This window comes from Sphingomonas sp. GW821-FHT12D09 (assembly GCF_058807215.1).
Genome location: NZ_JBXAQL010000004.1, coordinates 165,756 through 274,058 on the forward strand (window position 1 = coordinate 165,756; position 108,303 = coordinate 274,058).

The 108,303-nt window shown below is 66.8% G+C and carries 114 protein-coding genes and 2 pseudogenes (2 of these 116 running past the window's edge); 43 read left to right on the top strand and 73 right to left on the bottom strand.

Features of this window, described 5'->3' with window-relative positions; all coding sequences use genetic code 11:
• The 3 genes from AC1RPL_RS17965 to AC1RPL_RS17975 all read right to left on the bottom strand — a co-directional run.
• Positions 1–80: the start of a DUF3297 family protein gene (locus tag AC1RPL_RS17965; RefSeq protein ID WP_493071252.1), read on the bottom strand. Its footprint begins 193 nt before the window's first position; only the first 80 of its 273 coding nucleotides appear in the window; it begins with the start codon at positions 78–80; the stop codon falls past the left edge of the window.
• Positions 81–96: 16 nt separating this feature from the next.
• Positions 97–1,734, bottom strand: coding sequence for an FAD-dependent oxidoreductase (locus AC1RPL_RS17970; protein WP_493071254.1), 1,638 nt, complete (start codon positions 1,732–1,734; stop codon positions 97–99).
• Between the two features lie 62 nt (positions 1,735–1,796).
• The gene (locus AC1RPL_RS17975; RefSeq protein ID WP_493071256.1) at positions 1,797–2,171 is read right to left on the bottom strand and encodes a hypothetical protein; all 375 of its coding nucleotides are present in this window, start codon (positions 2,169–2,171) and stop codon (positions 1,797–1,799) included.
• Between the two features lie 141 nt (positions 2,172–2,312).
• Here AC1RPL_RS17975 and AC1RPL_RS17980 point away from each other — a divergent pair, with 141 nt between their 5' ends.
• Positions 2,313–2,711, top strand: a complete 399-nt coding sequence (locus tag AC1RPL_RS17980) for an EVE domain-containing protein (RefSeq protein WP_493071257.1) — start codon at positions 2,313–2,315, stop codon at positions 2,709–2,711.
• On the opposite strand, the gene AC1RPL_RS17985 is transcribed toward AC1RPL_RS17980, so the two are convergent.
• The 3 genes from AC1RPL_RS17985 to typA form a co-directional block, all read right to left on the bottom strand.
• On the bottom strand, positions 2,708–3,556 hold the full coding sequence (locus AC1RPL_RS17985; RefSeq protein ID WP_493071259.1) for a rhamnogalacturonan acetylesterase: 849 nt from the start codon (positions 3,554–3,556) through the stop codon (positions 2,708–2,710). The two genes, AC1RPL_RS17980 and AC1RPL_RS17985, sit on opposite strands and share 4 nt — an antisense overlap.
• Before the next feature lie 82 nt (positions 3,557–3,638).
• Positions 3,639–4,199, bottom strand: coding sequence for a hypothetical protein (locus AC1RPL_RS17990; protein ID WP_493071261.1), 561 nt, complete (start codon positions 4,197–4,199; stop codon positions 3,639–3,641).
• A 66-nt stretch (positions 4,200–4,265) separates the two neighbouring features.
• Positions 4,266–6,089, bottom strand: coding sequence for a translational GTPase TypA (typA, locus tag AC1RPL_RS17995; RefSeq protein ID WP_493071263.1), 1,824 nt, complete (start codon positions 6,087–6,089; stop codon positions 4,266–4,268).
• A 313-nt stretch (positions 6,090–6,402) separates the two neighbouring features.
• Here typA and AC1RPL_RS18000 point away from each other — a divergent pair, with 313 nt between their 5' ends.
• On the top strand, positions 6,403–6,972 hold the full coding sequence (locus AC1RPL_RS18000) for an NADPH-dependent FMN reductase (RefSeq protein WP_493071265.1): 570 nt from the start codon (positions 6,403–6,405) through the stop codon (positions 6,970–6,972).
• Positions 6,973–7,011: 39 nt separating this feature from the next.
• Here AC1RPL_RS18000 and AC1RPL_RS18005 read toward each other — a convergent pair whose 3' ends face one another.
• Positions 7,012–8,724: a M61 family metallopeptidase gene (locus AC1RPL_RS18005; protein ID WP_493071267.1), complete on the bottom strand. Its 1,713-nt coding sequence runs from the start codon at positions 8,722–8,724 to the stop codon at positions 7,012–7,014.
• A 133-nt stretch (positions 8,725–8,857) separates the two neighbouring features.
• On the opposite strand from AC1RPL_RS18005, the gene AC1RPL_RS18010 reads away from it, so the two are divergent.
• The 3 genes from AC1RPL_RS18010 to AC1RPL_RS18020 all read left to right on the top strand — a co-directional run bounded on the left by AC1RPL_RS18010 (position 8,858) and on the right by AC1RPL_RS18020 (position 11,218).
• Positions 8,858–9,205 carry a hypothetical protein gene (locus AC1RPL_RS18010; RefSeq protein WP_493071268.1) on the top strand — a complete coding sequence of 116 codons (348 nt, stop codon included), beginning with the start codon at positions 8,858–8,860 and terminating at the stop codon, positions 9,203–9,205.
• Between the two features lie 99 nt (positions 9,206–9,304).
• Complete coding sequence (locus tag AC1RPL_RS18015) at positions 9,305–10,504, top strand: toxic anion resistance protein (RefSeq protein ID WP_493071269.1); 1,200 nt, start codon at positions 9,305–9,307, stop codon at positions 10,502–10,504.
• Between the two features lie 3 nt (positions 10,505–10,507).
• Positions 10,508–11,218, top strand: coding sequence for a hypothetical protein (locus tag AC1RPL_RS18020; protein WP_493071271.1), 711 nt, complete (start codon positions 10,508–10,510; stop codon positions 11,216–11,218).
• Here the strand turns inward: AC1RPL_RS18020 and AC1RPL_RS18025 are convergent.
• Entirely contained in the window at positions 11,215–11,643 is a 429-nt protein-coding gene (locus AC1RPL_RS18025; RefSeq protein WP_493071273.1) for an Rrf2 family transcriptional regulator, read from the bottom strand. The two genes, AC1RPL_RS18020 and AC1RPL_RS18025, sit on opposite strands and share 4 nt — an antisense overlap.
• Positions 11,644–11,730: 87 nt before the next feature.
• Here AC1RPL_RS18025 and AC1RPL_RS18030 point away from each other — a divergent pair, with 87 nt between their 5' ends.
• Positions 11,731–12,534, top strand: a complete 804-nt coding sequence (locus AC1RPL_RS18030) for a class I SAM-dependent methyltransferase (protein ID WP_493071274.1) — start codon at positions 11,731–11,733, stop codon at positions 12,532–12,534.
• Here AC1RPL_RS18030 and AC1RPL_RS18035 read toward each other — a convergent pair.
• The 4 genes from AC1RPL_RS18035 to ubiA form a co-directional block, all read right to left on the bottom strand.
• The gene (locus AC1RPL_RS18035) at positions 12,531–13,217 is read right to left on the bottom strand and encodes a PAS domain-containing protein (RefSeq protein WP_493071275.1); all 687 of its coding nucleotides are present in this window, start codon (positions 13,215–13,217) and stop codon (positions 12,531–12,533) included. The genes AC1RPL_RS18030 and AC1RPL_RS18035 overlap by 4 nt on opposite strands.
• Before the next feature lie 185 nt (positions 13,218–13,402).
• Positions 13,403–14,185, bottom strand: coding sequence for a 3'(2'),5'-bisphosphate nucleotidase CysQ (locus AC1RPL_RS18040; protein ID WP_493071277.1), 783 nt, complete (start codon positions 14,183–14,185; stop codon positions 13,403–13,405).
• Positions 14,178–15,524, bottom strand: a complete 1,347-nt coding sequence (locus AC1RPL_RS18045) for a TldD/PmbA family protein (protein ID WP_493071279.1) — start codon at positions 15,522–15,524, stop codon at positions 14,178–14,180. The genes AC1RPL_RS18040 and AC1RPL_RS18045 overlap by 8 nt, the downstream gene beginning before the upstream one ends.
• Before the next feature lie 31 nt (positions 15,525–15,555).
• Positions 15,556–16,488, bottom strand: a complete 933-nt coding sequence (gene ubiA, locus AC1RPL_RS18050; protein ID WP_493071280.1) for a 4-hydroxybenzoate octaprenyltransferase — start codon at positions 16,486–16,488, stop codon at positions 15,556–15,558.
• A 113-nt stretch (positions 16,489–16,601) separates the two neighbouring features.
• Here ubiA and AC1RPL_RS18055 point away from each other — a divergent pair, with 113 nt between their 5' ends.
• A complete protein-coding gene (locus AC1RPL_RS18055) occupies positions 16,602–17,246 on the top strand; it encodes an EF-hand domain-containing protein (protein WP_493071281.1) in 645 nt (214 codons plus the stop codon).
• Positions 17,247–17,320: 74 nt separating this feature from the next.
• Positions 17,321–18,061: a 16S rRNA (uracil(1498)-N(3))-methyltransferase gene (locus AC1RPL_RS18060; RefSeq protein ID WP_493071283.1), complete on the top strand. Its 741-nt coding sequence runs from the start codon at positions 17,321–17,323 to the stop codon at positions 18,059–18,061.
• Positions 18,062–18,121: 60 nt separating this feature from the next.
• Here the strand turns inward: AC1RPL_RS18060 and AC1RPL_RS18065 are convergent, their stop codons facing one another.
• Complete coding sequence (locus AC1RPL_RS18065) at positions 18,122–19,423, bottom strand: methyltransferase family protein (protein ID WP_493071285.1); 1,302 nt, start codon at positions 19,421–19,423, stop codon at positions 18,122–18,124.
• Positions 19,424–19,549: 126 nt separating this feature from the next.
• On the opposite strand from AC1RPL_RS18065, the gene AC1RPL_RS18070 reads away from it, so the two are divergent.
• Genes AC1RPL_RS18070 through AC1RPL_RS18085 form a run of 4 tightly spaced genes read left to right on the top strand, consistent with a single transcriptional unit; the run spans position 19,550 to position 23,398 of the window.
• Positions 19,550–21,442 (top strand): M61 family metallopeptidase, encoded by a 1,893-nt coding sequence (locus AC1RPL_RS18070; protein WP_493071286.1) that lies wholly within the window; start codon positions 19,550–19,552, stop codon positions 21,440–21,442.
• Between the two features lie 41 nt (positions 21,443–21,483).
• A complete protein-coding gene (gene ppa, locus AC1RPL_RS18075) occupies positions 21,484–22,032 on the top strand; it encodes an inorganic diphosphatase (protein WP_493071288.1) in 549 nt (182 codons plus the stop codon).
• Between the two features lie 29 nt (positions 22,033–22,061).
• Positions 22,062–22,751, top strand: coding sequence for a hypothetical protein (locus AC1RPL_RS18080; protein ID WP_493071290.1), 690 nt, complete (start codon positions 22,062–22,064; stop codon positions 22,749–22,751).
• Positions 22,748–23,398 carry a DUF1345 domain-containing protein gene (locus AC1RPL_RS18085; protein ID WP_493071292.1) on the top strand — a complete coding sequence of 217 codons (651 nt, stop codon included), beginning with the start codon at positions 22,748–22,750 and terminating at the stop codon, positions 23,396–23,398. Before AC1RPL_RS18080 ends, AC1RPL_RS18085 begins: the two co-directional genes overlap by 4 nt.
• Before the next feature lie 36 nt (positions 23,399–23,434).
• Here the strand turns inward: AC1RPL_RS18085 and AC1RPL_RS18090 are convergent, their stop codons facing one another.
• From AC1RPL_RS18090 to ispG, 6 genes are read right to left on the bottom strand one after another with little or no spacing between them, the layout of a single operon-like run.
• Positions 23,435–23,797 (bottom strand): TfoX/Sxy family protein, encoded by a 363-nt coding sequence (locus AC1RPL_RS18090; RefSeq protein ID WP_493071294.1) that lies wholly within the window; start codon positions 23,795–23,797, stop codon positions 23,435–23,437.
• Positions 23,797–24,114 (bottom strand): DMT family transporter, encoded by a 318-nt coding sequence (locus tag AC1RPL_RS18095; protein ID WP_493071296.1) that lies wholly within the window; start codon positions 24,112–24,114, stop codon positions 23,797–23,799. Before AC1RPL_RS18095 ends, AC1RPL_RS18090 begins: the two co-directional genes overlap by 1 nt.
• Positions 24,114–24,590, bottom strand: coding sequence for a GNAT family N-acetyltransferase (locus AC1RPL_RS18100; RefSeq protein ID WP_493071297.1), 477 nt, complete (start codon positions 24,588–24,590; stop codon positions 24,114–24,116). The genes AC1RPL_RS18095 and AC1RPL_RS18100 overlap by 1 nt, the downstream gene beginning before the upstream one ends.
• Positions 24,587–25,477 (bottom strand): DMT family transporter, encoded by an 891-nt coding sequence (locus tag AC1RPL_RS18105; protein WP_493071299.1) that lies wholly within the window; start codon positions 25,475–25,477, stop codon positions 24,587–24,589. Before AC1RPL_RS18105 ends, AC1RPL_RS18100 begins: the two co-directional genes overlap by 4 nt.
• 38 nt (positions 25,478–25,515) lie before the next feature.
• A complete protein-coding gene (locus tag AC1RPL_RS18110; RefSeq protein WP_493071301.1) occupies positions 25,516–25,995 on the bottom strand; it encodes a retropepsin-like aspartic protease family protein in 480 nt (159 codons plus the stop codon).
• A gap of 49 nt (positions 25,996–26,044) precedes the next feature.
• On the bottom strand, positions 26,045–27,169 hold the full coding sequence (gene ispG / locus AC1RPL_RS18115) for a flavodoxin-dependent (E)-4-hydroxy-3-methylbut-2-enyl-diphosphate synthase (protein ID WP_493071302.1): 1,125 nt from the start codon (positions 27,167–27,169) through the stop codon (positions 26,045–26,047).
• A 142-nt stretch (positions 27,170–27,311) separates the two neighbouring features.
• On the opposite strand from ispG, the gene AC1RPL_RS18120 reads away from it, so the two are divergent.
• Together AC1RPL_RS18120 and AC1RPL_RS18125 are read left to right on the top strand one after the other, a co-directional pair.
• The gene (locus AC1RPL_RS18120) at positions 27,312–28,523 is read left to right on the top strand and encodes an acyltransferase family protein (RefSeq protein WP_493071303.1); all 1,212 of its coding nucleotides are present in this window, start codon (positions 27,312–27,314) and stop codon (positions 28,521–28,523) included.
• Positions 28,523–29,359: a S1/P1 nuclease gene (locus AC1RPL_RS18125; RefSeq protein WP_493071305.1), complete on the top strand. Its 837-nt coding sequence runs from the start codon at positions 28,523–28,525 to the stop codon at positions 29,357–29,359. Before AC1RPL_RS18120 ends, AC1RPL_RS18125 begins: the two co-directional genes overlap by 1 nt.
• On the opposite strand, the gene AC1RPL_RS18130 is transcribed toward AC1RPL_RS18125, so the two are convergent.
• The 6 genes from AC1RPL_RS18130 to AC1RPL_RS18155 form a co-directional block, all read right to left on the bottom strand.
• Positions 29,356–30,339 (bottom strand): alpha/beta hydrolase, encoded by a 984-nt coding sequence (locus tag AC1RPL_RS18130; RefSeq protein WP_493071307.1) that lies wholly within the window; start codon positions 30,337–30,339, stop codon positions 29,356–29,358. The two genes, AC1RPL_RS18125 and AC1RPL_RS18130, sit on opposite strands and share 4 nt — an antisense overlap.
• Before the next feature lie 38 nt (positions 30,340–30,377).
• Positions 30,378–30,590, bottom strand: coding sequence for a hypothetical protein (locus tag AC1RPL_RS18135; protein ID WP_493071309.1), 213 nt, complete (start codon positions 30,588–30,590; stop codon positions 30,378–30,380).
• Positions 30,590–30,847 (bottom strand): hypothetical protein, encoded by a 258-nt coding sequence (locus AC1RPL_RS18140; RefSeq protein WP_493071310.1) that lies wholly within the window; start codon positions 30,845–30,847, stop codon positions 30,590–30,592. Before AC1RPL_RS18140 ends, AC1RPL_RS18135 begins: the two co-directional genes overlap by 1 nt.
• 192 nt (positions 30,848–31,039) lie before the next feature.
• Positions 31,040–31,195: a hypothetical protein gene (locus AC1RPL_RS18145; protein WP_493071312.1), complete on the bottom strand. Its 156-nt coding sequence runs from the start codon at positions 31,193–31,195 to the stop codon at positions 31,040–31,042.
• A gap of 4 nt (positions 31,196–31,199) precedes the next feature.
• Complete coding sequence (locus AC1RPL_RS18150) at positions 31,200–31,415, bottom strand: type II toxin-antitoxin system antitoxin (protein WP_493071314.1); 216 nt, start codon at positions 31,413–31,415, stop codon at positions 31,200–31,202.
• A 10-nt stretch (positions 31,416–31,425) separates the two neighbouring features.
• On the bottom strand, positions 31,426–32,331 hold the full coding sequence (locus AC1RPL_RS18155) for an SPFH domain-containing protein (RefSeq protein WP_493071316.1): 906 nt from the start codon (positions 32,329–32,331) through the stop codon (positions 31,426–31,428).
• A gap of 130 nt (positions 32,332–32,461) precedes the next feature.
• On the opposite strand from AC1RPL_RS18155, the gene AC1RPL_RS18160 reads away from it, so the two are divergent.
• A complete protein-coding gene (locus AC1RPL_RS18160; protein WP_493071318.1) occupies positions 32,462–33,829 on the top strand; it encodes a serine hydrolase domain-containing protein in 1,368 nt (455 codons plus the stop codon).
• A gap of 56 nt (positions 33,830–33,885) precedes the next feature.
• Here the strand turns inward: AC1RPL_RS18160 and pal are convergent, their stop codons facing one another.
• The 8 genes from pal to AC1RPL_RS18200 form a co-directional block, all read right to left on the bottom strand.
• Positions 33,886–34,398: a peptidoglycan-associated lipoprotein Pal gene (pal, locus tag AC1RPL_RS18165; protein WP_493071320.1), complete on the bottom strand. Its 513-nt coding sequence runs from the start codon at positions 34,396–34,398 to the stop codon at positions 33,886–33,888.
• 70 nt (positions 34,399–34,468) lie between these two features.
• The gene (gene tolB / locus AC1RPL_RS18170; protein WP_493071322.1) at positions 34,469–35,830 is read right to left on the bottom strand and encodes a Tol-Pal system beta propeller repeat protein TolB; all 1,362 of its coding nucleotides are present in this window, start codon (positions 35,828–35,830) and stop codon (positions 34,469–34,471) included.
• A 2-nt stretch (positions 35,831–35,832) separates the two neighbouring features.
• On the bottom strand, positions 35,833–36,627 hold the full coding sequence (locus tag AC1RPL_RS18175; protein ID WP_493071324.1) for a UCP034077 family protein: 795 nt from the start codon (positions 36,625–36,627) through the stop codon (positions 35,833–35,835).
• A complete protein-coding gene (tolR, locus tag AC1RPL_RS18180; RefSeq protein ID WP_493071325.1) occupies positions 36,627–37,070 on the bottom strand; it encodes a protein TolR in 444 nt (147 codons plus the stop codon). The genes AC1RPL_RS18175 and tolR overlap by 1 nt, the downstream gene beginning before the upstream one ends.
• 4 nt (positions 37,071–37,074) lie before the next feature.
• Positions 37,075–37,764: a protein TolQ gene (gene tolQ / locus AC1RPL_RS18185; RefSeq protein WP_493071327.1), complete on the bottom strand. Its 690-nt coding sequence runs from the start codon at positions 37,762–37,764 to the stop codon at positions 37,075–37,077.
• Between the two features lie 7 nt (positions 37,765–37,771).
• A complete protein-coding gene (locus AC1RPL_RS18190) occupies positions 37,772–38,218 on the bottom strand; it encodes a YbgC/FadM family acyl-CoA thioesterase (RefSeq protein WP_493071329.1) in 447 nt (148 codons plus the stop codon).
• Between the two features lie 44 nt (positions 38,219–38,262).
• Complete coding sequence (ruvB, locus tag AC1RPL_RS18195) at positions 38,263–39,285, bottom strand: Holliday junction branch migration DNA helicase RuvB (RefSeq protein WP_493071331.1); 1,023 nt, start codon at positions 39,283–39,285, stop codon at positions 38,263–38,265.
• Between the two features lie 39 nt (positions 39,286–39,324).
• Positions 39,325–39,879 (bottom strand): DUF4337 domain-containing protein, encoded by a 555-nt coding sequence (locus AC1RPL_RS18200; protein ID WP_493071333.1) that lies wholly within the window; start codon positions 39,877–39,879, stop codon positions 39,325–39,327.
• 45 nt (positions 39,880–39,924) lie between these two features.
• On the opposite strand from AC1RPL_RS18200, the gene AC1RPL_RS18205 reads away from it, so the two are divergent.
• Complete coding sequence (locus AC1RPL_RS18205; RefSeq protein ID WP_493071334.1) at positions 39,925–40,818, top strand: 2-hydroxyacid dehydrogenase; 894 nt, start codon at positions 39,925–39,927, stop codon at positions 40,816–40,818.
• A gap of 10 nt (positions 40,819–40,828) precedes the next feature.
• Here AC1RPL_RS18205 and AC1RPL_RS18210 read toward each other — a convergent pair whose 3' ends face one another.
• Together AC1RPL_RS18210 and ruvA are read right to left on the bottom strand one after the other, a co-directional pair.
• The gene (locus AC1RPL_RS18210; RefSeq protein ID WP_493071336.1) at positions 40,829–41,224 is read right to left on the bottom strand and encodes a GFA family protein; all 396 of its coding nucleotides are present in this window, start codon (positions 41,222–41,224) and stop codon (positions 40,829–40,831) included.
• Positions 41,221–41,817, bottom strand: coding sequence for a Holliday junction branch migration protein RuvA (ruvA, locus tag AC1RPL_RS18215; RefSeq protein WP_493071337.1), 597 nt, complete (start codon positions 41,815–41,817; stop codon positions 41,221–41,223). The genes AC1RPL_RS18210 and ruvA overlap by 4 nt, the downstream gene beginning before the upstream one ends.
• A 225-nt stretch (positions 41,818–42,042) precedes the next feature.
• Here ruvA and AC1RPL_RS18220 point away from each other — a divergent pair, with 225 nt between their 5' ends.
• Entirely contained in the window at positions 42,043–42,486 is a 444-nt protein-coding gene (locus tag AC1RPL_RS18220; RefSeq protein ID WP_493071339.1) for a hypothetical protein, read from the top strand.
• 137 nt (positions 42,487–42,623) lie between these two features.
• On the opposite strand, the gene ruvC is transcribed toward AC1RPL_RS18220, so the two are convergent.
• The 3 genes from ruvC to AC1RPL_RS18235 all read right to left on the bottom strand — a co-directional run bounded on the left by ruvC (position 42,624) and on the right by AC1RPL_RS18235 (position 44,277).
• Positions 42,624–43,112: a crossover junction endodeoxyribonuclease RuvC gene (ruvC, locus tag AC1RPL_RS18225; protein ID WP_493071341.1), complete on the bottom strand. Its 489-nt coding sequence runs from the start codon at positions 43,110–43,112 to the stop codon at positions 42,624–42,626.
• A gap of 109 nt (positions 43,113–43,221) precedes the next feature.
• Positions 43,222–43,965 carry a YebC/PmpR family DNA-binding transcriptional regulator gene (locus AC1RPL_RS18230; RefSeq protein ID WP_493071343.1) on the bottom strand — a complete coding sequence of 248 codons (744 nt, stop codon included), beginning with the start codon at positions 43,963–43,965 and terminating at the stop codon, positions 43,222–43,224.
• 75 nt (positions 43,966–44,040) lie between these two features.
• Entirely contained in the window at positions 44,041–44,277 is a 237-nt protein-coding gene (locus tag AC1RPL_RS18235; RefSeq protein WP_493071345.1) for a DUF2312 domain-containing protein, read from the bottom strand.
• Positions 44,278–44,375: 98 nt separating this feature from the next.
• Here AC1RPL_RS18235 and AC1RPL_RS18240 point away from each other — a divergent pair, with 98 nt between their 5' ends.
• Positions 44,376–45,185, top strand: coding sequence for an SGNH/GDSL hydrolase family protein (locus AC1RPL_RS18240; RefSeq protein WP_493071347.1), 810 nt, complete (start codon positions 44,376–44,378; stop codon positions 45,183–45,185).
• Here AC1RPL_RS18240 and AC1RPL_RS18245 read toward each other — a convergent pair.
• The gene (locus AC1RPL_RS18245; RefSeq protein ID WP_493071349.1) at positions 45,166–45,540 is read right to left on the bottom strand and encodes a DUF1244 domain-containing protein; all 375 of its coding nucleotides are present in this window, start codon (positions 45,538–45,540) and stop codon (positions 45,166–45,168) included. The two genes, AC1RPL_RS18240 and AC1RPL_RS18245, sit on opposite strands and share 20 nt — an antisense overlap.
• Before the next feature lie 76 nt (positions 45,541–45,616).
• Here AC1RPL_RS18245 and pyk point away from each other — a divergent pair, with 76 nt between their 5' ends.
• Entirely contained in the window at positions 45,617–47,095 is a 1,479-nt protein-coding gene (gene pyk, locus AC1RPL_RS18250) for a pyruvate kinase (protein WP_493071351.1), read from the top strand.
• Positions 47,096–47,236: 141 nt separating this feature from the next.
• Here the strand turns inward: pyk and AC1RPL_RS18255 are convergent, their stop codons facing one another.
• Both AC1RPL_RS18255 and ykgO read right to left on the bottom strand, forming a co-directional pair.
• Positions 47,237–47,842: an HAD family hydrolase gene (locus AC1RPL_RS18255; RefSeq protein ID WP_493071793.1), complete on the bottom strand. Its 606-nt coding sequence runs from the start codon at positions 47,840–47,842 to the stop codon at positions 47,237–47,239.
• Positions 47,843–47,846: 4 nt separating this feature from the next.
• Positions 47,847–47,972 (bottom strand): type B 50S ribosomal protein L36, encoded by a 126-nt coding sequence (gene ykgO / locus AC1RPL_RS18260; RefSeq protein ID WP_086130464.1) that lies wholly within the window; start codon positions 47,970–47,972, stop codon positions 47,847–47,849.
• A 174-nt stretch (positions 47,973–48,146) separates the two neighbouring features.
• Here ykgO and AC1RPL_RS18265 point away from each other — a divergent pair, with 174 nt between their 5' ends.
• Genes AC1RPL_RS18265 through AC1RPL_RS18275 form a run of 3 tightly spaced genes read left to right on the top strand, consistent with a single transcriptional unit; the run spans position 48,147 to position 50,346 of the window.
• A complete protein-coding gene (locus tag AC1RPL_RS18265; protein WP_493071353.1) occupies positions 48,147–48,746 on the top strand; it encodes a DUF4136 domain-containing protein in 600 nt (199 codons plus the stop codon).
• A complete protein-coding gene (locus AC1RPL_RS18270) occupies positions 48,743–49,861 on the top strand; it encodes a M14 family metallopeptidase (protein ID WP_493071355.1) in 1,119 nt (372 codons plus the stop codon). The genes AC1RPL_RS18265 and AC1RPL_RS18270 overlap by 4 nt, the downstream gene beginning before the upstream one ends.
• 29 nt (positions 49,862–49,890) lie before the next feature.
• On the top strand, positions 49,891–50,346 hold the full coding sequence (locus AC1RPL_RS18275) for a GNAT family N-acetyltransferase (protein ID WP_493071356.1): 456 nt from the start codon (positions 49,891–49,893) through the stop codon (positions 50,344–50,346).
• A 12-nt stretch (positions 50,347–50,358) separates the two neighbouring features.
• Here AC1RPL_RS18275 and AC1RPL_RS18280 read toward each other — a convergent pair whose 3' ends face one another.
• The 3 genes from AC1RPL_RS18280 to AC1RPL_RS18290 all read right to left on the bottom strand — a co-directional run bounded on the left by AC1RPL_RS18280 (position 50,359) and on the right by AC1RPL_RS18290 (position 53,194).
• Entirely contained in the window at positions 50,359–51,210 is an 852-nt protein-coding gene (locus AC1RPL_RS18280) for a hypothetical protein (protein ID WP_493071358.1), read from the bottom strand.
• Between the two features lie 84 nt (positions 51,211–51,294).
• Complete coding sequence (locus AC1RPL_RS18285) at positions 51,295–52,284, bottom strand: sigma factor-like helix-turn-helix DNA-binding protein (RefSeq protein WP_493071360.1); 990 nt, start codon at positions 52,282–52,284, stop codon at positions 51,295–51,297.
• A 187-nt stretch (positions 52,285–52,471) separates the two neighbouring features.
• Complete coding sequence (locus AC1RPL_RS18290; RefSeq protein ID WP_493071362.1) at positions 52,472–53,194, bottom strand: dienelactone hydrolase family protein; 723 nt, start codon at positions 53,192–53,194, stop codon at positions 52,472–52,474.
• 68 nt (positions 53,195–53,262) lie between these two features.
• Here AC1RPL_RS18290 and gpmA point away from each other — a divergent pair, with 68 nt between their 5' ends.
• The 3 genes from gpmA (at position 53,263) to AC1RPL_RS18305 (ending at position 55,722) form a co-directional block, all read left to right on the top strand.
• Positions 53,263–53,949 carry a 2,3-diphosphoglycerate-dependent phosphoglycerate mutase gene (gpmA, locus tag AC1RPL_RS18295; protein ID WP_493071364.1) on the top strand — a complete coding sequence of 229 codons (687 nt, stop codon included), beginning with the start codon at positions 53,263–53,265 and terminating at the stop codon, positions 53,947–53,949.
• A 247-nt stretch (positions 53,950–54,196) separates the two neighbouring features.
• Positions 54,197–54,652: a 5-(carboxyamino)imidazole ribonucleotide mutase gene (gene purE / locus AC1RPL_RS18300; RefSeq protein WP_493071795.1), complete on the top strand. Its 456-nt coding sequence runs from the start codon at positions 54,197–54,199 to the stop codon at positions 54,650–54,652.
• Positions 54,649–55,722: a 5-(carboxyamino)imidazole ribonucleotide synthase gene (locus AC1RPL_RS18305; RefSeq protein ID WP_493071365.1), complete on the top strand. Its 1,074-nt coding sequence runs from the start codon at positions 54,649–54,651 to the stop codon at positions 55,720–55,722. Before purE ends, AC1RPL_RS18305 begins: the two co-directional genes overlap by 4 nt.
• Before the next feature lie 110 nt (positions 55,723–55,832).
• Here the strand turns inward: AC1RPL_RS18305 and AC1RPL_RS18310 are convergent, their stop codons facing one another.
• The 3 genes from AC1RPL_RS18310 to AC1RPL_RS18320 all read right to left on the bottom strand — a co-directional run bounded on the left by AC1RPL_RS18310 (position 55,833) and on the right by AC1RPL_RS18320 (position 60,311).
• On the bottom strand, positions 55,833–56,777 hold the full coding sequence (locus AC1RPL_RS18310; protein WP_493071367.1) for a DUF808 domain-containing protein: 945 nt from the start codon (positions 56,775–56,777) through the stop codon (positions 55,833–55,835).
• Between the two features lie 352 nt (positions 56,778–57,129).
• On the bottom strand, positions 57,130–57,429 hold the full coding sequence (locus AC1RPL_RS18315) for a hypothetical protein (RefSeq protein WP_493071369.1): 300 nt from the start codon (positions 57,427–57,429) through the stop codon (positions 57,130–57,132).
• A 14-nt stretch (positions 57,430–57,443) separates the two neighbouring features.
• Positions 57,444–60,311 carry a M16 family metallopeptidase gene (locus tag AC1RPL_RS18320; protein ID WP_493071371.1) on the bottom strand — a complete coding sequence of 956 codons (2,868 nt, stop codon included), beginning with the start codon at positions 60,309–60,311 and terminating at the stop codon, positions 57,444–57,446.
• A gap of 127 nt (positions 60,312–60,438) precedes the next feature.
• Here AC1RPL_RS18320 and AC1RPL_RS18325 point away from each other — a divergent pair, with 127 nt between their 5' ends.
• Positions 60,439–62,127 carry a M20/M25/M40 family metallo-hydrolase gene (locus AC1RPL_RS18325; RefSeq protein WP_493071373.1) on the top strand — a complete coding sequence of 563 codons (1,689 nt, stop codon included), beginning with the start codon at positions 60,439–60,441 and terminating at the stop codon, positions 62,125–62,127.
• A 219-nt stretch (positions 62,128–62,346) separates the two neighbouring features.
• Here AC1RPL_RS18325 and AC1RPL_RS18330 read toward each other — a convergent pair whose 3' ends face one another.
• Positions 62,347–64,644 (bottom strand): TonB-dependent receptor, encoded by a 2,298-nt coding sequence (locus tag AC1RPL_RS18330; RefSeq protein WP_493071374.1) that lies wholly within the window; start codon positions 64,642–64,644, stop codon positions 62,347–62,349.
• Positions 64,645–64,898: 254 nt separating this feature from the next.
• Between AC1RPL_RS18330 and clpB the strand changes: the two genes are divergently transcribed.
• Positions 64,899–67,478 (top strand): ATP-dependent chaperone ClpB, encoded by a 2,580-nt coding sequence (gene clpB, locus AC1RPL_RS18335; RefSeq protein WP_493071376.1) that lies wholly within the window; start codon positions 64,899–64,901, stop codon positions 67,476–67,478.
• Between the two features lie 112 nt (positions 67,479–67,590).
• On the opposite strand, the gene AC1RPL_RS18340 is transcribed toward clpB, so the two are convergent.
• The 4 genes from AC1RPL_RS18340 to xseA form a co-directional block, all read right to left on the bottom strand.
• Positions 67,591–70,596 (bottom strand): TonB-dependent receptor plug domain-containing protein, encoded by a 3,006-nt coding sequence (locus AC1RPL_RS18340; RefSeq protein WP_493071377.1) that lies wholly within the window; start codon positions 70,594–70,596, stop codon positions 67,591–67,593.
• 268 nt (positions 70,597–70,864) lie between these two features.
• A complete protein-coding gene (locus tag AC1RPL_RS18345) occupies positions 70,865–71,767 on the bottom strand; it encodes a M23 family metallopeptidase (RefSeq protein ID WP_493071378.1) in 903 nt (300 codons plus the stop codon).
• A gap of 13 nt (positions 71,768–71,780) precedes the next feature.
• Positions 71,781–71,981: a DUF2093 domain-containing protein gene (locus AC1RPL_RS18350; RefSeq protein WP_493071380.1), complete on the bottom strand. Its 201-nt coding sequence runs from the start codon at positions 71,979–71,981 to the stop codon at positions 71,781–71,783.
• 25 nt (positions 71,982–72,006) lie between these two features.
• Positions 72,007–73,383: an exodeoxyribonuclease VII large subunit gene (gene xseA / locus AC1RPL_RS18355; protein ID WP_493071382.1), complete on the bottom strand. Its 1,377-nt coding sequence runs from the start codon at positions 73,381–73,383 to the stop codon at positions 72,007–72,009.
• Here xseA and purD point away from each other — a divergent pair.
• The 3 genes from purD (at position 73,382) to AC1RPL_RS18370 (ending at position 77,919) form a co-directional block, all read left to right on the top strand.
• Complete coding sequence (purD, locus tag AC1RPL_RS18360) at positions 73,382–74,644, top strand: phosphoribosylamine--glycine ligase (protein WP_493071384.1); 1,263 nt, start codon at positions 73,382–73,384, stop codon at positions 74,642–74,644. The two genes, xseA and purD, sit on opposite strands and share 2 nt — an antisense overlap.
• A gap of 599 nt (positions 74,645–75,243) precedes the next feature.
• The gene (locus tag AC1RPL_RS18365; protein ID WP_493071386.1) at positions 75,244–77,052 is read left to right on the top strand and encodes a vWA domain-containing protein; all 1,809 of its coding nucleotides are present in this window, start codon (positions 75,244–75,246) and stop codon (positions 77,050–77,052) included.
• A 114-nt stretch (positions 77,053–77,166) separates the two neighbouring features.
• Positions 77,167–77,919 (top strand): helix-hairpin-helix domain-containing protein, encoded by a 753-nt coding sequence (locus AC1RPL_RS18370; RefSeq protein ID WP_493071387.1) that lies wholly within the window; start codon positions 77,167–77,169, stop codon positions 77,917–77,919.
• Here the strand turns inward: AC1RPL_RS18370 and AC1RPL_RS18375 are convergent.
• From AC1RPL_RS18375 to AC1RPL_RS18395, 5 genes are all read right to left on the bottom strand, one after another.
• A complete protein-coding gene (locus AC1RPL_RS18375) occupies positions 77,916–78,428 on the bottom strand; it encodes an STM3941 family protein (protein WP_493071388.1) in 513 nt (170 codons plus the stop codon). The genes AC1RPL_RS18370 and AC1RPL_RS18375 overlap by 4 nt on opposite strands.
• A complete protein-coding gene (locus AC1RPL_RS18380; RefSeq protein ID WP_493071390.1) occupies positions 78,425–79,735 on the bottom strand; it encodes a hemolysin family protein in 1,311 nt (436 codons plus the stop codon). Before AC1RPL_RS18380 ends, AC1RPL_RS18375 begins: the two co-directional genes overlap by 4 nt.
• Positions 79,736–79,844: 109 nt before the next feature.
• Positions 79,845–80,276, bottom strand: a complete 432-nt coding sequence (locus AC1RPL_RS18385; RefSeq protein ID WP_493071797.1) for a nucleoside deaminase — start codon at positions 80,274–80,276, stop codon at positions 79,845–79,847.
• Positions 80,277–80,408: 132 nt separating this feature from the next.
• A complete protein-coding gene (locus AC1RPL_RS18390; RefSeq protein WP_493071392.1) occupies positions 80,409–80,618 on the bottom strand; it encodes a YqaE/Pmp3 family membrane protein in 210 nt (69 codons plus the stop codon).
• A complete protein-coding gene (locus AC1RPL_RS18395) occupies positions 80,615–80,911 on the bottom strand; it encodes a hypothetical protein (RefSeq protein WP_493071393.1) in 297 nt (98 codons plus the stop codon). Before AC1RPL_RS18395 ends, AC1RPL_RS18390 begins: the two co-directional genes overlap by 4 nt.
• Before the next feature lie 201 nt (positions 80,912–81,112).
• Here AC1RPL_RS18395 and rpmB point away from each other — a divergent pair, with 201 nt between their 5' ends.
• Entirely contained in the window at positions 81,113–81,409 is a 297-nt protein-coding gene (gene rpmB / locus AC1RPL_RS18400; RefSeq protein WP_493071395.1) for a 50S ribosomal protein L28, read from the top strand.
• A gap of 92 nt (positions 81,410–81,501) precedes the next feature.
• Here rpmB and AC1RPL_RS18405 read toward each other — a convergent pair whose 3' ends face one another.
• From AC1RPL_RS18405 to AC1RPL_RS18425, 5 genes are all read right to left on the bottom strand, one after another.
• Positions 81,502–81,714 carry a hypothetical protein gene (locus AC1RPL_RS18405; RefSeq protein ID WP_493071397.1) on the bottom strand — a complete coding sequence of 71 codons (213 nt, stop codon included), beginning with the start codon at positions 81,712–81,714 and terminating at the stop codon, positions 81,502–81,504.
• A gap of 65 nt (positions 81,715–81,779) precedes the next feature.
• Positions 81,780–82,775, bottom strand: coding sequence for an esterase-like activity of phytase family protein (locus AC1RPL_RS18410; RefSeq protein ID WP_493071399.1), 996 nt, complete (start codon positions 82,773–82,775; stop codon positions 81,780–81,782).
• A gap of 187 nt (positions 82,776–82,962) precedes the next feature.
• A complete protein-coding gene (gene phbB / locus AC1RPL_RS18415; RefSeq protein ID WP_493071401.1) occupies positions 82,963–83,685 on the bottom strand; it encodes an acetoacetyl-CoA reductase in 723 nt (240 codons plus the stop codon).
• Between the two features lie 33 nt (positions 83,686–83,718).
• On the bottom strand, positions 83,719–84,726 hold the full coding sequence (gene hemH / locus AC1RPL_RS18420; RefSeq protein ID WP_493071403.1) for a ferrochelatase: 1,008 nt from the start codon (positions 84,724–84,726) through the stop codon (positions 83,719–83,721).
• Positions 84,723–86,963, bottom strand: coding sequence for a xanthine dehydrogenase family protein molybdopterin-binding subunit (locus AC1RPL_RS18425; RefSeq protein ID WP_493071404.1), 2,241 nt, complete (start codon positions 86,961–86,963; stop codon positions 84,723–84,725). The genes hemH and AC1RPL_RS18425 overlap by 4 nt, the downstream gene beginning before the upstream one ends.
• 163 nt (positions 86,964–87,126) lie before the next feature.
• Between AC1RPL_RS18425 and lgt the strand changes: the two genes are divergently transcribed.
• The 4 genes from lgt to pgeF all read left to right on the top strand — a co-directional run bounded on the left by lgt (position 87,127) and on the right by pgeF (position 90,392).
• A complete protein-coding gene (lgt, locus tag AC1RPL_RS18430; RefSeq protein ID WP_493071798.1) occupies positions 87,127–87,996 on the top strand; it encodes a prolipoprotein diacylglyceryl transferase in 870 nt (289 codons plus the stop codon).
• A 109-nt stretch (positions 87,997–88,105) separates the two neighbouring features.
• Positions 88,106–89,107, top strand: coding sequence for a class I SAM-dependent methyltransferase (locus AC1RPL_RS18435; RefSeq protein WP_493071800.1), 1,002 nt, complete (start codon positions 88,106–88,108; stop codon positions 89,105–89,107).
• Between the two features lie 8 nt (positions 89,108–89,115).
• Positions 89,116–89,619, top strand: a complete 504-nt coding sequence (locus AC1RPL_RS18440) for a GNAT family N-acetyltransferase (RefSeq protein ID WP_493071406.1) — start codon at positions 89,116–89,118, stop codon at positions 89,617–89,619.
• Entirely contained in the window at positions 89,607–90,392 is a 786-nt protein-coding gene (pgeF, locus tag AC1RPL_RS18445) for a peptidoglycan editing factor PgeF (protein ID WP_493071408.1), read from the top strand. Before AC1RPL_RS18440 ends, pgeF begins: the two co-directional genes overlap by 13 nt.
• Here the strand turns inward: pgeF and AC1RPL_RS18450 are convergent.
• Complete coding sequence (locus AC1RPL_RS18450; protein WP_493071409.1) at positions 90,389–90,670, bottom strand: hypothetical protein; 282 nt, start codon at positions 90,668–90,670, stop codon at positions 90,389–90,391. The two genes, pgeF and AC1RPL_RS18450, sit on opposite strands and share 4 nt — an antisense overlap.
• 52 nt (positions 90,671–90,722) lie before the next feature.
• Positions 90,723–91,007 (bottom strand): annotated as a pseudogene (locus AC1RPL_RS18455) (N-acetylmuramoyl-L-alanine amidase family protein); the annotation flags it as partial.
• Here AC1RPL_RS18455 and AC1RPL_RS18460 point away from each other — a divergent pair.
• Positions 90,931–91,152 (top strand): hypothetical protein, encoded by a 222-nt coding sequence (locus AC1RPL_RS18460; protein WP_493071411.1) that lies wholly within the window; start codon positions 90,931–90,933, stop codon positions 91,150–91,152. The pseudogene AC1RPL_RS18455 and the gene AC1RPL_RS18460 sit on opposite strands and share 77 nt — an antisense overlap.
• Before the next feature lie 41 nt (positions 91,153–91,193).
• Here the strand turns inward: AC1RPL_RS18460 and AC1RPL_RS18465 are convergent.
• Positions 91,194–91,526: pseudogene (locus AC1RPL_RS18465) on the bottom strand (glucosaminidase domain-containing protein); the annotation flags it as partial.
• A gap of 187 nt (positions 91,527–91,713) precedes the next feature.
• On the opposite strand from AC1RPL_RS18465, the gene AC1RPL_RS18470 reads away from it, so the two are divergent.
• On the top strand, positions 91,714–93,021 hold the full coding sequence (locus AC1RPL_RS18470; protein ID WP_493071413.1) for a cystathionine gamma-synthase family protein: 1,308 nt from the start codon (positions 91,714–91,716) through the stop codon (positions 93,019–93,021).
• 47 nt (positions 93,022–93,068) lie between these two features.
• On the opposite strand, the gene AC1RPL_RS18475 is transcribed toward AC1RPL_RS18470, so the two are convergent.
• Both AC1RPL_RS18475 and AC1RPL_RS18480 read right to left on the bottom strand, forming a co-directional pair.
• A complete protein-coding gene (locus AC1RPL_RS18475) occupies positions 93,069–94,127 on the bottom strand; it encodes an SGNH/GDSL hydrolase family protein (RefSeq protein WP_493071415.1) in 1,059 nt (352 codons plus the stop codon).
• Positions 94,128–94,159: 32 nt separating this feature from the next.
• Positions 94,160–95,056 (bottom strand): iron-containing redox enzyme family protein, encoded by an 897-nt coding sequence (locus AC1RPL_RS18480; protein WP_493071417.1) that lies wholly within the window; start codon positions 95,054–95,056, stop codon positions 94,160–94,162.
• A 129-nt stretch (positions 95,057–95,185) separates the two neighbouring features.
• Between AC1RPL_RS18480 and AC1RPL_RS18485 the strand changes: the two genes are divergently transcribed.
• Positions 95,186–97,489 (top strand): GH92 family glycosyl hydrolase, encoded by a 2,304-nt coding sequence (locus AC1RPL_RS18485; protein WP_493071419.1) that lies wholly within the window; start codon positions 95,186–95,188, stop codon positions 97,487–97,489.
• Here the strand turns inward: AC1RPL_RS18485 and AC1RPL_RS18490 are convergent.
• Positions 97,486–98,388 carry a LysR family transcriptional regulator gene (locus AC1RPL_RS18490; protein WP_493071421.1) on the bottom strand — a complete coding sequence of 301 codons (903 nt, stop codon included), beginning with the start codon at positions 98,386–98,388 and terminating at the stop codon, positions 97,486–97,488. The two genes, AC1RPL_RS18485 and AC1RPL_RS18490, sit on opposite strands and share 4 nt — an antisense overlap.
• A gap of 96 nt (positions 98,389–98,484) precedes the next feature.
• Between AC1RPL_RS18490 and AC1RPL_RS18495 the strand changes: the two genes are divergently transcribed.
• Complete coding sequence (locus AC1RPL_RS18495; RefSeq protein WP_493071422.1) at positions 98,485–99,306, top strand: oxidoreductase; 822 nt, start codon at positions 98,485–98,487, stop codon at positions 99,304–99,306.
• Between the two features lie 5 nt (positions 99,307–99,311).
• On the opposite strand, the gene AC1RPL_RS18500 is transcribed toward AC1RPL_RS18495, so the two are convergent.
• Both AC1RPL_RS18500 and murA read right to left on the bottom strand, forming a co-directional pair.
• Positions 99,312–100,190 (bottom strand): alpha/beta hydrolase, encoded by an 879-nt coding sequence (locus tag AC1RPL_RS18500; RefSeq protein ID WP_493071424.1) that lies wholly within the window; start codon positions 100,188–100,190, stop codon positions 99,312–99,314.
• A gap of 4 nt (positions 100,191–100,194) precedes the next feature.
• Entirely contained in the window at positions 100,195–101,478 is a 1,284-nt protein-coding gene (gene murA, locus AC1RPL_RS18505) for a UDP-N-acetylglucosamine 1-carboxyvinyltransferase (protein WP_493071426.1), read from the bottom strand.
• Between the two features lie 125 nt (positions 101,479–101,603).
• Here murA and AC1RPL_RS18510 point away from each other — a divergent pair, with 125 nt between their 5' ends.
• Entirely contained in the window at positions 101,604–102,338 is a 735-nt protein-coding gene (locus AC1RPL_RS18510) for a Crp/Fnr family transcriptional regulator (RefSeq protein ID WP_493071428.1), read from the top strand.
• Positions 102,339–102,576: 238 nt separating this feature from the next.
• Here AC1RPL_RS18510 and clpS read toward each other — a convergent pair whose 3' ends face one another.
• The 3 genes from clpS to AC1RPL_RS18525 all read right to left on the bottom strand — a co-directional run bounded on the left by clpS (position 102,577) and on the right by AC1RPL_RS18525 (position 105,749).
• Positions 102,577–102,909: an ATP-dependent Clp protease adapter ClpS gene (clpS, locus tag AC1RPL_RS18515; RefSeq protein WP_493071801.1), complete on the bottom strand. Its 333-nt coding sequence runs from the start codon at positions 102,907–102,909 to the stop codon at positions 102,577–102,579.
• A gap of 201 nt (positions 102,910–103,110) precedes the next feature.
• Positions 103,111–103,881, bottom strand: a complete 771-nt coding sequence (locus AC1RPL_RS18520; RefSeq protein ID WP_493071429.1) for a phasin family protein — start codon at positions 103,879–103,881, stop codon at positions 103,111–103,113.
• A gap of 119 nt (positions 103,882–104,000) precedes the next feature.
• Positions 104,001–105,749, bottom strand: a complete 1,749-nt coding sequence (locus AC1RPL_RS18525; protein WP_493071431.1) for a PHA/PHB synthase family protein — start codon at positions 105,747–105,749, stop codon at positions 104,001–104,003.
• Between the two features lie 122 nt (positions 105,750–105,871).
• On the opposite strand from AC1RPL_RS18525, the gene AC1RPL_RS18530 reads away from it, so the two are divergent.
• The 3 genes from AC1RPL_RS18530 to AC1RPL_RS18540 form a co-directional block, all read left to right on the top strand.
• Complete coding sequence (locus AC1RPL_RS18530) at positions 105,872–107,077, top strand: LL-diaminopimelate aminotransferase (RefSeq protein WP_493071432.1); 1,206 nt, start codon at positions 105,872–105,874, stop codon at positions 107,075–107,077.
• A gap of 11 nt (positions 107,078–107,088) precedes the next feature.
• Entirely contained in the window at positions 107,089–107,868 is a 780-nt protein-coding gene (locus tag AC1RPL_RS18535) for a sulfite exporter TauE/SafE family protein (protein WP_493071434.1), read from the top strand.
• 144 nt (positions 107,869–108,012) lie between these two features.
• Positions 108,013–108,303, top strand: partial view of an acyl-CoA thioesterase gene (locus tag AC1RPL_RS18540; protein WP_493071436.1) — the 5' portion only. 129 nt of this gene lie beyond the right edge of the window; only the first 291 of its 420 coding nucleotides appear in the window; it begins with the start codon at positions 108,013–108,015; the stop codon falls past the right edge of the window.

A 108,303-nucleotide genomic window follows, 5' to 3' on the forward strand; every position in this document is an offset into this window, starting at 1 on the left:
ATGCCGCGCTCCAGCAGCTCGCGCTGGAAAAAGGGGCTGTTCTGGTTGACCGACAAGCGGTCGGGAGGCGTGTCACTCATGACCAGCCCTTTGCCGCTATTGGCGCAGGCTTTCAAGGTAGCGATGGATCGAGGAGACGACGACCGATCCCTCACCCACTCCGGAGGCGACTCGCTTGACCGATCCCGAGCGGACGTCGCCGACCGCGAAGATGCCCGGCTTGGACGAGCAGAAGAAGGTCTCGCCGCTGCCGGTCTTGACGAAGCCCGCCGGATCCAGCTCCAGGCAACCGTCGAGCCAGTCGGTCGAAGGCACCGCACCGATCATCACGAACAGCGCACCCAGGTCCCGCTGCACTTCCTCGCCGCTGTGGCGATGCGTCCAGCTGCAGCCGGTCAGATGGCGGTCGCCGTCGAGCGCCGTCACTTCGGTAAAGGGATGGAGCGTGATTTTGTCCGAGGCCTCGATCCGCTCGATCAGATAGCGCGACATGGTCTCGGCCAGGCCTGGGCCGCGCACCAGGATGTGGACGTGCCCGGCGCTTTTGGAGAGGAACATCGCCGCCTGGCCGGCCGAATTGCCGCCGCCGACCACCACCACTTCCTGGTTGGCGCACAGCCCGGCCTCCATGGCGGTCGCGGCATAATAGATGCCGTTGCCCTCCAGCTCGCCATAGCGCGGCAAATCGAGCTTGCGGTAGCGAGCGCCCGTGGCGACCACCACCGAGCGGGCGCGCACCTCCGTACCGTCGTCGAGCTTGACGATGAACGGCACGCCTGAGCAGTCGAGCCCCGCCGCGCCCCGCGAGACGAGCAGCCGTGCCCCGAATTTCTGTGCCTGCACCTGGGCCCGGCCGGCCAGCGCCTGGCCCGAGATCCCGGTCGGAAAGCCCAAGTAATTCTCGATCTTGGAGCTGGTACCCGCCTGCCCCCCTGGCGCAATCGATTCGATGACGATCGTGTCGAGCCCTTCGGACGCGGCATAGACGGCGGAGGCCAGGCCGGCGGGCCCGCCGCCGACCACCGCGACGTCATGGACGTGGCTCTGGTCGAGCTCGACGGTGAGGCCGAGCGCGTCGGCCACCTGCGCGTTGCTCGGCCGGCGCAGCGCCTGGCCACGGACTAGGACCACCGGCAGGTCCGCCGTGGTCAGGTGGAAGCATTCCATGAAGCCGCCGGCATCCACTTCGGTCTCGGTGTCGATCCGGCGGTGCGGCAGGCCGTTGCGGCGCAGGAAGGTCTCGATGCGCGCCGTGTCGGCACCATGCGCAGGGCCGATCAGCGCGACGCCGGCCTGGCCGTGCAGCATCATCCCCACCCGGCGCAGGATGAAGGCGCGCATCACCACTTCGCCGATATCGGGCTCGGCGGCGATCAGGCGGCGGAAGGCAGTGCGGCCCACCCGGGCGACCCTGGTCCCGGGCCGGGCACGCGCGGTGACCAGAATCTTGCGGTCGTTGAACAGGTCGAGCTCGCCGGTGAACTGGCCGGGCCCGTGGAGATGGACGAGGCATTCCTGCCCCTTGGCATCGGCGTCGAGCACTTCGACCGCACCGTCGAGGATCAGGAAGAAATCGACGCTGCGATCGCCCCGCTCGAACAGGCTGCCGCCGTCGGGCAGTTCCTCGACGGTGCCGAAGCCGGCGATGCGACCGGCCATATCGCCCGAAAGCGCTGGAAAGGTCTGCGCCTCCCGGCGATAGGGATCGGAAGGATCGAAGGGCTGGAGCGGCAAATCATGTCCGATGCCCGCAGCCTAGCGGGGGGGGGCAGCGTCACGCTACCCCCCCGAAAGTGTTAGCGGCAGTAGCGCACTGCGACGCGGCGGCCGATATAGGGGTCGTAGACCCGGCGGACCTCGCAATAATTCCCGCGATAGCTACGGCGGTAGTCGTTGCGATAATAATAGCCATCGGTTGGGTAATAGCCGTGCTGGCGGTAATAGCCGCGGTCATAGTCGTAGCGGCGGTCGTTGCCGGCGATCGCGGCACCGATGGCCAGGCCGGCGATACCCGCGACGATCGCGGTGCCGGTATCGTCATGGCCGCGGTAGTGGCCACGATAGTCGCCGCGATACCCGCCATGGCGCTGCGCTTCTGCCGGCGCTGCGGCAACGAGTGCGCTTGCACCTAGGGCAGTGGCGAGCACTGTCTTCTTCACGAAATTGGTCATCACTTTCCTCCTCATCTCCGGGCGCTGCAGGCCGTCCGAGGAGGACGAGTCGCGGCGCTGAGGTTAGGGAGATAACGCACGGCAGCTGAACTGGTTCGGAATCGGTTGTTAAGCAGCGGTTTAGGCGGTTAATGCGGCGCCATGCGATACTGGCTGCTCCGCTCCGAACCCGATGCCTATAGCTGGGACGATCTGATCCGCGACGGCACGACCGAATGGAACGGCGTGCGCAACTACACGGCTCGGAACTTCCTCAAGGAAATGGAGCCGGGCGATCAGGCGCTGTTCTACCATTCGAACACCGAAAAGGCCGCGGTGGGGATCATGGAGATCACCCGGGCCTGGCAACCGGACGGCGATGACGGGAAATGGGCCAGTGTCGCGGTGAAGCCGGTCCGCAAGCTCGCCAGGCCGGTGACGCTCGCAACGCTCAAGGCCGAGCCTCGGCTCGCCACGCTCGAGGTGCTCCGCCAGTCGCGCCTCTCGGTCACGCCGGTGCGGGACGAAGAGTGGAAGATCCTGCTCGGCCTGGCCAGCTAGGGCACCAGCAAAGGCCGCATCTTCGGCACCACGACCGCCAGTTCGTCGGCCACCATCTTCGAGAAGAAGTCGGCGCCGACGGGACCGAGATGGGTATAGTCGAAGGCGAGCTTGGCGTCGCCGAGCGGCTCAACTGCTGCATTGTTCTGCGGCGTGGCGGTGGCCGCAGCAGCGGTGACGGGGTTGGCGATCGTCGTGCCGGTGAGCGCAGCGGCGGACACTTCGCGGGTCGACGCGACCTGGGCAAAGCGATTGGCCATCGAAGGCCCCAGCGCCTCGACTGCATCGGCGCTGCGCTTGTTGAGGTCGACCAGCGGCACGTTGAGCTCGGCTGCGACCTTGCGAATCGCGTCGGCCCAGGCATCGAGGTCGCGGTCGAGCTTGCCCGCCTTGAACTGGCGGCGGGTGAGCGGGGTGAGCAGGATCGGCTCGGCGCCGGCGGCGCGGGCCTCCTTCACATAGAGCCGGAGATTCGCCGGAAATTCGTTGGCGAGGTCGGTCGAGCGGCCCGGCTTGCCCGGCTGGTCGTTATGGCCGAACTGGATGAGGACATAGGTCCTGACGAAGCCCGGGGTCTTCATCTCGGCCAGCGCGAGGTCCCAACTGCCCTCGGCCCGGTAGCTGTAGCTGCTGCGCCCGCCGCGGGCGAGGTTCACGCAGGCGGCGAAGCTGGTGACATGGGTGGCGCAGAAGCTGCCGCCCCAGCCCGACAGCACCTGGGTGGTCGAATCGCCGACCAGGATGATCTTGGACGCCTTGATCGGCACCGCGGACGGGCGGTCTTGTGGAATGGTCTGCGCCTGCGCCATCCCAACCGAAAGCGGCAGCAAAAGTCCCGCGATCATTCCCTTCCGCATCCCAACCCTCCCGATGTTTGTTTGAACGGATGCTAGATGACACCGGTGACACCCGTCAAGAAAGTGGGGGTCAAGGAAGCGGGATGCGGACTTCCATATCGCGCAGGCGTCGCGGCTCGGGCGGGGGCAAGTCGTCGAGGGCGATGGCGACGCGGCCCGTCTTGTCCGGCTTCTTTCTGAAAGTTCGCTTCACCGCGCCGACGGCGTCGCCGACCAGCTGGATCGGATTGGTCGCCTCGCCGGGGTCCTCGCAGCAGCTGTTCGGATCGATGATCTTGCCGATGCCGCGAATCAGCGCGGTGCCGCCGCCCAGGATGTTGATGCCCGTCGTGCAGCCCTGCGAACGGGTGGCGCAAGGGGCGATGCTGGCGTTGAGCGCGCCGATGCCGCTGACATCGGGATTGCTCGGCATCGGCCGGTCCGGAGGCCCGCGTTCGGCGGGAAGCGGCAGGCGAGGCTCGGCCTGGGCACCCTGGCCGCAGACGACGATCTCGTCTGCCTTGCGGCGCGGGCCGCTGGTGCACGGATCGACGAGGATCGACCAGCTCTGCTTGCCGTCCGCCGCATCCTGCTTCGGTGCAGCAGCGGTCGCATCCTGCGCGACGATCAGGGCCAGCACCATCAACAGCATAAAAACTCCGCCCGATCCACTGGGACCGGGCGGAGCTAATCACAGTTCGACAGCTGTAGGAAAGCCTTAAGCGGCGTTCTTCGCCCGGCTCGCCTTCTTGCGCTCGTGCGGATCCAGGAAGCGCTTGCGCAGGCGGATGTTCTTGGGCGTGACCTCGACCATCTCGTCATCGTCGATGTACGCGATCGCCTGCTCGAGCGTCGCCTTCTTCGGCGGGGTGAGGCGGATCGCGTCGTCCTTGCCGCCCGAAGCGCGGAAGTTGGTGAGCTGCTTCGCCTTCATCGGATTGACCTCGAGGTCGTCCGGCTTGGCGTTCTCGCCGACGATCATGCCCTCATAGAGCTGCTCGCCATGGCCGACGAACAGGATGCCGCGCTCTTCGAGCGGGCCGAGCGCGTAGCTGTTCGCTTCGCCCGAGCCGTTGGAGATCAGCACGCCGTTCTTGCGGCCTTCGATCTGGCCCTTGTGGGGGCCGTACTTCTCGAACAGCCGGTTCATGATGCCGGTGCCGCGCGTGTCCGACAGGAACTCGCCATGATAGCCGATCATGCCGCGCGAAGGTGCCGAGAAGGTGATGCGGGTCTTGCCGCCGCCCGAGGGACGCATGTCGGTCATCTCGGCCTTGCGGATGTTCATCTTCTCGACGACCGTGCCCGAATATTCCTCGTCCACGTCGATGATGACGGTCTCGTACGGCTCGGTCTTCTTGCCGTCCTCGTCGGTGCCGAACAGCACGCGCGGACGGCTGATGCCGAGCTCGAAGCCCTCGCGGCGCATCGTCTCGATCAGCACGCCGAGCTGAAGCTCGCCGCGGCCGGCGACTTCGTACGAATCGCGGTCATCGGCTTCGGTGACCTTGATTGCGACGTTCGATTCGGCTTCGCGGAACAGGCGGTCGCGGATCATGCGCGACGTCACCTTGGTGCCCTCGCGGCCCGCCATCGGCGAGTCGTTGACCGAGAAGCGCATCGACAGCGTCGGCGGATCGATCGGCTGGGCGTGGAGCGGCTCGGTCACGGTCGGATCGCAGATTGTGTCCGACACGGTCGCGGTGGTCAGGCCCGCCAGCGAGATGATGTCGCCTGCCTGCGCCTCGTCGGTCGGCACGCGCTCGAGCCCGCGGAAGGTCATGATCTTCGATGCGCGGCCGGTCTCGACGATCTTGCCGTCGTTGTTGAGCGCATGGATCTGCTGGTTGGTCTTGACCGAACCCGAGAAGACCAGGCCGGTCAGGATGCGGCCGAGGAAATTGTCGCGATCAAGCAGCGTGACGAGGAACTTGAACGGACCATCCGGATCTGCCGACGGCGCCGGCACGTGATCGACGATCTTCTTGAACAGCGGGTTTAGCGTGCCCTCGCGCAGCTCCGGCGATTCATTGGCATAGCCGTTGCGGCCCGAGGCGTAGAGCACCGGGAAATCGAGCTGCTCGTCGGTCGCTTCGAGCGACACGAACAGGTCGAACACTTCGTCGAGCACTTCCTGGATGCGCTCGTCGGGACGGTCGATCTTGTTGACGACCACGATCGGGCGCAGGCCGAGCTTCAGCGCCTTGCCGGTGACGAACTTGGTCTGCGGCATCGCGCCTTCCGACGAATCGACCAGCAGGATCACGCCGTCGACCATCGAGAGGATGCGCTCCACCTCGCCGCCGAAATCGGCGTGGCCCGGCGTATCGACGATATTGATGCGCGTGCCTTCCCACTCGACCGACGTCGCCTTGGCGAGGATCGTGATGCCACGCTCCTTTTCGAGGTCGTTCGAATCCATCGCGCGCTCTTCGATGCGCTGGTTGTCGCGGAAGGTGCCGGACTGGCGGAAGAGCTGGTCGACGAGCGTGGTCTTGCCATGGTCGACGTGGGCGATGATCGCCACGTTGCGAAGGTTCATGATGCTATCCTGGAAATAAGTTGGCGCGCCCGTAGCGCAATTTGTGCGTTGCGGGAAGCCCGGTGATTCGACGCTGCCTTCCCGGCGCCTCGACCCGAAAATGTTGACTCTCTTGACTCACTACCGCGTGCGGGAGGCGGAAAGTCACAAAAGTCACGACATCTACGCGCGAGGGCTTCCCCCGAAACGTGGGGACGCGGCGCAGCGCCGGCAAGAACCGCCAAATGGGTGATTGGAGCAAAGTCCGTCATCGGCCATTCTGAACCACAAATCGGCGCTGTAGGACAGCGCTTAGTCAAATGAAGGGAAGAACATGGCCGAGCCGCTGAAGATCCTCGTCATCCTGGGGTCCGTTCGCGAGGGGCGAATGGCCGAGCCGGTGGGCAATTGGGTGGTCGAGGCAGCGGCGGCGCGCGAGGGCTTCGACGCGGAGCGCATCGACCTCAAGGAATGGGACCTGCCCTTCTACCATTACGCCAAGCCGCCCGCGGCAGGCGGCTATAGCGATCCCAAGCAGATCGCCTGGGGGGAGAAGGTGGCGGGCGCCGACGGCTTCATCCTGATCGCGCCCGAGTACAACCACGGCATCCCGGCGGTGCTCAAGAACGCGCTCGACACCGTCTATGCAGAGTGGAACCGCAAGCCGGTGTCCTTTGTCGCCTATGGCGGCATGGGCGGCGCGCGATCGGTGGAGCAGCTGACCATGGTCTCACGCGAGCTGCAGATGGCGCCGCTGGAAGGCGCGCTGCACCTGCAGGGGATCTGGGCGCGGCGCGAGGGCGACCGGTTCAATGCCGACGCGCGCGAGAATTCGCGGCTGGGGCATCTGTTCGAGGAGCTGGAATGGTGGGGGAAGGCGCTGAAGGCGGCGCGGGGCCAGTAATCAAGTTCCTCCCCCAGCACGCTGGGGGAGGAGTTTGGGCTACCCCGCCAGCGCCGCCTTGCACTTCTCCGGCTCCGCCGCGAAGCGGACGGGGTCGAGGGCGATCTGCTGCATGCGCAGCGTCTTCCTGCCCGCCGGGCGGAAGGTGATGCTGCGCTTCGTATCGCCTTCCTGCACCTCGATGACATAGTCGACCGCCGAATTGCCCGGCTCGCCGGCGACGCGGCGGACGATCTTCATTCCGTCGCGCAGGCCCGCGGCATAGGCGTTGGAGGCGGGATCCATGCCGGCGATGATGTTGCCGGCCTTGGCCGTTGCATCCGAATCCCAGCCGCGCTCGAACAGCGGGACATCGGCGGTTACCAGCCGGGCGCAGGCGCCGAAGGCGTCTTCGGGCAGGAATAGCGGCTCGCCGTTCGTCAGGTAGCGCGCGACGTCCGGGCGGATGTCGAGCCCGGCGCGGCCAATCTCGTCGACAAAGGCGTCGGTCAGCTGCGGCGTTTCCTTCGCCGCCTGGGTGCGGGCGCGCTGGGCGCGCAGCACCGCGTCGAGGTCGCCCAGCCCCCTGGCCTGGAGCTGGCGGTCCCATAGCGCGGCGAGCATCGAGCCGCGCTGATAGGGGAGCTTCTGCGCTTCATAGCCGCTCCAGAACTTGCCGGCGGCCTCGACATTGCCGGTCGACCGCAGCGACGAGGCGGCATAGGCGCGCAGCATCTCGTTCCAGTCGGCGACGAATTTCTCGGGCGTCCACAGCCCGGCGCGGAGCATCAGCCGGCGCGAATAGAAATCGGTGAAGCCTTCGCTCAGCCAATAGGCCTCGGCCTCCTTGCCCTCGGGATAGCGGCCGAGCTGGCGGCCGTTCCAGGTGTGGAAATATTCATGCGCGAGCAGCCAGACGATGCCGGGCAGCTCGGCGCTGCTGTCGATCCAGGTGGCGAAGGCATCGCTGCGCCCGGTGCCGTGATAGCTGATCCGGCCGGGCACCGAGGTGAGCGGCACCGCAGTGATCAGGAACGGCCCCGCCTTGGTATCGCGCCAGAAGTCGCGCTCGGCGGCGACGACCTGGCCGGCGACCTTGTCGAAGGCCTGGGTGTCGAACTCGAAGCGGCCGACATGCGCGATGCGGACCGGCGCGCCGTTGAGCGTGATCGTGGAGACGGAGAGGTCGCGCCCGCCGATGGCGATGCTTTCGAGCATGTCGCCGACGGTGCGCGGATCGCCGCCCAGATTGGTGGCGTGCTCGGTGTCCGAGGCGAAGCCGACGCCCTTGGGTCCCTTCCAGGCGAAGCGGGCGCGCGCGCCGTCGCTGCCGAGCGGGCGGACATAGAGGACTTCGCCGACCGAATAGAACCAGCCGGGGCGCACGACCGGCTGCGCCTGTTCGCTGTTCTTGGCGGTCGGATCGGCGTCATAGGCGGAGACGATCCGGTAACGCATCACCAGCGGCGCGCCGGGCCGTGAGCGGACGATGCGGCCGCCATTGGGCGCCAAGGCGGTGGAGGCGGCGCCATCGATGCGGATGTCGCGTGCCCATTGGCCGAGCTTGTGCTCGCCGGCCCATTCATCGACCCAGTCGATCGTCGTGGTGCCCGACTTGTCGGCCCGGAGGCGGATGGTCACATCGAGCGCGGCGATCGTGTCGCCCTGCATCTCGGGCGCGAGCTCGTAGGATATGACGGGATCGGGCGCGGGACCCGCCGCGCCGAGCGCGAGCAATGGCGGCAGTGCCGCGACGCGCAGCATTTGATGCATTGAAATCCCCCTTATGCGACCCCTGCCCCCGGTTATCGGCGTGGCGTCTGACCGGCAGATGAACGGAACACCCGTTCACACCGGCTATTTTGGACACGAAACCGCGCTATGCTGGGCGCAAAGGAGTATGCGCATGAACAAGAGTTGGTTGATAGCGCTGGTGCTGCTCGCGGGCTGTTCGGGCAAGACCGAAAAGCGCGAAGTGAGCCTGGTGCTCAACGCAGATTTCGCCAGCGGCAAGCTGCTGCTCACCTGCCGCGAGTCGAGCAGCGGCAATTGCCATGTGCTGGTGGCGGGATCGGGCGAACCGGTGCGGCTGACGGCGGCCAAGGGTGCCACTGCCCAGTCCGAAAGCGGCGCAAGCGAAAGCGCGCGCTTCTGCGCGGGCGCGAGCGAGCCGCAAAATGGCTGCCGGCTTACGGTGCTGCGCGACGGCGAGCAGATCTTCCGCGCAAGCGAAGTGAAGACCGAGAGCCACTAGACCTTGGCGGACACGCCTTGGTGTATTACATAAACGACACAGTTGGACTGCCGTGCGGATACCCCTATGCTGGGGCCGAACGGTTTTGGAGACGTGAGAATGGCGAGCGAGACTCTGGTTGCCGAGCAGGATCTGGTGCTGACCCCGCCCGAGCCGGTGAAGGTCGTCGCGCCCGAAAAGGCGGCGGGCCTGGTGCCCGTGGAGGATATCAAGAAGACCGAGCTGGAGGCGCGGGTCGACAGTTTCATCGACGATCTCGTCGCGCAGGACGTCAACTCACCTGAGTTCGGCAAGCGCGTCGATGCGATCGCGGCGATGGGGCAGAAGGAGATCCGTGACGCCTCGGGCCAGTCCAACCGCTTCCTCGACCGGCCGGTCAAGGCGATGGGCAATGACGGCGTCGGCGCCGATTTGCTTGCGCTGCGCAAGAAGGTGGAAGAGCTCGATCCCAGCCAGAACGGCAAGTTGATCGGCGGAGGCGGCGGCTTCTTGTCCAAGATCTTCGGCGGCGGGATGCAGCAGTACTTCCGCAAGTATCAAAGCTCGCAGACGCACATCAACGGCATCCTCAAATCCTTGAGCAACGGCAAGGACGAGCTGCTGATGGACAATGCCGCGATCGATACCGAGCGGACCAACCTGTGGGCCGCGATGGGGCGGCTGGAGCAGATGATCTACCTGTCCAAGGCGATGGACGCGAAGATCGAAGACAAAGCCAACGAGCTGGATCACACCGATCCCGCCAAGGCCAAGGCGTTGCGCGAGACCGCGCTCTTCTATGTCCGCCAGCGCACCCAGGACCTGCTCACCCAGATGGCGGTGACGGTGCAGGGCTATCTGGCGCTAGACCTGGTCAAGAAGAACAATGTCGAGCTGGTGAAGGGCGTCGACCGCGCTTCGACCACGACGGTCTCGGCACTGCGTACCGCGGTGACGGTGGCGCAGGCGCTGACCAACCAGAAGCTGGTGCTCGACCAGATCACCGCGCTGAACTCGACGACGGCGGGGCTGATCGATTCGACCGGCGCGCTGCTCAAGAGCCAGTCGGCGGCGATCCACGAGCAGGCGGCCAACTCGACGATCCCGGTCGAGACGCTGCAGCGCGCCTTCCAGAACATCTACGACACGATGGATGCGATCGACACCTTCAAGATCAAGGCGCTCGACAGCATGAAGACCACGGTCAACACGCTCTCGAACGAAGTCGAGAAGTCGAAGGGCTATATCGCGCGGGCCGAGGGTGCTGCGCAGAACCAGGTCTCGGGCGGGGCGGAGACGTTCAAGCTGGAGGCGATGTAGGCCGTGCCCACCGATGTCGATCGTGAACTGAACCGGATCGGAAGCACGCTGGAGCGGGTACGCGCCCGCACCGACGTGACCGTGGCGGGGCGCAACCGCCAGCACAAGGAAGCCGAAGTGGTCCGCCGGATCGGGCGGATCGCGGCGGCGGACGGGGTGATCCTGCTCGGCGCGATCGTCTTCGGGCTGGCGGTCGCGCCACTCGGGATGATGGGCGCGATGCTGGTCGCGGCGCTGCTGGTGGCTGCCACCCTGTTCTTCGCGATGCTGCCGGCGAGCGCGCCGGTGAATGTCGAGAAGTTGGCCGAGATCCCGCTCAAGGCATTGCCGCGCAGCACCGAGCGCTGGCTCGACACGCAGCGCCCGGCGCTACCTGCACCGGTGCGCGGGCTGGTCGATTCGATCGGGGTGAAGCTGGAGACGATGACGCCGCAGCTGGCGGCGCTCGACGAGAACAGCCCGGCGGCGGTGGAAGTGCGCAAGCTGGTCGGCGAGCAATTGCCCGAGCTGGTCAAAGGCTATCAGCGCGTCCCGGAGCCGCTGCGCCGGGTGGAGCGCAACGGCCTGACCCCGGACCAGCAGCTGGCCCAGGGACTGCAGCTGATTGATGACGAGATCGCCGAGATGACCGCGCAGCTGGCGCAGGGCGACCTCGACAATCTCGCGACGCGCGGGCGCTATCTGCAGATCAAATACCAGGGCGACGAGGGCTAAGACGCCGAGCAGCGCGCGTCGAACCCGCGGGCGAGCTCAGCCAGACTCACTGCGCCGAGCCGGGCGATCAGCAGGGCTTCCGCTTCACGCAGGGCGTGCTCCAGCGCTGCGTTGACCGCCTGCTCGACCGCGCAGTTCGGATCGGCATGCTCGCTGCCGATCGCGAAGATGGCCGGGCCGCCGACGGCACGGTGGATGTCGAGCAGCGTCACCTTCTCCAGATCGGCAGCGATCGCCCAACCGCCGCCATGTCCCTTTTCCGAGCGAACGTAACCAGCGTCGCGCAGCCCGGCCATCGTCCGGCGGACCACCACCGGGTTGGTCTGGAGCATCTGCGCGATATGCTCCGACGTCATCGGCCCGTCGTGCCGCGCCATGTGGAGCAGCACGTGGAGCATCCGGGAGAGACGGCTGTCCTTTCGCATCCGCCTCTCCTCAGGCGCGGGACGGTGATTGGCAAGCACGCGATTTCATGGCACTTATGATGTTACATGATTCGTGGAGCCGAGCCAATGCCAGAAACCCCCAGGACCGAGAAGAAGCACGAGAACGCCGCGCATTGGGACGACGCCGCCGCCAATTATGAGGCGACCGCCCATCCCTTCACCGCGCAGTTCGCCGAGGAAGCGCTGGCGCGCGTGACGCTGACGCCGGCGATGCGCGTGCTCGACGTAGCGGCGGGGACCGGCGCGCTGGCGCTGGCGGCGGCGCGGAGTGGGGCGCAGATATTGGCGACCGACTTCTCGCCCGGCATGGTCGCGCGGATCGCGGCGGCGGGGCTTCCCAATGTCGAGGCGAAGGTGATGGACGGGCAGGCGCTCGACCTGCCGGACGCGCGCTTCGATGCCGTCTTCTCGGTGTTCGGCGTGATAATGTTCCCCGACTGGCGCAAGGGGCTGGCCGAGATGGCGAGGGTGACCCGGCCCGGTGGACTGGGCGTGCTCGCTACCTGGCACAGCGAAGGCGCGGCGACCTTCCTGCTGCTGTCGCAGATCCGGCGGCGGCTGTTCCCGAAGCGCGACGGCAAGACCAGGCTGCCCGAAGGCGCGGTCGCGCTCGGCGAGCCGGACTGGCTGGCGGCGGCGATGGTCGATGCCGGATTCCAGGCACCGCGGATCGATATGGTGGTGCATGATTTCGAACTGGACGTGCGCCAGCTCGACAAGCCCGAGACTCTGTTCGGGATGAGCCCGGATTGGCTGGCCCTGGACACGGCGCAGCAGGCCGAGGTGGTCGTCGAAGTGCGGAGGATGGCCGGCGATCGGCCGATCCTGCCGATCCCGTCGACGGCGCTGATCGCGGTGGCGCAGCGTTAACGCGCTTCCGCGCGTGCGATCTCTTCCAGCATCGCGGTCACCTTGGTTCGGCCGCGCTCGGTAAGCTCGACCAGGAAGCGCCGCCTGTCGAGTGGATGGGCGACGCGCATGATCAGCCCCTTGCTCTCCAGCTGCGCGATATGGCGAAGCGCCGTGGTGGAGGGTGCATGGCTGGCCAGGCACGCACTGGACACGGAGACTTCGCGATTCAGCTGCTCGTTGACGAATAGATCGACCAAGATGTCGGAAGCGGCCTCGCTGAAGATGTCCTCGCCGAACCGGTCGCACCGCACCTCGCGCCGCTTGAGCATCCGCCGTGCGACGTCGAGGAGCAGGTGCGAGCCTTCAAGCGGCGGCTCCAATGCCTCCAGCGTGGCGAGCAACACCGTATCGCCAAGTCCGTCATGCGTGCGCGACATGTGATTGCGCACCCAGCGGATCGATGCGTCCGCGCAGATATAACGATTGACGATTACGAAGGGCTCACCGCTCTCGCGCAGATTGGCAACAAGCCGGCTATAGGCAGCATGATCGTCTTCGTGAATAAGATCCAGGATACTTGATCCCAGAAGATTTGGCATATTGCGTTTTACCAGTTTCCCGAAGCGGCCATCGGCAACCAGTATTTTCATATTCATATCTGTGAAGCATTGAGCAATGGCCAAGGTGATGTTGCGACTCACCGGTCCGCCCCCTCATTGCTACGTCATCAATACGACCTGTGCATGGCCAACATCTCTTCAACAGTAGACTTGCTTTTATTAGAGTATATATCAACTGATATATGTTAGTAATATAGATTGGGTTTGCCAACCATCGCTGTATGAGGTGATCGCGTGACCTACGCTAATCAGAGCCGTTAGCCGTGCTAGCGCGCCAATACTTCGCGCGCGCGATCGGCGAGGCGCGCGACGGCGGCGTCATGGATGCCCGGCGCGGTGGCGAGCACGCCAAAGGCCTGGGCACTGGGTGTGTTGAAGGCGAGCGGGCGGCCGACCGCGTCGCTGATCGCAGCGCCGGCCTCGCCCGCGATCAGCACGGCGGCGGCGACATCCCATTCATTGCCCCAGCGGATCGTGGCGAGCAGGTCCGCCTCGCCCGCCGCGACCATCGCGATGCGCAGCGCGATCGAATTGGGCTTGGCGACCATGACCAGGTCATTGTCGACCTTGGGGAGCTGGTCGGCGGGGACGCGGGCGCCGGCCAGCGTTTCGCGAGGAGTGACGTGGAGTGGCTCGCCGTTGCGGAAGGCGCCCTTCCCTGCCTCGGCGGTCCAGACCTCGCCGCGCGCGGGCGCATCGAGCACGCCGATCACCGGCGCACCATCCTCGACCAACGCGATCGATACCGCCCAGCCGGGGCGGCCACGGAGGTAGTCGCGGGTGCCGTCGATCGGATCGACCACCCATAGCCGGCGGCGGGAAAGCCGGTCGCTATTGTCGGCGGTCTCTTCGGAGAGCCAGCCCGCGTCGGGAAGCAGGGCCGCCAGCCGCACGCGGAGCAGCGAATCGACTTCGAGATCGACGTCGCAGACCGGGCTGCCCGGCACCTTTTCCCAGCGCTTGAAGTCGGTATCCCAGCGCGCCATCGCCAGCCGTCCGGCCTCGGCGGCGATCGCCGCGACCTGGGAGGCGAGGCCGGCCTCAGGCACCGGCGACGGTCATCCCGTCGATGCGGATCGTGGGTGCGTTGATCCCATAGCGGAACTCGAGGTCGCTGGCTGGGGTCATCGCCAGGAACATGTCCTTCAGATTGCTCGCGATGGTGATCTCGGAGACGGGCCGGGTGATCTCGCCCTTCTCGATCAGGAAGCCGGCGGCGCCGCGGCTGTAATCGCCGGTGACGCCGTTGACGCCCTGGCCGATCAGCTCGGTGACGAGCAGGCCATATTCGATCTCGCCGACCAGCGTCTCGGCCGGAATATGGCCGGCCTCCATATAGAGGTTGGACGGCGCCACGCCGGGTGCGCCGCCGATGCCGCGCGAGGCGTGGCCGGTGGGTTCCAGACCAAGCTGGCGGGCCGAGGCGCTGTCGAGCAGCCAGGTCTCGAGCATGCCAGCATCGACCAGCCGCACCGGCTGGACGGGCAGCCCCTCGCCATCGAAGGGACGCGAGCGCAGGCCGCGCGGGCGGTGCGGATCGTCGCAGATGTTCACGCCCCGGGCGAAGACCTGCTCGCCGAGCCTGTCGAGCAGGAAGCTGGTCTTGCGGGTAATCGCTGCGCCGGAGATGGCGCCGAGGAAATGGCCGATCAGCCCAGCAGAGACCCGGCGATCGAACACCACCGGCATCGCGCCGCTGGGGATCCTGGCGGGATCGAGCCGGGCAACGGCGCGCTCGCCCGCCAGGCGCCCGATCGATTCGGGCGCTTCGAGCGATGCGGCATGGCGGGCGGAATGGTGCGCATAGTCGCGCTCCATATTGCCACCCGAACCGGCGAGCACGCTGGCCGAGATGCCGTGGCTGGTCTGGGCATAGCCGCCGGTGAAGCCGTGGCTGGTGGCGAGCGTCATCACCGAGCGCGACGCGCCGGCGCTGGCACCTTCGCTATTGGTGACGCCTTCGACCGAGCGTGCAGCCTCTTCCGCGAGCTTGGCGCGGGCCTTTAGCGAGGGTGGATCGACCTGGGCGCCGTCATCGAGATCGAGCATCGGCGGGCTGCCATGGAGCAGGCGCTGCTCGGGGGCGAGGCCGGCCCATTTGTCCTCGGGCGCCTCGCGCGCCATGGCGACGGCGCGCTCGACGAGCATCGCCAGCGCATCGCCGCTCAGATCAGATGTGGAGACGCTGGCCGAGCGGGTGCCGACGAAGACGCGCAGGCCCAGTTCCTCGCTCTCGGAGCGCTCGACATCCTCGAGCTCGCCCATGCGGACCGAGACCGATTGCGAACTGTCGGCGGCGAACACGGCATCGGCGGCGTCGGCGCCCGCGGCGCGCGCCCGCGCGACGACATCGGCGGCGCGTTCACAGGCTTCGGTGATGGTCAGCATCGGTGGGACTTAGGGAGCCGGACACAGAAGGTCAAAGCCCGCTGAGTCCGACAACGGCGCAGGCGAGGAACATCAGGAAGCCGGCGTTGCGATTGGCGCGGAAACGGTGGAGCGCATTGGTACCGTCGGCCGGCTTGAGCGTGACGACCTGCCAGAGGAGATGCACCACCATCGGCAGCAGAGCGGCAAGCGCGAGCGGATCGGGCCGGACGATCCAGAAGGCCCAGCTCCACAGGAGCAGCGCGCCGAGATAGCAGAGCCCTACGCCGGCGCGGACATGCCGGCCCATCGCGCGCGCCGAGGAGCGAACCCCGACCATCGTATCGTCCTCGATATCCTGCAGCGCATAGATCGTATCATAGCCAACCACCCACAGGATCGCGCCGAGATAGAGCGGCCAGCCGGCATCGCGCCGCTCGAACAGCGCCCCCTTCCAGTCGCCGGCGATGAAGCCGATCAGCGCGCCGGAGCCGAAGACGATGCCGAGGAACGCCTGAGGCCACCAGGTGATGCGCTTCATAAAGGGATAAAGCGCAATTACCGGCAGCGTGAGGAGCGACCAGATCTTCGCCGGAATCGGCAGGATCAGCCACACGACGAAGCCAATCGCGACCAAGGCGAACAGCCAGATCCAGGCCGCGCGCACCGATACCTGCCCGCTTGCCAGCGGTCGGTTGCGCGTACGCTCGACCTTGGCATCGAGGTCGCGGTCGACGATGTCGTTATAGACGCAGCCGGCGCCACGCATCGCGACCGCGCCGAGCAGGAACCACAGCAGCATCGTCCAATCCGCCCCCGGCATGCCGGACAGCACCAGCCCCCAGGCGCAGGGCCAGAACAGGAGCCACCAGCCTATCGGCCGGTCGAAGCGGGCGAGCAGCGCATAGGGGCGTGCGGCGGCGGGGAGCAGGCCTGCCAGCCCGCGATGCTCGGTATCGGGAACGATCTGTTGCGCTTTGGCCATCGTCTTCGTCTCCGCGCGCGGGCCGCAAAGATCAAGCCCGCAACAATCGGGCATAATTTTGCGACAATGCGGGTACAGGGAGATGCTGCACCATTTCATCCCGGAAACATTCGATGCGCCTTTTCCTCGCCAGCCTGACGCTCGTTGCCGCCGCCACGCCTGCTTTGGCCGATGACGCGCCGAGTTTCTTCATCAGCCCGATGGGGGAGCCGGTGCGCGGGCCGGATGCGCCCAATATCTGGTTCGACAAGGCGGATGCGAACCATGACGGCGTGCTGACGCAGGACGAGATGGAGGCCGATGCCGCACGCTGGTTCGCCGTGCTCGACCGCGGCAAGGACGGCGAGATCGATCCCGAGGACCTGGAATATTACGAGACGGTGCTGGCGCCGATGATCCGGGTGGGCACCTATATGGGCGATGCCCCGGAGATGGACACCGTCGGCACGGGCACCGCGGACATGCCGAGGAAGATGGCCTATGTCGCGCAGGGCGCGGCGCGCTACGGCTATTTCGACTATCCCGAGCCGGTGGCCGTGGCCGATACCAACTTCAACCGCGGGGTGGACGCCAAGGAGTTCCGCCTCGCCGCCGACAAGCGCTTCGCGCTGCTCGACAAGAATGGCGACGGCAAGCTCGAGAAGAGCGAGCTGCCCAAGCTGGACAAGCCGAGCGCCAGGGCGAACAAGAAGGACCACCGCGGCGGCGGCCGCCGGCGCGATTATGCCGGCAGCGCGGGCGGCAGCACGGGGCAATGATCCTGGGCCGGTGCACCTGAGCTAGTGCACTTGAGCTAGTGACTGGGGGGCAAGGCTGGCGCTAGAGCAAGCGCATGCCCGCTACCCCCGCCTGGCCGCCCCAATCCGCTCCGCGCCTGTTCGTCGAGACCGAACTGTCTCCCGGCGACATCAGGATCGACGGGCCGCAGGCGCATTATCTGATCTCGGTGATGCGGATAAAGCTGGGCGAGGCGATCAAGCTGTTCGACGACAGGACCGGCGAATGGGCCGGCGTGGCGCGGGCGATCGGCAAGCGTGACTTGGTCCTCGAAATCACCGATCAGCTGCGCGAGCGCGAGGCGGTGCCGGACCTGTGGCTGTGCGCCGCGCCGATCAAGAAGGGGCGGATCGACTGGCTGGTCGAGAAGGCCTGCGAGCTGGGAGTCGATCGGCTGGTGCCGGTACTGACAAGGCGCAGCGTGGTCGACAAGCTCAACCTCGAGCGGCTGCGCGCGCACATGGTCGAGGCGGCCGAGCAATGCGGGCGCACGGCGCTGCCGAAGCTGGACGAACTGGTGAAGCTGCCGGCCTTGCTGCGCGACTGGCCCGAGGGGCGGACCTTGTTCTTTGCCGATGAAGCCGGCGGCGTGCCGGCGATCGAGGCGATGCGCGCGCATCCGGGTCCCGCGGCGATCCTGATCGGGCCCGAGGGCGGGTTCGACGATGCCGAGCGCGAGGCGATCAAGGCGCATCCCCAGGCGATCGGGATTGCGCTGGGGCCGCGGATCCTGCGGGCGGATACGGCGGCTGCTGCGGCCGTGGCGCTATGGATGGGGGCTGCGGGGGATTGGTGAGGCGCTTTCCGCCGATCAATAATTGTCATCCCCCGCCTTCGCGGGGATGACGGAAAGGGATTATGCGGGCCGCAATGCCTTCCCCACCCAGCGGAAGAACCTCGGCACCGGCGCGTTGCGGGCCATCCAGGCGCTGTATTCCTGGTATGCCGGGTCGGAGCCGAGATGCAGCTCCTCGGTGCGGGCGCGCCAGTAATAGATGCCGCTCACCACGCCCATGATCGCGGCGTTGCGCAGGCCTTCCAGCCAGGTGGTGGTGGCGAGGAAGGGCAGACCCGACAGCCACCAGAAGCTGTTCTTGGCGAGATAGGCCGGGTGGCGGCTCCAGGCATAGGGCCCGTGGGTCAGGATGCCGCGGTGGGTGAGGTTGGAGAAGCGGATGCCGAAGGCGATCGTCGCCCAGGCATAGATTCCGGTCAGCACCACCAGCACTGCGCCAAGGCCGCCGAGCAGCCAGGGATGGCCGCCGAGCCACCAGGTCCAGTCGGCGCTGCCGGGGTGATAGTCGAGCACGCCGCCTTCGTTCATCAGCACGAAGGGCGGGTAGCAGATCAGCGCCGCGGTCCAGCCCGCCGCATAGGGCGTGGCGGTGCGGATATGCGAATCGAGCGGGCGCATCGTCAGGATGTAGCCGGCGGTGGCGAAGGCCACGTCGATCACGAACATGAAGCTGATGCAGTAATTGGCGACCACCGCCGGGCTCTCGAACATGCGGGCGAAGTTCCAGCCGACGAAATCGCCGAAATTGGGCGGGACGATCGAGAGCATGAAGGCGAGGAAGAAGCCCTTCACCGCCCAGCTGCGCAGATGGTTCTGGATCGCCTTGTGGTCGATCGGTTCCTTGATGCCCATCAGCCAGGCGCCAAGGTTCCAGGCGCCATCCTTGGGCTGGACCAGCTTGCGGTCGAGCCAGAGGACATAGGGAATGGAGAGCAGGAACAGCGCGGGTGCCGCCATCTCGATGCACCAGATCGACCAGGCGAAATTGGCGTAGCGGCCGGTCCACCAGAAGCGGAAGGTCGCGTAGATCACGGCGATGCCGCCCCAGGTGAGCCACAGCCCGGTGAGCTTGGTCACCGAGATATCGAGCGTGTCCTTGAGCGTGCGCTTCGAGGACCAGTCGATGCCGGTCGTCGGGTTCAGGTGCACCTTGTCGACGAGCAGCGACCACAGCACCATCGGAATGGCGCAGGCGAGGACGTTGACCATCGCCGAATAGGGGCCGTCGAGCCCGTAGATCGAAGCGAAGCCCGTCCATGCCGTCATGCCGGCAAGCCCGACCATGCCGACGCCGGTGCTCACCGCCGAGCGGGGACGCGGATCGGCCTTGGCCTCGGCCGCCAGCTGGGGATCGTGATACATGGCGGAAACGACTAGCGCGCAATGGTTAGCGTCCCGTGAAGCATTGCGCTTGCGCGCAGGCCTTTACGCCCCCGTCAAAGGGGTCCTATGACCCCGCGCTTCAGAATAGAGAGGTCGCCTCCCGCCATGATCCGTGCGCTTGCCGCAGCTGCCCTGCTCGCCTCCGTTTCCGCCCCGGCGCTGGCCCAGAATTCCGCGCCGGCGCAGACCGCGCCCTATTCCAACACGATCCCCGACGCGCGCGACATCGCCTATCCGGGCACGCTGACTCTCGACATCGACGCGACGGACACGACCCGCGGCATCTTCAACGTTAAGGAGACGATCCCCGTCGCGAAGAGCGGGCACATGGTGCTGCTCTACCCGAAGTGGATTCCCGGCAAGCACGGCCCGCGCGGCGAGATCGAGAAGCTGGGCGGGCTGGTGATCAAGGCGAACGGCAAGGTGATCCCGTGGAAGCGCGATCCGGTCGATGTCTTCGCCTTCCACCTCGACGTGCCGGCGGGCGTGAAGAAGCTGGAGGCGAGCTTCAACTTCGTCTCGGCCACCGTGGCGGACCAGGGGCGCATCGTGATGACGCCGAACCTGATGAGCCTGCAGTTCTTCTCGCTCAGCCTCTATCCGGCCGGCTATTATACCCGCCGCATCCCGATCCAGGCGAAGGTGACCTATCCGGACGGCTGGACCGCCAGTTCGGCGGTGGACGCCAAGACGAACGGCAACGTCTACACCTACGACAAGGCGAACTACGACGTTCTGATGGACTCGCCAGTGCTCGCCGGTCGCTATTACCGCCAGATCAAGCTCAGCGAGCGCGTCTCGGTCGAGACCTATGCCGATGCCCCCGAGGAACTGGCCGCCAAGCCCGAGCATGTCGATGCGCTGAAGCGGCTGGTCGACCAGGCGGTGAAGACCTTCGGCGTCGAGCATTACGATCATTACCGCTTCCTGTTCTCGATCAGCGACGAGCTGGGCGGGATCGGCGTGGAGCATCACCGCAGCTCGGAGAACGGCACGGGCCTGGGCTTCTTCACCAAGTGGGACGACAAGGCGACCAGCCGCAACCTGCTGCCGCACGAATACACGCATAGCTGGGACGGCAAGTTCCGCCGCGGCGCCGACCTGTGGACCGCCGATTTCCGCCAGCCGATGCGCGGCTCGCTGCTATGGGTGTACGAGGGCCAGACGCAGTTCTGGGGCTATGTGCTCCAGGCGCGATCGGGGCTGGTGAGCAAGGCCGACACGCTCGACCAATATGCCGGCATCGCCGCGAGCCTCGACAATCGCCAGGGCCGCACCTGGCGCCCGATGGGCGACACCACCAACGATCCGGTGATCAGTCCGCGCGCGCCCAAGGGCTGGGTGAGCTGGCAGCGCAGCGAGGATTATTACAACGAAGGCCTACTGATCTGGATGGACGCCGATTCGGTGATCCGCGAGAAGTCCGGCGGGACCAGGTCGATCGACGACTTCGCAGCGCTGTTCTTCGGCGGGCGCGACGGCGATTATGGCGAAGTGACCTACACTTTCGACGACGTGGTGGCGACGCTCAACCAGGTGGTGCCCTATGACTGGCGCACGTTCCTCGACGAGCGGGTGAACCAGGTTTCGGACCACGCGCCGCTGAAGGGCTTCGAGCGCAACGGCTACAAGCTGGTCTATTCGGACGTGCCCAACAAGGCGACGCCGAAGACCACGACCGACCTGTCCTATTCGCTGGGGCTCGCGATCGGCGCCAAGGGCATATCCGGCGTGATGTGGGGCAGCCCGGCGTTCGACGCGGGTATCACCCTTGCCGACGAGATCGTCGCGGTGAACGGCCAGACCTTCACGGGCGAAAAACTCACGGCCGCCGTGAAAGCGGCGAAAGGGACCAAGGAGCCGATCAAGCTCACCGTGAAGCGGGGCACGCGCTATCGTGACGTGGCCATCGACTATCACGATGGCCTGCGCTATCCGCACCTCGAGAAAACAACCGAAGGAGAGGCTGGCCTGGACAAGCTCCTCCAGCCCAAGTGAGGCCTGGAGGGCGCAACCGCCCAGCTTAAGGAAAGCATAGCGTGCGTATCGATTTGATTCCGGTGGGTGATGATCCGCCGAACAGCCTCAATGTGATCATCGAGGTTCCCGTCGGCGGCGAGCCGGTGAAGTATGAATTCGACAAGGCGAGCGGCGCGCTGTTCGTTGACCGGATTCTGCACACGCCGATGCGCTATCCGGCGAATTACGGCTTCGTGCCGCACACGCTTTCGCCGGATGGCGATCCGCTCGACGCACTCGTCATCGCGCGCTCGCCCTTCGTGCCGGGCTGCGTCGTGCGCGCCCGCCCGATCGGCGTGCTCAAGCTCGAGGACGAGGCCGGCGGCGACGAGAAGCTGATCTGCGTGCCGGTGGACAGCACGTTCCCCTATTATTCGGACATCGGCGAGCGGCAGGACCTGCCCTCGATCGTGCTCCAGCAGATCGAGCACTTCTTCAAGCACTACAAGGACCTGGAGTCCGAGAAGTGGGTGCGCATCGGCCAGTGGGGCGATGCCGAGGAAGCCAAGCGGATCGTGCTCGAAGCGATCGAGGCTGCCAAGAAGGCCAAGGAGGCCGAGGCAGCCTGACCGGTGCGCTGGCCTGGCGACTGTGCGCAGTGGCCGGGCTGGCGACGCTTGCGGCGTCGATGGGCTTCCCGCCCGTCGATGCCTGCGGGCCCACGCATGGCGCGGGGCCGATCATCGCACTAGAACTGGTGCGAAGCCCCGCCGAACTGGCCGAGCTGTTCGGCCAGCCTTCCTGTTCCGAGCAGTTCCGCGCCGCGCAGTTCGCGGCCAGCTGGTGGGACGCGATCGCGTTCATTCCCGCCTATGCCCTGTTCCTGATCCTCGGTGCGGCGGCGCTACGGCCCCAGCCCCGGCAGCTCCGCTTGAACGTGCTGCCCCGACACGAGCTAGCCTGGAACGCGATGGGCGCGCTGGGCGGCGCCGCGATCCTCGACGAGTTCGAGGGCCTGCTGCTCTTCCAGCTTCTCCAGGCCGCTCCGCAAGGCACCGGCACCGGCACCGGCACCGGCACCTTCGAGGTGCTGATCTTCGTGGTACGTGGCAAGTTCGCGTTGCTCGCGCTCGGCGAGATCCTGCTCGCCATCCTTGCCTGGCGCGGAACCGCGATCGGCAAGGTCGGCGCAGTGGTGCTGGCGGCCGGCGGGCTGGTCTCGCTGTGGTTCCTTTTCAACGATCCGCACGATCCGGCGATGATGCTCGGGCATCGCTATGCCTGGATGGCATTGCTCGCGCTCGCGTTCACTGGGTCGGTCAAGCGAGAGTGGGTGAAACGCACATGAGCAAGCACCAGCGTATCCGCAGCATCGGCAACGTCATCGCGCCGCCGCGCTTCCTGCTGTTCCTCACGGTCACCGCCCTCGCCGCCTGGTTCGCGATTCCCGTGCTCGGGCTGCGCATCGGAATCATGGCCGCATTCGATGCCGGGGCGATCGTCTTCCTGCTCGCGCTGAGCCCGCTGCTCCACCACCGCGCCCGCAACATGCGCGAAAGCGCCTGCCGCAACGACGGCAACCGGGCGATGCTACTGCTGATCACGGTGATGGTGGGCGTCGCGGTGTTCGCCTCGATCGCCAGCGAGCTGATGAGCAACGCCAAGAACCACCCCTGGGCGCCGCCGGTGATCGTCGGGACGCTGGTGCTGAGCTGGGTGTTCAGCAACGTCATCTACGCGCTGCACTACGCCCATCTCTTCTACATCGAGAAGCGCGGCGGCGGCGATACCGGCGGGCTGCAATTCCCCGACACGCGCGAGCCCGATTATTGGGACTTCCTCTATTTCGCCGTGTGCCTGGGCATGACCTTCCAGACCAGCGACGTGACGATCAACGAGCGCCGCATGCGGCGCGTGGTGACCGGGCATTGCCTGGCGGCGTTCATATTCAACCTGGGCATCCTGGCGTTCACGATCAACGTGCTGGGCGGCTAGCCATTTAAGCCCTCCCCCAGCTTGCTCGGGGAGGATTTAGGAGGCCTTCGCTTTGGGCTTCTTCTTCGGAGCCCTAAGCCCTGCGGCAACCCCCAGCCCCGCCCATTCGCGCAGCGCATCGGCATCGTCATAGGTATCGCTGGGCGCGCGGCGATAGTTCATCTGGTCGACGGTGCCGTCCTTGAAGCTGACGGTGAAGCGGTCGGTATGGCCGGCCTCGTCCCAGGTCGCATTGCTCTCGGCATCCGCCTTGATCCACAGCTCGCCGTCATGGACGAGCGCGAAGACGCTGCCGTCCAGGTAGAGCACAGCCCCGCCCATCATCCGGCGCATGCTCACGCCGCCCAGCGGCTCCATCGCCTCGGTGACCCAGGCGACCAGGCCTTCGTCGACCGCCATCAATGTGCCGTCAGCTTGAGCCCGGCGATGCAGGCGACGACGCCAAGGATCAACAGCGAGCGGACAAGTGTGAACGGCTCGCCGAACCAGAGCATGCCGATGATCACCGTGCCGAGCGCGCCGATGCCGGTCCAGACCGCATAGGCCGTGCCCATCGGGATGCTGCGCGAGGCGATCTCGAGCAGCACCATCGACAGCGTGACCGAGGCCAGGAAGCCCAAAGTCCAGGGAATGTTGCGGAAGCCGTCGGCATAGCGAAGGCAGGTGGTGAATCCGACCTCGAACAGGCCGCCGAGCACGAGGATCGCCCAGGCCATCAGTTGCGCCCCGCCAATGCGACAAGCGCCTCGCCGCTGACGCGCTGCACCGTCCATTCGTCCATCGGCTGTGCCCCCATCGCCCGGTAGAAATCGATCGCCGGGGTGTTCCAGTCGAGCACCGCCCATTCGAAGCGGGTGCAGTCGCGGTCGAGCGCGATGCCGGCGAGATGCTGGAGCAGCGCCTTGCCCGCGCCTGCCCCGCGCGCTTCGGGCGTGACATACAGGTCTTCGAGATAGATGCCGGGCTTGCCGGTCCAGGTCGAGAAATTGTGGAAGAACAGCGCGAAGCCGACGGGCTTGCCGTCGAGCTCGGCGATCAGGCTCTCGGCGACGCAGCGCTCGAACAGCGCGGTGTGGAGCATCGCCTCGGTCGCGACCACGGCATCGGGCTCGCGCTCATAGATGGCGAGTTCGCGCACCAGGTTGAGGATCAGCGCGACATCGTCTGGCGTGGCGGGGCGGATGGCGATCATGACAGTACAGGCTCCACGGGCGCGGCCTGAACCGGCTGGCCCCGCGCCGCCATCCAGCATCCGGCGACGATCAGCAAGGTGCCGGCGATCGTAACTGCAGTCAGCGGCTCGCGGAAGAACAGCCAGCCCATGATCGCGGCCCAGATGAACGCGGTGTACTCGACGGTGAGCAATATCTGCGCCTCGGCCCGGGCATAGGCCCAGGAGAGCAGGAGGAGCGAGACGATGGCGAGCGCGGCGGCGAGCACCACCAGCGGCCATTGGCCGGGCGCAGGCACCTGGAGCAGCCAGGGTGCGGGCAGGGCGAACAGGCCGAGGATCATCCAGTTCTGGAAAAAGGCGATCTCGATCGGCTTGGCGTGCTGCGCCTGGTGGCGGGCGATGACGAGATTGACTGCGTAGAACACCGCCGAGACGAGCACCGCCGCCATGCCGAGCGCCGAATCGGGGCGGTGCGGGGCACCGAGCTGGCCGGCGAGGATGATGCCGACACCGGCAAGGCCGAGCAGCGAGCCGAGGATCGAGCGGGCGCCGATCTTCTCCTTCAGGAAGAGTGCGGCGAGCGCGAGCGCGATCAGCGGGGCGATGAAGGTGAGCGCGATCGCCTCGGCCAGCGGCACGCGAACGATGCCCCAGAAAAAGGCGATCGCCATCACCGCGATCACCGCGCTGCGGATGGCGTGGATCTTGAGCACGCGCGGCTCCGGCAGGCGCGGGCCGGTGAAGGCGAAGAGCGGCGTCATGATCGTGGCGCCGGCAGCCAGCCGCCAGAACAGCGCGACATAGGCGCCGGTGACGAGGCTGATGTGCTTCATCACCGCGTCCATCACCGAATAGAGCGCAATGCCTGCGCAGGCGGCGAGCAGGGCCAGGGTGACGGTACGCATGCACGCCGCATAGCGGGGGCACCCGCCCCCGTCACGCCTCAGCGCACGCGCATCTCGTCGCCGCTCATCTGCACTGTCTTCATGTGGCGCAGGAAGGACTGGCCGAGCAGCGAGATGTCGAGATCGCGGATCACCGCGGCATGGACGTCGCGCACCGTCTTGCCGTCGAGCGAGATCGCGTCGATCCGCACATTCTGGCCGTAGACATCGCCCGATGCGCCGCGCGCCACCACTTCGAAGCGGTTCTCGTCGAAGGCGACCTTCGCCTTGCGTGCATCTTCCATGGTCAGCGCCACCATGTCGGCACCGGTATCGACGACGAAGCGCGTCATCTCGCCATCGACCTTGGCGAAGGTGATGAAATGGCCGTTGCTGTTGGGGGTGATCACCGTCTCGCGCGGGGCATCGACGGGCTCGGCCTCGGCGACCGCGATCACCGGCGCGGGCGGGTGCTTCACCGGCATCAGCATGCCGACGGCGACGCCCACCGCGATCATCAGGAGAAGGGCCCACCGCATCGCAGCAAAATAGCGGGCGCGTCCTTACCAATCGGCTAAGGCGCGTGCCTTATTCCGCGGCTTGGGCGGCGGCTCCGCTGGCCGCTTCGAGCTCCGCCGCCTTGGCCTCGACCAGCTTGACGATGTGCTCGAGCATGTCGGCGTCGTTCACCGTGTGGTCGGTCACGCCCGAGAGATAGACCATGTGCTTGCCGTTGCCGCCGCCGGTGAGGCCGATATCGGTCTCGCGCGCCTCGCCGGGGCCGTTGACGACGCAGCCAAGCACCGAGAGCGACAGCGGCGTGCGGATGTGCTGGAGGCGCTCCTCCAGTGCCTGGACGGTGCGGATCACGTCAAAGCCCTGGCGCGCGCAGCTGGGGCAGGACACGACGCGGACGCCGCGGTTACGGATGCCCAATGCCTTGAGGATCTCGAAGCCGACGCGGACTTCCTCCTCGGGCTCGGCCGAAAGGCTGACGCGGATCGTGTCGCCGATGCCGTACCAGAGCAGCGAGCCGATACCGATCGCGCTCTTCACCGTGCCGCCGACAAAGCCGCCCGCCTCGGTGATGCCGAGGTGGAGCGGGCAATCCACGGCGTCGGCGAGCTGCTGATAGGCGGCGACGGCGAGGAACACGTCGGAAGCCTTCACCGCGACCTTGAACTCGTGGAAGTCGCGGTCCTGGAGCAGCTTGATATGATCGAGCGCCGACTCGACGAGCGCCTCGGGGCACGGCTCGCCATACTTCTCGAGCAGGTCCTTTTCGAGGCTGCCGGCATTGACGCCGATGCGGATCGCGCAGCCATTGGCCTTGGCGGCGTTGACCACTTCGTTGACGCGCTCGGCCGAGCCGATATTGCCCGGATTGATGCGCAGGCAGGCAGCGCCGGCATCGGCGGCTTCGAGCGCGCGTTTGTAGTGAAAATGGATGTCGGCGACGATCGGCACGCGGCTGGCGCGGACGATCTGCTTCAATGCTGCAGTCGATTCGACGTCCGGGCAGGAGACGCGGATGATATCCACGCCGGCATCCTCGCAGCGGCGAATCTGATCGATCGTCGCGCGCGCGTCGGAGGTGGAAGTGTTGGTCATGGTCTGCACCGTCACCGGCGCATCGCCGCCAACCGGGACATTACCCACCATGATCTGGCGGCTGGGCCGCCGAACGATATCGCGCCAGGGACGTACGGACATGCGGGCCATATAGGCACTTTGCCCCCGGGGGGCCAGCCGCGAGAATATCGAGATTCCGTGCAGAAAATCCTGGGGCCGGCTTTACGCGATGCTAAGCAACCCGGGTTAGCCTTGCCGGCTGTTCCCGAAGCCGAGGCATGCGTTGCAGCACGACCCGATCCACGCTGCCGCGCCGCGTATCAGCCAGCGCCATTATGGCATGGACTGGCTGCGCATCGCCGCGTTCGGCCTGCTGATCCTCTACCATGTCGCCATGGCCTTCTCGCCCTGGGACTGGGTGATCAAGACGGGATACGCCTTCCAGTGGCTGATCCCGCCGATGGCTCTGTTGACGCCGTGGCGATTGCCGCTGCTGTTCGCGGTCTCGGGCTATGCCTCACGCAAGCTTTACGAGCGCGCATCCGGGGATTTCGCGCGTAGCCGGGCCCAGCGCCTCCTGGTGCCGCTCGCCTTCGGCATGGTCGCGCTGGTGCCGCTCGAGATGTGGGTGCGGGTGATGGAGAATGGCTATCCCCATGGCTATCTCCATTTCTGGGCGCTCGATTACTGGCGCGCCGGCGATTTCTGGGGCCGCGAATTCCCGAGTTGGGAGCATCTCTGGTTCGTCGCCTATCTCGCCGCCTATACGCTGCTGCTTGCCGGGGTGCTGGCGCTGCGCGGCCCCGTGGTGATGCGCGCGATCGACGGCGCTGCGACGTGGCTCGCCAAGGGGCGCCGGCTGCTCTGGGCACCGGTGCTGGTGCTGGCGGCGGCGCGGCTGGCGCTGCTGTTCGTCGCACCAGAGCGCCAGGGGCTGCTGCGCGACTGGGGTGGGCACTCCCAATATGTGCCGACCTTCCTGTTAGGCTTCGCACTGGCCGGCGCGCCCGGGCTGTGGCCGGCGATTGCGCGTTGCTGGAAGCCGGCCGCGGCACTGGCGGCAATGGCCGGGGCGGCGATCGTCGCGGTCGAGCTTGCCTGGCCGGGAACGCAGGTGCCGCCACACGCAGTGATGGCGCTCGACCGCGCCGCACGCACCGCGATGGCCTGGGGGATGATCCTGGCGCTGTTCCAGATCGCGGAGGCGCGCTGGAACCGCGATCACCGCTGGCGCAAGCCGCTCGCCGAGGCGGTGTTCCCCTTCTACATCGTCCACCATCCCGCGATCGTGCTGATCGCCTGGTATTCGCTGCCGCTCCACCTGAGCGCTCCGGCCGATTTCGCGCTGCTGCTCGTCGGCACCAGCGCCGCTTGTGCCGCGACTTATCTGATCGGCCGGCGCATCGGCTGGCTGCGGCCCTTGATCGGACTCAACTCGCTGGCGAAGCGCAAAACCTCTGCTAGGGAGGCCGAGCCTGCCAGTGGAGTAGTCTGATGCGCTTTCTCGTGATCCTCGCGGCCCTGATCGGGTTCGCCGCGCCCGCCAATGCCTATTGGGAATATGGCCATCAGACCGTGGCGGCGATCGCCTGGCGCAACATCACTCCGGCGACGCGCGCGAAGGTGAGCCAGCTGCTCCGCCAGACCGACCTGCTCAAGACGGAGGGCTGCCCCGCGACGACCATAGAGGACGCCGCCGTCTGGGCCGATTGCATCAAGAAGCTGGGCGCCGACTGGCGCTATGCCTCGGTCTGGCATTATCAGGACGCCGATATCTGCAAGCCGTTCGATGTCACCGCCGAATGCAAGGACGGCAATTGCGTCTCCGCCCAGATCGAGCGCGACGTGAAGCTGCTCAAGGACCGCAAGGCGCCGCAGGTCGAGCGCGTGAAGGCGCTGCTGTTCCTCGTCCATTTCGTCGGCGATATCGGCCAGCCGCTCCACGGCGCCGAGCATGATCATGATGCCGGCGGCAACAAGGTGCTGGTGAGCTACGGTATCTACTCGACCGACCGGCTGAACCTGCACTCCGTCTGGGACGGGCTGCTCGCCGAGCGTGCGATCACTTCGGGGCCGAACATCGTGCGCACGTACAGCCGCGCCGACCGCGCCCGGTTCGGCGGCGGCACCGTCGCCGATTGGGGCAAGGACAGCTGGGAGCTTTCCAAGACCGTCTATGCCGATCTGAACGGCGGCGATGCCTGCAAGCCGATCACCGGCCGCGTCGCGATCACCGAGGACATGATCGTGAAGTGGGTGCCGTCGGCACGTGATCAGGTGATCAAGGGCGGGCTGCGGCTGGCCCGGCTGCTCGACGAGGCGCTGGCCTAGCGCTTCGGCGTGACGAACCCGGCAATGGCATCGGCCAGTGCCGGGGCGACGGGGAGCAATGTATTGGAATAGGTGGCGGCGCTCGCCGCGCGGTCCGCGCTTCCGGCGATGCGCAGCACATGCGTCATGCCCGGGACGATGACCAGCTCGGCGCCGGGGCTGGCGCTCGCCAGCGCCTGGGCATCGACGGTGCCGATCTGGATGTCGCTATCGCCCTGCGTAACGAGCAGCGGCACCGTAAGCGCCGCGGCGAGCCTGGCCGGATCGTAGCGGAACGCGTCGATCAGGAAATCCTGCACCGCGTCGGGGAAGATCATCGGCACCGGCTGCGGCAGTGCCGAGACATCGGCGCGCTTGCCCGCCTCCATCGTATCGACCAGCGCGAGAAGCTGGGGCAGCAGCGGCGCATTGGCCGGATTGGCGCGGAACTGCTCGCGCATGATCGTGCCGAGCGGCCGCCCGGCGGCGCTGACCAGCACCACGCCGCAAATCCCGTCCGGCTTCTGCGCGGCGGCGAGCACGACGAGCCCGCCCTCGCTATGCCCGAGCAGCCAGACACAGGCGCGGCCGGTGCGCTTGCGCGCGGCATCGACCCAGCTGTGCACGTCCGCAGAATAATCGGTGATGGTCACGCGGTTGGCATCCACTACCGCGGCGCGGCTGCCGAACATGCCGCGCTTATCGATGCGCAGCGTGGCGACGCCGCGCTTCGCCAGCGCCTCGGCAAGCTGGCGATAGGGGCCGCCGGCAACGCCCAGCCGGTTGTTGCCGTCGCGATCGGTGGGGCCGGAGCCAGGGACGATCAGGACCAGCGGCGCCCTGGGATTGGGATCGATCAGCGTCCCGGCAAGCGACCCCTCCGGGCCGCGCGCGCTGACCTCGACACCCGCAGCCACCTCCTGCGCCAGCGCGGCGGGCGCGGCTGCGAGCGCGAGTGCCGCCGCAAGGGCACGAAACGAAAAGCCGGTCTTGCCAATCATCGGAGCACACATCCTTTCCAGTCCGGCGCCAGGCGCCCTCACCCTTTGGCGTAATGCTCCAGCAAGCCGCAGCGCGAGCAGCGCCACGTCTGGATGGGGAGCGGCTGGTGCGGCAGCTGCAGGCCGAGGAACAGCTTCTTGCGCGGCGGCCCGGCCACCCAGCCGGTCGTGCGCCGATAGCTGTCGCGGTCTGCCAGAGTGAAGCCCTCTTCCATCGTGCCTTGGCATTTCGAGCAGGAATGCGAACGCATCATTCTTCTCCCCAGCGAAAGCGCCAGCCGCCATCGGTCTTGCTGGCGACCAGCCACAGGAAGCCGGCGACCAACGGCACGAACAGTGCGAGCCAGACCTGGCCACGATGCGTGACGAAATTGGCGAGCAGGGCGGCGAGTGCGACGAACGCCAGCGTAGCCGCCCAGCCCTGCCAGGTGACCGGCACCGCACCCAGGCCGAAGCGCTTGGGACGGAACCAATAACCGGGGCGTATCCGAAAGGCGTCGCCGATCATTGGAGCAGCGCCAGCGCGATGCCGGCGAGCAGCGCTACGACGACTACGCCGATCACGATCGGGAGCCGCTCGGGGCTAACATGCGGGGGCAGGAACATCAGTTTTCTCCTTAGTCTTCGATCGGAATCGAGGTGCGCCAGACGGTGAGCGAGAAAACGATCGTCGCGGCGGCGATCAGCGTGAGCCAGATGGTCAGGCGTACCGCGTCGGCGGGCGCAGCACCGGCGTGATCGCGATCGTGAACGCAACGTAGAAGAGGAGGACCAGCCAACCCTGAAGCCTGCGCGGGACGATCTGGTAGCTGGCGCCGCGCTGGCGGCGGACGAACCAGGCATCCTGCTCGGTCATGCGACTATTCCTCGCCTTCCTTCGCCTTGGGTGGGCGGCCGCGCTTGGGCTTCACCGGATCCGCCAGCTTCACACCGCGCCGGCCCAGCGCCTCGCGCAGCAGGCATTCGACCTGCGCGTTGACGCTCCTCAGGTCGCTCGCCGCCGCCCGCTCGATCGCCGCGTAGAGCGCGGGATCGAGACGGAGCGGAAAGGCTTTCTTCTGCGGCGGCTGGGACACGGTTCAGGCCTTACTGATACAGCGAGCCTGCATTGACCACCGGCTGCGTGTCGCGTTCACCGCACAGCACGACCATCAGGTTCGAGACCATCGCGGCGCGGCGCTCGTCGTCGAGCTCGACGACATTCTTGGCCGAAAGCTGGGCGAGTGCCATCTCGACCATGCCGACTGCGCCCTCGACCAACGTCTGGCGCGCGGCGACCACGGCCTGGGCCTGCTGGCGGCGGAGCATCGCACCGGCGATCTCCTGCGCATAGGCCAGGTGGGTGAAGCCGCACTCGTCGACCGTTATGCCGGCGACGCGCAGGCGGGCGATCAGTTCGTCGCGCAGCTCGGCACCGACCTGGTCGTGATTGCCACGCAGCGTGACTTCCTGATGCTCGAAATCGTCATAGGGGTAGCGCGAGCCGATGGTGCGCACCGCCGCCTCGATCTGGACCATCACGAACGCCTTATAGTCATCGACGTCGAACAGCGCCTGGGCGCTGTCGGTCACGCGCCAGACCACCTGCGCCGCCATCTCGATCGGATTGCCGCGCAGATCGTTGACCTTGATCTTGTCGGAGATGATGTTGTTGGCGCGGACCGACACCTTCTTCTTGATCAGCCACGGCCATGCCCAGCGCAGGCCGCTGGTACGATCGGTACCCTGATAATCGCCGAACAGCGTGACCACGACCGCCTGGTTGGGCTGGAGCAGATAGAAGCCGCACAGCACGAACAGCTCGACCAGGATCGAGGCGATGAGCCAGGAAACCACGACCCAATCCGGCAGCCGGTCGATCTGGGTGATCGCACCCACGGTCGCAGCGAGCGCGACGACCAGCACCAGCAACAGGCTGTAGCCGCTCGCAGTGCTGGCGGATTTCTCGCTGCTCTGGCGCAACGCCGAAGCGGCGGCACGGACGTCGGTCATTCTTGCCTCCCTAAATTATGATATCGTATTTATATCGAGTCTCGGGCCGTCGCAAGCGAATTCGGTTGGCGGTTCATCCGCTGCTAATCCGCGCCGGCGAGAGTGCGGGCCCTTGATGGAGGGGGAATCGATGCGACCGCTTTTGCCGGCCCTGTGCGCCGTGCTGCTATTGCCCGCCACACCGGCCTTGGCCCAGCCCGCGGCCGCGACGATCGCTCGCGAGGCCGATGCCGCGCTGGCTATTGCGGTCGATCCCAAGGGATCAGGCGTCGTGGTGCTGATCGCGCGCGGCGATACGATCGTCTATCGCCGGGCACGCGGGCTGGCCGAGGTCGAGCTGGGCGCGCCGCTTTCGCCCGGTCAGGTCTTCCGCATCGCCTCGATCACCAAGACCTTCACCGCCGCGCTGCTCGTGCAGATGGCCGCGCGCCGCGAGGTGGCACTCGATGCGCCGGTTGTGCGCTATCTGCCGGAGGTGCCGATCGACCCCCGCGTCACGTTGCGCCAGCTGCTCAGCCATACCGCCGGGATCGGCGAGAAGGATCCAGCGCCCCAGCCGCCCTTCGGCAATGGCGAAGTGCCGCTGGCGGAGCAGGTCCGGCGGATCGCCGCGCGGCCCCTCACCTTTGAACCGGGTGCCGCCCAGCGCTATTCCAATTCGGGCTATATCCTGCTCGCCGCCGTGATCGAGAAGGTGACGGGCCAAGGCTGGGACGAAGCGATGCGGACGCGCCTGTTCGTGCCGCTCGGACTGGCGGACACCGCCTATGACCGGCCCGACGCGATCGTCGCAGGGCGGGTGGCCGGCTATACGACGGACAAGGGAGCGCTGCACAACGCAATGCCGTTCAACGTTTCCATTCCCAAGACCGCCGGATCGCTGCGTTCGACCCTGGCCGATCTGCTGCACTGGATGCGCGCACTGTCCCAGGGCCGGGTGGTAAGCGCCGCCGACTTTGCCGAGATGAGCCGCCCCGCGCAGGAGGGCGTTAGCGTGCAGGAGCGCTATGGCCTCGGCCTCTATCGCTGGCAGATACGCGGGCAGGATGCGATCGGGCATACCGGCCAGATCAACGGCTTCGCTTCCGCGCTGTTCTACGTGCCGGCAAAGGATGCGACGGTGGTGGTCCTCGCCAACAATGACGAATTCGACGCGCAATCGCTGGCGCGGCGAATGGCGGCGATCGTTATCGGCGAGCCCTATCCGCTGCCCCGTCCCGCCGCCGCCACGGCGGAGACGCTCACCGGGCTGGCCGGCACCTATGGCAGTGATCCCGCGACGATGCGCACGATGACAGTGCAGGACGGCAGCTTGGCGATCGCGCGACCGGGCCGCTCGTCGATCCCGGCAATGCTGGAGGCCGATGGCACGATTCGCTTCGTGCCCGACGAGCTCAGCTATTTCGCTGCGGTTCGTGACAGCGCGGGCAAGGTCGCCCGGCTCGACTATTTCGCCAGGGGCGAAGGGCCCGCATTGCCGCTGGCGCGCCAGCCCTAGGCAAGAAAAGGGCCGCCGGAATCTCCCCGGCGGCCCATTCTTTCAGGCGAAACGCCTCAGCTGATGACGATGGTCACCGCGCGGCGGTTCTGTGCCCAGCTGGAATCGTCCGAGCCGAGCGCGATCGGGCGCTCCTTGCCATAGCTGATCGTGGTGATCCGCGTCGGCGAGATGCCGCGCGACGCCAGATAGTTCTTGGTCGCATTGGCACGGCGGTCGCCGAGGCCGAGGTTGTACTCGCGGGTGCCGCGCTCGTCGCAATGCCCTTCGATCGTCACCCGGGTGTTCGGATGCGCCGCCAGCCACTGGGCCTGGCTGTCGAGGATCGCGCGCGCCTCGGGATCGATGTCGTACTGGTCAAAGGTGAAGTGGACCGTGTCGCTCGCGACTTCGCGGCGGAACTGCTCGTTGATCGGTGCCGCAACCGTATCGCTGTCGCCGTCGCCGGTAGTGACCGGACCCGTCTCCGACGGCGCGGGGGGAATCGTGTTGGCGTCGCGCTTCTTGGTGCAGCCCGCAGTGGCAATCAGCGCGATGCCGAGCACCAGGCCAGTCGTGATCTTGGACATGGTCTTTTCTCCTCCATTCTCATCGCATCGAACCCGCTCTCCCGGGCCCTATCACAAATGCGGAAACGTTTCAGGGGCGAATCGGTCCCCAGCTGGGATCCGATCCGTCGAGCGGCGTGGGAATGCGCCGCGCATTGGTGCCGGTGAGATCCACCGACCACAGGTCCGGCCGGCCCGAACCCTGGGCCGCACGGAAGAACATCAGCACGCGCCCGTTGGGCGACCAGCTCGGGGCTTCGTCGCCCCAACTGTTGGTGAGCAGCTTCTCGCCGCCACCGCTCGGGTTCATCACGCCGATGCGGAAGCCGCCGCCGGTGCGGGTGAAGGCGATCAGATCGCCGCGCGGGCTCCACACCGGCGTGGCATAGCGGCCGCCGCCGAAGCTGATCCGGTGCTGGTTCGAGCCGTCGGCGTTCATCACGTAGATCTGCTGGGTGCCGCTGCGGTCGCTCTCGAAGACGATCTTCGAGCCGTCTGGCGAATAGCTGCCGCCGGTATCGATGCCGGGCGAAGTGGTCAGCCGCTGCGGCTCGCCGCCGGCGGTCGCGACGCGGTAGACATCGGTGTTGCCCGCCTGCGACATCGAGAAGAGGATGTTGCGCCCGTCCGGCGAGAAGCGCGGCGCGAAGCTGAGGCTGACATTGGAGACGAGCAGCCGGTTCTCGCGGGTCGCCATGTCATAGACATAGATGGCCGGCTTGCGCTGGGTGTAGCTCATGTACACGATCGCGTTCTGCTTCGGCGACATGCGCGGGGTGAGCACGATCGACTGGCCGTTGGTCAGGAAGCGGTGGTTGGCGCCGTCCTGGTCCATGATCGCCAGCTGCTTGCGGCGCTTGTTCTTGGGGCCTGTCTCCGCGACGTAGACGACCTGGCTGTCGAAATAGGGGCCTTCGCCGCTGAGCTTCGAATAGACGGCGTCGGCGCATTTGTGCGCGGCGCGGCGCCAGTCGCCCGGCGAGACGACGAAGCCCTGGCGCACCAGCTCGCTCTGCAGCAGCACATCGTAGAGATAGCACCCGACCGTCAGCGAGCCGTTGCCATTGGCGCGGACATAGCCCTGGATGATCGCCTGGTTGCCGTTCCAGCTGCTATAGTTGGGAGCGGCGACTTCGCTGTAGGCAATGCTGCGGCTCGCGCTGGGTCCGCGCGTCTTGAACAGGCCGGTGTTGCGAAGATCGTCCTCGACCACTTGGGCGAGCTTGGCGCCGAGCTGGTCGGTCGGGCCCGCGGCAGTGTCGACCGATTGCGAGGTCGGCATTGCCGGGATCGAGATGACGAGATCCTTTGCCGCAGTGTTGGACACGTCCACGCTGAGCGGCTGATCCTGGTCCTGTGCCGGCTGCTGCGGGGCCGGCACGTCCTGCGCCTGCGCCGCGGTGGCGGCGACCGATGCCAGCAGGGCGGCGATGGTCAGATGGGCAAATTTCATCTTCACAGGTCCTCGTACAAAACCGGGGCAATGACTTTCCACGCGCTGTAATATTGCGGGGGAAGCTTGAAGGGAGCAGCGAGCTTCACGGCGCGGATGGCGCGGTCGCGGGCAAGGTCGGCCTGGGCGCGGTTGCTGTCGGTGACGCCGGTCTGCGACGTGACGCGCGGCTCGCCGGCGAGCGTGCCGTCCTCGTTGAGCCGCACCGTCACCGTAGTGCGCAGCCTGTCCGAATCGGCGCCGCTGGGCGGGGCCCAGTGCGGACGGATCTGGCGGATGATCGCGCCGCTGAGCGCAGCCTTGACCTCGGGCCCGGCCACCGCGGCAGGCGGCGTGACCGACTTGCTTGGGGTCGGCTTGTCGTTGATCCCGTTGAGCAAGCCATCGAGCCGGCCGGTCGGCGCTGTCGGGCGGTTCGACGGGCGCGCGGGTGCTTGGGCCGGCGCGGCCTTGGGCGGCGTCTTCGGCGCGGGCTTGGTCACGTCTGGTGCCGGGGCGGGCTTGGGCTGGGCCGGCTGCGGCTTGGCGATCGGCTGCGGATTGGGTGCGGGCTCGGGCGGCGCGCTGTCGGGCTCAACCGGCGCTTCAACCGGCGAGAGCTTGGCGGCGGGCTCCTCGCTGGTCGGCGTAGGCGAGGTGCTTTCCAGTGCGACGGAATCGACCAAGGCGACTTCGATCGGCTGCGCCTTCAGCTTGTCGGGATTGGGCGTGGCGAGGAAGCCGACCGACAACAGGCCGAACAGGGCGACATGCCCGATCAGCGCAACCGTCAGCCCTGCTCCTTCGCCCCTGTCCATCACGGCTTGCTGCTCGCGTCGGTGATCAGCGAGACGCGGTTGAGGCCGGCATGGTTGAGCTCGCCCATCACCTTCATGACCTTGCCATAGCCCAGGCCCTGATCGGCGCGCAGGAACACGGCGGCGGGCTTGCCGTCCGGCCCCGGCGCGCGGCCGGCGATTTCCTCGAGCTTGGTGGAGAGGGTGGCGTCCGACGTCAGCTCGTCGTCGACGAAGATCTGGCCCTTGTCGTCGATCGAGATCTGGACGGGCTTCTGGTCCTGGTCGACCGGCTTGGCGCGGCTCTCGGGCAGGTTCACCGGCACGCCGGCGGTGAGCAAAGGCGCGGTGACCATGAAGATGATCAGCAGCACCAGCATCACGTCGACCAGCGGCGTGACGTTGATCTCCGCCATCGGTGCGCGGCGGCCGCGACTCTTGTTCGAAGGGAGGTGCATCGCCATGCGCTTAGGCCTCCATCTCCAGGCGGCGGCTGAGCGTCGCGTGGAAGCCGTCGGCGAAGCGATTGAGCCGCTGCTCGACGCGGTTCACGCCGTGCGCATAGCGGTTGTACGCGATCACCGCGGGGATGGCGGCGAACAGGCCGATGGCAGTGGCGAACAATGCCTCGGCCATGCCCGGCGCGACCACGGCGAGCGAGGCGCTCTGCTCCTTGGCGATGCTGGTGAAGCTGCGCATGATGCCCCAGACCGTGCCGAACAGGCCGACGAACGGCGCGACCGCGCCGACGGTGGCGAGGAAGTTCAGGCGGTCGGCCAGGCGGTCGATCTCCTGGGCCACGGTGGCGCCCATTGCGGTGGCGAGGCGCTCGCGGGTACCTTCACGGTCGATGGCCTTGCCGCTGGTCGAGCGGCGCCATTCGGTGACCCCGGCGGCGAAGACCCGGGCGATTGGCTGGTCGCGGCCAGCGACGCGGCGATGGAACTCGTCGATATCGTCGGCCTCGCGATAGTCGCCCTCGAACTTGTCGATAGCCTTGCGCACGCTGCTGATCTTGAAGCCGAACGAGAAGATGATCGCCCAGGTCCAGAGCGAAGCGAGCAGCAGGCCGATCATCACGGCGCGCACCACCCAGTCGGCCTGCAGGAACAAGCCGATCGGCGACATGGTTGCGGCGTCGGTGCTGATGAATTCCATGATCGGTTCAGTTCCCCTTTGAGACCAGCGGCGCGAACCGCTCCATCCATTCCGCGGGCTGGCGGCGTGGACGGCCGGAGGGGGCGACGAACACCGCCTCCACTTCCGCTTCGGCCACTATGGTAAGCTCGCGCATGACTCGTTGATGAATATCCACCGCGGCGGGTCGCAGCCGGACCACCCGGCTGACCACCACCAGTTCGTCGCTCAGGCGCGCCGGCGCCCGGAAGCGGACATTCGCTTCCCGCAGCGCATAGGCGCCGATACCGGCCTCGTGCACGGCGCGCTGGTCGACACCGGCAAGCGCCAGCATATCCGAGCGGGCCCGCTCCATGAACCGCAGATAATTGGCGTGATAGACCACGCCGCTGAGGTCCGTGTCCTCGAAATAGACACGCAGGACGAAATGATGCTCGAGGCCTTCGAAGCGGCCAGGTGCAAACGGTGCATGCATAAGGCGGCCCTAACCCAGCGATTCCGCGGGGGGAACCCCCGCCCTCAGTCGAACAGCCCTTCCTGCGCGGTGGATGGAGGGGTGAGGCCGAGATGCTTCCACCCCGCCGCATTGAGGCAGCGCCCCCGCGCGGTGCGGGCGATCATGCCGATCTGGATGAGATAGGGCTCGATCACTTCCTCGATCGTGTCGCGCGGCTCGCTGAGCCCCGCCGCCAGCGTCTCCACCCCGACCGGGCCGCCCTTGTAGATATCGGCGATCATGGTGAGGTAGCGCCGGTCCATCGAATCGAGCCCGAGCGCGTCCACCTCAAGCCGGGTGAGCGACTGGTCCGCGACGCGGGCATGCACCGTCTCCTCGCCCAGCACATTGGCGAAATCGCGGACCCGGCGGAGCAGCCGGCCGGCGATGCGGGGCGTGCCGCGCGAGCGCTTGGCGATCTCGTGCGCACCGTCCGGAGCGACATGGAGGTCGAGCAGGCAGGCGGCACGGGTGACCACCTTCTCCAGCTCGTCAACCGCGTAGAAATTGAGGCGAACCGGGATGCCGAAGCGGTCCCGCAGCGGCTGGGTGAGCAGCCCCTGGCGCGTGGTGGCGCCGACCAGGGTGAAGCGCGGCAAGTCGATCCGCACGCTGCGTGCCGACGGCCCTTCACCAATCATAAGATCCAGCGCGCGGTCCTCCATCGCCGGGTAGAGGACTTCCTCGACCGCGGGATTCAAGCGGTGGATCTCGTCGATGAACAGAACGTCGCCGTCCTCGAGATTGGTGAGCAGCGCCGCGAGGTCGCCCGACTTGGCGATCACCGGGCCCGAGGTGGAGCGGAAGCCGACGCCCATCTCGCGGGCGATGATCTGGGCGAGCGTGGTCTTGCCCAGGCCCGGCGGACCGAAGAACAGGACATGGTCCAGCGCCTCGCCGCGCGATTTCGCCGCATCGATGAACACGCGGAGGTTCTCGCGCGCCGCCTTCTGGCCGACGAATTCCTCGAGGCTCTTGGGGCGCAGCGCGGCGTCGACATCGTCGGCGCGGCGGGCGGGGGTGAGGATGCGGTCGGAATCAGACATAGCGCATCGCCATAGCGGAGTCGGACAGAGGGAACATGCTCACCCCAGCAACCCGCTCAGCAGCGCCGGATGGAAGCCCCAGCCCAAAAACCCGCACAGCCCCATGAACACGCCGAAGCCGCCAAATGCCCAGGCGGCCCAGAGCAGCCAGCCGCTCTCCGCCAGCGCGGCGACGGCGGCGATCGAGATGGCGGTGGAGACGGCGGCGTCGCTGGCGTCGAACTGGTCGTCATGGACGTTGAGCGCGTCATATTGGTCGCCCTGCGCCTTGGCATCGGCGGCGAGGCGGGGGGCTTCCTGCTTGTACTTGGCGATATCGGCGTCGAGCCCGGCGAGCACCGGGGCGGCGCGCTTCGGATCGGCGAGCGCGGCGATCTGGAGGCGGCTGGCTTCCGCCCCGTGCTGCTTGGTCTTGGTCGCCTGATATTCGTTCCACTTGTCGACCGAGGCCGACTGGGCCGCCTGCATCCCCTGGACGATATTGCCGTCCTTGATCCCACACAACCCCATGAACACCGAAAGCACGACTACGGTGACCGCGACGTTGCGGTTGAGCGATTTGTCCTTGGCCTCGGCGCTGACTTCGATTTCCATCGCCCTGCCCTATCCTGCCCGCAGCGAGGGAGCTAGGGCGGCGGCATGTCGCGCCCTGACCTGCTGATCGCAACTGCCATTCCCGCTCCGCTGCGCACGGCGCTGGCCGAGCGGTTCACGCTCCACGAAGCTCCCACCCCGAGCATCCGCGCTATCGTCGGCGGGGGCATGGCCAAGGTGGATGCGGCGCTGCTGGAGACGCTGCACGCGCTGGAGATCGTGGCGATCCACGGCGTCGGCCATGACCGGCTCGACCTGGAGACGCTGAAGGCCCGCGGGGTGCGCGTCACCACTACGCCGGGCGTGCTGACCGAGGATGTCGCCGACCAGGCGATCGCGCTGATGCTCGCGGTGCAGCGGCGGGTGGTTTCCAACGACGCGCTGGTGCGCGACGGCGGCTGGGCCGCGCCATTGGGCCGGCGGGCAAGCGGGCGCCGGATCGGCATTTTCGGGCTCGGCCAGATCGGCCATGCCATCGCGCTGCGCGCCGCACCCTTTGCCAGCGAGATTCTTTACACTGCCCGCTCGGAAAAGCCGGTGCCCTGGACCTTCGCGCCCGAGATCGCCGCGCTGGCCGAAGCGAGCGACGTGCTGATCCTCGCCGCGCCCGGCGGGCCGGAGACGCTGAGCATCGTCGATGCGGCGGTGCTCGACCGACTGGGGCCGGGCGGCGTGCTGGTCAACATCGCCAGGGGCAGCCTGGTCGACCAGGACGCGCTGGTCGCCGCGCTGGCCGAGGGCCGCATCGCCGGTGCCGGGCTCGATGTGTTCACGCAGGAGCCGCAGGTGCCCGAGGCGTTGCGCGCGCTCGGGAATGTCGTGCTCGCCCCGCACCAGGGCAGCGCCACCGAGGAAGGGCGCGCCGAGATGCGCAACCTGGTGCTCGCCAATCTCGACGCGCATTTCGCCGGGCAACCGCTGGTGACGCCGCTGCTCTAGCCGCGCCGCGTCAGTCATGCTCGATATCGCCCTTGATCTCGAGCCAGGCGCATTGGCGGTTCTCGAACACCGAGATGGTGGGCGGGGGGAAGCCGGGATCGGCGAAGCCGCCGACCGGGATGGCGATGAATTCGGGCATGCCGCCACCCTGGTACCAGACCGTCGCGCCGCAGATCGGGCAGAAATGGAAAGGCGTCGGTGCACCGCCGCTTGCCGAAGGTGCGACCCATGCGGTCGAGCGGCCTTCGATCCTGACCTGGTCGGCGGGGAAGCGCGCCTGGACGGCAAAGGCCGAGCCGCTGCGCTGCTTGCAGTTCAGGCAATGGCAGACCGAGATGCGGACGGGCTCGCCGGTGCATTCGGCACGAAGCTGGCCGCAGCGGCAGGTGGCGGTGCGCGTCGTCATTTCGCTGCCTTTCTGAGCGCCAGGCGCACCAGCGCGTCGAGCGTCGCGTCGCCGCCCAGTTCGTCGGCAGCGGCATTGACCGCGGTGCCCGCCTCGGCGGGCTTGAATCCCAGGTTGAGCATCGCCGAGACGGCATCCTGCGCCGCGCTGCCCGCCGGGGCCACGCCTACGGCCCCGCCACCCAGCGCCACGCCGCCGGCCTTGTCCTTGAGTTCGTTGACGATACGCTGGGCGAGCTTGGGCCCCACGCCATTGGCCCGGGCGATCATCGCCGAATCGGCGCGCGCCACCGCAGTCTGCGCTTCCTCAGGGGACAGGATCGACAGGATCGCCAGCGCCACCTTGGCGCCGACGCCCTGGACGCTGGTGAGCAGCTTGAACCAGTCACGCTCCGCCGCCGTGGCGAAGCCCATCAGCCGGATCGAATCCTCGCTGACCAGCATCTCGGTGTGGAGCGTGACGAACTCGCCGGTCGCGCCGAGCGCCGTGATCGTCTTCGCCGAAGCCCCGGCAAGATAGCCGACGCCGTTCACGTCGATCACGACATGGTCGAATCCCGTCGCTTCCAGCCGGCCCTTGAGATGGGCGATCATGCTGCCTGCCCCCGATATTCAACCATGCGGTTGAACGAAAATGTTGAATCCCTTGATACTCCCCACGTGCGCGGGAGACGCAGGATCGGCGGGCGAGGCGGGTGCAGAGTCACATCTGGTACATAAGCGGAACAAGCAGTTGTAGGAAAGCGAAAACGCCGTGCCCCCTCTGGCGCTGGGATGCGCGGCTCCCCAATTCGGGCGCAGGGAATTTGGGGGAAAGACATGATCGTCGCGCTGCTCGGACTCTGGCTCACGCTTTTGCTCGCGGGCGGCACGCCCGTCGGGCGCCTGATGCGTCGCGTGCTGGTCGACTGGCCGGCGGCGCGGCTCGCGCGGATCGAGCGCGGCGCGGTGATCACCTGGATGCTGCTCGGCGTACTCGGGCTGCTCTGCTTCTGGTTCCTCGAGGAGGAGGGATTGAGGCTGTTCTCCATGGCCTTGCCCGAGATCGCCGGCTGGATATCGATGTTCGAGATCAGCGCGCTGGTCGATGCGATCGTGTTCACTGCGATGGCGGCATCGACGGTGAAGCTGAGCGCGGTGCGGGCATGGGTGGCGACGCGGCTGCCGATCGGGCGCCGGGCGGCCCGGGCGCGGCGCGGCCGGCCGGTGGAGCGCAGCGCCTCCAATGACGATGAGGACGGAACGTTCGCGCTGGCGGCTTAGGCAGAATTCAAACAGGCATCTGAATTCCTTTCGTCATCCCGGCCTTGAGCCGGGATCTCGCTTCTTCTTGCCGCGGAAAGACAGCGGGACCCCGGCTCAAGGCCGGGGTGACGGCGGAGGAAGATTGGGTCTCGCGCCTAACGCAGCCCGAAACGCGCGCTCGCCAGATGGTGGGCGTGGCAGATCGCCACGGCGAGCGCGTCGGCGGCATCGGGTCCGTCGATCTTCACGCCCGGCAGCAGCCGCGACACCATCGCATGGACCTGGTCCTTGTCGGCATTGCCGACACCGACCACCGATTTCTTGATCGTGCTCGGCTTGTACTCGCCGACATCGATGCCAGTCCGCGCCGCGGCGCACAGCACCACCCCGCGCGCCTGGCCGAGCTTGAGCGTCGATTGGGCGTTGGAATTGACGAACACTTCCTCGACCGCCGCAGCTTCAGGGCCGTGATCGGCGATCAGCGCGGCGAGCATCGCGTCGAGATGCGCCAGCCGGCGGGGGAGCAGCGCCTTTGTGTCGGTCTTGAGCTTGCCGTTGGCGAGGTGGGAGAGGCGGTTGCCCTCCGCGCGGATCAGGCCCCAGCCGGTGGTGCCGAGGCCGGGGTCGAGGCCGAGGATGATCAAATCTCCCCTCCCGCTTGCGGGAGGGGTCGGGGGCGGGCTTGTCGATCCATGCGGCCGGGAAGGGTCGGCCCCTCCCCTAACCCCTCCCGCAAGCGGGAGGGGAACGCGATCAACCCAGCTTCTCCATGACTTCGTCCGACACTTCGTAATTGCCCCATACCGTCTGGACGTCGTCGTCATCGTCGAGGGCGTCGATCAGCTTGAACAGCTTGGCGGCGTCTTCCTCGCCGACATCGACCATGGTCTGCGGGCGCCAGGCGAGCTTGGCGCCTTCGGCTTCGCCGAGCACGGGCTCGAGCGCCTTGGCGACTTCGTGGAGATCGCCCTGGGCGGTCCAGATCTCATGGCCCTCCTCGGTGCTGGTGACGTCCTCGGCGCCAGCCTCGAGCGCGGCTTCGAATATCTGTTCGGCGTCGCCGGCCTTGGCGGGGTAGTTGATCAGGCCCATCCGGTCGAAACCGTGGCTGACCGAGCCGCTCGCGCCGAGATTGCCGCCATTCTTGCTGACCGCGGTGCGCACATTGGTGGCGGTGCGATTGCGGTTGTCGGTCAGCGCCTCGATGATCAGCGAGACGCCGGCCGGGCCGAAGCCCTCGTAGCGGATCTCTTCGTAATTCTCGGTGTCGCCCTTGCTCGCCTTGTCGACGGCGCGCTGGATATTGTCCTTGGGCATCGACTGCGCCTTGGCCGCGTTGATCGCGGCGCGCAGGCGCGGGTTCATGTCGGGATCGGGCAAGCCCATCTTGGCCGCGACGGTGATTTCGCGGCTGAGCTTGGAAAACATGCCCGAGCGCTTCTTATCCTGCGCGCCCTTGCGGTGCATGATGTTCTTGAATTTGGAATGGCCTGCCATTGCGCTCTCACATGAAACTGATCGCGCGGCTTTAGGCCAGGCATTGGCGGGGGCGCAATGCCCCCGCGGCATCGATCAGATGCCGAGCGCCTGCTTGTAGGTCTCGAGCAGCATCTCCGCCTCGTCGCGGTGGTGCTTCTCCATCTTGCGCAGGCGGACGATGTTGCGCATCGTCTTCACGTCGAAGCCGGTCGACTTGGCCTCGCCATAGACATCCTTGATGTCGTCGGCGATGCCCTTCTTCTCTTCCTCGAGCCGCTCGATGCGCTCGATGAGGAGGCGCAGCTGTTCGGCGGAAATCGAGTCGGACATTGAAGGCTCCTGATGTTGAAGCGGGGCGATTAGAGAAGCTGGCGAGCAGGCTCAAGACTCAATTGCGGCGAATCGCATCGGACGGTATCCGGACCGGCATGTTCCGACATATTTCCACGCTTCTCGCCGTTGCCCTCACCCTGCTCCCCGCCACCGCTCCGGCCCAGACCCGGCCCGCAGGGCCGTCGCCGGCCAAGCCTGCGGCCCCGGTGCAGCTGCCGCCCGCCATGCGGGTGCCGCCGCGCCCGGCACCGGTGGAGAAGCAGCCCTTCGCCGCCGAGATCGCGGCGTTCGAGGCGCGCGACGCCGTGGCGAAGCCGGCCAGGGGCGGCGTGCTGTTCCTCGGCAGCTCGAGCATCCGGATGTGGACCGATCTGGCGCACGACTTTCCGGGGCTCAACGTGATCAACCGCGGCTTTGGCGGCTCCACGATCCCCGACAGCGTGCGCTATGTCGACCGGATCGTGACGCCCTATGCGCCGAAGACGATCGTCTTCTATGCCGGCGACAACGACCTGGGCGCCGGCCGCACGCCCGAAGAGCTGCTCGGCGATTTCCAGGCGCTGGTGAACCGCGTGCATGCGAAGCTGCCGGCGACGCGCATCCTGTTCGTCTCGATCAAGCCGAGCCTGTCGCGCTGGCAGCTGATCGACGGGATCCGCGCGAGCAATGCATTGGTGCGGGACTATGTCGCGGGCGATCCGCGGCTCGGCTATGTCGATATCGTGCCCGCGATGCTGGGCCGCGACGGCAAGCCGCGGCCGGAGCTGTACCGCGAGGACGGGCTGCACATGACGCGTGCGGGCTATGACATCTGGCGCAGCGCGGTGGCCAAGGCGCTGAAGGCGAAGCCGCTGCCGGCAAAGGCCAGGCCCCTGCCCGCGCCGCTCAGCCCCCCGGCTGGGTGATCGACGGCGGATCGCTGGCCGGGAAGCTGTCGTCGAGCTCGTCGTCAAGCTCGGTATCGGCCGACCGGTTCTTCTTCAGGCTCTCCTCCATCCGCGCGATCTGATCGGGAGTCGCGTCGCCCTGGTGCTGCGCCTTCCATTCGGAGAAGGGCATGTCGTAGATGATGCGGCGCGCCTCCTCGCGGTCGATCGCGGGATCGGCTTCGTCGATCCAGTCGGCCAGGCAGTTGCGGCAGAAGCCCGCCAGGCCCATCAGGTCGATGTTCTGCGCGTCGGTGCGGTGGCGGAGATGACGCACCAGCGCACGGAACGCCTTGGCGGCTGTAGCGTCATCCAGTTTGTCGAGATCGTCCATTAATCACACCTCCGAGGTTGATCCTCTGGGATATGAGGCTAGAGGCACCGAGGCACAAGCCGAGGATATGACAACGATGACAAAGGCAATCAGCCCCCGCAGCCGCAAGGTGCGCATCCTCGCCACGCTCGGCCCCGCGAGCGCGACACCCGAAATGATCGCCAAGCTTTTCGAGGCCGGCGCCGACGCGTTCCGCATCAACATGAGCCATGGCGACCAGGCATCGAAGGTGCCGCTGTTCGCGGCGATCCGCGGCATGGAGAAGAAATACGGCCGGCCGACCACGATCCTGGCCGACCTGCAGGGCCCTAAGCTGCGCGTCGGCAAGTTCGCCGACGGCAAGGTGCAGCTGGTCACCGGCCACGAGTTCATCCTCGACCGCGACAAGACGCCGGGCGACGCGACTCGCGTCGAGCTGCCGCACCGCGAGATCTTCGAGGCGGCGCACGAAGGCGCGCGCCTGCTGCTCGACGACGGCAAGCTGGTGCTGCGCGTGGTCTCGACCGCGCCCGACCGCATGACCACGATCATCGAGGTCGGCGGCGCGCTTTCGAACAACAAGGGCCTGAACGTGCCCGACATGGTGCTGCCGCTTGCGGCACTCACCGAGAAGGACCGCAGCGACCTGGCCTTTGCCGTCGAGCAGGGCGCCGACTGGATCGCGCTCAGCTTCGTGCAGCGCCCCGAGGACCTGATGGAAGCGCGCCGGCTGATCGGCGGCAAGGCTGCCCTGCTCGCCAAGATCGAGAAGCCGAGCGCCATCGCCCGCCTCGACGAGATCGTCGAGCAGTGCGACGGCGTGATGGTGGCGCGCGGCGACCTGGGCGTCGAACTGCCGCCGCAGACCGTGCCGCCGCTGCAGAAGCGCATCGTCGAGACGGCAAGGCGGATGGGCCGCCCGGTGATCGTGGCGACGCAGATGCTCGAATCGATGATCGATTCGCCCTCGCCGACCCGCGCCGAAGTCTCCGACGTCGCGACCGCGGTCTATGACGGCGCCGATGCGATCATGCTCTCGGCCGAGAGCGCCGCGGGCAAGTGGCCGGTCGAATCGGTGGCGATGATGAACTCGATCGCCGATGCGGTGGAGCGCGACCCCGCGCATGGCGACCGCGTCCACTTCACCGTGACGCGCCCCGATCCCACGACCGCGGACGCGCTGGCCGAGGCGGCGAAGAACATCGCCAGGACGGTCTCGGCCTCGGGCATCACCTGCTTCACCACCTCGGGCTCCACTGCGCGGCGAATCGCCCGCGAGCGCCCGCCGGTGCCGATCCTGGTGCTGACCCCGCATATCGAGACCGCGCGCCGGCTCGGCCTATTGTGGGGCGTGCACGCCGTGCACACCCGCGACGTCGATTCGTTCGAGGAGATGGTCGCCAAGGCCAAGCGGATGGCGCTGCGCCACCATATCGCCGCGGCGGGTGACCGCGTGGTGCTGTGCGCCGGCGTGCCGTTCAAGACGCCGGGCTCGACCAATGTGCTGCACGTGGTGACTTTGGTCGGCGACGAGCTGAAGAACCATCCGGGCCGCGACGAGCCGGACGCGATTTGACGCTGCCGGTTCCCCTCCCTGACAAGGAAGGGGCTAGGGGTGGGTTTGGAAAGGTCGGGCTCGATGCCCGGCCTTTTCTCCATGCGGAGAGGTCGCAAGCTCGCTGGCGCGCGCCCTAGCCTTCCCCTTGCAGGGAGGGTGTTAGAGGAGCCCCAGTCCTTCCAGCTCGCCGCGCAGCTTGTCCGCGCCGGTAAAGAGCAGTCCGTGGATGCCGGCGTCGTTCGCCGCGGCGACATTCTTCGCGCTATCGTCGATGAACACCGAATCGGGGCCGTGCAGGCCGAATCGGCGCAGTGCCAGCGCGTAGATGGCGGGATCGGGCTTGATCAGCTTCTCGTCGCCCGAGACGACGATATCGCGGAAGCGACCGAAAATATCGGGGTGGAGCGGCGCGAAGGCGCGGAAGAATTCGCCCGAGAAATTGGTGATCGCGAACAGCGGGACCTCGCGCGAATCAAGGTCGCGCAGGATTTCCGCCATGCCGGGAAGCACAGGCCCGAGCGTTTCGTTGAAACGCGGGCCCCAGGCGGCGATCAGGTCGGCATGCTCGGGATGCGCGGCGGCCAGCTCTGCCGAGGCTTCGGCAAAGGGGCGCCCACAATCGAGTTCGGTGTGCCACGCCATGGTGAGCACATCCGCCAGAAACGCGTCGAGCGCCCGATCGTCATCGATCAGGCGCTCGTACAAAGACCGCGGATTCCAGGGAAACAGCACATTGCCGACATCGAAGATGACGGCGTGCGGAATCACCTTAGCCCTGGCGAGCCTTGAAACGCTTCTGGGTCTTGTTGATGACGTAGATGCGCCCACGACGACGGATCACGCGGTTGTCGCGGTGCCGATCCTTGAGCGACTTCAATGAATTCACGATCTTCATGACCGATTCGCTTCTCAAATTTGGAATGCCTGAAAGAGGGGGCTCGCCTAGAGATCGATCCCGCCCAAGTCAACCCAGAGTCTGCCCAGGGCCCGACTCGCGGAACCGACTCGACGCACTCCCCGTTGGAGGGCAAACGGAGACGTTCCGTTCGCGAAACAGGAGTTCGTCCGCGTGAAGAAGCCGCTCAGCATCGCCCTGCTCATCGCCCTGGGGGCCTGCGCGCCGACCTATCGGCCCCAGCCCATCGATGTAACCCGCTATCATCTGGGCACTCCGACGGAGCGCACCACGGTGGCGATCGAGCCGATGGCCAACACCGATTCGTTCGGGCCGGAATACCAGACCTATTCCGATGCGGTGCGCGGCGAACTGGAGCGGCTCGGCTATGTCCAGTCGGTGAGCAGCACGCCGTCGGGCTATATCGCCGCGGTTGCCTTTCGCCGCGTCTCCAAGGGCGCCTTCAAGGAGCCGCCGCCCGTGACCATCGGCCTGGGCGGGGGCAGCTATAGCGGCGGCCGCCGCGGCGGCGTGGGTGTTGGCGGCGATGTCGGCTTCGGCATCGGCGGCAAGACCCGCGAGCTCTATTCGACCGAACTCTGGGTGCAGCTGCGCCGGCGCAGCGACAACACCACCGTGTGGGAAGGCCGCGCGATCACCGACAATGTCAGCGGCACCGACCCCGCCCAGCCGGCCGTTTCGGCCGCGCGGATGGCCAAGGCGTTGTTCAAGGACTTCCCCGGCGAGTCCGGCATCACTATCACGGTGAAATGAGCATCCAGATCAATTCCGGCTTCGACTCCGGCAACATCCGCGTAATCGGCATCGAGGGCGACCGCGTCGACCTTGAGATCGTCACCGATCACCTGTCCGACTTCTACCAGTGGTTCCACTTCCGCGTGGCCGGGGCGAAGGGGCGCACGCTGACCTTCCGCATCGTCAACGCAGGCGGCGCGGCCTATGCGTTCGGCTGGCCGGGCTACAAGGCACGCTGGTCGACCGACCGCGAGGCGTGGCGGACCGCCGATTCGTCCTATGCGGACGGCGTGCTGAGCTTCACCAAGGCCTTCGACACCGACTTCGCCTGGTTCGCCTATTTCGCGCCCTATTCGATGGAGCGGCACCACGACCTGATCAGCCGCATGGCGTTGATGCCCGGCGTGTCGCACCGCGAGCTGGGCAAGACGCTGGACGGCCAGCCGATGGACCTGCTGACGCTCGGCACCGGCCCCAAGACCGTGTGGCTCTACGCCCGCCAGCATCCGGGCGAGACCATGGCCGAATGGTGGATGGAAGGCGCGATCGAGTATCTGACCGATCCGACCAACCAGGCCGCGCTCGCCCTGCGCGAGAAGGCGGTGTTCCACATCGTGCCGAACATGAACCCGGACGGCTCGCGCCGCGGCCACCTGCGCACCAATGCGGCGGGCATCAACCTGAACCGCGAATGGCATGCGCCGACGATGGAGAAGAGCCCCGAAGTGTTCCTCGTCAAGGCGGCGATGGACGAGACAGGCTGCGACTTCGCGATGGACATCCACGGCGACGAGGCGATCCCGGCCAACTTCCTGGCGGGCTATGAGGGCATTGCTTCCTGGACCGACGAACATGGCGAGAAATTCTACGAATATGCCCGCCGCCTCGCCACGGCGACGCCCGACTTCCAGCTCGACCTGGGCTATGAGAAGTCGGCGCCGGGACAGGCGAACCTGTCGATGTCGACCAACCAGCTCGCCGAGCGCTTCGGCGCGGTATCGATGACGCTGGAAATGCCGTTCAAGGACCATGAGGCCAATGCGGACGCCGAGTTCGCTTGGTCGCCGGCGCGCTGCAAGACGCTCGCCCATTCGTGCCTTGAGACTTTGGCAGGATTTATCGACGAGATCTGAGGCGGGAAAAAACAAAAGGGGGTCGCAACATGGAAATCCGCGAGGGCGGGCTCGACGATGGTCGGGTCCGGTCGCTGCTCGAGGCGCATTTTGCCGGGATGCTGGCCAATTCGCCCAAGGACAGCACCCATTTCCTCGACCTCTCCGGCCTCGCCGCGCCCGACGTGACCTTCTGGTCCGTGTGGGACGGTGAGGACCTGCTTGGCTGCGGCGCGCTGCGCGAACTCGATTCGGGGCATGGCGAGATCAAGTCGATGCGCACGGCGTCGGAGCATCTGCGCCGCGGCACCGGGGCCAAGCTGGTCGGGCACATCCTGAGCGCCGCCCGCTCGCGCGGGTACAAGCGGGTGAGCCTGGAGACCGGATCGGGCGATGCCTTCGATGCCGCGCATGCGCTCTACCGCCAGTTCGGCTTCACCGAGACAGGGCCATTCGGCGACTATCGCGAGGACCCGTTCAGCCGGTTCCTGTCGCGGGTGGTATAACGCCGCTCCGCGCTATTTTTTCGACTTCGCGACCGGTTCGACGACGGTCGCCTTTGGGGCGGCAGCCGCGGCGGCGGCCGCCGCCGCCGCAACGGGGGGACCTGCGGCAGCTCCCGCAGCTTTAGGCCTGGCACCGCCTATTATGCGCTGCTGCGGCACCAGGAATGCCGCCGGCGCCAGCAGCTGCGACCGATCCTGCGAGAGCGCATAGCCAAAGGATGCCAGGAAACTGATCTCGGATTGGAGGTTCTTAACCTCCCGGATCAGGAATCTATTGTCCGTGCACATCGCCAATCCGTCGAAACTGGCAGCCAGAATGTTGAATGTAGCTCTTTTTTCTCGAAGGCTCTTCAGCCAATTCATATTGGAATGAGAGCCACCCCTTAGATCATAATATTCCTGCCACACGGCCAGGCAATGAATATTATTCGATTCCAGTTCTGAAGCTATTCTGTCGTCATGGCCGATATACACGGCAGCCTTCATGCATGCGATCAATCTATCGTCATCCAATTGCGCCGCGACCAAGTCGGATTGGTAAGTTCTTTGCGCGGTGTTATTTCTCTTGCGCGTCGGAATCTTGCTTGCGTTTGCATTTGCGCTTGTGGCTGCTGCAGCCGCGGCGGCGGCGCGCTGCACCACCTTTCCCGGCGGCAAGATGGGAGGATGGCCGGGGCCGAAGCCCATCGGCAGGACTAGGGAGCCGGGCTCCCGGGCCGGGCCCGCCATGCGCGGCTGGACCGGGACCGGGCCAAATCTGGTGGGAGGGATCGCCACGCCCGGGCCGCCCAGCGGTGCGGCCATCTTCGCCTGCACCGGCCGCATCGGGTCGTATTTCGTCGGTGGGATCGGAATTCGTTTCACCGGCACCTCCCAGGCGGCCGGCGAAAGATATCATATTCTCGAATGTGAAGGTATCGCTCGAGATAGCGACACCCGCGCCGCCGATCAGTGCATCGACATCTGCGGAACCGGCAGGGCCGGAGTGACATAGGACATGCGCTCCGACTCGATCGCTTCGATGTGCGAGAGGCGGTTGTGGAGCGCGTTGGGATCGGGGAGCAGCGACACCTTCGGAGCTGCCGAACGGCGGGGACGGGCCGGCGGCATCGCGCGGCGGGCATCTTCGGCCATCACTTCGAAGGCCGGCTTCTCGGCGGCGATCTCGGTCAGCAGCTTGGTCGCCTGCTTGGTGATCTGGCGGATGCGCTCCTTGGTGACGCCGGTGTCGTTCGAGATCTCGTCCAGCGTGGCGGTCTCGAAGATGCGGCGCTCGACGATCTCGCGGTCACGCTGCAGCTTGGCTTCGAGCTTCTCCAGCTCGACGGGATCGATCGACTTGAAGCGCGGGCCTTCGGCGCGGGGTGCGGCCTTGACGCGGGGGCGGCGACGAAGCGCCTCGACACCGACCTTGCGGAGCTGGTCGACATAGGCGTCGATGAGCTGCGAGACGGCGCCCTCGGCGAGGTAATCGGAAGCGGCGGCTTCGGTGCGGGCCACGGCATATTCGTCCGCGATCATCGCCTCGGGGCTGATCTCGTCGCCGTCCGGCGAGGTGGAGAGGGCGGACAGCGAAACGGTGGTGGCCTCGACCTTCTTCGCCGACGAGCGCTGATCGGTCATCAGGCGGAAGCGCAGGCTCTGCAGCTCGCCGCGGATCTGCCAGTTCACGAAGGTGGTGAACTGCGCCTTGGTGGGGTCATAGCTCTCGATCGCGCGGTGCACGGCGATGGCGCAGCACTGCTCGGCGTCTTCCCAATGGGCGACAAGGCCGTACTGGCGGACGAAGTGGCGGATGCGCGGGGCGATCAGCTTGAGGATCTGGGCGAAGGCACGATCGACATAGACGCGCTGACGGTTGGTCTGCGGCACGTCCTTGGGCGTGTTCTCGATAACGGTGGCAACGGCGGCTTCGAGTGCGATCGTGATCTTCGACATGGTCTGCAATCCCCTGCTTCTGCAGCGCTGTGCTGCTGTCGTGAGGGGTTTATGAACCGGGACGAGGACCACGAATATTCGGCGCAGACCCTTATGGTAGTCGCACCTTACGGATGAATCCGGGGCTGGTGGATAGACGATCCGTTAACCTTGAAACGCGACTCGGGCGCCCGCTCCCGGCGCCCTCTCAGGCGAAGACTTCCTCGAGGAAATTGGTCATCGCCTGCCAGCTGCGGCGGTCGGACCTGGGCTCGTAGACTACCCCCGGGATGGTGGAAGTCTTGCGGTCCTGGTCGGTGAAGGCATGGCCGGCATGGCCATAGGCGTGGATCTGCCAGTCGGCGCCCGAATCGGTCAGCTCCTGCGCCAGCGCCACGGTCTTCTCGGGCGGGGCGATCGGGTCCTTCCAGCCATGGCAGATCAGCAGCTTGGCCTGGATCGGATCGACACTGGCATAGTCGGGACGGTCATAGACGCCGTGGAACGAGACGCCGCCGAGAATCGGCAGTCCGGCGCGGGCCATGTCGAGCACGCACTTTCCACCGAAGCAGAAGCCGATCGCGGCGAGTCGGGCCGAATCGACTCGGTCGAAATCCGCCAGCGCTTCGAGCGAAGCGGCGAGCCGGTCGCGCAGCAGCGGCCGGTCGGCGTTGAGCTGGGCCATGTAGACACCGGCGTCGGGGCCATGCTGGGTGCGCTTGCCCTGTCCGTACACGTCCGCCGCCAGCGCGACATAGCCGAGCCTGGCCAGGTTCTCGGCATGGAGATTGTCCGCTTCCTTCTGGCCAAGCACGTTCGGCAGGACGAGTATGCCGGGGCGCGGGGCCGTCACGTCGTCTGCATAGGCGATCACGCCTTCGAACGGGCCGCCAGGGCCTTGATACACCAGAGTCCGCCGAACGATCGCCATGCGCGCTTCTCCTTGTCCCCGCCGCTCCTGCCGCTAAGAGCGCTCGCATCCGGTTGCAAGGAGTTCACATGCCCACGCTCGTCCTGATCCGCCACGGCCAGTCGGCCTGGAACCTCGAGAACCGCTTCACCGGCTGGTGGGACGTCGACCTGACCGAGCAGGGCGTGCAGGAAGCCTGGGCGGCGGGCGAGCTGATGAAGGAGAAGGGGCTCGATTTTGACCTGACCTTCACCAGCTTCCAGAGCCGCGCGATCAAGACGCTCAACCTCGCGCTCGAGGCGATGGGCCGGCTGTGGCTGCCGACGCAGAAGAGCTGGAAGCTCAACGAGCGCCATTATGGCGGCCTGACCGGGCTCAACAAGGCCGAGACCGCGGCGTTGCACGGCGAGGAGCAGGTGAAGATCTGGCGCCGCAGCTTCGACGTGCCGCCGCCGCTGCCGGAAGAGGGCTCGCCCTGGGACCTGGCCAAGGACACGCGCTATCACGGCGTGCCGATCCCGCAGACCGAATCGCTGAAGGACACGATCGCACGCGTGCTGCCCTATTGGGAGGAAAGCATCGCCCCCGAGCTCAAGGCCGGCAAGCGCGTGCTGATCGCCGCGCACGGCAATTCGCTGCGTGCGCTGGTCAAGCATCTGTCGGGGATCCCCGACGAGGAGATCGTCAGCCTGGAGATCCCGACGGGGCAGCCGATCGTCTATGAGCTGGACGGCGACCTGAAGGCGCTGGATCGCTACTATCTGAACGAGCGGTAATGCGCCGTAATCGACGCTAGCGATACGAGCCAAGGCTGGTCTCTCAACCGGGAGACCAGCCATGAACCAACTTTCTCGCCGCTTTGAGCGCCGCCTGCGCGGATACGAAAAGCACCATAACTGCGAAATCCCCGCCCAAACTCTTCCAATCTTGCGCCACCAGGAGTTGCCCTCCCCCGCCCGCGCCTCTAGGAACCGCGCTTCCAACAGCATGGGGCAAGGCGTGGCACCTCTGGTCGGCATCATCATGGGCAGCACCTCCGACTGGGAGACGATGCACCATGCCGCCAGGATCCTCGACCAGCTTAGCGTGGCGCACGAGACCAAGGTGGTCAGCGCACACCGGACCCCCCAGCGGCTCTATGACTATGCCACCAGCGCGGCGGAGCGCGGGCTCAAGGTGATCATCGCCGGGGCCGGCGGTGCGGCGCATCTGCCCGGCATGGCGGCGTCGATGACGCATCTCCCGGTGCTCGGCGTGCCGGTCGAATCCAAGGCGCTGAAGGGCATGGACAGCCTGCTCTCGATCGCCCAGATGCCCGGCGGCATTCCGGTCGGCACGCTGGCGATCGGCAAGGCAGGCGCGATCAACGCCGGGCTGCTCGCCGCCGCGATCCTGGCGATTTCGGACGAAGCGCTGAGCCAGCGCCTCCAGGCCTGGCGCGCGGCGCAGACCGAGAGCGTGGCGACCGACCCCGAATGAGCGCGTTTCCTCCCGGATCGACCATCGGCATATTGGGCGGCGGCCAGCTCGGCCGGATGCTCGCGGTTGCCGCCGCACAACTCGGATACCGCACGCATGTGCTGGCACCCGATGAGGAGAGTGTCGCCGCGCAGACTGCCTCCAGTTACACGCGCGCCGATTATCACAGCCGCATCGTCCTCGATGAGATGGCCTCGCAATGCGACGTCGTGACCTATGAGTTCGAGAATATTGCGATCGGCCCGGTCGAATTTCTCTCGGGGAAGGTGCCGGTGCGCCCCGGCGCGCAGAGCCTGTCGATCGCGCAGGACCGCGCGCGCGAAAAGGCGTTCGTCGCAGCCCTAGGCGGCAAGACCGCGCCCTGGGCGCTGGTCGAGACGCGCGAGCAGCTCGACGCCGCGATGGCCGAGATCGGCGCGCCGGCGATCCTGAAGACGCTGCGCCTGGGCTATGATGGCAAGGGCCAGGTGCGTATCCGCGATGCAGCGGATGCGGCTTCGGCCTGGAAAGAGATTGGCGAGCGGCCGGCGATTCTCGAAGGTTTCGTGGAGTTCACGCACGAGTTTTCGATCATCACGGTGCGCGGCGTGGATGGGTCGCTGGCCAGCTATCCGCCGCCGTGGAACGAGCACAAGGACGGCATCCTCGACCGCTCGACCGTGCCGGCTCCGGCCGAGATCGCGCGCCACTGGACCGAGGCAGCGGCGCTTGCCGGCCGGGTCGCCGAGGCGCTGGGCCATGTCGGGGTGCTGACGCTGGAGTTCTTCGCGACCGACGAGGGCCCGGTGTTCAACGAGATGGCGCCGCGCGTCCATAATTCGGGGCACTGGACGATCGAAGGCGCCGAGTGCTCGCAGTTCGAGAACCATATCCGCGCGATCTGCGGTCTGCCGCTCGGCTCGACCGGGCTGACCGGCACGGCGATCGAGATGGACAATCTGATCGGCGACGATGTCGACCGCTGGGAGGAGCTGCTCGCCGAGCCGGGGACGCATCTCCACCTCTACGGCAAGGGCGATGCCCGGCCGGGGCGGAAGATGGGGCATGTCACGCGCGTGAAGCGAGGCTGAGCCTCGTCACCCTTCATTCGTCATTCCCGCGAAGGCGGGGATCCAGAGTCAAGAGCGACACGGCAGAGAAACCCTGGATCCCCGCCTTCGCGGGGATGACGGTTTAGGGTCTAGTGGGCCGCCGCAGCCTTCTTCCGCGGGGTCAAGTGAATCGCGCCGACGATCACCCCGCCGACGATCAGCCCGACGATCCCCGAACCGATCGCGCCGACCAGCCATTCGACGAAGCCCTGGGCGAAGGGCACCGCATGGCCGGCGACCTCCGCCAGATGATGCACGAAATGCGGGACCGCGTTCAGTCCGAACACTTCCAGCCCGTGGAGCAGGATGCCGCCGCCGACCCAGGCCATCGCCCCGACGCCGATATGCGACAGCGCCTGGAGCAGCACGGGCATCGCGTGGACGAGCCCCATGCCGAACCGCTTGGCACCCTTCGAGGGGCGCTTGCTCAAGTGCAGGCCGATATCGTCCATCTTCACGATCAGCGCGACTACGCCGTAGACGCCGATAGTGATCGCCACCGCCACCGCCGCCAGCGCCGCGGCACGCATGCCGAGCGACGCGGTGGGCAGCTCGGCCAGCGCGATCGCCATGATCTCGGCCGACAGGATGAAATCGGTGCGCACCGCCCCGGTTACCTGGCGCTTCTCCAACTCCGCCGCAGTCTCGATCCCGGCGACTTCCTCCTCGGCATGATGGCCGGTCAGCGCCTCGATGATCTTCTCGGCCGCCTCGAAGCAGAGATAGGAGCCGCCGACCATCAGCAGCGGCGTCACCGCCCAGGGCGCGAAGGCGCTGAGCAGCAGCGCGATCGGCAGGATGAAGAGCAGCTTGTTGCGGAGCGACCCAAGCGTGATCTTCCAGATGATCGGCAGCTCGCGATCGGGGGTGAGGCCGACGACATAGCGCGGCGTGACCGCAGTATCGTCGATCACCACACCCGCCGCCTTGGCGCCCGCGCGGCCAGCCGCGCCCGCGACATCGTCGAGCGATGCCGCCGCCAGCTTGGCCAGCGCCGCAACGTCATCCAGCAACGCAACCAGACCGCCCGCCATGTCTTCCCCTTTTGTGACTGCGGTCCAGCACATAGCGGAGCCGCAGGTAGGCGCAACGCTCGCCCCTGCACCATTTCTCCTCACCGACCCCATCAGCGCTGCGCATGGCCACGCGACAAGGCGGCATCGGCTTCGGTGGTGCCACAGCCAGCGACCGGTCCATCGTCCGCTCTCGTTGTCCAGTGGCGGACCGATCGTGGAAGGCGCGGTGCCGTTCCCGCTGGCGCCGTGTCTTGCGGAAGCGGGGCGTGGCTCCCCTGAGCCTTGTTCGCGCTTCCGCGTCGTTCCCAAACGCAAAGCGCCCGCCCCGCATGTGCGGGACGGGCGCTTCGTTAGCCCTACGGCCGCGTGCTTAGGCGCGCGTGCCCGTCAGCGGGAAGGCGCCGAAGGCACCTGCCGTCACGGTGCCGGTGAGCGTGTCACCATCGACCGTGGCTTCGCCGGTCAGCGTCATCGGCATGGGAACCGAGACGTCCATCGACCAGGTCAGCTTGTCGCCATCGACCTTGCCGTCCTTGGCTTCGGCATTGCCCATCGCGCCGGCGAAGGTGCCGGTGAAGGTGTCGCCGTTGCTGGTCACGGTGAACACCGCCGCCTGATCGCCCAGCGGCGACTTCACGACCGTGTTCCAGCTGCCATCCACATTCGCCATGGTTTCTCTCCTGATTAGTTGCCGGCCGGCTTGGTGCTTGCCAGCGAAGCTGCGGGGACCACCTCAACAGGCAGGCCGAGGCTGTCAAGCTGCGGCCGGACCTTCGCGGCATCGCCGACGACCACGAAAACGAACTTGTTCGGGTCGAGAGCCGCGCGTGCCGCAGCGTCAAGCTGGGGCACGGTGAGCGTGCGATATTTTTGTGCGATCGTGCCGAAATAATCGTCCGGACGGCGGCGGATGTCGTTCTGCTGCATCGCGCTGAGCACCGCGTCCGAGGTTTCGAAGCGGCCGGGCAGCTCGCGAGTCGAGCCGTTGACTTCGCGGGTCAGCTCTTCGTTGGTGACGCCCTTGGTGGTGAGGAAGTCCTTCACCTGCTGCTGGATCGCCTTGATCGACTCGCCGGTCTTGTCGGCCTGGACCGGTGCGCTGATCGTGTAGGGCACGGCATGTTCCAGGAAGGAGAAGCCGCCGCCGGCGCCATAGGACCAGTGCTTGGCCTCGCGCAGATCCATGTTGATCCGCGAGAGGAAGCCCGAGCCGAGCGCCTGGTTGGCGGTCGCCACGGCCAGCGTGTCCGAGAAGGGATCGATGCCGGTCAGCTGCGCCGCGACGATCTGCGACTGGGGCGAATTGGGCCGGTCGATCAGGATGATCCTGGGCGTCATCGCCTGGGTCGAGGCGGTGAAGCTCTTGGTGCCGGCGGCACCCTCGCCCTTCCAGCCGCCGAAGCGCGATTCGAGCGCGGACTTGATCTCGGCGAGCGGACGATCGCTGACCACGAAGATCTTGGCCTTGTCCGGACGGATCCAGGCCTTGTGCCAGGCGACGAGATCGTCGCGACTGATCGTCTTGACCACCGCCGGATCGCCGGCGCCGGCACCGAGCTTCGCATAGGGGCTGCCGGCGGCGTAGAGCACGCGCGGCACCATGCGGCCCGACAGGCCCTGCGGGCTGGTCAGCTCCTGCGCGATGCCGGTGAGCATCTGGACGCGGACGCGCTCGAGTTCGGCAGGCGCGAAGGAAGGACGCTCGACCACATCGGCGAACAGGTCGAGCGCACCGGCCAGGTTCGGGCTGGGCGTATCGACGCTGAGATAGGTGCGGTCCGACGAGCTGCCGGTGTCGATATTGGCGCCGAGCCGTTCGCGCGCTTCGGCAAAGGCAGTGGAGTCGAGCGTCGTCGTGCCTTCGTCCATCATGCCGAGCGTCAGGCGCTGGGTGCCGAGCTTGTCGCCCGGATCGGCGGCGACGCCGGCATCGAAGCTGAGCACCACCTGGGTGATCGGCACCGCATCGCGCTTAGCATAGACCAGCTCGATACCGTTCGAGAGCTTGGTGCGCTCGACCTTCGGGAAAACGAGATCGCCGATCGGGGCGACGGCGGGCAGCGCGCCGCGGGTACCCTTGACCGGCTCGGCCTTGGGGCCTTCCGCCGGCTTGACGACCGGAGCGACCGCTTCCTGATAGGCTTCGCGCGCGCCGGGCACGACCATCACGGTGAGCGCGGGCCGGTTGAGCCACTTGTTCGCGGCGGCGGTTACCTGGGCCGGCGTGACCTTGGCGGTCGCTTCCAGTTCCTTCTTGAAGAACAGCGGATCGCCCGAATAGAGCTCGCCCGAGGCCAATGCCACGGCCTTGCCGCCAAAGCCGCCGACCGATTCGAGGCCTGCGATGCGGCCCGAGACCTTGGTGGTGGCGACTCGCGTCACTTCGTCCGCGGTCGGCCCGTTCTTGAGCAGGTCGGCGAGGATCTCGTCGATCCGCTTGGAGACGAGCGCCGGATCGGTGCCGGGCTTCACCACCGCCTGGATGGTGAAGATGCCGATCTGCGCCATCGACTGGACGCTGGCCGAAACCTGCACCGCGGTCTTGTCCTGGCGGACCAGCGCATTGTCGAGCCGCGAGCTGGCGAGGCCGCCGAGCACCGAGGCGAAGACGTTGAGCGGCGTCGCGTCCTTGTCGTTCAGGCCGGGCACCGCCCAGGTGCGCACCACCAGCGTGGCGGCGACGTTGTCCTTCAGCGTCACGGTCTTGGCCGCGGGCAGCGTCGGCACGGTGACCGTCGGCAGCACGCTCTTCGGGCCGGCCGGGATCGCACCGAAATACTTCTCGATCAGCGGCTTGGCGGTCTTCGCGTCGATATCGCCGGCGAGCACCAGGATCGCGTTGTTCGGGCCGTAATGCGAGCGGAACCAGTTCTTGACGTCGTCGAGGCTGGCAGCGTCGAGATCGGCCATCGAGCCGATGACGTTATGGCCGTACGGGGTGGTGCCGAGCAGCTCTTCGAGGATCTTGTAATAGACCAGCCCGTATGGCTGGTTGTCGCCTTGGCGCTTCTCGTTCTGGACGACGCCGCGCTGCTCATCGAGCACATCCTGGGTGATCGCGCCGGTAAGATAGCCCATGCGGTCGCTCTCGAGGAACAGCGCGCGCTCCAGCGCCGGGCCGGGCACCGTCTCGAAATAATTGGTGCGATCGAAGCTGGTGGTGCCGTTGAAATCGGTGGCGCCGACCTGCTTCAGGGGCTCGAAGAAATCGCCGGGGGCGTTTTCCGAACCGTTGAACATCAGATGCTCGAACAGGTGTGCGAAGCCGGTCTTGCCCTTGGGCTCATGCTTCGAGCCGACATCGTACCAGGTCGAGACCGCGACGATCGGCGCCTTGCGATCGGTGTGGACCAGCACGCGCAGGCCGTTCTTCAGCGTGAACGCCTCGTACGGGATGTCGACGCGCTTCACGAGATCAGCCACGGGCACGGGCTTGGCGGCCGGCGCGGGTGCGGCGGCAGTGGCGGGCGCCTGCTGTGCCGCGACCGGCATGGCGGCGCCGATTGCGAGCGCGCAGACCGACGCGCTGCAGAGCATCCGGAACGATTTCATGTGACTGTTTCCCCGACAGGACCTTGGATGGCGCGAGCATAGCGCAGTGTATGACCCAGGCAAGTCAGTTGCGCGCGATACTATTTGCTCTAGCCTGCGGAAAACTGGGGCCATTTTGGGAGTTTCCATGCATCGCACGCCGCTTCTTGTCGCGCTTTCGCTTTGCCTGTCGCCGGCGAGCGCCTGGGCGCAGCAGAATGAACCGGTGTTCAGCCCCGACGAAGTGCGCGCGCATGTCGAGTTCCTGGCGGACGACCTGCTCGGCGGGCGCGACAATGGCACCGAGGGCTTCGACATCGCCGCGCGCTACGTCTCCAGCCGCTTCGACGCGATGGGCTTCAAGCCGGGCGGTACCCGGGGCTGGTACCAGCCGGTGAACATCGCCGAATATGTGCTCGATTTCGACAAGCCCGCACTGCTCACCGTGGGCACGAAGAAATATGAAGGCGGCACCGACATACTGGTCGCCCCCAGCCCGCGCTTCGGCGACGAGACGCAGACCGTCACCGGCGACGCGGTGTTCGTCGGCCATGGCCGCGAGGAGGATTATGCCGGGCTCGACGTGACCGGCAAGTTCGTGATCGCCACGCTCGGCCCGCCGCCGGGAGCGATGGCGGGCAAGCTCGACAAGGCGGCGATCGCCGGCAAGCACGGCGCGCTCGGACTGCTCTATCTGATCACCCCGGACAATCTGAAGGGCGCCTTCCCCTGGGAACAGGCTGTGATGTACTTCCAGCAGCCCCAGACGAACTGGCTGGCCCCCGATGGCTCCCCCAAGGGCGAAAATCCCGGGATCAGGATCGGCGCCTATGTGAAGGGCGCCGCCGCAGACGCATTGTTCAAGGGCGCGCCGATGAGCGCGGCGCAGGTCTATGCGACGATCGCGGCACCCGGCGGCATGCCGGGCAGCTTCGCGCTCAAGCAGCGCGTGACGCTGCAGCGCACCAGCATCGTCACGGTGAAGAAGAGCGAGAATGTGATCGGCGTGCTGCCCGGATCCGATCCGAAGCTGTCGAGCGAATATGTCGTGATCTCCGCCCATCTCGATCACGAGGGCACCCAGCCGGACGTCGAAGGCGAGGACAAGATCTTCAACGGCGCGATGGACAATGCCGCCGGCGTGGCCAGCATGCTCGAGGCAGCACGCGCCTTCACCCAGAGCGGCAAGCGCCCGCGCCGATCGATCCTGTTCGTCGCGCTGACCGCCGAGGAGGACGGGCTGATCGGCTCCGAATATCTCGCCCGCTATCCGGTGGTCGGCAGCGGCAAGGTGGTGGCCGACGTCAATCTCGACATGCCGATCCTGCTGTACGACTTCCAGGACGTGGTCGCGTTCGGCGCCGAGCATTCGACGCTGGGCCCGATCGTCCAGCGTGCGGCGGCGAAGATGGGCGTCACCCTGTCGCCCGATCCGATGCCCGAGGAGCAGCTGTTCCTGCGCTCGGACCATTACAGCTTCGTCAAGGCGGGCGTGCCTTCGGTGTTCCTGGTCACTGGCTTCAAGAATGGCGGCGAGAAGGCATTCCGCGACTTCCTCAAGACCAACTACCACAAGGTCTCCGACGATCTGAAACAGCCCTTCGACTGGAAGGCCGGGGCCAAGTTCGCCAAGATCAACTACTTGATCGCGCGCGAGATCGCCGATGCCGACCAGGAGCCGCGCTGGTACGAAGGCAACAGCTTCGGCATGCGCTTCGCCAAGGACGCGCCCAAGGCGCCGCGCCCGGCCGATGCGCCGGTGCCGGCGGTTTCGGCACCGCGGCCGGTGGTGACGATAAGCGTGCCGCCGCCTGCGCCGGCATCCAAGAAGAACTGATCGCCCCACTTTCGTCATGCTGATCTTGTTTCGGCATCCAATGTGCGGCGAGCGGTGGCACCTGTTCGAAAAGCCGCCGCCAAGCCCGACCTTGGACCCTGAAACAAGTTCGGGGTTGCGAGGGAATGGCGAGCGCCCTTCCAAAACGAGAAAGGCCGAGGCTTGCGCCCCGGCCTTCCCGTTTCCCCTCCAGGATGCTGTCCGTGGGAGGGAGAAGCCCTAGAACCCGGCCTTCAGCGTCACGAAGAACTGCTGCGGGGCTCCGACCATCAACGTCTGGTTGTCGCCGGAGTTGCCGAAGCCGTTGGTGCCGATCGTCGATACATATTTCTTGTCGAACAGGTTGGTCGCGTTGGCCTGGATCTCCAGTCCGTGCCCGCCCAGGTTGAACTTGTAGCCGAGCGTGGCGTCGACCAGCACGCGGCCGTCGACCGACTGGTCGTTGGTGTAGGTAAAGTAGCGCTTGCTCATATAGTTGGCGCCGATCCGGGCGTTGAAGCCCGAGTTCGCATAGGTCAGCTCGCCCTTGAGCAAATGCATGGGCGCATCGACCACGGTCTTGCCCTTGGTCGCCGCGAGCAAAGTGCCGGCAGCGTTGCGGACATCGTCCTGATAGGTCGAGTCATTGTAGCTGTACGATGCGAACACCCCGAAGCCGCTGCCCAGGCGCAGGTCGCCGGTCGCCTCGAAGCCAAGCGAGCGGACATCGCCGACATTCTGCAAGGTCACCGGATTGCCGACGATGCCGGCGCCGGTGGTGACGCCGAGCAGGCGGTTGCGAAAGTTGACGTAATAACCCGCCAGCGACCCGGTGAACGGTCCCGAACGGACCCGGCCGCCCAGCTCATAGGTGTCCGACTGTTCGGGCTTGAGCTTGGTCGAACCCGAAAGCAGCGCGTTGAAGCCCGCCTGGGTGGTCGCGAACGGGCCGGTGGTGGCCGATGCGGTGAAGGCGCGCGTCACCTGGCTGAACCCGCCGAACAGTTCGGCGCCGCCACCAAGGCGGAAGTTGAAGCTCGCGGTCGGCTGGAACCAGTCGGTCACCTTGATCTCGCCCGAAGCGAGGCTGCCGGCGGTGATCGGATCGGCCGAGTTCTTCACGCTGAAGCCCTTCCAGCCCAGGTTCAGCGTGAACCCGCCGAAAGTCAGCTTGTCCTGGACATAATATTGGAAGGTGTCGGTGGTGTAGTCATAGTCCCACTGCGTCGCGAAGGAATCCGACTGGAAATCCAGGCTGTCGCGGGTGACCGCGGTGCGGCTCGACAGGGCGTAGAAGCGGCGCGCCTGCTGGAATGCGTTGTTCTCATACCAGCCGCCGACCGTCACTTCGTTGGTCTCGCCGATCTTGCCGGTGAGGTGACCGAACACGCCCTTGCGGTCCATGTCATATTCGGTGGTGCGGATCGAGATCGGCGAGGCGCCGGCGCCCGGGCTCGGGACATAGGGCGTGTACCACAGACCCTGGCCGTGATTGTTGTGGTAATAGCCCTTGAGCGCGAAGTTGAGCCCGCCGGTGTCGCCCTCGACGCCGAACGCGCCCAGCCAGTCGCGGCGCAGGCCCGCGGCGTCATAATAGGCATCGTCCACCGTCGCGATCGGCGTGGGATAGACCGTGCCCGCCGCCACGTTCGACACGGGCGCGCCGGTATCGCCGCGATTATTGGCGATGTCGGCGATGCGCACCGCCAGCGCGTAATCGTTCGAGATATTGTCCCAGTCATAGCCCAGCCGGTTGATCATGCCGAGCGACAGGTCCTGATAGTCGTTCTCGCGGCGGTCCGAATAGCTGAGCGTGCCGACCAGGCGGATGCCCTCGGCCAGCGGGGCGACGATCTTGCCGTTCGCCTGGTTGGTGCGCTGCGAGCCCCAGCCCTTCCACTTGTCGAGGTCCGAATAGACGTACGAGGCATAGGCCTTCACGCCGCCGCCCAGGTCGCCGGTCTCGATCCGCCCGAAGATGCGCTTGGTGTTCTCGCTGCCATAGGTGCCCTCGGCGTGCACGCCGAACTGGTCCGAGGGATCGCGCGAGAAGAATTCCAGCGTGCCGCCGAGATTATTGGTCGCCTGGGTCCCGATCGAACCGGCACCCTGCGAGACGCGGACCTCGCCGACATTCTCGGATGTGATCGCGCGGCTGATATGGAGGCCGTTGACGTTGCCATAGCTGGCGTCGCCGAGCGGAATGCCGTCGAGCGTGAAGCCCAGCTGATTCTGGTTGAAGCTGCGGATCGAGACGCGCTCGGCCCATTCATAGGCGCCGAAGGGGTCTGCCGCGGTGAAGTTGACGCTCGGCAGCTTCTCGATCGCCTTCAGGGGGCTGGTGCCGGCGGCGAGCTCGGCGATGTCGGAGCTGTTGAGCTGCTGGACCTGGCGGGTCTCGCCGCGGCCGATCACCACGATCGAAGTCTGGTCGGCGCCCGCATCGTCGGCCGGAACCGGTGCGATCGTCTCCTGGGCGAAGGCAGTACCCGACAACAGCATCGACGTGCCGGCGAGCAGAATGGAAAGCGTACGCATGGGCTGATTCCCCCGTCAGGGCGGCATGCCCTGCTGCGCGGGGGCTAGAATTTGTGCGTTGCAGCATCGCGTAGTGGCGATGGCAGTTGCGAGACGCTGGCGTTACAGGTTTCGGACATGCAACGAGTGCGCCGGGTCGCGGGCAACTTGGCGACGGCGCGCGCGTACCTACATGATGCAGACAGCGTAACGAGCGCCCCTTGTGTTGCATTTTCGCAACACTATCTCGCGGGTACGAACCAACAGGGACGAGCATGAACCTCGAGAAATTCACTGACCGCGCCAAGGGCTTCCTCCAGTCGGCGCAGACTGTCGCGATCCGGATGAGCCACCAGCGCATCGCCCCCGAGCATCTGCTGAAAGCGCTGCTCGAAGATGAGCAGGGCATGGCGAGCGGCCTGATCAACGCGGCGGGCGGCGACGCCAGGCGTGCGCTGAGCGAGACTGACCTGGCACTGTCGAAGATCCCCGCCGTCTCGGGCGGCGGCGCGCAGCAGACGCCGGGCCTCGATAACGACATTGTGCGGGTGCTCGACCAGGCCGAGCAGATCGCCCAGAAAGCCGGCGACAGCTTTGTCACCGTAGAGCGGCTGCTGGTCGCGCTTGCGCTCAGCCTCAACACCGCGGCCGGCAAGGCGCTGCAGGCGGCGGGCGCGAAGCCCGAGGCGCTCAACGCCGCGATCAACCAGCTGCGCGGTGGCCGCACCGCCGACACCGCCGGCGCCGAGGACCGCTATGACGCGCTCAAGAAGTTCGCGCGCGACCTGACCGAGGCGGCGCGGGCCGGCAAGCTCGATCCGGTGATCGGCCGCGACGAGGAGATCCGCCGGACGATCCAGATCCTGGCGCGGCGCACGAAGAACAATCCGGTGCTGATCGGCGAGCCCGGCGTCGGCAAGACGGCGATCGCCGAGGGCCTTGCGCTGCGCATCGCCAATGGCGACGTGCCCGACAACCTCAAGAACCGTACCCTCATGTCGCTCGACATGGGCTCGCTGATCGCGGGCGCGAAATATCGCGGCGAGTTCGAGGAGCGGCTGAAGGGCGTGCTCGACGAAGTGAAGGCCGGCGAAGGCGACATCATCCTGTTCATCGACGAGATGCACCAGCTGATCGGCGCGGGTAAGACCGAGGGCGCGATGGACGCGGGCAATCTGCTAAAGCCCGCGCTCGCCCGGGGCGAGCTGCACTGCATCGGTGCGACCACGCTCGACGAGTATCGCAAATATGTCGAGAAAGACGCGGCGCTGCAGCGGCGCTTCCAGCCCGTGTTCGTCGGTGAGCCGACGGTCGAGGACACGATCTCGATCCTGCGCGGCTTGAAGGAGAAGTACGAGCTGCATCACGGCGTGCGCATCACCGATGCCGCGCTCGTCAGCGCCGCGACGCTGTCCAACCGCTACATCACCGACCGCTTCCTGCCCGACAAGGCGATCGACCTGATGGACGAGGCGGCTTCGCGCATCCGCATGGAAGTCGAGTCCAAGCCCGAGGAGATCGAGAATCTCGATCGGCGCATCATCCAGCTCAAGATCGAGCGCGAGGCGCTGAAGAAGGAGACCGACGCGGCCTCCAAGGACCGGCTCGCCACCCTCGAAACCGAGCTGGCGAACCTCGAGGAGCATTCGGCCGGGCTGACGTCGCGCTGGCAGGCGGAGAAGGAGAAGATCAACTCCGAATCGCGGCTCAAGGAACAGCTCGAGGCCGCCAAGCTCGAACTCGACCAGGCCCAGCGCGCCGGCGATCTCGGCAAGATGAGCGAGCTCAGCTACGGCACCATCCCCGCGCTGACCAAGCAGCTGGAGGAAGCCCAGGCGACCACCAAGGGCGCGATGCTGCGCGAGGAAGTTACGCCCGACGACATCGCCGCCGTGGTCGCGCGCTGGACGGGCATCCCGATGGAGCGGATGCTCGAGGGTGAGCGCGAGAAGCTGCTCAACATGGAAGAAGTGCTCGGCAAGCGCGTGATCGGCCAGGCCGATGCAGTGAAGGCCGTGGCGACCGCGGTGCGCCGTTCGCGCGCCGGCCTGCAGGACCCGAACCGGCCGTTGGGCTCGTTCCTGTTCCTGGGGCCGACGGGTGTCGGCAAGACCGAACTGACCAAGGCGCTGGCGGAGTTCCTGTTCGACGACCCCAACGCGATGGTGCGCATCGACATGAGCGAGTTCATGGAGAAGCATTCGGTCGCGCGGCTGCTCGGTGCCCCTCCGGGCTATGTCGGCTATGAGGAAGGCGGCGTGCTGACCGAGGCGGTGCGCCGGCGGCCGTACCAGGTCGTGCTGTTCGACGAAGTCGAGAAGGCGCATGGCGACGTGTTCAACGTGCTGCTCCAGGTGCTCGATGATGGCCGGCTGACCGATGGCCAGGGCCGCACGGTCGATTTCTCGAACACGATCGTGATCCTGACGTCGAACCTGGGCTCGCAGTTCCTCACCAATCTGGGCGAGGGGCAGTCGGTCGAGAGTGTCGAGCCGCAGGTGATGGAAATCGTGCGCGGGCATTTCCGTCCCGAGTTCCTCAACCGGCTGGACGAGATCATCCTGTTCCACCGGCTGGCCGCGGAGCACATGGCGCCGATCGTCGACATCCAGGTCGGCCGGGTCGGCAAGCTGCTCAAGGATCGCAAGATCGTGCTCGACCTGACCGACGCCGCCCGTGCCTGGCTGGGCCGGGTCGGCTATGATCCGGTATATGGCGCACGCCCCTTGAAGAGAGCCGTGCAGCGCTATCTCCAGGACCCGCTGGCCGACATGATCCTGCGCGGCGATGTGAAGGACGGATCGACAGTGAAGGTGGACGAAGGCGACGGAGCGCTCGCGCTGTCGGTCGCCTGATCCGCCGGCAATGGAGGGCGGTGCCGCCGCCTTCCCCGCCTTCCTGGCGACGCACAAAAAAAGGGCCGCTCCCGAAGGAGCGGCCCAATCTTTTTGCGATCAGCTCAGATCTTTAGAAATCGACCCGGGCACCGACGCGGAAGTAACGGCCCAGAATATTCGCGCCGGCCCAGGCCGGGTTGAACTGGAAGATGCTGTAACCTGCCGACGGATCGTAGACAGGCTTGATGCCGGCGACATTCATGATGTTGCCGTACAGCGTGAACTTGTCGTTGATCTTGTAGCTCGCCGAGAAGTCGACGTTCCACTGCGCCTTGGTCTTGCAGAGCACCGGCTGACCGTTGGCATAGGTCGCAACCGACGCACCGATGCTGGCAGCGCAGTCACCCTTCACGCCGCCGTAATCGATCGACGCCAGGTCATAGCCGCTGGTGTAGTATACGGTCGTCGACCAGGTGAGACCACCCGTCGCGAAGGTATTCTGCCAGCTGCCGCGCCACTTCGGCGCACCCGAGCACGACGTCACGTCGCACGGGCTGAGCGTGCCGTCGTAGCGCTGCTCGCTGCCGCCGATCGTCTTGGCGAACTTGATCAGGTACGAAGACTCGAACGAGCTCGTCCAGGTCGTCTCTTCGTCCAGGGCAACGCGGGCATTCGCACCGAAGTCCAGACCCGAAACTTCCTGCGAGTCGTTGTTCTGGAACGAATACTGGATGAAGCCGAGCTGCGGGAGCGCGTTCGGGAACGCCGTGTCCGGGGTACCCGGGACCACGGTGATGCCCGGCACGTTCACGACGCCGTTGTTGGCATAGTATTGACGACGCACATCCGAATAGTCCGCGCCGCCGATGATGTCCGTGACCTTGATGTTCCAATAGTCGACGGTGAAGCTGACGTTGCGGATCGGCTCGAAGATCGTGCCCAGCGTCCAGCTGGTCGACTTCTCCGGGCTGAGCGCCGGATTGCCGGTCGAGGTCAGGCCGACCGGGAAGCTGCCCGTGGCATAGGCGTTGCCGCCGTGCGCCGCGATGAAGGCCGCTTCGGCCGGGGTCGCCGGGTTGAGCGTGTAGGTCACGTAACCCGTGGTCGGCAGGCCGTATGCTTCGTTGAACGACGGAATGCGGAAGCCCTTCGACCAGGTGCCGCGAACGGCGATCTGCTTGATCGGCTTAACCTTCGCCGTGAACTTCGGCGAGAAGTTGCTCTGGCCCGACGAGTAATCGTCGTAACGGCCGCTCGCACCCAGCTCGAGCTGATCGAAGATCGGCGCCGAGACTTCGTAATAGGCCGACTTCACGTTACGGCTGCCGACGGCGCCCACTGCGTTCGCCACGAAGTAGCGATCATAGGGCGAAGCCAGGTTCTCGGGGTTAGCCGAGGGGTTGTCGATCGACTCGTGACGGTAGGAGACGCCCGCCGCGACACCGAACGCACCGCCCGGCATCTGGAAGACTTCCTTGGTCAGCGTCGCCGACACCTGCCACAGATCCGAGAACGAACGGCTGCTGTTCAGCGGCGCGACATAGTCGCGGACCGCCTGGGTGTTCGCAGCCGGGTTCAGGAAGTTGTACTGGCCGGTGGCAACCATGTTCCACAGGCGCTGCGGAATGATGTAGTTGGCCTGGTCGATGTCCAGCTGGACCTGCGACGCGGTGGCATCGACCTGGTAGCCCCAGCCATCGCCGAACGTGCCGTTGATACCGATCGCGCCACGCAGGTTGCGCGCCTTGCTGTCGATGATGCGCGGCAGGTCGTAGGTCGCCAGAACCTGCGCACGCTGGCCCGAGGCAGCATAGGGGTTCTGCGGGTTGAGCACGCCGTTCGCGGCGGTGCAGCCCGTGTTGTCCATCAGGCGGGTACCGACGCCCGTCGAACAGACATAGACCGGCAGATAGAGGTTCGACGGCTGCAGGAAGCCGTTCGGGTTAGGCGGCGGCAGCGTGCCGCTGAGGCCGCTCGGCGTGCCGGTGGTCGAAGTCTTGACCTGGTAATAGTTGGCCGCAGCGTAGAACTCGGCATTGTCGCCGATCCGCGCCGTGAAGCGCGCGGAGAAGCCGAGGCGCTCCTGCTCCGGCTGGAGCTGGCCATAGGCAGCGCGCGTGTCGAGCTGGCACTGCACGGTGCCGCCAGCAGTGCCGCTGGCAGCAACCGGAACATTGACCGGGGCCAGGCCGCGGCAGCCAGCCGCAGTGTTCATCAGCTGGAACAGGCCGGTCGCGGTGCCGGCAGCGCTAACCGGACGAGCCGTCGGGACCGGAGTCGCCGAGAGGCCGTTGAAGCGGCCGTTGGTGTAGCTGTTGCGGACGCCGTTGAACATGCACGAGGTACGGCCATCGTTACAGACGCCGCTCAGGTCCGACGTGTTGTACGGATAGCCGCGATCGCGGGCGTACAGCGCGTCCTGGCGCTGATATTCGCCGTTGATGTAGAAATTGAAGCCCTGCTCGTTCAGGTCGCCATAGCCCCAGGTCGCGTCAAGACGCTGCTCGCCTGCGTCGCCTTCCTGCGAGATGCCGGCCGAACCGTTGAGGTGCAGGCCCTGGATCTGCTTCTTGGTGATCACGTTGACCACGCCGGCGACGGCGTCTGCGCCGTAGGTCGACGAAGCGCCGTCACGCAGCACTTCGATACGCTCGATGATCGCGTTCGGGATGGCGTTGAGATCGACGAAGTTGCGGTGGCCGTCGTCCGCGAGCGGATACGGCGCCATGCGCATGCCGTCGAAGATGGTCAGGGTCGACTGCACCGTCAGGCCGCGCAGCGAAACCGCGTTGGCGCCGGTGGCGAAGTTCGAACCGGTGTTCCAGCCCTGGGTGATCGTGCCGGCGCCGTTGGCCGAGATGCGCTGAACGGCTTCGGCAACGGTGTTGATGCCGCGCTGCTGCAGCGTCTCGGCGCTCAGCACGGTGACCGGCGAAGCGGTCTCGGTATCGGTGCGGCGGAACAGCGAGCCGGTGACGACGATTTCGCCAGCCTGATCGTCCTTCTCCTGCGCTACCGGCACGGTCGTGCTCGAGCTCGTATCCTGCGCCATCGCCGGTGCGGCGAACAGCGCACTCGCGAGAACGAGCGCGGACAGAGCCGTGCCCCCGCGCAGCGTGATCTGCGTGTTCTTCATGGTGATCCCTCTGTGTATCCGGCCGCGTCACGGATGCTCGGCAGCCGGGTTGTCTCCCCGCTCCCCCCTCCATTCGTGTGCAACTCACGTATCAGGAAGGCAGAGCTTGACGGGATCGTGGATCGCGGCCCCCTCGGTGTAAACCGCACGCGGTCATGCTGCGGGCGCTTTCAAAATGACTGTAGCTAAAATGCCACAACCGCGCTCGAATATTGCGCGGCAGCGCCGATTCCTGTTTCATTATGTTGCAGCGCGACACATTTGCGCCTCAATCCGTGACGGGCATTGACCCCGCCACGAGCAGCGGATCGATCCGCGCCTCCCGCCATTTGAGACTCCAGTGCAAATGCGGGCCCGTGGCACGCCCCGTCATCCCCACCGCGCCGATCGGCTGGCCCCGGCGAACATGCTCGCCCACCCGCACGTCGATTCGCGACAAGTGCATGAAAGCGCTGTTCAATCCCATGCCGTGATCGACCATCAGCAGGTTGCCTTCGAGCGTGAAAGGCCTGGGCGCAGCGAGAATCACCACGCCATCGGCGGGCGCCAGCACCACGGTGCCGGTGGGCCGGGCGATGTCGATTCCCGAATGATAGGAGCCCGGCTCGCCACGATAGATTCGCTGCGATCCGAAAAGCGTGGAAATACGCCCGACAACCGGCCAGAAAAACGGCATCTGGCGCCAACCCGCTGCATCAGTCTGTAATTTCCGTGCAGCATTGATCTGGGCGAGTTCGGCCGGGCGCAGCCGGTCGAACTCGGGGCGCGGCACCGGATATTTGGGCAGGGTGTCGAGGCGCGAGATATCCCAGGCGCGCGGCGCGATCGCCAGCTGCTGGCGCTGCTGGCTGCCGTCGCCCAGGGTCGCCACCAGCGTGGCGCCCGGGCCATGATCGCGGTCGAAGGCGATCAGGAACTTGCGGTCGGGCGTGAGCGGCACCGATTCGCCGTCGAGCGTGAGCAGGCTGGTGCCCTTGGGTGCCGTCCCGATCACCGCGCCACCCTGGATCAGCTGGCCCTGCAGCGCGAAGGGCGCGGCGATGTTCGGTGCGCTCGGAATGGCCGCAGCAATCGCCGCGGCCGCCGGCAGGTGCGTGACGGCGGGCAGTTGGGCACTGCCCAGCAAGGTGAAGCCCAGGATGGCGGCGGGCAGCCGGGCAGCGAGGCCCATCAGTCGCGCCCCCTCAACCCTGCATCGCCTGCATCGCCAGGGTGGCGGATGCATAGGGCTCCTGCTTCTCGACACTCCAGTAGCGCAGCAATTCGAGCGGGATCTTCTCGCTGCTGACCGCGCAGACGACATGATCGCCGGGCGTCAGCACGCGAAAGCCATTGGCCATGAAATGGAGGCGCGCCAGGCGGGCGACGGGGTTGGACATCAGCATGGCGGCATCCTCGAAACGTGCTTCTTCACAACAGGCTGGGCTGTTCGGGCTTGGGCGCATCATAGGTTTTGCCGGCCGGCCGCTCAAGGCGCGCATCGACCGCGCCATCGATGAAGTGGAGCGTCACCGCACCCGCGGCACGTGCAGCATCGGCGGTGCCGATCACTTTCTTCGTGCCGCGCGCCTCGACCCAGGCATAGCCCTTCTCCAGCGGGCGGTTGGGATGGACCAGGTCGAGGTGCCGCCCGATCCCGTCGAGCCGCTGCCGCGCTGCGGCGAGGCGCTGGTCAAGCATCGCCGGGCGCAGTGCGCCGGCCGAGCGATCGAGCACGCCGCGCGCCACGGTGACGCGCCGCTCGAGCGCGCGGTCGAGCCGCCCGCCGAGATCGTCCATCTTCTGGCGTTGCGGCCCGAGCAGCGCATCCCGCCTGGGCAGCACACGGACCAGGGCCGCCAGCCGCTCGCCGGCGCGCTCGTGATAGCGGCGCACGCAGCGCTCGGTGCGGTGGGCGAGCGTCGCAATCGCGTGGCGGACGTCGGCGAGCACCGGCACGGCGATCTCGGCGGCGGCCGTCGGCGTCGGCGCGCGCAGGTCGGCCGCGAAATCGCAGAGACTTGTGTCGGTCTCGTGCCCCACCGCGGAGATCACCGGGATGCGGCAGGCAGCGACCGCGCGCACAACCACCTCCTCGTTGAACGCCCAGAGATCCTCGATCGAGCCGCCGCCGCGCGCGACGATCAGCAGGTCGGGCCGCGGCACCGCGCTACCCTCGACCAGGGCATCGAAGCCGCGGATCGCATTGGCGACTTCCTGCGCGGCGCCGTCGCCCTGCACCTTTACCGGCCAGACCAGCACATGGCTGGGGAAACGGTCCGCGAGCCGGTGGAGGATGTCGCGGATCACCGCGCCGGTGGGCGAGGTGACCACGCCGATCACCTTGGGCATATAGGGCAGCGCCTGCTTGCGCTCGCGATCGAACAGGCCTTCGCCGGCGAGCTTGGCCTTCAACTTCTCGAACAGCGCCATCAGCGCGCCTTCGCCGGCCAGCTCCATCCGCTCGATGACGATCTGGTATTTGGAGCGCCCAGGATAGGTGGTCAGCTTGCCGGTGACGATCACTTCGATGCCGTCCTGCGGCTGGAACGGGATCGCGCTGGCGGCACCGCGCCAGATCACGCCGTCGATCACCGCATCGGCATCCTTGAGCGCCAGATAGGCATGGCCCGAGGCCGCGCGCTTCCAGCCGGAGATCTCGCCGCGCAGCCGGACATGGCCGAACTCGCCCTCGACCATCCGCTTCAGCGCGAGCGATAATTCGCTGACCGAAAGCGCCGGTGCGTTGTCGCCCGCCACGGGCTCGGCTACGAGCCGCGCTGGCGTATCGAAGAAGGGGTCGCTCATGAATGTCCTATTGCTCGGCTCGGGCGGCCGCGAACATGCTCTGGCCTGGAAGCTCGCGCAATCGCCGCTGCTCGAACGGCTCTACGCCGCGCCGGGCAATCCGGGAATAGCCGAGCACGCCGAAATCGTGGACATTTCGATGAACGACCACCGCGCCGTGATCGATTTCTGCCTGCGCCATTCGATCGGCTTCGTGGTGATCGGCCCCGAGGCGCCGCTCGTCGGCGGGCTGGCCGACAACCTCCGCACCATGGGCACGCTGGTGTTCGGGCCCAACAAGCTGCCCGCCCAGCTCGAAGGCTCGAAGGGCTTCACCAAGGATTTGTGCGCGCGCGAGAAGATCCCGACCGCCGGCTATGTCCGCTGCGAGACGCGCGACGGCGCGCTCGCCAGCCTCGAGGATTTCGGGCTGCCGGTGGTGATCAAGGCCGACGGCCTGGCCGCGGGCAAGGGCGTCACCGTCGCCTTCACCCATGAAGAGGCCGAAGGCGCGGTGCTCGCGATCTTCTCGGAAGCCGGCGCCAGCGTGGTGATCGAGGAATTCCTGGAGGGCGAGGAAGCCAGCCTGTTCGTGCTCACCGATGGCGAGGCGTTCGTGCCCTTCGGCTCGGCACAGGACCACAAGCGCGTCGGCGACGGCGATACCGGCCCGAACACCGGCGGCATGGGCGCCTACAGCCCCGCCCGCGTGCTAACCCCGGCGCTGGAACAACAGGCGATCGACGAGATCGTCCGCCCGACGATCGAGGCGCTGGCGCGGATGGGCGCGCCTTATTCGGGCGTGCTCTATGCCGGGCTGATGCTGACGCCGACCGGCCCCAAGCTGATCGAGTACAACGCCCGCTTCGGCGATCCCGAATGCCAGGTGCTGATGCTCCGCTACCAGGGCGATCTGCTCCAGCTGATGCTCGCGGTGGCCAAGGGCGAGCTGGCCGGCCAGCCCGCGCCGGCGTTCGCCGACAAGACCGCGCTCACCGTGGTGATGGCGGCCGATGGCTATCCCGCCACCCCCGAGACCGGCGGCGCGATCCGCGGCATCGACCAGGCCGAGGCGACCGGCGCCAAGGTGTTCCATGCCGGCACCCGGATGGAGGGCGACACGCTGGTCTCCAGCGGCGGGCGCGTGCTCAACGTCACGGCGCCGGGCGACACGGTGCGCGAGGCGCAGGTTGCAGCCTATAAGGCGGTTGACGCGATCGACTTCCCCACCGGCTTCTGCCGCCGCGACATCGGCTGGCGCGAAGTGGAACGCGAGGGCTAGAAGGCCAGGTTTTCCACTGGGGGGCCTCGCCGCCGAAATTCTTGCCGCAATATTCGATCCACACCCTGTCGGTCGTGCGATCGTAGCGTCCCAGGACAACCCCTGGCCGTCGAGTCGTCGATGGAGGCCACCGGGAATGGCCAATTTCCGGCGACCAGAACATGCGGCGACCTCGCGGAAATTGAGCAGGACATATCGTTCATCGATCGCGTTCCGCAGCGGCGCGCTCCGATCGATGTCGCGATGCAGGTCATAGCCATAGGTGCGAAGCCAACCGTCCAGCCTGCCGATGCACGGCTTGCCCTCCAATCGCGCCTCGATGCGATCGAGCAACTGATAGGGGGGGCTTGGGAAGCTGTTCCAGCGCCGCCGCGATCTCATCGATCGTCTGATTCTGCACTGGCGGATCCGGATCGTGGCACCCCGCCAGCGTCGCGAACATCAATATCAGCAAGCCACCGCGCATGGCATATGGCTATTCCACCCCAAGAATGATACAAGATATCATTCGTTCATCTGGCGCTCATCGCGGAAGCGCAACATTCGCTCCACCAGGCACGCAGCGACTCGCGTGCCGCACTCTGAAGGGGAGAGTTGCCATGTCGCGTTCCGCTCTGCTGCTCGGTTGTACTGCCCTGCTCACCACCTCCGCCGCGCCGCCGCCCTTGCCCAAGGCCAGGCCGGTCGCCGCTGCCGCGCAGGACCGCTCGCCGGTCCGCTGCGTGAAGCAGCCCGACATCGTCATGTCGGGCAATCCCGTGCGGGGCCGCCACCCCGTGCCGACCTCGATGCCGGTGCCGGTCCCGACGCCCCCTCCCATGCCGATGTATGAGCCGATGCCGGCCCCGCCGGCGCCCGTGGCGAGCCAGGAAGTGGTCGTCGCCGGCCATCGCGCCTCGATGCAGAATGCGACTCCGGTCACCGTCACCGGCGCGCTCCAGCGCGCCAAGACCGCCGACGGCGTTCGCGGCGTCCCGCCCTATGGCGCGACCGGCAATACCGAGCGCTATGACGGCAAGGCCATCGCCTCGATCCTCTCGGTCGCCGACCAGCCTGTCTCCACCTTCTCGGTCGATGTCGATACCGGCGCCTATGCCAATGTCCGCCGCTTCCTGACGCAGGGGCAGGATGTGCCAACCGAGGCGGTGCGCACCGAGGAGCTGATCAACTATTTCCGCTACGATTATCCGCGACCCACGTCGCGCGAGGTGCCGTTCAGCGTGACCACCGATGTGTCGACCACGCCGTGGAACGCGGAGACGCGGCTGCTGCGCATCGGCCTGCGCGGCTATGACGTCGATGCCAAGGGCCGCCCGCCCGCCAATCTCGTCTTCCTGGTCGATGTCTCGGGATCGATGGAGAGCCAGGACAAGCTGCCCCTGGTCAAGCGCGCCCTCACCCAGCTCGCAGACCGGCTGACCCCGCGCGACCGCGTGTCGATCGTCGTCTATGCGGGTGCCGCCGGCGTGGTGCTCGAGCCTACAGCCAAGAAGGAATATGTGAAGGCGGCGCTCGACTGCCTCTCGGCCGGCGGCTCCACTGCGGGCGGTGATGGGATCAAGCTCGCTTATTCGGTCGCCCGCGCCAATTTCCTGAAGGACGGCATCAACCGCATCTTCCTGGCCACCGATGGCGACTTCAATGTGGGGATGAGCGACAACGGCGCGCTCGAGGCGCTGGTCAAGAAGAACCGCGACGACGGCATCACGCTGACCACGCTCGGCTTCGGCACCGGCAATTACAACGAAGCGATGATGGAGCGCATCGCCGATGTCGGCAACGGCAACTATGCCTATATCGACAGCGCGATGGAGGCGACCAAGGTGCTCGACGACGAGCTCTCCGCCACCCTCTTCACCATCGCCAAGGACGTGAAGGTCCAGGTCGAGCTCAACCCGTCCCAGGTGAAGCAGTACCGCCTGATCGGATACGAGAACCGCGCGCTGGCCGAGGAGGACTTCAACAACGACACCGTCGATGCCGGCGATATCGGCGCGGGGCACCAGGTGACCGCCCTTTACGAAGTCGTCCCCGCCAATGCGAAGGGCTGGACTTCTGATCGCCGCTACGACGCCAATCGTCCCGCTGCCGCCGCGGCCACCGGCAGCGAGATGGCCTTCGTCAAGCTGCGCTACAAAATCCCCGGCGACGAGACCTCGAAGCTGCTCGAGCGGCCAGTGCCGGCAAGCCTGATGCAAAGCGCAGCAGCGCCGCGCGGCGACATGGCGTTCGTCACCTCGGTCGCGGCGTTCGGCCAGCATCTGCGCGGGGACAAGTACCTCAACGGCTATAGCTACCCCCAGATCGGGGCGCTGGCGCCGGCTTCCGAGAATTACTGGCGCAGCGAGTTCGGACGCCTGGTGAAGCTTGCCGATTCGGGACACGCGTCCGGAGGCGCGAGCGACTAGCTTGTCCCGCTGCGTCGCACCACGTTATGCATTGCACAGGAATCGCAACTCGCACGACGGGAACAGGCGCAGATGAACAGCACGGAACCGCTCTTTAACGGCGCGCCGATTTGGTTGACGCTCCCGTTCGCGGCGATCGCGGCGGGAGTCGTCTTCGCGCTCCTCATCCTGTTCTGGGGGGCCCGGCTCGCCAGCCGCCGCCGCGCGGCGCGCGAGGAGGTCGAGGAATATAATGAGGAATATGCGGAGCAGACACCCTCGCGCCCGATCAGCGCGCCCGTCGCCCCGCCGCCTCCGCCGATCGCCGAGCCGCCGCTAGCACCGCCCGCGCCGATCGTGCCGCCACCCGCCCCCGAGCCGGTCGTCGAAACGCCCGCGCCCGTGACGGTGCCCGAGCCGGTTGCCGAGATCGTCCCGACCCCGCCACCGCCGGTGGTCGAGGAAACGCCTGCGCCCGAACCTCTGGCACCCGAGCCCCTGGCACCCGAACCCCTGGCAGACGAGCCGATCGCCGCGGCCGCGCCGCTCGATGCGTCGCCGGCCTCGCTCGCTTCGGACATCGCCGAGCCCGTTCAGCCCGAGCCGGCACCAGCGCCGGAGCCGGTCACCGCTGCACCCGCTGCTCACGCCGCGGATGATCTCACCCGGATGAAGGGCGTTGGCCCGCGCCTGGCGGATCGGCTGAACACCGTCGGCATCACCAGCTTCGCCCAGCTTGCCGCGCTGACGCCGGAAGAAGCTGATGCACTCGACGCCAGGCTCGGCGACTTCCAGGGCCGCATCCACCGCGACCGCTGGATCGAGCAGGCAGGCTTCCTGGCCAAGGACGACATCGCCGGCTTCGAAGGCGTGTTCGGGAAGCTCTAAATCGCGCGGAACAGCCCAGGCGCATTAGCGTGCACCGCCGCGAGGATTTCCTCATGCGTGCAGGTCAGGCCCTGGGCGGTCAGCGCGATCTCGCCGAACCCGATCAGCTTGTTGCCCTTGGCCAGGCGCCCGTGCAGCGTATCCGGGCGATAGCGCTCGGGCTCGCGCAGCCACAGCGAGACGAAGCGCTGGCGCTTGATGCTCATGTCCGCGGCGCGGGTGAAGGCAGTCCAGGGCATGCGTTCCTGCGACCAGCGGCGCCAGAGTATGCCTTCGGGCCCGATCTCCATAACGGGGCCGGTGCGGAAGATCTGCCGCACGGCAACCAGCGTGCATAGCGGAAAGAAGACCAGACCGGCCCAGCCAGCCCAATAGTGCACTGGATCACCTACCGGATCCGCGAGCCGCACGGCAAACAGTGCGACGAGACTCATCAGCACGCCAAGCCCGACCAGGCCGAGCTGCTGGCCCCGCGCGCCATGCGCAACGAGGCGGAACGCGCTGCTCATTTGCCTTCGGCGCGCGCCACCAGCAGCTTGTCGATCTTGCGTCCGTCCATGTCGACGATCTCGAAGCGCCAGCCCTGCTCGACGAAGCTGTCGCCTTCGTTGGGCAGCCGCTTGAGCACCGACAGCGCCAGGCCGGCGACGGTGGCGTAATCGCGGTCCTCGTCGAGATCGAGGCCGAGCTTGTCGGCGAGCAGGTCCGCCGGCATCTGCCCCGAGACTAGCAGCGAGCCGTCCTCTCGCGTCACGACATTGGGGTTGTCGCTCGGATCCACGTCCGAGGCGAGTTCGCCGGCGATCGCGGCGAGCAGGTTCGCCGGCGTGACGATCCCCTCGAAATGGCCGTACTCGTCATGGACCAGCCCCATCGGCACTTCCGCCCTGCGCAAGGCGCCCAAAGCGTCCATCGCGTCGATCGTGTCGGGCAGGATCGGCGCCTCGCGCATCAGCTTGCGCAGGTCGAGCGCTTCGCCACGGAACAGCGCCGCGGCGATATCGCGCGCCTGGACCACGCCGATCACCGTGTCGATCGACCCCTCGGCCACCGGCAGGCGCGTGCGCGGGGTGAGCAGCAGCGCCTCGCGGATGCCATCGGCATCCAGGTCGACATCGACCCAGTCGACATCGGTGCGCGGCGTCATCACTTCGCGCACCGGCCGGTCGGCAAGGCGGACGACGCTGGAGATGATCGAACGCTCATGCTCCTCGATCACGCCCGACTTGCTGGCCTCGGCGACGATGAGGTGGAGTTCCTCGGCTGTGACCCGGTTCTCCGATTCGCGGTTGAGGCCGATCAGGCGGAAGATCAGCGCGCTGGTTGAATCGAGCAGCCAGACGATCGGTGCGGTGGCGCGGCTAAGCCACAGCATCGGCACCGCCATCGTCACGGCGATCGGCTCGGGTGAGCGCAGCGCGAACTGCTTGGGCACCAGCTCGCCGATCACCAGCGAGAAGAAGGTGGTGATGCCGATCACGATCGCGATGCCGAGCGTATGGGCCAGCTCCTCGTGCACGCCGAGCAGCTCGATGCGCTGCGCGGTCGGCTCCCCCAGGCTCGCGCCCGAATAGGCGCCGGCGATGATGCCGATCAGGGTGATGCCGATCTGCACGGTGGAAAGGAACTTGCCCGGATCGGAGGCGAGCAGGATCGCGGTGCGCGCCCCCGTCCCGGCGCGGCCGACCCTCGCCATTGCCTCCAGCCTCGCCGCGCGCGACGAGACGATCGCCAGCTCCGACATCGAAAAAAGGCCGTTGAGAACGATCAGCGCGAAGATGATCGCTACGTCTATCCAGGGGAAAGGCGCTAACATGGTGTCCGGCCTTCATATCCGCATAGGGGGGCACGCGGCAACCGGCGTTGCATCCACGGAACGAATGGATGCGAATTCCTCCCTCCGAGGGCACCCCCGGGGGAGGATTTTAGCCTCGTCGTTCGCGGAAGAAATCGCGCAATATCTCGCCTGCCTCGGCCTCGCCGATGCCAGGATAGAGTTCTGGGCGATGGTGGCAGGTCGGCTGGCTGAAGAAGCGCGGGCCATGCTCCACCGCGCCGCCCTTGGGATCGGCCGCGCCATAATAGACGCGCGCGATCCTGGCATGGGCAATCGCACCGGCGCACATCGCGCAGGGCTCGAGCGTCACCCACAGGTCGCAATCCTCGAGCCGATCGCGGCCCAGCTGCTCGGCGGCGGCGCGAATCACCCGCATCTCGGCATGGGCGGTGGGATCGTGGAGCGTGCGTGGCGCATTGGCGGCGGTGGCGATCACTTCGCCCCGATGCACCAGCACCGCGCCCACCGGCACCTCGCCAGCTTGCGCCGCCGCACGGGCAGCGTCGAGCGCCAGGCGCATCGGTTCGGGGAGGGGAAACATCAGCGCCCGCGTAGCGCGGAAGCCGTGCCACGTCACCTTCCCGGTGAAGGCCGAGGCCCAGTCCAACGTCCCAGGCTTAAAGTCTAAGCCCCGGCCTTCGCCGGGGACAAGCTATGCAGTGACTGGCGTCGCAGGCTCGACGGGCTTCGCTTCCGGATCGCGCAGCACGCTCCATAGCGCGTAGGCGACGCCGGGGATGAACCCCAGCACTGTCAGCCCCGTTGTGATCCAGAAATCGCGCCCCGGCCCCTTGGCCAGATAAGTGCTCAAAGGCGGCAGCAACACCGCCGCCGCCACGGATCCAGGGCGCGCGGCCATCATTTTGCGGCGGGCGTAGGCGTCGGCGTCGCGCCGGCCTGCTTCACTTCGATGGTGGGCAAGGTCACTGTGGTGTTCTTCATCTCTACCGTCGGCACCTCAACGGTCGTGTTGGTGGTTCCGATCCCTACCGAACCCGTCTCGGCCTTGAATTTGGGCAGCTGGCCGCCCTTCGCGTCGAAGGTGATGGTGGGCATGGTCGCACCCTGCTGCTGCTCGATATGCAGCATGCCGACCGACATGAGCACCACGACGGCAAGCGCGATAAGGCCTATAAGAACGAGAATTCCACGCATCGCTTCATCTCCCCAAAATGAATCGCCAGATTTGGTCCGCCAAATCGAACCGGTCGCGTAATCAACGCCGCATCAACCATGGCGGTTGCATGGGCACAAGGCGTTTCTTGGGGCGAATCGGTTGACGCACCGTCCCAATACGGCTATCCGCGCCACCTTTCCGGCCCCGGTTCGCTGAGGCTCAAACCAGGATATCAAACGATGTCGCGCATTTGCGAGCTGACCGGCAAGGGCCGGCAGGTGGGTAACAACGTTTCCCACGCCAACAACAAGACCAAGCGTACGTTCCTGCCGAACCTGCAGAACGTCACGCTGATCTCCGATTCGCTGGGCCGCAGCGTCCGCCTGCGCGTTTCGACGCACGGCCTGCGTTCGGTCGAGCACAATGGCGGCCTGGACAACTGGCTGCTCAAGACCAGCGAAGACGACCTGTCGCTCCGCGCCCGTCGCCTGAAGCGCGAAGTGCGCAAGGCGACCGCCGAGAAGACCGCGGCCTAAAAGCCACGCCGCTGACGGCTCAATGCGGGCCCGTTCTCCACAGCGGAGGGCGGGCTTTTCGCATGTCGTTTTTCGGCGTGCACCTCGTCGGGCTAACGCACCAGAACATCAATGATGAGCGCGAGCGTCACAATTGCCATCGCGACGATAAACACCCAAAATCGGCCAGGGTCGGCCTCACGCGTCACGGACCGCCATTCGGCCGGCGCACTTCTTAGCCCGAGGCCGCCTGAGGCGAGGCCACCGAGCATCGTGACGGTGGATACCAGGATGATGATCCACTCGAACCACTTCGAGGCTACCATGCGCGCTGCCCTCCCGTCGCGAGCCTAACCCATAGCGCCAATGGTCGCCACATCGTCGGCAGCCATCAGCGCTTCGCGAAGTCCACCCGGAACTTGAGCAGCAGCGACCATTCCCAGAATTGCTGGTTGTCGTCCGATGCGATCCACAGGATCGTGTCCTTGCCTTCGCGCGTCACCGCCAGCGCTTCGTAATTGTCGTGGAGCAGCGGCGCGGCCAGCGTCGCGATCTCGGTGCCGCGCACCACTGCGCCGGCGCGAATCGCGCGCGGATCGACCAGGGTGAGCTTGGCGGTGAACAGCGCCGGCACCGAGAAGCGCCGGTTCAGCACGATCAGCCGGCCATCGGGCAACTGCACCGCGTCGCTGGGATCGTAAAGCTCGCCAGGCGGCATGTAGGAGAAGCGAATCGGTTTCGCTTCCGGCGCCGTCGGGTCGCCGGGGAAGAGCAAAGCCTCGCGGCCGACTCGGCTGCCCTTGGGCCGCGAGGTCTCGCTCAACACCACGAAGCGGCCATCGGTCATGCGGACCATCGATTCGGGTCCGCCATTGCTCGACCAGCCCCGCATCGCCGCCGGCCGCGCGCTCCGCTCGGCGCGCGTCAGACCGTCGTCATAGCGCCAGATCGCGTTGTAATTCTCGAAGCCGACCCAAATCCCGCCGGTGGCGGGATCGCCGGCCATCGACTCCGAATCGCGGTCCGCCTTCAGCCAGCCGGTGCCCGGCCCATCGGGCAAGTCGCCGAACCGCAGCTCGCGCGGCGTCCAGTCGGCACCCATGCGAAAGCGGATGAAGGTGCCGCCATCGGCGAGCAGGGTGAAGCGGTCCCCCTTGATTTGGAGCGATGAGAAGCCGCCAAATGCCCGGTCAGGGCTCTTCAGCCGAACCCCGCCGAGATAGGTGAGCGCGCCAACCCGGGTCCGCGATGGATCCTGCGCATCCAGCGCTACGCGCTCCACGGTCATGAGCGGCACCGGGCCCAGCAGGTCCCGCCTCTCGCGCCCCGAGGTGGAGAGCAGCAGGATCAACCAGAGCGAGAACAGGGCGATCGCGGAACGCAGCATTGTGCCCGCTCATAGCGGCTTGCGGCCGCAGAACCAGCGCCCGAAAGATGAACGCCAGATGACCGGCACGTTCAGGAGAAACTAAAGGGAACCCGCTAGAGTCGGGTTCGTTATCCTCACATAGTTTACCCTCGCGTAGCGTATCGAGGGCCGAGGGCCGCTCCCATATGGGGCGGCCCTCGTCGCATCAGTACATGTGCTGCCCGCCGTTGATCGACAGAGTCGATCCGGTGACGAACCCGCCATCCTCCGAGCATAGGAACACCACGCCGCGCGCGATCTCGTGCGCCTGGCCAAGCCGGCCGACCGGGATCTTGGCGACGATCTTCTCGAGCACTTCGGGCGGCACCGCGGCGACCATGTCGGTGTCGATATAGCCCGGCGCGATCGCGTTGACCGTAACCCCGAAGCGCGCGCCTTCCTGTGAGAGCGCCTTGGTGAAGCCGTGGATACCCGACTTGGCGGCGGCATAATTGACCTGGCCATACTGGCCGGCCTGGCCGTTGATCGAGCCGATATTGACGATGCGGCCCCATTTGCGCTCGCGCATGCCGGGGAACACCGCATGCGCCATGTTGAAGCAGCCGCCCAGGTTGACGCGGATCACGTCCTCCCACATCTCCCGGCTCATCTTCAGGATGGTGCCGTCGCGGGTGATGCCGGCATTGTTGATCACCACATCGACCGGGCCTAGTTCGGCCTCCACCCTCGCCACGCCTTCGTGGCAGGCATCGTAATCGCCCACGTCCCATTTGTAGGCGGCGATGCCGGTGCGGTCGGTGAAGGCCTTGGCCTTCTCTTCATTGCCCGCATAGTTGGCGGCGACGGTCATCCCCGCATCCCGGAGCGCAAGGCTGATCGCCTCGCCGATGCCGCGGGTTCCCCCCGTCACGATCGCTACGCGTGCCATGTTTTTCCTCTCCTCTATGGGTTGCAGCGGACGCTAGGCAGGCCGGGTCCAGCCCGCAAGCTCCTCACTCAAAATTGTGCGCAGCATCTCGATGCCGCCCTGGCTGTCGTTGAGACAGGGAAGATAGGCGAAATGGGTGCCGCCCGCGGCGAGGAAGGTCTCGCGCCCGCGGATTTCCAGCTCCTCCAGCGTCTCCAGGCAATCGGCGGAGAAGCCCGGGGCGACGATGGCGATCTTCTTCACCCCCCTGGTCGGCAACTCGGCGAGAATCGTGTCGGTCGCGGGCTCCAGCCATTTCGCCTTGCCGAAGCGCGACTGGAAGGTGACGATCAGTTCCCGCCCAAGCGCCTCGCCGAGCAACCGCGCGGTCTTCTGGCAATGGCAGTGATAGGGGTCGCCCAGGTGAAGCGTCCGCTCGGGCATGCCATGGAAGCTTGCCAGGACCGCATCGGGCGCGAAATCCTGCCGGGCCAGGCTCTCTTCCACCGAGGCCCTGAGCGCGGTGATATAGGCGGGATGGTCGTGATAGGGCGGCAGCGTGCGCAGCGCCGGCTGCCACCGCATGCCGGCCAGCGTGGCGAAGGCCGCGTCATTGGCCGTCGCGGTCGTCGCCGCGCAATATTGCGGATAGAGCGGTGCCACCAGGATGCGCTCGCAGCCACGCGCCTTCAGCTGCTGGAGCTGTCCCGCGATCGCCGGCTGGCCGTAGCGCATCGCATTGGCGACAATCACGTCCGGCCCGAAGGCGTGCCGCAAGGCCTCTGCCTGGGCGATGCTGATCGCGGCGAGCGGCGAGCCGTCCTCGCGCCAGACCTGGGCATAGGCATGAGCGGACTTCTTCGGCCGGGTGCGCAGGATGATCCCGCGCAGGATCGGCTGCCACAGAAAGGGCGATATCTCCACCACCCGGCGATCGGACAGGAACTCGCCCAGATAGCGCCGCACCGCGCCGGGCTCGGGCGCATCGGGCGTGCCGAGGTTGACCAGCAGCACGCCGATCTTGCCGGTCGCGACGGGTACATGTTTTTCCGGCCAGATCATTCGGCGTCCGATAGCAAGGGCAGCACCCGGAAGCGTACGCCGCTCGCCGATTGCAGCGCGTTGGCGATGGCCGGGGCGACGGCCGGCACGCCCAATTCGCTCACCCCGCCGGGGTCCGCTGCGTTGCGGATCAGCTCGACAGTGATGTCAGGCGCGTCGGCGAGCGTCGGCAGGCCAAGCTCGGACAGCTCGCGCACGTCCGCCACATTCTCGGTGAAGCCGGTCGATCCCGCGATCGCCGCGGCCATGCCGAAGATCAGCCCGCCTTCGATCTGCTGCTTGACCAGATCGGGATTCACGATCCGCCCGCAATCGACCGCGGCGACCAGCCGCTCGACCCGGACCTTGCGCCCCTCGAGCTTCGCTTCGGCCATCACCGCGATATAGGAGCCGCGAAACGCGTGGCAGGCGATGCCCTGGCCGCTGCCCGGCTGCCCGCCCTGCCAGCCGCCGAGCTGCGCCGCGGTCTGCAGGCACCGCGCGAGCCGCGTCTCGTTGCCCAGCATCGCCATGCGGAACGACACCGCATCCTGCTCGGCGACATGCGCCAGCTCGTCGAGGAAGCTCTCGATAAAGAAGCAATTGTAGCTGTGCGCGCCCGAGCGCCAGTATCCGGTCGGCACGCCGATCACGGCGGGGTGGTGGTCGACCGCGTAATTGGGGATGCCGTAGATGGGCTCCGCGCCCGCCACCGCCGAAGGATCGCCCTTGCCCGGCAGTGCGAGCGAGGCCTGGACGACCGGATCGCTGCCGAGCAGCCGCGTCGCCAGCTCGCGTCCCATCTCCGGCGCCGCGATCTTGGCGAGCAGGCCGGTGACCTGGCCGCGCCCGTTGAGCTTGCCGGTCAGCCGCCCGATCGCCGGCGGACGATAGCGGTCGTGCCGCATGTCCTCGCCGCGCGGCCAGGTGAGCTGCACCGGCCGGCCGATCTTCTGCGCAAGCACCGCCGCTTGCGCCGCCACTTCATGCTCCAGCTTGGCGCCGAACGAGCCGCCGGCCATCGTCGCGTGCACCGTCACCGCGCCTTCGCCGATGCCGATGGCCCGCGCCGCCGCCGCCCGCGCCAGCCCCGGCGCCTGGGTGGGCAACCACAGCGAGAGATGTCCCTCGGCATAGGACGCCGTGCAGGTCATCGGCTCCAGCGCGGCGTGCAGCGCGACATCGACGCGGTACTCGGCATTGACCACCTTCGCCCCGCGGAAGTCGGAGGCGAGATCGCCCGCCTCGTGCAACCGCGCGCCACCGGCATCAAGCGCGGCGTTCAGCGCATCGGCGATTGAATCATTGTTGATCACCGCTTCGGGGACCTTGAAGCGTGGCCGCATCGCATCGATCGCGCGCTGCGCCGCCCAGCCATTGTTCGCGACCGCGGCGACCCAGTCGCTGGTCGTCACCACCGCGAGCATGCCCGGCACCTTGTTGGCAGCCGCCCGGTCAAGCTTGACCAGCTCGGTCTCGCCGATCGGCCCCATCCGGATCGAGGCGAACACCATGTTGGGCAGGCGGACATCGGCGGCATAGAGCAGGCTGCCGTCCACCTTGGCCGGCGCATCGAGCCGGGGGAGCGGCTGGCCATAGAGCCGGTTGGCCTCGCCGGTGCGCAGCGGCACGTCGCCGGGCACACTCTCGTCCGCCGCGTCGGCCGCGAGTTCGCCGAAGCCGAGCTTCGAATTGCCGTGTATAACCTGACCGCCGGCAGTGTCGCAGCTCTGCCACTCGGTGCCCCAGCGCCGCGACGCCGCCTTGCACAGCAGCACCCGCGCGGCGGCGCCGGCGTGGCGCAGCTGATCCTCGAAGCTGCGGATCGATGTCGAGCAGCCGGTGAGCATCAGCCCCGAGCGCGCGGCATGGCTGCGGCGCAATTGCTCGGGCAGGCCGCCCAGCGCGAGTTCGAACAGCGTCTCGGCGGCGAGCGGATTGGCATAGAGCGGGTTGAGCGGCGCCGGCTCCACCCCCACCAGCTTCCAGTCCGCGCCCAGCTCGTCGGCGATGATCTGCGGCATGGCGGTGAACACGCCCTGCCCTTCCTCGCACTGGGGAATCGCGACCGAGACATGCCCGTCCGCGCCGATCTTGAGCCAGGCGCCGAACAGGCTCTCGCCCGGCGCCGCGGTGAGATTGGGGAGATAGGTACGCGGCCACACCGCCCAGGCGACCACCAGCCCGACGCCCACGCCCCCGCCGATCAGCAGCGTGCGCCGGTCCAGCTTCGCGAGCTTGCCGAGTTCGACCTTCATCGGGCCTCCTCTATCCTGCGGGCTGGGGACTGTCATCCCTGACCTATCCCGCCACCCCGGCCTGACCCAGGGTGGCGAGGGAATAAATCCGTCTCCGCCGCGAACCCCTTGGGTTTGCCCACCACCTGTTCTATCGGGCGGTACACCCGGAGGGACATCAGTGCTGCTTGCCACCCTGGCCGCCACGGCCGCCCAGCATATCCATTTCGCCGATCTCGGCCTGAACAAGGTCGCGCTGTCGCTCGGCTTCTTCGACATCAAATGGTATTCGCTGGCCTATATCGCCGGCATCCTGATCGGCTGGTGGTATCTGCTCCGCCTACTGCGCGAACCCGGCGCGCCGATGAGCAAGAAGCACGCCGACGATCTCGTCTTCTATGCGACGCTCGGCATCATCCTGGGCGGGCGCCTGGGCTATGTGCTGTTCTACGGGCTCGACCGGTTCATCCAGCACCCGGTCGAGATCTTCAAGCTGTGGGACGGCGGCATGTCGTTCCATGGCGGCGTGCTCGGCACCACGCTGGCGATCATCCTGATGTGCCGCCAGCAGAAGCTTAACTGGCTGCGCGTCCACGACTATGTCGCGTGCGTCGTCCCCTTCGGCCTGTTCTTCGGCCGCCTCGCCAATTTCGTGAACGGCGAGCTGTGGGGCAAGCCTGCCAACCTGCCCTGGGCGATCGTCTTTCCCGGCGCCGGCGACGTGGCACGCCACCCGAGCCAACTCTACGAAGCGGGGCTCGAGGGGATCGTGCTGTTCGCCATCCTCTGGTTCGCCTTCTGGCGCACCAAGGCGCGCTACGAGCCGGGCAAGCTCGTCGGCATCTTCCTGCTCGGCTATGGCGCCTTCCGCTTCTTCGTCGAATATTTCCGCGAGCCCGATGCGCAGTTCGCCGGCACGATGTTCGAGAACGTCATCCATATGGGCCAGGTGCTGTGCCTGCCAATGATCATCGGCGGCATCTACCTGATCGCCACCGCCAGGGGCCGGCGCGAGCGGGTCGAGCCGATCGCGAGCGCGGAGAGCGTGGCCTGAAGTGCGCGACGTTCCAGTAGAGAAGGGCCCCCTCGACGCCGGGCAGCAGGAGCGCAGCGCCAACGCCGCCGAGCCCCTGCTCGCCGAGCGGCTCTCCCGCGCCATCACCATGGCCGGGCCGATCCCGCTCTCGCAGTTCATGGGCGCGGCCAACGCGCATTATTACGGCACGCGCGATCCGCTGGGCGCGCGCGGCGACTTCACCACCTCGCCCGAGATCAGCCAGATGTTCGGCGAGCTGGTCGGGCTGTGGGTGGCGGATCTGTGGCAGCGCGCCGGCCAGCCGCCGATCCGCTATGTCGAGCTGGGCCCGGGCCGCGGCACGCTTGCCGCCGATGCGTTGCGGGCGATGGCCAAGGCCGGGCTGACGCCGCCGGTCGACCTGATCGAGACGAGCCCGATGTTGCGCGCCGTCCAGGCCGAGCGCGTGCCGGGCGCCGAATTCCATCTCGAGCTGATCGGCCTGCCCGACGATGCGCCGCTGGTCTTCGTCGCCAACGAATTCTTCGACGCGCTGCCGATCCGCCAGCTGATCGCCACGGCAGAGGGCTGGCGCGAGCGGCTGGTCGCCTGCCAGGACACGCTGTTCCTGCCGATCGCTGGCGACCGCAGCTTCGACATGATCATCCCGCGCGACTTCAAGGATGCGGCGCCGGGCTCGATCCTCGAGACTTCCCCGGCCAGCGTCGCGGTGCTGCGCCAGCTCGCCGCGCGGCTTACCGAACAGGGCGGCGCCGCGCTGATCGTCGACTATGGCTATTGGGGCCCCGCGATCGGCGACACGCTACAGGCGGTGAAGGGCCACGAATACGCCAACCCGTTCGATGAGCCCGGTGAAGCGGATCTCACCGCTCATGTCGATTTCGCCACGCTCAAGGAAGCTGCCGAGGCCGAGGGACTGGTCGTCCACGGCCCCGTCACGCAGGGCGATTTCCTGATGCGGCTGGGCATCACCGAGCGCACCGCCGCGCTTTCGCTGGCCACACCCGACCGCGCCGGGCAGCTCGCCACCGATCGCGAGCGGCTGGTCGATCCCGAGCAGATGGGCGACCTGTTCAAGGTGATCGCCCTCACCGCCCCCGGCTGGCCGGTGCCGGCTGGGTTCGAATGAAAGAGACCATGCACTACCGCGACGCCACCCTCGACGACCTGCCCGCGATCGATGCGCTGTTCCGCGTGAGCTTCGTTGCGACCTTCGGCCACCTCTACCAGCCCGCGGACCTTGCCGCGTTCCTCGGCAAGTTCACGCCCGAAGCCTGGACCGAGGAATTCGCCGAACCGGGCCTCGCCTTCCGCCTCGCCGAGGACGAGCAGGGCCTGGCCGGCTTCTCCAAGGTGAGCACCCTGACGCTCCCGGCCGAGACCACGGCCAGCACCTACGAACTCCGTCAGCTCTATCTCGACGAGCGCGCCAAGGGCAGCGGCGCGGCACAGGTGCTGATCGACTGGGCGCTCGACCAGGGCCGCGCCCGCGGTGCCGAGGAGATGTGGCTGTCGGTCTATGTCGACAACCACCGCGCCAGGCGCTTCTACCAGAAGAACGGCTTCGAGGATCAGGGCCCCTATATCTTCATGGTCGGCGATCATGAGGATGAGGACCGGCTGATGCGATGCACGCTGTGAGCGAAGTGGAGGTTTACCAGGCCCGCGCGCTGCACGGCGTTGCCCACGGTTTCCTGGGCCGCAAGGGCGGGGTCTCGATCGGCGACATGGCGAGCCTCAATGTCGGGCTAGGCTCCACGGACGATCCCGCGCTGATCGCCGAGAACCGCCGCCGCGCGACCGAATCGGTGCTGCCCGGCGCCCGCTTGGTCACGCTCTACCAGGTCCATTCGCCCGACTGCGTCGTGATCGTCGAGCCGTTCGAGGATCGCCTGCGCCCGCATGCCGATGCGCTGGTCACCGATCGCCCGGGTCTCGCGCTCGGCATCCTCACCGCCGATTGCGCGCCGGTGCTGTTGGCCGACCGCGAAGCCGGTGTCGTCGGCGCCGCGCATGCCGGGTGGAAGGGCGCGATCGGCGGCGTCACCGATTCGACCATCGCCGCGATGGAATCGCTCGGCGCGCAACGGGAACGCATCGTCGCCGCGGTCGGCCCCTCCATCGCCCGCGCCTCCTATGAAGTCGATCGCGGCTTCCTCCAGCGCTTCGCCGAAGCCGATCCGGAGAATGAGCGCTTCTTCACCGAAGGCCGGCGCGACGATCACTGGCAGTTCGATCTCGAAGCCTATGTCGCCCACCGACTGGCATCGGCCGGCATCCGCACCGTCGAGATGCTCGGCGAGGACACCTATGCCCAGGCCGGGAATTTCTACAGCTTCCGCCGCGCCACGCATCGCAGCGAGCCGGACTACGGCCGGCAGATCAGCATTATCGGGATCGCACCCCAGCCCTAGTGCGCGCGCATATAGCCGATCACCGCATCGGCGACCGATCCGAGCAGTGCGTGCCGGTTGGCTACCGCATCGGGACCCGAGATCAGCAGGCTGTCGATCGTCGGATTGGTGATGAACTCGCCTTCGATATAGGCACCCACGCACATGCGCTGCGGCGTATTGCCGAGATTGGCATCGGCCAGGATCGTAAGGCCGCCCGGGCCCGAATCCGACTCGGCCTTTAGCCCACGGTCCTTGGCCTGGGGGGAAGCGGCGCATGCCCGCCATCCAGGCGGCATGGACCGCACCCGCAAAGGCCTTGTCCGCCGCGAGGTTCTGGTTCCCGTGCGCGGCATCGGCATGATAGGTCTCCGACCCCGAGACCTCCGGTCTGTCGAGGCCGTTGAAGTGCAGGCAGATCAGCGCCTTCGCCTTGTGTGCACCGGCAAAGGCCGCGCGCTTCTTCAGGCCCAGATTCTCGTCCCTGGTCCGCGTCAGCACCACGTTGATCGCCAGGTTTGCGGCCTCCGCCTTGTCGATCAGCAGGTCGCGCAGGATCATGCAGAAATCGAGCGTGAGCTTCTTCTCCTTCACGCCACTCACGCTGACGGCGTTGTTGGGCGAGCTGCCTTCCACCTTGGCGGTGCCGCCATGGCCGGGATCGAGGATGATCGTGCCGATATCGGTGGCGCCGGCGCTTTCCGTCCGCACTTCGCCCTCGGCAAATTGCGCAAGCAGCGCCGCCGCCTCGTCCTCCAGTCCCAGCACCTTGCCGGCATAGTCCGCAGAGGGCGTGTAGATCGGGCCGATGAAGCGGATATAGTCCTCGGCGCTGTCGACATGGGTCTCCCAGCCCGAATAGGGCGCGCGGCCGATGAACGCCCAATAGCCGGCGATGAAGTTCTCCAGCGTAGCGAACTTGCAATAGGCGTCGAGACCATCATGCGCCTGGTAGAGGATCCGCGTCGCATAGGGCGCCATTTCGGGCCGCCACTTCAGGCCGCCGCAATTATAATGGACCGTCGCCAGCTCGGAGCTCATCCTGCCGCTCTCCAGCATCCACTGGGCGAGCGTGATCGACTTGAGGTGCGGATAGCGGATCGCTTCGCCGGCATAGATCTGCGCGAGTCGCTTGAGCAAGGCGTTGTCCGGCATCCGTTTTTCCTTTCACGCCACGGAGAGGCGGGAATGCTGCGCCATCGTCGGCGCCGTGCAAGCGGGGTTCGCGCCGTAACGGTTCCTTCGCGCGCGCGTTGGTGCGGACGGGGGTGTCCTTCGCCGCCCCGCTTCGTTACGGATGATACTAAAGCGCGAGGACCGCGCGAATGCCTGGAGAGCCTGCATGACCGACGAAACCGAAGCCGACCTGACCGGCGCCACCCCCCGGCGCCGTCCCAAGGCGAACGTCGACAAGGTCGGCAACCGCAAGCTCAAGCCCAGCACGATGATGATGGGCCATGGCTATGATCCGGTGCTTTCGGAAGGCTCGCTGAAGCCGCCGATCTTCCTCACCTCGACCTTCGTCTTCCCCAATGCCGCCGCCGGCAAGCGCCATTTCGAAGGGGTCACCGGCAAGCGCCCGGGCGGTGCCGACGGCCTGGTCTATTCGCGCTTCAACGGCCCGAACCAGGAGATCCTCGAGGATCGCCTGGGCATCTGGGAAGGCGCCGAGGACGCGCTGGCCTTCTCCAGCGGCATGTCGGCGATCGCCACGCTGTTCCTGTCGATGGTCAAGCCGGGCGACACGATCGTCCATTCGGGCCCGCTTTATGCCGCGACCGAGACGCTGATCGCCCGCATCCTCGGGCGCTTCGGTGTCCACTGGCTCGACTTCCCCGCCGGCGCCACCCGCGAGGAGATCGACGCGGTGCTGAGCAAGGCCGCCAGCGGCAACGTCGCGCTGATCTATCTCGAATCGCCGGCCAACCCGACCAACGCCCTGGTCGATGTCGAGGCCGTGCGCGCCAGCCGCGATGCGATCTTCAAGGGCGCCAAGCCCCCGATCGCGATCGACAACACCTTCCTGGGACCGCTCTGGGCCCAGCCGCTCAAGCAGGGCGCCGACATCGTCGTCTACAGCCTGACCAAATATGCCGGCGGCCATTCGGACCTGGTGGCGGGCGGCGTGCTCGGCTCGAAGGAGCACATCAACACGATCCGGCTGATGCGCAACACGATCGGCACGATCTGCGACCCCAACACCGCCTGGATGCTGCTGCGTTCGCTGGAGACGCTCGAGTTGCGCATGAGCCGCGCCGGCGAGAATGCCGTGAAGGTCTGCGAATTCCTGCGCACCCATCCCAAGGTCGAGCATGTCGGCTATCTCGGCTTCCTCGAGGAAGGCTCGCGCCAGGCCGACATCTACAAGCGCCACTGCACCGGCGCCGGATCGACCTTCTCGCTGTACCTCAAGGGCGGCGAGAAGGAGGCCTTCGCATTCCTCGACAGCCTCAAGATCGCCAAGCTCGCCGTGTCGCTGGGCGGCACCGAGACGCTGGCCAGCCATCCGGCCGGCATGACGCATTTGTCGGTGCCCGATGCCCGCAAGCAGGCGCTGGGAATCACCGACAATCTCGTGCGCATCTCGATCGGCGTCGAGGATGCCGATGATCTCATCGCCGATTTCGAGGAAGCGCTGAAGGCGGTGTGATCTCCCGTCACCCGTTCCCGTCCCCCGGCGAAAGCCGGGGCCCAGGGCTACGGGCGACGTCGGTCGGGGCTCTGGGTCCCGGCTTTCGCCGGGATCGCGGACCGGCGGACGATCGGCTCCAGAAGCGCTGCCATCACCCGGTGATCCTTGAGCGACGGGTGCCAATGGCACCCCGTCATCTCGAGCGGCGGCACCTTCACCGCCGTCGCACCGGCGGCCTCGGCCACTGCGGCGACATCGCGGTAGAAATTCTCCGCGCCCATCAGCACCAGCCGCGTCTGGGGCTGCTTGCGCCGAAGCGCCTTGACGAAATCGATGTAGCGCTGGCGGTAATCGCCGTGCAGCGCTGCCGCATCCGCCCAAGCCTCGCCGGCATGCACCGGGGTCGAGAAGTCGTTGGTTCCCAGGTTGATCACGATCACTTGCGGCTTCCAGCCGTCCACCGCGGCGGGTGCCGGCTCGCCGGGAATGGCGCGCGGATAGAGATAGGGCAGGTTCTCGCCCGGAAACTTGCCGGCATAATTGCGCACCACGCCGTACCCCGAATAGGCGATCACCCGGTAATCGGCGCCCAGCCGCTTCGCCAGCACCGGCCCGAACGCCTGGCTGGTATCGGTGGTGTCGTGCACTTGCTGCTGCGTGCACTCGCGGGACCGGGAAGTGTTGCCATAGCCGACGCTGTGCGAATCGCCGATGAACTCGATCGCGGTGCGGCGGGTGGTCGCGGGCAGCGGCGTGCCATGCGTGGTGAAGCCGAAGAAGCTGCTGCTGCCCTGCTGGCTCTCGGTCAGCTTGTCGAGGCGGACCAGATGCGCGCCCGGCTTCAATCCGGCGATCTTCACTTCCGCCGGCCCTGGCGTGACGATCGTCTGGAACGGCCTGCCGTCCACGCTCAGCCGCAGGAAATCGCCATGCGTCTCGACATGCGCGGTGACTTCCGTGCCGCGGAAGCGCCCCTCGACATAGGTGCCGGGCCAGCCAAAGCGCATCTCGCGTCCCTGGACGACTGCGCGCCCGCCAAAATGGACATCGAGCCGCTTGCTTTCCGGCACGGGCGCGGCGAACAGGAACAAAGGGGCGAGCAGTGCGAACGCGGCGATCTTCATCGCCTTGGCTTAGCCCGCCGCGCCAGGCCGCGTCAGCCCCAGAGTCGCGCTCGATACGCTTCGAAGCAGCGCGCGCCGCATCTGAGCCGGATCAGCGCACCCTCTGCCATCGCGGTGGCGCGGCGCGGATCCTCCTCGACTGCCGGGCGGATCGCCTCGCGGTTCCAGTCCTCGCTATGCTTCACGTCGAGCACCGCGTGCAGCGTGAAATAGCGCGCTTCCTTCGGCGTCAGTCCGACGCGCTTCAGCCCCTCGGCGACCAGCCCGGCGCGCCACGGCGCGGTCAGCTCGATCACGCCCAGCGCGCCGACCGAATGCCAGGCGTAGCGCCGATTGGTCGCCATCGCAGTCATTGCATTGGCGAGGCACAGGCTCTCCCACACCGTGTTCTCGATCACCGGGTGCACTTCGAGCGTCTCGACCAGCGCGTCGAGCATCGGGCCGTGCATGCCCTTGGCGGTGCCATGGCCCATCTCGTCCCAATAGTTGCGGGCGAGCTCCAGCTTGGGTCGTGTCGGCAGCTTGACCTGCGTCATCGCGACGAGATCGTCGAACCCCGCTTCGCCCGCGGCCTCCTGTTCGAAGAACCATCGAAGCTGATCCCGATCGGCTTGTTCGGCCAGCCAGGGGAAGAGCGGATCGCTCTCGCCGGGCCCGGCCCCCTTCAGCCCTTCGAACCAGGCGATGAAGCCTTCGACATCGGTCGGCGCCTGCGCCGCCTCATCGGCCACTTCGGCGCCAAGCTCCTCGAGGAAATCGCCTTCGAGCCGCTGCATCTTGACGTCGCGCTCATAGATCTTCTGCCAGTCGGCGCTGGGGAATCCGGGTTCCAGCCGCTCGCGGTTCCAATGCGCCAAGCCGCGCTGGAAGCTGTCCTTCAGAAATTGCGAGCCGAGGTCGTTCGCGAAATCGCGGGGGCGGGTTGCCATGTCTGTGAATCTCTCCTGGATGCTGCAAAAACCGGCAGCCAGCCCCCCAAGTTCCGACAACTAACTTGGATTAGAGTGTTTTTGCCGCCCACTGGCAGTCGAACGCCGGCCATGCTCTAACTTCGCGCCATGCTCGCCCAGCTCCGCACCGGCCTCGCCGCGCTCGCCACCCTGTCGCTCACCACTGCGCCGATCGCGGCGCAAACCACCTATGAAGCCGTCGATCCGATGATCGGCACCGGCGGCGAGGGACATACTTTCCCCGGCGCCGTCGCGCCGTTCGGAATGATTCAGCTGAGCCCGGACACCGACACGACCTGCCAGATCCGCAAATGCTACAGCCACGCCGCCGGCTATCGCTACGAGGACCCGACGATCCAGGGTTTCTCGATGACCCATTTCTCGGGTGCGGGCCATTCCGACCTGGGCGACTTCCTGATCCAGCCGATATCGGGGGACGCGGTGGGTATCGGGCCCGACGACTATCGCTCGCCCTTCGATCACGCGACCGAGCGGGCCCAGCCCGGCTATTACGCCGTCACCCTCGCCAAGCCGGGCGTCCGGGCCGAGATGACCGCCGGCACGCGCATCGGCGTACAGCGCTATGCCTTTCCGACCGGCAAGGCGGCGCATCTGCTGCTCGACCTGCGCAGCTCGCTCTACGATTATCCCGGCAAGATCCTGTGGTCCTCGATCCGCATCCGCAGCGACGGCGCCATCACCGGCGCGCGCGAGACGCGCGGCTGGGCGCCGGCGCGCAAGCTGTTCTTCGCGATCCGCCCCTCGGCGCCACTCGCCGGCCATGCCTTCCTCAACCGGGAGGAGAAGGTCGAGTACAAGGGCTTCCAGGGCCCGAGCCGCGGCGCCGACGATGCCCGGCAGCTCGCCGGGCGCGAACTGGTCGCGCGCCTTGATTTCGGCGCGCTCGACAGGCCGCTCGAAGTGAAGGTCGCGATCTCCGCAGTGGACGAGGACGGCGCCATCGCCAATCTCGATAGCGAGCCGGGCGGCTTCGACGCGATCCGCGCGGCCACCCGCAAGGCCTGGGAAAAGGCACTCGGCGCGATCGACCTGGATGGCCCCGCGCCGATGAAGAAGATCGTCGCGACCGCGCTCTATCACAGCATGATCGCCCCCAGCGTCTTCTCCGACGCAGACGGCCGCTGGCGCGGGCCGGACGACCAGGTCCACCAGGCCAAGGGCTTCACCTTCCATTCGACCTTTTCGCTGTGGGACACATTCCGCGCCGAGCATCCGCTGCTGCTGCTCACCCAGCCGGAAAAGAAGAACGCCGACTTCGTCAATTCGCTGATCGCGAGTTCGGCTGTCAGCCCCTTCGGCATCCTGCCCGTGTGGCAGTTCCATGGCCGCGAGACCTGGACGATGATCGGCTATCACGCCGTCCCGGTAATCGCCGACGCCTGGCTCAAGGGCATTCGCGGCTTCGACCCGAGTGCGGCGCTTGATGCGGCAGTGAAGAGCGCGACCTACGGTCCCTATGGCGGCTTGGACCAGTATATGAAGCTCGGCTATGTCCCGATCGACAAGGAGCCCGAAGCCGCCTCCAAGACCGTCGAATATGCTTATGACGACTGGACCATCGCGCGCATGGCCCGGGCGATGGGGAAGGCGGATGTCGCCGCCACCTTCGAGGCGCGCGCCGGCAATTGGCGGAACAGCTTCGATGCCAAGACGGGGTTCCTGCGTGCCCGCAAGTCCGACGGCAGCTACCGCGCGCCCTTCGATCCCACTGCGATCAACTATGGATCGGACTATACCGAGGGCAATGCCTGGCAATATTCGTGGTTCGTGCCGCAGGACCAGGCCGGCATGTTCGCGCTGCTGGGCGGCGAGGCGGCGGCGGTGAAGAAGCTCGACGCGATGTTCGATTTCGACAATTCGAAGCTCGACTACAGCCATGCCGAGGACATTGCCGGGCTGATCGGCCAGTATATCCATGGCAACGAGCCGAGCCACCACGTCGCCTATCTATACGCCTATGCCGGCCAGCCCTGGCGTACCCAGGCCCGGCTCAAGCAGATCGTCGAGAGCCAGTACAAGCCGACGCCGGACGGACTTTCGGGCAATGACGATCTCGGCCAGATGTCGGCCTGGCTCGTGTTCACTGCGCTGGGCTTCTATCCCGTGGCGCCCGGCTCGAACCAATATGTCATCGGCCGGCCCTTCCTCGACCGTGCGGCGCTCAACCTGCCGAACGGCAAGCACTTCGCCGTGGTCGCGGACGGTCTGTCGGACGCGAACGGATACATCGGCAAGGTCACCCTCAACGGCAGGCCCCTGGCGCGCGGTTACCTGACGCACGAAGAGCTCGTCGCCGGCGGCGAGCTGCGCTTCACGATGCAGGCGGCGCCCAACAAGAGCTGGGCGACAGGCAAGGCGGTGCGGCCCTATTCGATGAGCACAGCCCGCTAGCCCCCGCGCCGCACCGCATCGATGAACGCGCGCACCGCCGGCGCCATGTGGCGCTGCTGCGGGTAGCAGAGATAATGGCCAGGGAACGGCGCCGACCATTGCTCGAGCAGCGGCACCAGCCGGCCCGCTTCGATATGGCCGCGCACCTTGGGCTCGATGGCGAAGGCGATGCCGATGCCTTGCAGCGCTGCCTCGAGACAGGCCTGCTTGTCGTCGAGGATCAGCGGTCCGTCGACCGCGACCTGGAACCAGCCATTCTCCCAGAACTCCCAGTGATAGGACGCCGCCTCGCCCGGCCAGCGCCAGCGGATGCAGCGATGGCGCAGCAGCTCGCGCGGATGGTCGGGCGCGCCATGCGCCGCGACATAGTCCGGCGTCGCGACGGCGAGCTGGCGCATCTCCGTGCCGAGCGCCAGCGCGACCATGTCGCGCTCGATCAGTTCGCCGATGCGGATCGCCACGTCATAGCCGCCCGCGACGATGTCGATCACCGTGTCGTCCAGCGCGATGTCGAGCACGACGTTGGGATAGTCCCGCGCAAAGCTGGCAAGGATCGGCTGGACATGCAGCTCGCCAGCGAAGCGCGAGGCGTGGACGCGCACGCGCCCGGCAACGCCTTCGCGGCCCGCCCGCACCTGCAGCATCGCCTCGCCGAGTTCGGCCAGTGCCGGCTCGGTGCGCGCGAGCAGCGCGGCCCCGGCTTCGGTAAGCGAGACGCTGCGCGTGGTGCGGTTGAGCAATCGCGCCCCGAGCCGCTCCTCCAGCCCGCGGACGAGCTGGCTCAGCGCGGAGGGGGACACGCCCATCGCCCCGGCGGCGCGGCTGAAGCTCAGCAGCTGTGCGACCGCGACGAAGCCGCGGAGCTGTTGATAGTCGGCGGATAGCAGCGTCGGTTCCACGCCACTGTTTAGCAGAGCTAACAAGTCTATGGCAAAATGCCGGTATTATCCTGGCGGGCCCCAACGCCCATCTCCTGCGCGGAAGGAGATCACATCATGAAGACTTGGCTCATCACTGGAATTTCGCGCGGGCTCGGCCTCGCCCTCGCTCAGGCGGCGCTGGCACGCGGCGATACCGTCATCGGTACCGTTCGCGGCGCGGCGCCCACGCTGGAGATCGGCGCCGGCACGCTGCACACGCTCTCACTCGACATGGCCGATCCGGCCGCGATCGCCTCGACCATCGAGCAGGCGTTCGCGCTCACGGGACGGATCGACCTGATCGTCAACAATGCCGGCTACGGCCTTATCGGCGCGATTGAGCAGGCAGGCGATGCTGAGGTTGCCCGCCTGTTCGACGTCGATCTTTTCGGCCCGTTCCGCCTGATCCGCGCCGCGCTTCCGCATCTCCGGGCGCAGGGAGCCGGGCATATCGTCAACGTCACGTCGATCGCGGGCCGCGCCCCGAATTCCGGATCGGGCCTCTATGCCGCGGCCAAGTTCGCGCTCGAGGGCCTGTCGGCGGCGCTCGCCCAGGAAGTCGCGCCACTCGGTATCCATGTCACCGCCGTGGCGCCCGGGGCATTCCGGACCGATTTCCTGTCGGACCATTCGATCCGCAAGACTGGCGCCGACACAGCCTATGCCGAATCGGCCGGCCGTTCGGCGGCGGCGCTGTCGGCAATGGCGGGAAAGCAACTCGGCGACCCGCGCCGCGCCGCCGCGGCTATCCTCGAACTGGCGGACGCGGCCCATCCGCCGCTCCACCTGCTGCTCGGCAGCGACGCGCTCCGCCGTGCCCGCGAGAAGCTCGATGCGGTGATCGACGAGATCGACCGCTGGGAACCGGTCACCCGCAGCACCGATTTCGTCGAATAGCGGAGTTAGGGCGCGCCGATCGTCTCGCGCAGGAAGCCGCCCACGCGGCGCGCCCATTCCGCATCGTGCAAATTGCTCACCGCACCATGGGTAAGCCCAGGCACCAGCCACAGCCCTTTGCGGTTCGGCGCGGCCTCGTAAAGCGCCCGCGTCTCGGCCGGCGGGGTGTAGCGATCCTCCGCACCGCCGATCACGAACGCTGGCCCGCGGAAATCGCGGATCCTCGCGACCGGGGCGATCCGTTCCGGCCACACACTGTAGCGCGGAAGCGACTGAAAGCTGAGCAACGGCTCGCCGATCATGCCGCCCACCGGGGTCAGCATCGCGGCCATCCGGTTGTAGATCGCGTGGCGGATGTCGGGGAACACCGCGACCAGCACCAGCGCATCGGCGGGCACGGCGCCGTCGCGCCCGACGAGCGCCGCCGCGCCGCCCAGCGAGATGCCGATCACCGCCGTCTTCGCGCCGTTCTGCCGCGCCTTGAGCCAGTCGAATGCCGCGCGCGCGTCCAACCCCTCGTCAAGGCCGTAGCTATGGTCGGTGATCGTCGATTCTCCGTGCCCGCGCAGGTCGATGGCGAGCGCGGCATAGCCCTGCGCCACCAGCGCTTCGGCGGCCGGCACGGTCTGGTTGCGCGAAGCGCCGACGCCGTGGAGCAGCAGCACCGCCGGCGCATCGGGCCTGCGCCCCGGCCAATAGGTGCCGGCGATCGTCACGCCGTCCCGCGCGGTCAGCCGCACCTGTTGCGCGGGTGGCGGCACCGGCGCGATCGCCGAAGCGTGGCCTCGGGCAATCATCGATGCGAGGAACCAGTTTCCGGCCAGGACAAGGACCAGCAGCAGCGCGGCCAATCCGGCCGCGAGCTTCAGGCGCCGCCTCCGCATGGCCTCAGCCGTCGCCGGCGCGCTCGATATCCGCGCCCACCGCCTGGAGCTTCTCCTCGAGCCGCTCATAGCCGCGGTCGAGGTGATAGACGCGGTTGACCTGGGTCTCGCCCTCGGCTGCCAGGCCCGCGAGGATCAGGCTCATCGAGGCGCGCAGGTCGGTCGCCATCACCTGGGCGCCGACCAGCCTGGCCGGCCCGTGCACCACGGCGGTACGTCCGCGCACATCGATATGCGCGCCCATGCGGGCCAGCTCGGGCACGTGCATGTAGCGATTCTCGAAGATCGTCTCGGTGAACACGCTGGCCCCTTCGGCGACCAGCTGCATCGCCATGAACTGCGCCTGCATGTCGGTGGCGAAGCCCGGGAAGGGCGCGGTCGACAAGGTCAGCGGCTTGAGCGGGCCATTGGCGGCGATGCGGATGCCGGTCTTCTTCTCCTCGACCGTGACGCCGGCCTGGACCAGTGCGTCCAGGGTCGCGCGCATGTCGTCCGCTACGGCACCGACCAGCTCGACATCGCCGCCGGTGATCGCTGCGGCGCAGGCATAGCTGCCCGCCTCGATCCGGTCGGGCATCACCGCATAGGTCGCGCCGTGCAGGCGATCGACGCCTTCGATCTCCAGCCGCTCGGTGCCGATGCCGCCGATATGCGCGCCCATCGCGACGAGCAGATTGCACAGGTCGACGATCTCCGGCTCGCGCGCTGCATTGTCGAGCACCGTCGTGCCCTTGCACGTCACTGCCGCCATCAACGCATTCTCGGTCGCGCCGACCGAAACCACCGGGAAGCTGAATCGCCCACCCTTTAGCCGCCCGCCCGGCGCGCTGGCCTTCACATAGCCGGCGGCGATCTCGATCTCGGCACCCATCGCCTCGAGCGCCTTCAGGTGCAGGTCGATCGGGCGGTTGCCGATCGCGCAGCCGCCGGGAAGCGACACCGTCGCCTCGCCGGCGCGGCCGAGCAGCGGGCCGAGCACCAGGATCGAGGCGCGCATCTTGCGGACGATGTCATAGGGCGCGACCGTCGAGCTCAGCTTGCCCGCGCGCACCGTCATCACCCGGCCGAAATCGGTGGGCCGCGTGCCTTCGATCGAAGTCGAGGCACCCAGCTCGTTGAGCAGGTGCCCGAAGCTGTCGACGTCCGCCAGGCGGGGCAGGTTGCGCAGCGTCAGCGGCTCGTCGGTGAGCAGCGCGCAGGGCATCAGGGTGAGCGCGGCGTTCTTCGCCCCGGAAACGGGGATCTTGCCGGAGAGGCGCTTGCCGCCGCGAATGAGAATACGGTCCATGCCGGGCTTCTAATCGCTCGCCCGCTGCACGCAAGGGCGCTCCGAATATGTCGGGCTTGATCGACTTTAATGCGTTGATTCAATTGGACTGCTTTGCATCGGATGTGTTGGGGGGAAGCCATCGCGTGTCCGGCAGTTGTTTCGCGGAAAGGCTGAGCGAACTGATCGACCTTACTTCGGTCGAGCAACAGGCGCTCGAAAAACTGGAGGAACGCCAGCGGCCGGTGCGCCGCGGGGCGGTGCTGCAGCGCGAGAATGAGGGCTGCAACGAGCTCTACATCCTGCGCAAGGGCATGATGATGAGCTATGTGCTGCTCGACGATGGCAGCCGGCAGATCCTGCGCTTCCTCTTCCCCGGCGACATGCTCGGCATCTCCAGCGCAGTCTATCAGGAAGCGACCGAGACGCTGGCCGCGCTGTCGGACTGCGTGGTCAGCCCGTTCGATCGCGGCGCATTGTCCGAGCTGATGCTCGCCCACCCCCGGCTGGCGGCGATGGTGCTGGTCCATTCGCAGATCGAGCGGGTGGCACTCACCGATCGGCTCGCCGCGCTCGGCCGCACCAGCGCCAAGGCGCGGGTCGCAGCGCTGCTCATCGAGCTGCGCAACCGGCTGAAGGCGACCGACAAGAGCGTCACCGACACCTTCACGCTGGGGCTGACCCAGGAGGAAGTGGGCGACGCGACCGGGCTCACCGCGGTCCACGTCAACCGGATGCTGCGCCAGCTCGAGGAAGAAGGGTTGATCGCCCGCGAGAATGGCCGCGTGACTTTGGTCGACGAGCGCGCGCTCGCCCGCGCTGCCAATTACGTCAATCGCTATGAAGGGCTCGATCTCGGCTGGCTGCCCAGGGCAGGCTGACCGGCGTTTCGGAGAGGCCCGGAAATGAGGAGGGCCGGACGTCTGCGATGACAAGTCGCGCCGTCCGGCCCCGTTCCCGCCCAAAAACCCCCCGGTTCTCAGGAACTGAGGGCGTTATAGCGGTAGCCCGTAGGGCGGTATTTCCCGGAAAAGCGCCTACGCGGGTTGCTACGGAGGCAGGGGTGTAACGATCGCGCTACCCAAAGTTCCCTCCCTTCCAGGGAGGGGAATGGCGTGCCTACGCCTTCTCCAGCGTGCACTGGAGCGGGTGCTGGTTCTGCTGTGCGAACTCGATCACCTGGGCGACCTTGGTTTCCGCCACTTCATAGCTGAACACGCCGCACACGCCGACGCCCTTCTGGTGGACCTGGAGCATCACCCGCGTCGCTTCTTCCATGTTCATCCGGAAGAAGCGCTGCAGGCACAGCACGACGAACTCCATCGGCGTGTAGTCGTCGTTGAGCATCAGCACGCGGTACGGTGTCGGCTTCTTGGTCCGCGTGCGGGTACGCGTGGCAAGGCCGACATTGGGATCATTGCCCCGCTCGTCGTCGTTGCCGTCCTCGGCCATGCGGATATTGAATGTCACGGGATTGGTCACGCTGCGGAAAATATGGGTTCCGGTCCCGAAGGGCAAGGCCACGCACTTCGCGCAGACCCTGATTGGGAACGGGCAAATGGAAAGGGCGGCCATTCCCGAAGGAACAGCCGCCCCGATCCATGTTCTCCACGCCACTTGTCCGGCTTGCGCCGGCGGGCCGGAGGACCAGGCTTACGCCGCGGTCTTCACCTTCTCGGCGGCGACGGCAACGCGGTTCGACAGCGGCTGGGCCGCGTCGCTGGCGAGCTTGATCAGCGCCTCGGTGTTCTTCGAAGCCTCGGCGACGTATGAGTCGAACGAGGTGCGGAAGAAATCGCTCTGCAGCTTGAAGAAATCGGCCGGCGACTTGACCGACGAGAAGCTCTTCAGCGCCGCGGTCGCGGTCTCGAAGCTCTTGCGGCTATATTCGGCGGCGTCCTGGCCCAGGCCTTCGAAGCCCTTGGCAGCGATGCGGCCCGACTCCACCAGCGCCTCGACATTGCCCTTGGCGAAGTCATTGGCTTCCTCGACCAGCTTGGTCGACTTCTCGACGGCGGCCTTGGTGCGGTCATTCCAGTCAGCGAACAGAGCCTGGGCCTTGCCGGTCGCGTTTTCGATCGTGGTCATCACATTTTCCTTCACTGCCGGCGCGGCGACGGTCTCTTCGACGGCCTCCGCGGCGGTGGTTGCGGTTTCCGTGACGGCCTCGACGATCAACTCGGCGGGGGTCTCGATCACGGCTTCGATGGTTTCAGTCACTTCCTGCGGTGCTGCCTCAAGGACCGGGACCGGCTCGATGACGACGGGAGCCGGTACGATCTTTTCGACGATCGTCTCGGCAGCCTTCACCGGCGCGGGCTTCTCAGCCTTGGGCGCAGCTACTTTCGGCGCGGCGTTGGCGCGCGCCGCAGGCTTCGGAGCGGTGCGCTTGGGCGCGCCGGTCTTCGGTCCCTTGGTGGCCATGATCTGCCTTCCCCATAAAGCTATTGCTGCGATGCAGCATGTAAGCTCAGCCGACAGGGATTGCAAGGGTTATTGTGCAGTGCACAAAAAGTGCTTTTACGCTAGGGAACGCGCCGGCCTCAGCGCATCCGGACATAGCTTCCCGGCGCATCCTCCAGCGCCTCGAGCTTGCCCTTGCCGGGCACCCGGGCGCCCTTCACCGGCACCTTCGCCGCGTCGAGGCCGTCCAGCCATTCGATCCAGTCGGGCCACCAACTCCCCTGGGTTTCCTTTGCTCCCGCAAGGAACTCGGTGAGCGAGTCGACCTTCTCCGAATTGGTCCAATATTGATATTTCTGCGCCGAGGGCGGGTTGACCACGCCGGCGATATGCCCCGATCCGGCGAGCACGAACTTCAAGGGTCCCTTGAAATAATGGGTGATCTTCCAGACGCTCTGCGCCGGCGCGATATGGTCCTCGCGCCCGGCCTGGACATAGGTGGGGGTCATGACCTTCGACAGGTCGAGCGGCGTCCCGTTGATCGCCAGCGCGCCCGCCTGGACCAGCTTGTTGTCGCGGTACAGGTCGGTCAGGTAGCTCAAATGCCATAGCGCCGGCAGGTTGGTGACGTCCGAATTCCAGTGGAGCAGGTCGAACGGGGCATAGTCCTTGCCCATCAGGTAATTGTTGGTGACGTAGTTCCAGATCAGGTCGCGCCCGCGCAGCAGGTTGAACGTCGCCGCCATATAGCGCCCGTCGAGGAACCCCTCGCTGCCCAGGCTCTTGATCATCGCCAGCTGCTCGTCATCGACGAACATGGTCAGCTCGCCGGCATCGGCGAAATCGACCTGCGCGGTGAAGAAGGTCGCGCTCTTCACCTTCTCCGCCTCACCGCGCGCATGCAGCACGGCCAGCGTCGCGGCCAGCGTGGTGCCCGCCACGCAATAGCCGATCGCATGCACCCCTTCGACGCCGAGCAGGTCGCGCACCGTGTCGATCGCGTCGATCTGCCCGTCCTCGACATAATCGTCCCACACCACGTCCTTCATCGTCGCGTCGGCGGACTTCCACGAGACGACGAACACGGTGATCCCCTGCTCCACCGCCCATCGGATGAAGCTCTTCTCCGGGTTGAGATCGAGGATGTAATAGCGGTTGATCCAGGGCGGGAAGATCAGCAGCGGCGTCGCGTATACCTCTTTCGCACCCTCCGCCGGGGCGTATTGGATCAGCTCGTAGAGCGGCGTGCGCTTGACCACCTTGCCCGGCGTCATCGCCAGGTTGCGGCCGAGTTCGTACACGCCCTCCGCCGTCTGGGTCATCTGGCCCTTGGCCATGTCGGCCATCATGTTCTGCAGGCCCTTGAGCAGGCTCTCGCCCTTGGTCTCGACGATCTTCTCAAGCACTTCGGGATTGGTCGCCGGGAAGTTGGTCGGGCTCATCGCATCGAGCAGCCCCTTGGTCGCGAAGCGCATCTGCTCCTTCTGCCGCGGATCCACGCCGTCCAGCGCATCGACGCCGCGCAGCATATGGTCGGCGATGACGAGATAACTCTGGCGCAGGAAGTCGAACACCGGCTCCTCGCGCCATTGCGGCGCCTTGAAGCGCTTGTCGCGCGCCTGCTCGGGCGTCTCCTCGAAGGGCGCGGCATGCTGTGGGTCGAGGAAGCGCTGCCAAAGCTTCATCGTGTCCGACCAGAAATCGGTGGTCGCCTTCACCGCCGCGGTCGGGTCGAACATCGCGAAAGGCGCCGCAGCGCTCGGCATCTGCTCGATCAAGTCGAAGCCCTGCTCCAGCATCATCTGCTGCGCGCGTCCCAGCACCCAGGTCCAGTGCTGCAGGTCTTCGAGGTCGGGAATCGGCGGGGTCGTCGTCTCGGCCATGCTCATCCTCTCCAAGCGCCGCTTTAGCGCACCACAGGCAACTCGTCATTCCCGCAGGGGAGAACATGGCGTAGGAGATGCCCACGGCACAAGATCGTGTCGCGCTCCAATTCCCGAAAGACGAGGAAATGTCCGAAGAATTCTACCGCATGAAGCGCCTGCCCCCCTATGTCATCGCCGAAGTGAATGCGATGCGGGCAGCGGCGCGTGCGGCGGGAGAGGACATCATCGATCTCGGCATGGGCAATCCGGACCTGCCGCCGCCACCGCATGTGATCGAGAAGCTGGTCGAAGTCGCACAGAAGCCCGACGCGCATGGCTATTCCCAGTCCAAGGGCATTCCGGGCCTGCGTCGTGCCCAGGCGAATTATTACGCCCGCCGCTTCGGTGTCGACATCGATCCCGAGACCGAAGTCGTCGTGACGATGGGCTCGAAGGAAGGCCTGGCCAGCCTCGCCACCGCGATCACTGCGCCGGGCGACGTCGTGCTCGCGCCCAACCCGAGCTACCCGATCCACACCTTCGGCTTCATCCTCGCGGGTGCCACGATCCGCGCGGTGCCGACCACGCCCAACGAGGCTTATTTCGAGAGCCTCGAGCGCGCGATCGCGTTCACCGTGCCGCGCCCATCGATCCTGGTGGTCAACTACCCGTCAAACCCGACCGCCGAGACGGTGGACCTCGCATTCTACGAGCGCCTGGTCGCCTGGGCGAAGGAGAACAAGGTCTGGATCATCTCCGACCTTGCCTATTCCGAGCTCTATTTCGACGGCAAGCCGACCGTGTCGATCCTCCAGGTCAAGGGCGCCAAGGACGTCGCGATCGAGTTCACCTCGCTCTCCAAGACCTATTCGATGGCCGGCTGGCGCATGGGCTTCGCGGTCGGCAACAAGACCCTGATCGCGGCGATGACCCGCGTGAAGTCGTACCTCGATTACGGCGCCTTCACGCCGATCCAGGCCGCCGCCTGCGCCGCATTGAATGGTCCGCAGGACATCGTCGAGGCCAACCGCCAGCTCTATCACAAGCGCCGCGACGTGCTGGTCGAGAGCTTCGGCCGCGCCGGCTGGGAGATCCCCTCCCCGCCCGCATCGATGTTCGCCTGGGCGCCGCTGCCCCCCGCGCTCGCCCATCTCGGCAGCCTGGAATTCTCCAAGCAGCTCCTCACCCATGCCAAGGTCGCGGTCGCGCCGGGCGTCGGGTACGGCGAGAATGGCGAGGGCTTCGTGCGCATCGCGATGGTCGAGAACGAGCAGCGCCTGCGCCAGGCTGCGCGCAACGTGAAGCAATATCTCAAGTCGATGGGCGTCAACACCGCGGCAAAGGCGGGCTGAGGCTCCACAACGTGCCGCATATCGATCCGCTCTATTCGCTGGCTGGCGTGCTGGTCGGCCTGCTCGTCGGGCTGACCGGCGTCGGCGGCGGCTCGCTGATGACGCCGCTGCTGGTGCTCGCCTTCGGCTTCCATCCGGCGACTGCGGTCGGCACCGACCTGCTCTATGCCTCGGCGACCAAGACCGCGGGCACCGCGGTGCATGGCTGGCGCGGCTCGGTCGATTGGAAGGTGGTGCGCCGCCTTGCCACCGGCAGCGTGCCGGCGACGATCGCCACCCTCGTCTGGCTCGCCTGGACCCACGGCAAGCCCGGCGCCTCGGCCCAGCTCATATCGCTGATCCTCGGCGTCACGCTGATCCTCACCGCCATCGCCATCCTGTTCCGCGGCCGCATCGTCGCGGCGCTCGGTCCGCGCTTCGCCAATGTCGATGCGGGGCGGATCGGCTGGGCGACAATGCTGCTCGGCGCGGTGCTCGGCACGCTCGTCTCGCTCACCTCGGTGGGCGCCGGCGCACTGGGCATGACCGCGCTGCTCGTCCTCTATCCCAAGGCGCCGGTCGCCCGGCTGGTCGGATCGGACATCGCCCATGCCGTACCCCTCACCTTCATAGCCGGCATCGGCCATTGGGCGCTGGGCTCGGTCGACCTGGGCCTGCTGCTCGCGCTGCTGCTGGGCTCGGTCCCCGGCATCGTCGTCGGCAGCCTGGTCGCGACGCGCGTGTCGGACAAGGTGCTGGTCCCGATCCTTGCCACGGTGCTGGCGATCGTCGGCGCGCGGCTGCTGTTCTAGGGACCCCACTTTAACCGTCATCCCCGCGAACGCGGGGATCCAGGGTCACTCTGTCCTGCCGGTACTGCTTGGCGCTGGATCCCCGCCCTCGCGGGGACGAGGTGAATAGTTGACCTCGCGTCGCCACCAAGCCAACCGGTCCCGATGCGCCCCGGCTTCCCATTCTCCACGCGCTTCCGCGTCCGCTATTCCGAGATCGACGGGCAGAAGATCGTCTTCAACTCGCGCTATCTCGAATATGCCGACGTTACCTTGAGCGAATTCTGGCGCTGGGCGGCGCTCGACGACATCGGCCCCGACTGGCTCGACGCCGAGTTCAACGTCGTCCGTGCCGGGATCGACTATAAGAAGCCCTTCGTGTTCGACGACATGGTCGAAAGCTTCGCCCGCGTCGAGCGCGTCGGCAATTCCAGCATGACGATGCGCATCGACCTC

What these genes read in the sequence shown, in the direction of transcription:
- AC1RPL_RS17975 (WP_493071256.1), bottom strand. Translation starts at nt 2,171, where the DNA reads ATGACCAATTTCGTGAAGAAGACAGTGCTCGCCACTGCCCTAGGTGCA.
- AC1RPL_RS17980 (WP_493071257.1), top strand. Translation starts at nt 2,313, where the DNA reads ATGCGATACTGGCTGCTCCGCTCCGAACCCGATGCCTATAGCTGGGAC.
- AC1RPL_RS17985 (WP_493071259.1), bottom strand. Translation starts at nt 3,556, where the DNA reads ATGATCGCGGGACTTTTGCTGCCGCTTTCGGTTGGGATGGCGCAGGCG.
- AC1RPL_RS17990 (WP_493071261.1), bottom strand. Translation starts at nt 4,199, where the DNA reads ATGCTGTTGATGGTGCTGGCCCTGATCGTCGCGCAGGATGCGACCGCT.
- typA (WP_493071263.1), bottom strand. Translation starts at nt 6,089, where the DNA reads ATGAACCTTCGCAACGTGGCGATCATCGCCCACGTCGACCATGGCAAG.
- AC1RPL_RS18000 (WP_493071265.1), top strand. Translation starts at nt 6,403, where the DNA reads ATGGCCGAGCCGCTGAAGATCCTCGTCATCCTGGGGTCCGTTCGCGAG.
- AC1RPL_RS18005 (WP_493071267.1), bottom strand. Translation starts at nt 8,724, where the DNA reads ATGCATCAAATGCTGCGCGTCGCGGCACTGCCGCCATTGCTCGCGCTC.
- AC1RPL_RS18010 (WP_493071268.1), top strand. Translation starts at nt 8,858, where the DNA reads ATGAACAAGAGTTGGTTGATAGCGCTGGTGCTGCTCGCGGGCTGTTCG.
- AC1RPL_RS18015 (WP_493071269.1), top strand. Translation starts at nt 9,305, where the DNA reads ATGGCGAGCGAGACTCTGGTTGCCGAGCAGGATCTGGTGCTGACCCCG.
- AC1RPL_RS18025 (WP_493071273.1), bottom strand. Translation starts at nt 11,643, where the DNA reads ATGCGAAAGGACAGCCGTCTCTCCCGGATGCTCCACGTGCTGCTCCAC.
- AC1RPL_RS18030 (WP_493071274.1), top strand. Translation starts at nt 11,731, where the DNA reads ATGCCAGAAACCCCCAGGACCGAGAAGAAGCACGAGAACGCCGCGCAT.
- AC1RPL_RS18045 (WP_493071279.1), bottom strand. Translation starts at nt 15,524, where the DNA reads ATGCTGACCATCACCGAAGCCTGTGAACGCGCCGCCGATGTCGTCGCG.
- ubiA (WP_493071280.1), bottom strand. Translation starts at nt 16,488, where the DNA reads ATGGCCAAAGCGCAACAGATCGTTCCCGATACCGAGCATCGCGGGCTG.
- AC1RPL_RS18055 (WP_493071281.1), top strand. Translation starts at nt 16,602, where the DNA reads ATGCGCCTTTTCCTCGCCAGCCTGACGCTCGTTGCCGCCGCCACGCCT.
- AC1RPL_RS18060 (WP_493071283.1), top strand. Translation starts at nt 17,321, where the DNA reads ATGCCCGCTACCCCCGCCTGGCCGCCCCAATCCGCTCCGCGCCTGTTC.
- AC1RPL_RS18065 (WP_493071285.1), bottom strand. Translation starts at nt 19,423, where the DNA reads ATGTATCACGATCCCCAGCTGGCGGCCGAGGCCAAGGCCGATCCGCGT.
- AC1RPL_RS18070 (WP_493071286.1), top strand. Translation starts at nt 19,550, where the DNA reads ATGATCCGTGCGCTTGCCGCAGCTGCCCTGCTCGCCTCCGTTTCCGCC.
- AC1RPL_RS18085 (WP_493071292.1), top strand. Translation starts at nt 22,748, where the DNA reads ATGAGCAAGCACCAGCGTATCCGCAGCATCGGCAACGTCATCGCGCCG.
- AC1RPL_RS18090 (WP_493071294.1), bottom strand. Translation starts at nt 23,797, where the DNA reads ATGGCGGTCGACGAAGGCCTGGTCGCCTGGGTCACCGAGGCGATGGAG.
- AC1RPL_RS18095 (WP_493071296.1), bottom strand. Translation starts at nt 24,114, where the DNA reads ATGGCCTGGGCGATCCTCGTGCTCGGCGGCCTGTTCGAGGTCGGATTC.
- AC1RPL_RS18100 (WP_493071297.1), bottom strand. Translation starts at nt 24,590, where the DNA reads ATGATCGCCATCCGCCCCGCCACGCCAGACGATGTCGCGCTGATCCTC.
- AC1RPL_RS18105 (WP_493071299.1), bottom strand. Translation starts at nt 25,477, where the DNA reads ATGCGTACCGTCACCCTGGCCCTGCTCGCCGCCTGCGCAGGCATTGCG.
- AC1RPL_RS18110 (WP_493071301.1), bottom strand. Translation starts at nt 25,995, where the DNA reads ATGCGGTGGGCCCTTCTCCTGATGATCGCGGTGGGCGTCGCCGTCGGC.
- ispG (WP_493071302.1), bottom strand. Translation starts at nt 27,169, where the DNA reads ATGTCCGTACGTCCCTGGCGCGATATCGTTCGGCGGCCCAGCCGCCAG.
- AC1RPL_RS18125 (WP_493071305.1), top strand. Translation starts at nt 28,523, where the DNA reads ATGCGCTTTCTCGTGATCCTCGCGGCCCTGATCGGGTTCGCCGCGCCC.
- AC1RPL_RS18130 (WP_493071307.1), bottom strand. Translation starts at nt 30,339, where the DNA reads ATGATTGGCAAGACCGGCTTTTCGTTTCGTGCCCTTGCGGCGGCACTC.
- AC1RPL_RS18135 (WP_493071309.1), bottom strand. Translation starts at nt 30,590, where the DNA reads ATGCGTTCGCATTCCTGCTCGAAATGCCAAGGCACGATGGAAGAGGGC.
- AC1RPL_RS18140 (WP_493071310.1), bottom strand. Translation starts at nt 30,847, where the DNA reads ATGATCGGCGACGCCTTTCGGATACGCCCCGGTTATTGGTTCCGTCCC.
- AC1RPL_RS18145 (WP_493071312.1), bottom strand. Translation starts at nt 31,195, where the DNA reads ATGACCGAGCAGGATGCCTGGTTCGTCCGCCGCCAGCGCGGCGCCAGC.
- AC1RPL_RS18155 (WP_493071316.1), bottom strand. Translation starts at nt 32,331, where the DNA reads ATGACCGACGTCCGTGCCGCCGCTTCGGCGTTGCGCCAGAGCAGCGAG.
- AC1RPL_RS18160 (WP_493071318.1), top strand. Translation starts at nt 32,462, where the DNA reads ATGCGACCGCTTTTGCCGGCCCTGTGCGCCGTGCTGCTATTGCCCGCC.
- pal (WP_493071320.1), bottom strand. Translation starts at nt 34,398, where the DNA reads ATGTCCAAGATCACGACTGGCCTGGTGCTCGGCATCGCGCTGATTGCC.
- tolB (WP_493071322.1), bottom strand. Translation starts at nt 35,830, where the DNA reads ATGAAATTTGCCCATCTGACCATCGCCGCCCTGCTGGCATCGGTCGCC.
- AC1RPL_RS18175 (WP_493071324.1), bottom strand. Translation starts at nt 36,627, where the DNA reads ATGGACAGGGGCGAAGGAGCAGGGCTGACGGTTGCGCTGATCGGGCAT.
- tolR (WP_493071325.1), bottom strand. Translation starts at nt 37,070, where the DNA reads ATGGCGATGCACCTCCCTTCGAACAAGAGTCGCGGCCGCCGCGCACCG.
- tolQ (WP_493071327.1), bottom strand. Translation starts at nt 37,764, where the DNA reads ATGGAATTCATCAGCACCGACGCCGCAACCATGTCGCCGATCGGCTTG.
- AC1RPL_RS18190 (WP_493071329.1), bottom strand. Translation starts at nt 38,218, where the DNA reads ATGCATGCACCGTTTGCACCTGGCCGCTTCGAAGGCCTCGAGCATCAT.
- ruvB (WP_493071331.1), bottom strand. Translation starts at nt 39,285, where the DNA reads ATGTCTGATTCCGACCGCATCCTCACCCCCGCCCGCCGCGCCGACGAT.
- AC1RPL_RS18200 (WP_493071333.1), bottom strand. Translation starts at nt 39,879, where the DNA reads ATGGAAATCGAAGTCAGCGCCGAGGCCAAGGACAAATCGCTCAACCGC.
- AC1RPL_RS18205 (WP_493071334.1), top strand. Translation starts at nt 39,925, where the DNA reads ATGTCGCGCCCTGACCTGCTGATCGCAACTGCCATTCCCGCTCCGCTG.
- AC1RPL_RS18210 (WP_493071336.1), bottom strand. Translation starts at nt 41,224, where the DNA reads ATGACGACGCGCACCGCCACCTGCCGCTGCGGCCAGCTTCGTGCCGAA.
- ruvA (WP_493071337.1), bottom strand. Translation starts at nt 41,817, where the DNA reads ATGATCGCCCATCTCAAGGGCCGGCTGGAAGCGACGGGATTCGACCAT.
- AC1RPL_RS18220 (WP_493071339.1), top strand. Translation starts at nt 42,043, where the DNA reads ATGATCGTCGCGCTGCTCGGACTCTGGCTCACGCTTTTGCTCGCGGGC.
- AC1RPL_RS18230 (WP_493071343.1), bottom strand. Translation starts at nt 43,965, where the DNA reads ATGGCAGGCCATTCCAAATTCAAGAACATCATGCACCGCAAGGGCGCG.
- AC1RPL_RS18235 (WP_493071345.1), bottom strand. Translation starts at nt 44,277, where the DNA reads ATGTCCGACTCGATTTCCGCCGAACAGCTGCGCCTCCTCATCGAGCGC.
- AC1RPL_RS18240 (WP_493071347.1), top strand. Translation starts at nt 44,376, where the DNA reads ATGTTCCGACATATTTCCACGCTTCTCGCCGTTGCCCTCACCCTGCTC.
- AC1RPL_RS18245 (WP_493071349.1), bottom strand. Translation starts at nt 45,540, where the DNA reads ATGGACGATCTCGACAAACTGGATGACGCTACAGCCGCCAAGGCGTTC.
- pyk (WP_493071351.1), top strand. Translation starts at nt 45,617, where the DNA reads ATGACAAAGGCAATCAGCCCCCGCAGCCGCAAGGTGCGCATCCTCGCC.
- ykgO (WP_086130464.1), bottom strand. Translation starts at nt 47,972, where the DNA reads ATGAAGATCGTGAATTCATTGAAGTCGCTCAAGGATCGGCACCGCGAC.
- AC1RPL_RS18270 (WP_493071355.1), top strand. Translation starts at nt 48,743, where the DNA reads ATGAGCATCCAGATCAATTCCGGCTTCGACTCCGGCAACATCCGCGTA.
- AC1RPL_RS18275 (WP_493071356.1), top strand. Translation starts at nt 49,891, where the DNA reads ATGGAAATCCGCGAGGGCGGGCTCGACGATGGTCGGGTCCGGTCGCTG.
- AC1RPL_RS18285 (WP_493071360.1), bottom strand. Translation starts at nt 52,284, where the DNA reads ATGTCGAAGATCACGATCGCACTCGAAGCCGCCGTTGCCACCGTTATC.
- AC1RPL_RS18290 (WP_493071362.1), bottom strand. Translation starts at nt 53,194, where the DNA reads ATGGCGATCGTTCGGCGGACTCTGGTGTATCAAGGCCCTGGCGGCCCG.
- gpmA (WP_493071364.1), top strand. Translation starts at nt 53,263, where the DNA reads ATGCCCACGCTCGTCCTGATCCGCCACGGCCAGTCGGCCTGGAACCTC.
- purE (WP_493071795.1), top strand. Translation starts at nt 54,197, where the DNA reads ATGGGCAGCACCTCCGACTGGGAGACGATGCACCATGCCGCCAGGATC.
- AC1RPL_RS18305 (WP_493071365.1), top strand. Translation starts at nt 54,649, where the DNA reads ATGAGCGCGTTTCCTCCCGGATCGACCATCGGCATATTGGGCGGCGGC.
- AC1RPL_RS18310 (WP_493071367.1), bottom strand. Translation starts at nt 56,777, where the DNA reads ATGGCGGGCGGTCTGGTTGCGTTGCTGGATGACGTTGCGGCGCTGGCC.
- AC1RPL_RS18315 (WP_493071369.1), bottom strand. Translation starts at nt 57,429, where the DNA reads ATGGCGAATGTGGATGGCAGCTGGAACACGGTCGTGAAGTCGCCGCTG.
- AC1RPL_RS18320 (WP_493071371.1), bottom strand. Translation starts at nt 60,311, where the DNA reads ATGAAATCGTTCCGGATGCTCTGCAGCGCGTCGGTCTGCGCGCTCGCA.
- AC1RPL_RS18325 (WP_493071373.1), top strand. Translation starts at nt 60,439, where the DNA reads ATGCATCGCACGCCGCTTCTTGTCGCGCTTTCGCTTTGCCTGTCGCCG.
- AC1RPL_RS18330 (WP_493071374.1), bottom strand. Translation starts at nt 64,644, where the DNA reads ATGCGTACGCTTTCCATTCTGCTCGCCGGCACGTCGATGCTGTTGTCG.
- clpB (WP_493071376.1), top strand. Translation starts at nt 64,899, where the DNA reads ATGAACCTCGAGAAATTCACTGACCGCGCCAAGGGCTTCCTCCAGTCG.
- AC1RPL_RS18340 (WP_493071377.1), bottom strand. Translation starts at nt 70,596, where the DNA reads ATGAAGAACACGCAGATCACGCTGCGCGGGGGCACGGCTCTGTCCGCG.
- AC1RPL_RS18345 (WP_493071378.1), bottom strand. Translation starts at nt 71,767, where the DNA reads ATGGGCCTCGCTGCCCGGCTGCCCGCCGCCATCCTGGGCTTCACCTTG.
- AC1RPL_RS18350 (WP_493071380.1), bottom strand. Translation starts at nt 71,981, where the DNA reads ATGCTGATGTCCAACCCCGTCGCCCGCCTGGCGCGCCTCCATTTCATG.
- purD (WP_493071384.1), top strand. Translation starts at nt 73,382, where the DNA reads ATGAATGTCCTATTGCTCGGCTCGGGCGGCCGCGAACATGCTCTGGCC.
- xseA (WP_493071382.1), bottom strand. Translation starts at nt 73,383, where the DNA reads ATGAGCGACCCCTTCTTCGATACGCCAGCGCGGCTCGTAGCCGAGCCC.
- AC1RPL_RS18365 (WP_493071386.1), top strand. Translation starts at nt 75,244, where the DNA reads ATGTCGCGTTCCGCTCTGCTGCTCGGTTGTACTGCCCTGCTCACCACC.
- AC1RPL_RS18375 (WP_493071388.1), bottom strand. Translation starts at nt 78,428, where the DNA reads ATGAGCAGCGCGTTCCGCCTCGTTGCGCATGGCGCGCGGGGCCAGCAG.
- AC1RPL_RS18380 (WP_493071390.1), bottom strand. Translation starts at nt 79,735, where the DNA reads ATGTTAGCGCCTTTCCCCTGGATAGACGTAGCGATCATCTTCGCGCTG.
- AC1RPL_RS18385 (WP_493071797.1), bottom strand. Translation starts at nt 80,276, where the DNA reads ATGCGCCTGGCGCTCGACGCTGCCCGTGCGGCGGCGCAAGCTGGCGAG.
- AC1RPL_RS18390 (WP_493071392.1), bottom strand. Translation starts at nt 80,618, where the DNA reads ATGATGGCCGCGCGCCCTGGATCCGTGGCGGCGGCGGTGTTGCTGCCG.
- AC1RPL_RS18395 (WP_493071393.1), bottom strand. Translation starts at nt 80,911, where the DNA reads ATGCGTGGAATTCTCGTTCTTATAGGCCTTATCGCGCTTGCCGTCGTG.
- rpmB (WP_493071395.1), top strand. Translation starts at nt 81,113, where the DNA reads ATGTCGCGCATTTGCGAGCTGACCGGCAAGGGCCGGCAGGTGGGTAAC.
- AC1RPL_RS18405 (WP_493071397.1), bottom strand. Translation starts at nt 81,714, where the DNA reads ATGGTAGCCTCGAAGTGGTTCGAGTGGATCATCATCCTGGTATCCACC.
- AC1RPL_RS18410 (WP_493071399.1), bottom strand. Translation starts at nt 82,775, where the DNA reads ATGCTGCGTTCCGCGATCGCCCTGTTCTCGCTCTGGTTGATCCTGCTG.
- phbB (WP_493071401.1), bottom strand. Translation starts at nt 83,685, where the DNA reads ATGGCACGCGTAGCGATCGTGACGGGGGGAACCCGCGGCATCGGCGAG.
- hemH (WP_493071403.1), bottom strand. Translation starts at nt 84,726, where the DNA reads ATGATCTGGCCGGAAAAACATGTACCCGTCGCGACCGGCAAGATCGGC.
- AC1RPL_RS18425 (WP_493071404.1), bottom strand. Translation starts at nt 86,963, where the DNA reads ATGAAGGTCGAACTCGGCAAGCTCGCGAAGCTGGACCGGCGCACGCTG.
- AC1RPL_RS18435 (WP_493071800.1), top strand. Translation starts at nt 88,106, where the DNA reads ATGGCCGGGCCGATCCCGCTCTCGCAGTTCATGGGCGCGGCCAACGCG.
- AC1RPL_RS18440 (WP_493071406.1), top strand. Translation starts at nt 89,116, where the DNA reads ATGCACTACCGCGACGCCACCCTCGACGACCTGCCCGCGATCGATGCG.
- pgeF (WP_493071408.1), top strand. Translation starts at nt 89,607, where the DNA reads ATGCACGCTGTGAGCGAAGTGGAGGTTTACCAGGCCCGCGCGCTGCAC.
- AC1RPL_RS18450 (WP_493071409.1), bottom strand. Translation starts at nt 90,670, where the DNA reads ATGCCGCCTGGATGGCGGGCATGCGCCGCTTCCCCCCAGGCCAAGGAC.
- AC1RPL_RS18460 (WP_493071411.1), top strand. Translation starts at nt 90,931, where the DNA reads ATGCAGAAATCGAGCGTGAGCTTCTTCTCCTTCACGCCACTCACGCTG.
- AC1RPL_RS18470 (WP_493071413.1), top strand. Translation starts at nt 91,714, where the DNA reads ATGACCGACGAAACCGAAGCCGACCTGACCGGCGCCACCCCCCGGCGC.
- AC1RPL_RS18475 (WP_493071415.1), bottom strand. Translation starts at nt 94,127, where the DNA reads ATGAAGATCGCCGCGTTCGCACTGCTCGCCCCTTTGTTCCTGTTCGCC.
- AC1RPL_RS18480 (WP_493071417.1), bottom strand. Translation starts at nt 95,056, where the DNA reads ATGGCAACCCGCCCCCGCGATTTCGCGAACGACCTCGGCTCGCAATTT.
- AC1RPL_RS18485 (WP_493071419.1), top strand. Translation starts at nt 95,186, where the DNA reads ATGCTCGCCCAGCTCCGCACCGGCCTCGCCGCGCTCGCCACCCTGTCG.
- AC1RPL_RS18495 (WP_493071422.1), top strand. Translation starts at nt 98,485, where the DNA reads ATGAAGACTTGGCTCATCACTGGAATTTCGCGCGGGCTCGGCCTCGCC.
- AC1RPL_RS18500 (WP_493071424.1), bottom strand. Translation starts at nt 100,190, where the DNA reads ATGCGGAGGCGGCGCCTGAAGCTCGCGGCCGGATTGGCCGCGCTGCTG.
- murA (WP_493071426.1), bottom strand. Translation starts at nt 101,478, where the DNA reads ATGGACCGTATTCTCATTCGCGGCGGCAAGCGCCTCTCCGGCAAGATC.
- clpS (WP_493071801.1), bottom strand. Translation starts at nt 102,909, where the DNA reads ATGGCCGAGGACGGCAACGACGACGAGCGGGGCAATGATCCCAATGTC.
- AC1RPL_RS18520 (WP_493071429.1), bottom strand. Translation starts at nt 103,881, where the DNA reads ATGGCCACCAAGGGACCGAAGACCGGCGCGCCCAAGCGCACCGCTCCG.
- AC1RPL_RS18525 (WP_493071431.1), bottom strand. Translation starts at nt 105,749, where the DNA reads ATGAGCATGGCCGAGACGACGACCCCGCCGATTCCCGACCTCGAAGAC.
- AC1RPL_RS18530 (WP_493071432.1), top strand. Translation starts at nt 105,872, where the DNA reads ATGTCCGAAGAATTCTACCGCATGAAGCGCCTGCCCCCCTATGTCATC.